The sequence below is a fragment of the Actinomadura hibisca NBRC 15177 genome, from assembly GCF_001552635.1.
GTDB classification, from domain to species: domain Bacteria; phylum Actinomycetota; class Actinomycetes; order Streptosporangiales; family Streptosporangiaceae; genus Spirillospora; species Spirillospora hibisca.
In genome coordinates this window covers 1-112,750 of record NZ_BCRO01000025.1, presented here as the reverse complement: position 1 = coordinate 112,750, position 112,750 = coordinate 1, and the positions used below count along the sequence as shown (strand labels likewise).

Annotated in this window: 106 protein-coding genes and 2 riboswitches (1 of these 108 cut by a window edge); of the genes, 63 read left to right on the top strand and 43 right to left on the bottom strand. The window is 73.6% G+C overall.

The annotated features are described in order from the left end of the window. Nucleotides 1-1,040, bottom strand: the 5' portion of a protein-coding gene (locus tag AH6_RS12310) for an NAD+ synthase (protein ID WP_067478562.1). Its footprint begins 748 nt before the window's first position; 1,040 of the gene's 1,788 nt are visible here — the first part of the coding sequence; its start codon is at nucleotides 1,038-1,040; the stop codon falls past the left edge of the window. 22 nt (nucleotides 1,041-1,062) lie between these two features. Further along, entirely contained in the window at nucleotides 1,063-2,280 is a 1,218-nt protein-coding gene (locus tag AH6_RS12305; protein ID WP_174555092.1) for an MDR family MFS transporter, read from the bottom strand. A 66-nt stretch (nucleotides 2,281-2,346) separates the two neighbouring features. Here AH6_RS12305 and AH6_RS12300 point away from each other — a divergent pair, with 66 nt between their 5' ends. Next, on the top strand, nucleotides 2,347-3,300 hold the full coding sequence (locus AH6_RS12300) for a DUF5937 family protein (RefSeq protein ID WP_067478559.1): 954 nt from the start codon (nucleotides 2,347-2,349) through the stop codon (nucleotides 3,298-3,300). A 5-nt stretch (nucleotides 3,301-3,305) separates the two neighbouring features. On the opposite strand, the gene AH6_RS12295 is transcribed toward AH6_RS12300, so the two are convergent. After that, nucleotides 3,306-4,487: a terpene synthase family protein gene (locus AH6_RS12295; protein WP_174555091.1), complete on the bottom strand. Its 1,182-nt coding sequence runs from the start codon at nucleotides 4,485-4,487 to the stop codon at nucleotides 3,306-3,308. A 134-nt stretch (nucleotides 4,488-4,621) separates the two neighbouring features. Between AH6_RS12295 and AH6_RS12290 the strand changes: the two genes are divergently transcribed. The 4 genes from AH6_RS12290 to AH6_RS12275 all read left to right on the top strand — a co-directional run bounded on the left by AH6_RS12290 (nucleotide 4,622) and on the right by AH6_RS12275 (nucleotide 8,748). Further along, entirely contained in the window at nucleotides 4,622-5,446 is an 825-nt protein-coding gene (locus AH6_RS12290; RefSeq protein WP_067478553.1) for a substrate-binding periplasmic protein, read from the top strand. Beyond that, nucleotides 5,443-6,273 (top strand): amino acid ABC transporter permease, encoded by an 831-nt coding sequence (locus AH6_RS12285; protein WP_067478549.1) that lies wholly within the window; start codon nucleotides 5,443-5,445, stop codon nucleotides 6,271-6,273. Before AH6_RS12290 ends, AH6_RS12285 begins: the two co-directional genes overlap by 4 nt. Next, nucleotides 6,270-7,103, top strand: coding sequence for an amino acid ABC transporter ATP-binding protein (locus AH6_RS12280; RefSeq protein WP_067478546.1), 834 nt, complete (start codon nucleotides 6,270-6,272; stop codon nucleotides 7,101-7,103). Before AH6_RS12285 ends, AH6_RS12280 begins: the two co-directional genes overlap by 4 nt. Before the next feature lie 283 nt (nucleotides 7,104-7,386). Continuing rightward, nucleotides 7,387-8,748: a glutamine synthetase family protein gene (locus AH6_RS12275; protein ID WP_067478543.1), complete on the top strand. Its 1,362-nt coding sequence runs from the start codon at nucleotides 7,387-7,389 to the stop codon at nucleotides 8,746-8,748. Nucleotides 8,749-8,810: 62 nt separating this feature from the next. On the opposite strand, the gene AH6_RS12270 is transcribed toward AH6_RS12275, so the two are convergent. Further along, a complete protein-coding gene (locus tag AH6_RS12270; RefSeq protein ID WP_067478540.1) occupies nucleotides 8,811-10,193 on the bottom strand; it encodes an FG-GAP and VCBS repeat-containing protein in 1,383 nt (460 codons plus the stop codon). Between the two features lie 151 nt (nucleotides 10,194-10,344). On the opposite strand from AH6_RS12270, the gene AH6_RS12265 reads away from it, so the two are divergent. After that, the gene (locus AH6_RS12265) at nucleotides 10,345-13,515 is read left to right on the top strand and encodes a bifunctional [glutamine synthetase] adenylyltransferase/[glutamine synthetase]-adenylyl-L-tyrosine phosphorylase (protein ID WP_067478618.1); all 3,171 of its coding nucleotides are present in this window, start codon (nucleotides 10,345-10,347) and stop codon (nucleotides 13,513-13,515) included. Between the two features lie 22 nt (nucleotides 13,516-13,537). Here AH6_RS12265 and AH6_RS12260 read toward each other — a convergent pair whose 3' ends face one another. Beyond that, nucleotides 13,538-14,428: a phosphatase PAP2 family protein gene (locus tag AH6_RS12260; RefSeq protein ID WP_083982673.1), complete on the bottom strand. Its 891-nt coding sequence runs from the start codon at nucleotides 14,426-14,428 to the stop codon at nucleotides 13,538-13,540. Between the two features lie 217 nt (nucleotides 14,429-14,645). Between AH6_RS12260 and AH6_RS12255 the strand changes: the two genes are divergently transcribed. Further along, entirely contained in the window at nucleotides 14,646-16,202 is a 1,557-nt protein-coding gene (locus AH6_RS12255; protein WP_157431417.1) for an alpha/beta hydrolase, read from the top strand. Between the two features lies 1 nt (nucleotide 16,203). Here the strand turns inward: AH6_RS12255 and AH6_RS12250 are convergent, their stop codons facing one another. The 3 genes from AH6_RS12250 to glnA form a co-directional block, all read right to left on the bottom strand. Further along, nucleotides 16,204-16,596 carry an OsmC family protein gene (locus AH6_RS12250; protein ID WP_067478532.1) on the bottom strand — a complete coding sequence of 131 codons (393 nt, stop codon included), beginning with the start codon at nucleotides 16,594-16,596 and terminating at the stop codon, nucleotides 16,204-16,206. Nucleotides 16,597-16,671: 75 nt separating this feature from the next. Further along, on the bottom strand, nucleotides 16,672-18,849 hold the full coding sequence (locus AH6_RS12245; protein ID WP_067478530.1) for a DEAD/DEAH box helicase: 2,178 nt from the start codon (nucleotides 18,847-18,849) through the stop codon (nucleotides 16,672-16,674). A 138-nt stretch (nucleotides 18,850-18,987) separates the two neighbouring features. Then, complete coding sequence (gene glnA / locus AH6_RS12240) at nucleotides 18,988-20,412, bottom strand: type I glutamate--ammonia ligase (RefSeq protein WP_067478527.1); 1,425 nt, start codon at nucleotides 20,410-20,412, stop codon at nucleotides 18,988-18,990. A 164-nt stretch (nucleotides 20,413-20,576) separates the two neighbouring features. On the opposite strand from glnA, the gene AH6_RS12235 reads away from it, so the two are divergent. Then, on the top strand, nucleotides 20,577-21,059 hold the full coding sequence (locus AH6_RS12235) for an RDD family protein (protein ID WP_067478523.1): 483 nt from the start codon (nucleotides 20,577-20,579) through the stop codon (nucleotides 21,057-21,059). 55 nt (nucleotides 21,060-21,114) lie between these two features. On the opposite strand, the gene AH6_RS12230 is transcribed toward AH6_RS12235, so the two are convergent. Further along, complete coding sequence (locus AH6_RS12230; protein WP_067478520.1) at nucleotides 21,115-21,810, bottom strand: DUF4191 domain-containing protein; 696 nt, start codon at nucleotides 21,808-21,810, stop codon at nucleotides 21,115-21,117. Nucleotides 21,811-21,869: 59 nt separating this feature from the next. Next, a complete protein-coding gene (gene lipA, locus AH6_RS12225; RefSeq protein ID WP_067478518.1) occupies nucleotides 21,870-22,799 on the bottom strand; it encodes a lipoyl synthase in 930 nt (309 codons plus the stop codon). A 195-nt stretch (nucleotides 22,800-22,994) separates the two neighbouring features. Here lipA and AH6_RS12220 point away from each other — a divergent pair, with 195 nt between their 5' ends. Next, nucleotides 22,995-23,504 (top strand): DUF1877 family protein, encoded by a 510-nt coding sequence (locus AH6_RS12220; protein ID WP_067478515.1) that lies wholly within the window; start codon nucleotides 22,995-22,997, stop codon nucleotides 23,502-23,504. Nucleotides 23,505-23,532: 28 nt separating this feature from the next. Here AH6_RS12220 and lipB read toward each other — a convergent pair whose 3' ends face one another. The 3 genes from lipB to AH6_RS12205 all read right to left on the bottom strand — a co-directional run bounded on the left by lipB (nucleotide 23,533) and on the right by AH6_RS12205 (nucleotide 25,986). Further along, nucleotides 23,533-24,201 carry a lipoyl(octanoyl) transferase LipB gene (lipB, locus tag AH6_RS12215; protein WP_067478611.1) on the bottom strand — a complete coding sequence of 223 codons (669 nt, stop codon included), beginning with the start codon at nucleotides 24,199-24,201 and terminating at the stop codon, nucleotides 23,533-23,535. 103 nt (nucleotides 24,202-24,304) lie between these two features. Then, nucleotides 24,305-25,042 carry a Type 1 glutamine amidotransferase-like domain-containing protein gene (locus AH6_RS12210; protein ID WP_067478512.1) on the bottom strand — a complete coding sequence of 246 codons (738 nt, stop codon included), beginning with the start codon at nucleotides 25,040-25,042 and terminating at the stop codon, nucleotides 24,305-24,307. Between the two features lie 56 nt (nucleotides 25,043-25,098). Further along, nucleotides 25,099-25,986 (bottom strand): TIGR01777 family oxidoreductase, encoded by an 888-nt coding sequence (locus AH6_RS12205; protein WP_067478509.1) that lies wholly within the window; start codon nucleotides 25,984-25,986, stop codon nucleotides 25,099-25,101. A gap of 35 nt (nucleotides 25,987-26,021) precedes the next feature. Here AH6_RS12205 and AH6_RS12200 point away from each other — a divergent pair, with 35 nt between their 5' ends. Next, a complete protein-coding gene (locus AH6_RS12200) occupies nucleotides 26,022-26,327 on the top strand; it encodes a hypothetical protein (RefSeq protein ID WP_067478506.1) in 306 nt (101 codons plus the stop codon). A gap of 76 nt (nucleotides 26,328-26,403) precedes the next feature. Here AH6_RS12200 and sucB read toward each other — a convergent pair whose 3' ends face one another. From sucB to AH6_RS12185, 3 genes are all read right to left on the bottom strand, one after another. Further along, the gene (sucB, locus tag AH6_RS12195; RefSeq protein ID WP_067478503.1) at nucleotides 26,404-27,906 is read right to left on the bottom strand and encodes a 2-oxoglutarate dehydrogenase, E2 component, dihydrolipoamide succinyltransferase; all 1,503 of its coding nucleotides are present in this window, start codon (nucleotides 27,904-27,906) and stop codon (nucleotides 26,404-26,406) included. A 44-nt stretch (nucleotides 27,907-27,950) separates the two neighbouring features. Then, complete coding sequence (gene lpdA / locus AH6_RS12190) at nucleotides 27,951-29,339, bottom strand: dihydrolipoyl dehydrogenase (protein ID WP_067478500.1); 1,389 nt, start codon at nucleotides 29,337-29,339, stop codon at nucleotides 27,951-27,953. A gap of 236 nt (nucleotides 29,340-29,575) precedes the next feature. Next, nucleotides 29,576-31,096 (bottom strand): leucyl aminopeptidase, encoded by a 1,521-nt coding sequence (locus AH6_RS12185; protein WP_067478497.1) that lies wholly within the window; start codon nucleotides 31,094-31,096, stop codon nucleotides 29,576-29,578. 129 nt (nucleotides 31,097-31,225) lie between these two features. Between AH6_RS12185 and AH6_RS12180 the strand changes: the two genes are divergently transcribed. Then, nucleotides 31,226-31,567, top strand: coding sequence for a GntR family transcriptional regulator (locus AH6_RS12180; protein WP_067478494.1), 342 nt, complete (start codon nucleotides 31,226-31,228; stop codon nucleotides 31,565-31,567). 2 nt (nucleotides 31,568-31,569) lie between these two features. Beyond that, nucleotides 31,570-32,559 carry a hypothetical protein gene (locus AH6_RS12175; RefSeq protein WP_083982669.1) on the top strand — a complete coding sequence of 330 codons (990 nt, stop codon included), beginning with the start codon at nucleotides 31,570-31,572 and terminating at the stop codon, nucleotides 32,557-32,559. Nucleotides 32,560-32,566: 7 nt separating this feature from the next. Here AH6_RS12175 and AH6_RS12170 read toward each other — a convergent pair whose 3' ends face one another. Together AH6_RS12170 and AH6_RS12165 are read right to left on the bottom strand one after the other, a co-directional pair. After that, entirely contained in the window at nucleotides 32,567-33,295 is a 729-nt protein-coding gene (locus tag AH6_RS12170) for an adenosylcobinamide-GDP ribazoletransferase (RefSeq protein WP_067478488.1), read from the bottom strand. Next, complete coding sequence (locus tag AH6_RS12165; RefSeq protein WP_067478485.1) at nucleotides 33,289-34,236, bottom strand: bifunctional adenosylcobinamide kinase/adenosylcobinamide-phosphate guanylyltransferase; 948 nt, start codon at nucleotides 34,234-34,236, stop codon at nucleotides 33,289-33,291. Before AH6_RS12165 ends, AH6_RS12170 begins: the two co-directional genes overlap by 7 nt. Nucleotides 34,237-34,302: 66 nt before the next feature. Between AH6_RS12165 and AH6_RS12160 the strand changes: the two genes are divergently transcribed. Further along, nucleotides 34,303-34,500 (top strand): hypothetical protein, encoded by a 198-nt coding sequence (locus AH6_RS12160; protein WP_067478481.1) that lies wholly within the window; start codon nucleotides 34,303-34,305, stop codon nucleotides 34,498-34,500. A 63-nt stretch (nucleotides 34,501-34,563) separates the two neighbouring features. Here AH6_RS12160 and AH6_RS12155 read toward each other — a convergent pair whose 3' ends face one another. Further along, nucleotides 34,564-35,565, bottom strand: coding sequence for an aldo/keto reductase family protein (locus AH6_RS12155; RefSeq protein ID WP_067478478.1), 1,002 nt, complete (start codon nucleotides 35,563-35,565; stop codon nucleotides 34,564-34,566). Between the two features lie 99 nt (nucleotides 35,566-35,664). Then, the gene (locus AH6_RS42305) at nucleotides 35,665-36,252 is read right to left on the bottom strand and encodes a DUF3043 domain-containing protein (protein WP_245679283.1); all 588 of its coding nucleotides are present in this window, start codon (nucleotides 36,250-36,252) and stop codon (nucleotides 35,665-35,667) included. A gap of 135 nt (nucleotides 36,253-36,387) precedes the next feature. Between AH6_RS42305 and AH6_RS12145 the strand changes: the two genes are divergently transcribed. The 8 genes from AH6_RS12145 to AH6_RS12110 all read left to right on the top strand — a co-directional run bounded on the left by AH6_RS12145 (nucleotide 36,388) and on the right by AH6_RS12110 (nucleotide 42,388). Beyond that, nucleotides 36,388-37,194 carry a PspA/IM30 family protein gene (locus AH6_RS12145; protein WP_218005786.1) on the top strand — a complete coding sequence of 269 codons (807 nt, stop codon included), beginning with the start codon at nucleotides 36,388-36,390 and terminating at the stop codon, nucleotides 37,192-37,194. Next, the gene (gene pspAA / locus AH6_RS12140; RefSeq protein ID WP_067478469.1) at nucleotides 37,191-37,469 is read left to right on the top strand and encodes a PspA-associated protein PspAA; all 279 of its coding nucleotides are present in this window, start codon (nucleotides 37,191-37,193) and stop codon (nucleotides 37,467-37,469) included. Before AH6_RS12145 ends, pspAA begins: the two co-directional genes overlap by 4 nt. A 108-nt stretch (nucleotides 37,470-37,577) precedes the next feature. Beyond that, on the top strand, nucleotides 37,578-38,495 hold the full coding sequence (gene htpX / locus AH6_RS12135) for a zinc metalloprotease HtpX (RefSeq protein ID WP_067478465.1): 918 nt from the start codon (nucleotides 37,578-37,580) through the stop codon (nucleotides 38,493-38,495). A 3-nt stretch (nucleotides 38,496-38,498) separates the two neighbouring features. Beyond that, nucleotides 38,499-39,068, top strand: a complete 570-nt coding sequence (gene pspAB / locus AH6_RS12130) for a PspA-associated protein PspAB (RefSeq protein ID WP_067478462.1) — start codon at nucleotides 38,499-38,501, stop codon at nucleotides 39,066-39,068. A 91-nt stretch (nucleotides 39,069-39,159) separates the two neighbouring features. Then, nucleotides 39,160-40,107, top strand: a complete 948-nt coding sequence (locus AH6_RS12125) for a M48 family metalloprotease (protein ID WP_083982665.1) — start codon at nucleotides 39,160-39,162, stop codon at nucleotides 40,105-40,107. A 4-nt stretch (nucleotides 40,108-40,111) separates the two neighbouring features. Then, nucleotides 40,112-40,711 carry a PspA-associated protein PspAB gene (gene pspAB / locus AH6_RS12120; RefSeq protein ID WP_067478459.1) on the top strand — a complete coding sequence of 200 codons (600 nt, stop codon included), beginning with the start codon at nucleotides 40,112-40,114 and terminating at the stop codon, nucleotides 40,709-40,711. A gap of 41 nt (nucleotides 40,712-40,752) precedes the next feature. After that, nucleotides 40,753-41,520 (top strand): maleylpyruvate isomerase family mycothiol-dependent enzyme, encoded by a 768-nt coding sequence (locus AH6_RS12115; protein ID WP_067478605.1) that lies wholly within the window; start codon nucleotides 40,753-40,755, stop codon nucleotides 41,518-41,520. An 88-nt stretch (nucleotides 41,521-41,608) separates the two neighbouring features. After that, entirely contained in the window at nucleotides 41,609-42,388 is a 780-nt protein-coding gene (locus AH6_RS12110; RefSeq protein WP_067478456.1) for an SIMPL domain-containing protein, read from the top strand. An 81-nt stretch (nucleotides 42,389-42,469) separates the two neighbouring features. Here the strand turns inward: AH6_RS12110 and nadA are convergent, their stop codons facing one another. Continuing rightward, nucleotides 42,470-43,624, bottom strand: coding sequence for a quinolinate synthase NadA (gene nadA / locus AH6_RS12105; RefSeq protein ID WP_067478453.1), 1,155 nt, complete (start codon nucleotides 43,622-43,624; stop codon nucleotides 42,470-42,472). A gap of 268 nt (nucleotides 43,625-43,892) precedes the next feature. On the opposite strand from nadA, the gene AH6_RS12100 reads away from it, so the two are divergent. Together AH6_RS12100 and AH6_RS12095 are read left to right on the top strand one after the other, a co-directional pair. After that, nucleotides 43,893-44,255, top strand: a complete 363-nt coding sequence (locus AH6_RS12100) for a HesB/IscA family protein (protein ID WP_067478450.1) — start codon at nucleotides 43,893-43,895, stop codon at nucleotides 44,253-44,255. Between the two features lie 201 nt (nucleotides 44,256-44,456). Then, nucleotides 44,457-45,443 (top strand): carbohydrate kinase family protein, encoded by a 987-nt coding sequence (locus tag AH6_RS12095; protein WP_067478447.1) that lies wholly within the window; start codon nucleotides 44,457-44,459, stop codon nucleotides 45,441-45,443. A gap of 61 nt (nucleotides 45,444-45,504) precedes the next feature. Here the strand turns inward: AH6_RS12095 and AH6_RS45835 are convergent, their stop codons facing one another. Together AH6_RS45835 and AH6_RS12085 are read right to left on the bottom strand one after the other, a co-directional pair. After that, nucleotides 45,505-45,729, bottom strand: a complete 225-nt coding sequence (locus AH6_RS45835; RefSeq protein ID WP_067478443.1) for a sulfurtransferase TusA family protein — start codon at nucleotides 45,727-45,729, stop codon at nucleotides 45,505-45,507. Between the two features lie 160 nt (nucleotides 45,730-45,889). Continuing rightward, nucleotides 45,890-47,047, bottom strand: coding sequence for a cysteine desulfurase family protein (locus AH6_RS12085; protein ID WP_067478441.1), 1,158 nt, complete (start codon nucleotides 47,045-47,047; stop codon nucleotides 45,890-45,892). A 184-nt stretch (nucleotides 47,048-47,231) separates the two neighbouring features. Here AH6_RS12085 and ctaC point away from each other — a divergent pair, with 184 nt between their 5' ends. From ctaC to AH6_RS12065, 4 genes are all read left to right on the top strand, one after another. Next, nucleotides 47,232-48,005 (top strand): aa3-type cytochrome oxidase subunit II, encoded by a 774-nt coding sequence (gene ctaC / locus AH6_RS12080; RefSeq protein WP_083982659.1) that lies wholly within the window; start codon nucleotides 47,232-47,234, stop codon nucleotides 48,003-48,005. After that, a complete protein-coding gene (gene ctaD, locus AH6_RS12075) occupies nucleotides 48,002-49,735 on the top strand; it encodes an aa3-type cytochrome oxidase subunit I (protein ID WP_067478435.1) in 1,734 nt (577 codons plus the stop codon). Before ctaC ends, ctaD begins: the two co-directional genes overlap by 4 nt. A gap of 3 nt (nucleotides 49,736-49,738) precedes the next feature. Further along, the gene (locus AH6_RS12070) at nucleotides 49,739-50,149 is read left to right on the top strand and encodes a cytochrome c oxidase subunit 4 (protein ID WP_067478432.1); all 411 of its coding nucleotides are present in this window, start codon (nucleotides 49,739-49,741) and stop codon (nucleotides 50,147-50,149) included. Between the two features lie 146 nt (nucleotides 50,150-50,295). After that, a complete protein-coding gene (locus AH6_RS12065) occupies nucleotides 50,296-51,534 on the top strand; it encodes a L,D-transpeptidase (RefSeq protein ID WP_245679284.1) in 1,239 nt (412 codons plus the stop codon). Nucleotides 51,535-51,625: 91 nt separating this feature from the next. Here AH6_RS12065 and AH6_RS12060 read toward each other — a convergent pair whose 3' ends face one another. From AH6_RS12060 to AH6_RS12035, 6 genes are all read right to left on the bottom strand, one after another. Next, the gene (locus tag AH6_RS12060; protein ID WP_083982657.1) at nucleotides 51,626-53,005 is read right to left on the bottom strand and encodes a M48 family metallopeptidase; all 1,380 of its coding nucleotides are present in this window, start codon (nucleotides 53,003-53,005) and stop codon (nucleotides 51,626-51,628) included. Next, nucleotides 53,002-54,306, bottom strand: a complete 1,305-nt coding sequence (locus AH6_RS12055; RefSeq protein WP_157431416.1) for a hypothetical protein — start codon at nucleotides 54,304-54,306, stop codon at nucleotides 53,002-53,004. The genes AH6_RS12060 and AH6_RS12055 overlap by 4 nt, the downstream gene beginning before the upstream one ends. 70 nt (nucleotides 54,307-54,376) lie before the next feature. After that, nucleotides 54,377-55,144: a CHAP domain-containing protein gene (locus AH6_RS43660; protein WP_067478429.1), complete on the bottom strand. Its 768-nt coding sequence runs from the start codon at nucleotides 55,142-55,144 to the stop codon at nucleotides 54,377-54,379. Between the two features lie 11 nt (nucleotides 55,145-55,155). Beyond that, nucleotides 55,156-55,296, bottom strand: a riboswitch (cyclic di-AMP (ydaO/yuaA leader). Between the two features lie 122 nt (nucleotides 55,297-55,418). Continuing rightward, nucleotides 55,419-55,895 (bottom strand): C40 family peptidase, encoded by a 477-nt coding sequence (locus AH6_RS12045; protein ID WP_067478426.1) that lies wholly within the window; start codon nucleotides 55,893-55,895, stop codon nucleotides 55,419-55,421. Nucleotides 55,896-55,972: 77 nt separating this feature from the next. Continuing rightward, nucleotides 55,973-56,166: riboswitch (cyclic di-AMP (ydaO/yuaA leader) on the bottom strand. Nucleotides 56,167-56,643: 477 nt separating this feature from the next. Continuing rightward, nucleotides 56,644-57,732 carry a C40 family peptidase gene (locus tag AH6_RS12040; RefSeq protein ID WP_083982655.1) on the bottom strand — a complete coding sequence of 363 codons (1,089 nt, stop codon included), beginning with the start codon at nucleotides 57,730-57,732 and terminating at the stop codon, nucleotides 56,644-56,646. A gap of 171 nt (nucleotides 57,733-57,903) precedes the next feature. Then, nucleotides 57,904-59,259, bottom strand: a complete 1,356-nt coding sequence (locus AH6_RS12035; RefSeq protein WP_245679282.1) for an NYN domain-containing protein — start codon at nucleotides 59,257-59,259, stop codon at nucleotides 57,904-57,906. A gap of 271 nt (nucleotides 59,260-59,530) precedes the next feature. On the opposite strand from AH6_RS12035, the gene AH6_RS12030 reads away from it, so the two are divergent. The 3 genes from AH6_RS12030 to AH6_RS12020 all read left to right on the top strand — a co-directional run bounded on the left by AH6_RS12030 (nucleotide 59,531) and on the right by AH6_RS12020 (nucleotide 62,501). Continuing rightward, on the top strand, nucleotides 59,531-61,315 hold the full coding sequence (locus tag AH6_RS12030) for a DEDD exonuclease domain-containing protein (protein ID WP_067478419.1): 1,785 nt from the start codon (nucleotides 59,531-59,533) through the stop codon (nucleotides 61,313-61,315). A gap of 36 nt (nucleotides 61,316-61,351) precedes the next feature. After that, nucleotides 61,352-62,113 (top strand): rhomboid family intramembrane serine protease, encoded by a 762-nt coding sequence (locus AH6_RS12025; RefSeq protein WP_067478417.1) that lies wholly within the window; start codon nucleotides 61,352-61,354, stop codon nucleotides 62,111-62,113. A 100-nt stretch (nucleotides 62,114-62,213) separates the two neighbouring features. Further along, a complete protein-coding gene (locus tag AH6_RS12020; protein ID WP_067478414.1) occupies nucleotides 62,214-62,501 on the top strand; it encodes an Lrp/AsnC family transcriptional regulator in 288 nt (95 codons plus the stop codon). A 125-nt stretch (nucleotides 62,502-62,626) separates the two neighbouring features. On the opposite strand, the gene trpD is transcribed toward AH6_RS12020, so the two are convergent. Both trpD and AH6_RS12010 read right to left on the bottom strand, forming a co-directional pair. Continuing rightward, nucleotides 62,627-63,682, bottom strand: a complete 1,056-nt coding sequence (gene trpD / locus AH6_RS12015) for an anthranilate phosphoribosyltransferase (protein ID WP_067478591.1) — start codon at nucleotides 63,680-63,682, stop codon at nucleotides 62,627-62,629. Nucleotides 63,683-63,748: 66 nt separating this feature from the next. Then, on the bottom strand, nucleotides 63,749-64,162 hold the full coding sequence (locus AH6_RS12010) for a response regulator transcription factor (RefSeq protein WP_067478411.1): 414 nt from the start codon (nucleotides 64,160-64,162) through the stop codon (nucleotides 63,749-63,751). A 199-nt stretch (nucleotides 64,163-64,361) separates the two neighbouring features. Here AH6_RS12010 and ctaE point away from each other — a divergent pair, with 199 nt between their 5' ends. The 5 genes from ctaE (at nucleotide 64,362) to AH6_RS11985 (ending at nucleotide 69,949) form a co-directional block, all read left to right on the top strand. Then, nucleotides 64,362-65,024: an aa3-type cytochrome oxidase subunit III gene (gene ctaE / locus AH6_RS12005; protein WP_067478408.1), complete on the top strand. Its 663-nt coding sequence runs from the start codon at nucleotides 64,362-64,364 to the stop codon at nucleotides 65,022-65,024. Between the two features lie 39 nt (nucleotides 65,025-65,063). Next, complete coding sequence (qcrC, locus tag AH6_RS12000; RefSeq protein WP_067478405.1) at nucleotides 65,064-65,975, top strand: cytochrome bc1 complex diheme cytochrome c subunit; 912 nt, start codon at nucleotides 65,064-65,066, stop codon at nucleotides 65,973-65,975. Beyond that, nucleotides 65,972-67,078: a cytochrome bc1 complex Rieske iron-sulfur subunit gene (gene qcrA / locus AH6_RS11995; RefSeq protein ID WP_067478402.1), complete on the top strand. Its 1,107-nt coding sequence runs from the start codon at nucleotides 65,972-65,974 to the stop codon at nucleotides 67,076-67,078. The genes qcrC and qcrA overlap by 4 nt, the downstream gene beginning before the upstream one ends. Continuing rightward, on the top strand, nucleotides 67,075-68,730 hold the full coding sequence (qcrB, locus tag AH6_RS11990) for a cytochrome bc1 complex cytochrome b subunit (RefSeq protein ID WP_067478399.1): 1,656 nt from the start codon (nucleotides 67,075-67,077) through the stop codon (nucleotides 68,728-68,730). Before qcrA ends, qcrB begins: the two co-directional genes overlap by 4 nt. 94 nt (nucleotides 68,731-68,824) lie before the next feature. Beyond that, entirely contained in the window at nucleotides 68,825-69,949 is a 1,125-nt protein-coding gene (locus tag AH6_RS11985) for a glycosyltransferase family 4 protein (protein WP_067478397.1), read from the top strand. 54 nt (nucleotides 69,950-70,003) lie between these two features. Here the strand turns inward: AH6_RS11985 and AH6_RS11980 are convergent, their stop codons facing one another. After that, entirely contained in the window at nucleotides 70,004-70,897 is an 894-nt protein-coding gene (locus AH6_RS11980; protein ID WP_157431415.1) for an esterase/lipase family protein, read from the bottom strand. Between the two features lie 162 nt (nucleotides 70,898-71,059). On the opposite strand from AH6_RS11980, the gene AH6_RS11975 reads away from it, so the two are divergent. Next, the gene (locus tag AH6_RS11975; protein WP_067478391.1) at nucleotides 71,060-71,941 is read left to right on the top strand and encodes a hypothetical protein; all 882 of its coding nucleotides are present in this window, start codon (nucleotides 71,060-71,062) and stop codon (nucleotides 71,939-71,941) included. Between the two features lie 423 nt (nucleotides 71,942-72,364). Here the strand turns inward: AH6_RS11975 and AH6_RS11970 are convergent, their stop codons facing one another. Then, nucleotides 72,365-73,438, bottom strand: a complete 1,074-nt coding sequence (locus AH6_RS11970; protein ID WP_157431414.1) for a VLRF1 family aeRF1-type release factor — start codon at nucleotides 73,436-73,438, stop codon at nucleotides 72,365-72,367. Nucleotides 73,439-73,707: 269 nt separating this feature from the next. Here AH6_RS11970 and AH6_RS11965 point away from each other — a divergent pair, with 269 nt between their 5' ends. After that, the gene (locus AH6_RS11965; protein WP_067478385.1) at nucleotides 73,708-75,294 is read left to right on the top strand and encodes a penicillin-binding transpeptidase domain-containing protein; all 1,587 of its coding nucleotides are present in this window, start codon (nucleotides 73,708-73,710) and stop codon (nucleotides 75,292-75,294) included. Between the two features lie 40 nt (nucleotides 75,295-75,334). Here AH6_RS11965 and AH6_RS11960 read toward each other — a convergent pair whose 3' ends face one another. Further along, on the bottom strand, nucleotides 75,335-76,531 hold the full coding sequence (locus tag AH6_RS11960; RefSeq protein WP_083982653.1) for an MFS transporter: 1,197 nt from the start codon (nucleotides 76,529-76,531) through the stop codon (nucleotides 75,335-75,337). Between the two features lie 75 nt (nucleotides 76,532-76,606). Between AH6_RS11960 and AH6_RS11955 the strand changes: the two genes are divergently transcribed. The 7 genes from AH6_RS11955 to AH6_RS11925 all read left to right on the top strand — a co-directional run bounded on the left by AH6_RS11955 (nucleotide 76,607) and on the right by AH6_RS11925 (nucleotide 84,057). Then, complete coding sequence (locus AH6_RS11955) at nucleotides 76,607-77,272, top strand: TetR/AcrR family transcriptional regulator (protein ID WP_083982651.1); 666 nt, start codon at nucleotides 76,607-76,609, stop codon at nucleotides 77,270-77,272. Between the two features lie 217 nt (nucleotides 77,273-77,489). After that, entirely contained in the window at nucleotides 77,490-79,043 is a 1,554-nt protein-coding gene (locus AH6_RS11950) for a M23 family metallopeptidase (RefSeq protein WP_067478379.1), read from the top strand. A 10-nt stretch (nucleotides 79,044-79,053) separates the two neighbouring features. After that, nucleotides 79,054-79,797, top strand: coding sequence for a ferric reductase-like transmembrane domain-containing protein (locus AH6_RS11945; RefSeq protein WP_067478376.1), 744 nt, complete (start codon nucleotides 79,054-79,056; stop codon nucleotides 79,795-79,797). Continuing rightward, on the top strand, nucleotides 79,794-81,311 hold the full coding sequence (locus tag AH6_RS11940; RefSeq protein ID WP_067478373.1) for an NADH-quinone oxidoreductase subunit NuoF family protein: 1,518 nt from the start codon (nucleotides 79,794-79,796) through the stop codon (nucleotides 81,309-81,311). The genes AH6_RS11945 and AH6_RS11940 overlap by 4 nt, the downstream gene beginning before the upstream one ends. A 183-nt stretch (nucleotides 81,312-81,494) precedes the next feature. Further along, complete coding sequence (locus AH6_RS11935; RefSeq protein WP_245679281.1) at nucleotides 81,495-82,124, top strand: DUF4142 domain-containing protein; 630 nt, start codon at nucleotides 81,495-81,497, stop codon at nucleotides 82,122-82,124. A 32-nt stretch (nucleotides 82,125-82,156) separates the two neighbouring features. Beyond that, complete coding sequence (locus tag AH6_RS11930; protein ID WP_067478370.1) at nucleotides 82,157-83,371, top strand: DUF1996 domain-containing protein; 1,215 nt, start codon at nucleotides 82,157-82,159, stop codon at nucleotides 83,369-83,371. Between the two features lie 32 nt (nucleotides 83,372-83,403). Further along, the gene (locus AH6_RS11925; RefSeq protein WP_067478367.1) at nucleotides 83,404-84,057 is read left to right on the top strand and encodes an SDR family oxidoreductase; all 654 of its coding nucleotides are present in this window, start codon (nucleotides 83,404-83,406) and stop codon (nucleotides 84,055-84,057) included. A gap of 54 nt (nucleotides 84,058-84,111) precedes the next feature. Here AH6_RS11925 and AH6_RS11920 read toward each other — a convergent pair whose 3' ends face one another. Beyond that, on the bottom strand, nucleotides 84,112-85,911 hold the full coding sequence (locus tag AH6_RS11920) for an AMP-dependent synthetase/ligase (RefSeq protein WP_067478364.1): 1,800 nt from the start codon (nucleotides 85,909-85,911) through the stop codon (nucleotides 84,112-84,114). 161 nt (nucleotides 85,912-86,072) lie between these two features. Then, nucleotides 86,073-87,872, bottom strand: coding sequence for an AMP-dependent synthetase/ligase (locus AH6_RS11915; RefSeq protein ID WP_067478583.1), 1,800 nt, complete (start codon nucleotides 87,870-87,872; stop codon nucleotides 86,073-86,075). Nucleotides 87,873-88,145: 273 nt separating this feature from the next. Between AH6_RS11915 and AH6_RS11910 the strand changes: the two genes are divergently transcribed. The 6 genes from AH6_RS11910 (at nucleotide 88,146) to AH6_RS11885 (ending at nucleotide 92,489) form a co-directional block, all read left to right on the top strand. Next, on the top strand, nucleotides 88,146-88,955 hold the full coding sequence (locus AH6_RS11910; RefSeq protein ID WP_067478361.1) for a copper homeostasis protein CutC: 810 nt from the start codon (nucleotides 88,146-88,148) through the stop codon (nucleotides 88,953-88,955). 53 nt (nucleotides 88,956-89,008) lie between these two features. Further along, entirely contained in the window at nucleotides 89,009-89,776 is a 768-nt protein-coding gene (locus AH6_RS11905) for a metallophosphoesterase family protein (RefSeq protein WP_067478358.1), read from the top strand. A 76-nt stretch (nucleotides 89,777-89,852) separates the two neighbouring features. Next, a complete protein-coding gene (locus tag AH6_RS11900) occupies nucleotides 89,853-90,293 on the top strand; it encodes an SRPBCC family protein (protein WP_067478355.1) in 441 nt (146 codons plus the stop codon). A gap of 61 nt (nucleotides 90,294-90,354) precedes the next feature. Continuing rightward, on the top strand, nucleotides 90,355-90,759 hold the full coding sequence (locus AH6_RS11895; RefSeq protein ID WP_067478352.1) for a hypothetical protein: 405 nt from the start codon (nucleotides 90,355-90,357) through the stop codon (nucleotides 90,757-90,759). Nucleotides 90,760-90,832: 73 nt separating this feature from the next. After that, the gene (locus tag AH6_RS11890) at nucleotides 90,833-91,777 is read left to right on the top strand and encodes an ROK family glucokinase (protein WP_067478349.1); all 945 of its coding nucleotides are present in this window, start codon (nucleotides 90,833-90,835) and stop codon (nucleotides 91,775-91,777) included. Nucleotides 91,778-91,787: 10 nt separating this feature from the next. Beyond that, on the top strand, nucleotides 91,788-92,489 hold the full coding sequence (locus tag AH6_RS11885) for an endonuclease/exonuclease/phosphatase family protein (protein ID WP_067478346.1): 702 nt from the start codon (nucleotides 91,788-91,790) through the stop codon (nucleotides 92,487-92,489). 21 nt (nucleotides 92,490-92,510) lie between these two features. On the opposite strand, the gene AH6_RS11880 is transcribed toward AH6_RS11885, so the two are convergent. From AH6_RS11880 to AH6_RS11870, 3 genes are all read right to left on the bottom strand, one after another. After that, entirely contained in the window at nucleotides 92,511-93,416 is a 906-nt protein-coding gene (locus AH6_RS11880) for a hypothetical protein (RefSeq protein ID WP_067478343.1), read from the bottom strand. A gap of 354 nt (nucleotides 93,417-93,770) precedes the next feature. Then, nucleotides 93,771-93,953 carry a DUF397 domain-containing protein gene (locus tag AH6_RS11875; RefSeq protein ID WP_067478340.1) on the bottom strand — a complete coding sequence of 61 codons (183 nt, stop codon included), beginning with the start codon at nucleotides 93,951-93,953 and terminating at the stop codon, nucleotides 93,771-93,773. Beyond that, nucleotides 93,941-94,747 (bottom strand): helix-turn-helix domain-containing protein, encoded by an 807-nt coding sequence (locus AH6_RS11870; RefSeq protein WP_067478337.1) that lies wholly within the window; start codon nucleotides 94,745-94,747, stop codon nucleotides 93,941-93,943. Before AH6_RS11870 ends, AH6_RS11875 begins: the two co-directional genes overlap by 13 nt. A gap of 295 nt (nucleotides 94,748-95,042) precedes the next feature. On the opposite strand from AH6_RS11870, the gene AH6_RS11865 reads away from it, so the two are divergent. The 8 genes from AH6_RS11865 (at nucleotide 95,043) to thiI (ending at nucleotide 102,558) form a co-directional block, all read left to right on the top strand. Further along, on the top strand, nucleotides 95,043-95,759 hold the full coding sequence (locus tag AH6_RS11865) for a lysophospholipid acyltransferase family protein (RefSeq protein ID WP_067478334.1): 717 nt from the start codon (nucleotides 95,043-95,045) through the stop codon (nucleotides 95,757-95,759). Next, entirely contained in the window at nucleotides 95,756-96,979 is a 1,224-nt protein-coding gene (macS, locus tag AH6_RS11860) for a MacS family sensor histidine kinase (RefSeq protein WP_218005784.1), read from the top strand. Before AH6_RS11865 ends, macS begins: the two co-directional genes overlap by 4 nt. A gap of 61 nt (nucleotides 96,980-97,040) precedes the next feature. Next, entirely contained in the window at nucleotides 97,041-97,679 is a 639-nt protein-coding gene (locus tag AH6_RS11855; RefSeq protein ID WP_067478577.1) for a response regulator, read from the top strand. A gap of 82 nt (nucleotides 97,680-97,761) precedes the next feature. Further along, entirely contained in the window at nucleotides 97,762-98,697 is a 936-nt protein-coding gene (locus AH6_RS45135) for a TIGR04222 domain-containing membrane protein (protein WP_067478331.1), read from the top strand. Beyond that, nucleotides 98,694-99,518, top strand: coding sequence for an MbnB/TglH/ChrH family RiPP precursor modification enzyme (locus AH6_RS11845; RefSeq protein WP_067478328.1), 825 nt, complete (start codon nucleotides 98,694-98,696; stop codon nucleotides 99,516-99,518). The genes AH6_RS45135 and AH6_RS11845 overlap by 4 nt, the downstream gene beginning before the upstream one ends. Then, nucleotides 99,515-100,027, top strand: coding sequence for an SCO6045 C-terminal-like domain-containing protein (locus tag AH6_RS11840; protein WP_067478324.1), 513 nt, complete (start codon nucleotides 99,515-99,517; stop codon nucleotides 100,025-100,027). Before AH6_RS11845 ends, AH6_RS11840 begins: the two co-directional genes overlap by 4 nt. 106 nt (nucleotides 100,028-100,133) lie before the next feature. After that, nucleotides 100,134-101,159: a 6-phosphofructokinase gene (locus AH6_RS11835; RefSeq protein WP_067478321.1), complete on the top strand. Its 1,026-nt coding sequence runs from the start codon at nucleotides 100,134-100,136 to the stop codon at nucleotides 101,157-101,159. A 169-nt stretch (nucleotides 101,160-101,328) separates the two neighbouring features. Next, nucleotides 101,329-102,558, top strand: a complete 1,230-nt coding sequence (gene thiI / locus AH6_RS11830; RefSeq protein WP_067478318.1) for a tRNA uracil 4-sulfurtransferase ThiI — start codon at nucleotides 101,329-101,331, stop codon at nucleotides 102,556-102,558. A 55-nt stretch (nucleotides 102,559-102,613) separates the two neighbouring features. Here the strand turns inward: thiI and AH6_RS11825 are convergent, their stop codons facing one another. From AH6_RS11825 to aroF, 3 genes are all read right to left on the bottom strand, one after another. Beyond that, nucleotides 102,614-103,522, bottom strand: a complete 909-nt coding sequence (locus AH6_RS11825) for a DUF5954 family protein (protein ID WP_067478315.1) — start codon at nucleotides 103,520-103,522, stop codon at nucleotides 102,614-102,616. A 113-nt stretch (nucleotides 103,523-103,635) separates the two neighbouring features. After that, nucleotides 103,636-104,619 carry an EamA family transporter gene (locus AH6_RS11820; RefSeq protein WP_245679280.1) on the bottom strand — a complete coding sequence of 328 codons (984 nt, stop codon included), beginning with the start codon at nucleotides 104,617-104,619 and terminating at the stop codon, nucleotides 103,636-103,638. A gap of 261 nt (nucleotides 104,620-104,880) precedes the next feature. Further along, entirely contained in the window at nucleotides 104,881-105,933 is a 1,053-nt protein-coding gene (gene aroF / locus AH6_RS11815; protein WP_067478312.1) for a 3-deoxy-7-phosphoheptulonate synthase, read from the bottom strand. A 268-nt stretch (nucleotides 105,934-106,201) separates the two neighbouring features. Between aroF and AH6_RS11810 the strand changes: the two genes are divergently transcribed. From AH6_RS11810 to AH6_RS11790, 5 genes are all read left to right on the top strand, one after another. Then, nucleotides 106,202-106,807, top strand: coding sequence for a sulfite oxidase-like oxidoreductase (locus AH6_RS11810; RefSeq protein WP_067478573.1), 606 nt, complete (start codon nucleotides 106,202-106,204; stop codon nucleotides 106,805-106,807). A gap of 63 nt (nucleotides 106,808-106,870) precedes the next feature. Next, nucleotides 106,871-108,136 (top strand): histidine kinase, encoded by a 1,266-nt coding sequence (locus AH6_RS11805; protein ID WP_067478309.1) that lies wholly within the window; start codon nucleotides 106,871-106,873, stop codon nucleotides 108,134-108,136. Between the two features lie 59 nt (nucleotides 108,137-108,195). Then, the gene (locus AH6_RS11800) at nucleotides 108,196-108,981 is read left to right on the top strand and encodes a LytR/AlgR family response regulator transcription factor (RefSeq protein ID WP_067478306.1); all 786 of its coding nucleotides are present in this window, start codon (nucleotides 108,196-108,198) and stop codon (nucleotides 108,979-108,981) included. A 229-nt stretch (nucleotides 108,982-109,210) separates the two neighbouring features. Further along, on the top strand, nucleotides 109,211-109,585 hold the full coding sequence (locus AH6_RS11795) for a hypothetical protein (RefSeq protein ID WP_169807839.1): 375 nt from the start codon (nucleotides 109,211-109,213) through the stop codon (nucleotides 109,583-109,585). Nucleotides 109,586-109,590: 5 nt separating this feature from the next. Next, nucleotides 109,591-111,300 (top strand): sodium/solute symporter, encoded by a 1,710-nt coding sequence (locus AH6_RS11790; RefSeq protein ID WP_067478570.1) that lies wholly within the window; start codon nucleotides 109,591-109,593, stop codon nucleotides 111,298-111,300. Between the two features lie 527 nt (nucleotides 111,301-111,827). On the opposite strand, the gene AH6_RS11785 is transcribed toward AH6_RS11790, so the two are convergent. Next, a complete protein-coding gene (locus tag AH6_RS11785; protein ID WP_067478300.1) occupies nucleotides 111,828-112,679 on the bottom strand; it encodes a deoxyribonuclease IV in 852 nt (283 codons plus the stop codon). Nucleotides 112,680-112,750 lie beyond the last annotated feature (71 nt).

Below are 112,750 nucleotides of genomic sequence, written 5' to 3'. Positions count from 1 at the left end.
ATCGTGGCCACCAGCGCCGAGTCGATGCCGCCGGACAGGCCCAGGATCACCGAGCGGAAGCCGTTCTTGCGCACGTAGTCGCGGGTCCCCAGCACCAGCGCGCCGTAGACCTCCGCCAGGTCGTCCAGGGGCTCGGCCGCCTCCTGGGGGCGCACGTCGTAGGCCGGGAGGGTCTCCTCGTCGAGGGTGTGGTGCTCGATCGTGATCGTTGTGCCGTCCAGGGCCGGGACGGGGGTCCGCTCGCGCGGGCCCGTCGCGGCGGGGAGCGCCAGGTCCACCACGAGCAGGTGCTCGGTGAACTGCGGGGCGCGGGCCAGCAGGGTGCCGTCGGCGGCGACCACCAGCGAGTCGCCGTCGAAGACCAGCTCGTCCTGGCCGCCCACCATGTTCACGTACGCCAGCGCGCAGCCCGCCTCGCGGGCCCGCTCGGCGCACAGCTCCAGCCGCACGTCGTCCTTGTTGCGCTCGTAGGGGGACGCGTTGATCGCCAGCAGCAGGCCCGCCCCGGCGGTCTCGGTCACGCTCACCGGGCCGCCGTCCTGCCACAGGTCCTCGCAGACGACCGTCGCCACGTCGATCCCGCGCACCCGGACGACGGGCAGCCGGTCGCCGCGCACGAAGATCCGGTACTCGTCGAAGACCCCGTAGTTGGGCAGGTGGTGCTTGGCCGAGCGCGCGACCACCCCGCCCCGGTGCAGCCACGCCGCCGCGTCCAGCGGGGAACCGGCGGGCTGGCCGGCGCGGACCAGGCTCACCGCGCGGCGGTCCAGGTAGCCGGTCACCACCGGGATCTCGCCGAGGCCCTCGGCGTCGAGCCTGGTCGCCACTGCTTCCAAAGCCCGCTGCGACGCCTGCACGAACGAGGACCGCAGCGCCAGGTCCTCCACCGGGTAGCCGGTCAGCGCCATCTCCGGGAAGGCCACCAGGTGCGCGCCCGCGTCGGCCGCGCGCCGGGTCCATTCCACGATGAGGGCGGCGTTGCCGTCGAGGTCGCCGACGGTCGGGTTCACCTGCGCGAGCGCGATCCGGAGTTGTGCCACGGGGCCAGCGTAGCGGGTCTCGTCAGTCTGACGAGAAGCTGCGGCGGCGGATCGCTGGGCCCAGCGCCAGGATCGCCGCCGCCGTGGCCAGGCTGACGCCGAGGCACGTCAGCCACAGGGCGGCCGCGCTGACACCCAGTAGCTGCGTGCCGCCGAGCGGGGCCAGCAGGAAGCCGCCCGACCACGCCAGGCCGAACGTCGCGGCGTACCGGCCGCGCAGGTGCGGCGGCGCCAGGTCCGCCACCACGGCCTGCACCACGGCCGAGGTGATGATCTCGCCGACCGACCAGACCAGGATCGTGGCGATGAACTCCCACACCGTCGTCGCCAGCGTCGTCAGGCCGTAGCCGACGCCCACCAGGACAAATCCGGCCGCCAGCACCCGGGACCGGTCGCGGCGCGCCAGCCACGCCCCGATCAGCGGCTGCACGGCGACGATCAGCACGCCGTTCGCCGCGATCGCCACCCCGTAGTCGCGCGGTCCGAGGCCCAGCTCGCGCATCGCCAGCGGCATCGTGGTCATGGCCTGCATCAGCACGAAGACGTAGGCCAGCATGATCGCCGCGTAGCCGAGCAGCACCCGGTCGCCCGCCACCTGCCGCCAGCTCCCGGCGGACGGCCCGTCGTCGGTGCGGGCCGGGCGCGTCTCCGGGATCGCCCGCCAGACCAGCAGGCCGAACGCCGCGCACGTGGCGGCGTCGATCCAGAACAGCCACAGGTAGCCCTGCTGCGCCAGCAGCCCGCCGGTCACCATCGCGGCCGCCCAGCCCAGGTTGATCGCCCAGAACAGCAGCGCGAACGCGCGCGGCCGGTCGGCGGGGTCGATGATGTCGGCGAGCATCGCGTGCGAGGCGGGCCGGTACATGTCCTTGGCGAGGCCGAGCAGCAGGGCCGCCGCCATGATCACGGCCATGCCCTGCGCGTAGCCGAGCGCCAGCATCGCCGCGCCGGTGGCCGTGGTGCCGCCCACCATCGTGATCCGGCGGCCGATCCGGTCGGCCAGGAAGCCGCCGAGCACCTGCGAGGCCAGCGAGCCCGCGCCCAGCGTCGCCGCCACCAGGCCCGCCTGGGCCAGCGACAGGCCGCGCGCGGTCATCAGGTACAGGCCGAGGAACGGCTCGACCATCGTGCCGAGGCGGTTGACCAGCGTGCCGGTCCAGAGCGCCCAGTACGGGCGCGGGAAGCCGCCCACCCTGGTGTGCAGGAAGGCGGGCATGCGCGGGAGGGCGGCGGTCGTCATGCGCATGACCCTGGTGGGGGAGGACGCGCCGCGAAACTCATTTAGGCTGGGCTCAATGGTCCGGTCATGATCGAGTTCGTCTTCGCCACCGACGACGCGGCCCGCGTCCGGTTCGCGTTCTCGCCGCTGTGGGAGCTGGTGCACAGCCTCCGGGTGCTGAACGAGCCCGCCCGGCACGCCCTGCACCTGCCCTGGGTCCGGTCGGTCCGCCCTCGGACGCGCGGGTTCGAGACGTTGCGCTCCCTGGTGCCCTCGGCCGGGTACATCCCCGACTTCCTCACGCCGCCGCCCGCCACGCCGCTGCCCGACTTCGCCGCCGAGCTGGCCACCGTCCGGGCCACCCCGCCGGACGTCGTCGCCCACGAGCTGGGACGGGCGGCGGAGAGCAACCCCGCGCTGTGGCCGCTGGTTGCTGAGCCCGAACGCGTCCTGGCCGAGATCTGCGAGCTTTTGGAAGGGTTCTGGGAGGCCGCCCTGCTGCCGTACTGGGACCGGATCCACGACCTGCTGGAAGGGGACGTGCTGCGCCGGACGCGGGCGCTGGCCGCCGTGGGGGCCGAGGGCGTGTTCGCCGATCTGCACGGGGCTGTTCGCTGGCGGGCTGGGACTCTGACGGTCGAGCGGCCTTGGGACTTCTGGGCGGAGTTGCAGGGACGCGGGCTGCTGCTGGTGCCCAGCGTGTTCGTCTGGCCTGATGTGTCGGTCATGGTGCCGCCCTACCAGCCCATGCTCAGCTATCCGCCCTACGGCGTGGCCACGCTGTGGGAGACGCGGCCCGCCGCCCCGCCCGACGCCCTCGCGGCGCTGATCGGACGCGGCCGCGCCCACATCCTGACCGCCCTCGCGACCCCGGCCTCCACGACGGAACTGGCCCGGCGGCTGGGCGTCACGCCCGGCGCGATCAGCCAGCACCTCGGCGTGCTCCGGGGTTGCGGGCTGGTGACGGGGCAACGGCTGGGGCGTCGGGTGTTGTACCAGCGCACCCGGGCCGGGGACATGCTGGCGGGCTCAGCCCAGTGACCGGCTCAGTCCAGTGATTCCAGCACGTCCAGCAGGCCGCGCGGCTTGCGGTCGGGTTGCGGCTGGCTCATCTCGACGGGCGGCTGCGGGACCTTTTCGACCGGTACCTGCGCTACTTCTTCGACCGGCTGCGGGCGCTTGCGTTTGCGCGGGCGCAGCGGCGGTGCCTCCCACGGCTGCTCGACGGCGGCCCGGTAGCGGCCGGACTCGGTGAGCCAGTCCAGATGCGCGCGCGGGACGTCCAGCAGCACCCGCGCGACCCGCGCCGTCACCGCGCGCTCCTCGGCGGTGAAGCGGAACCGGTCCAGGTCGGCGTCCAGCGTCCGCGCCGCCGCCGCGACGTCCGCCGCGCGGTGGGCCATGCGGTCCACCACCCAGCCCGCCGCCTGCGCCGACTCGAACCCGTACGCCGCCGCCAGCACCGTCACATGGTTGTGCGCGCCGCCGCGCTCGGCCTCGCGGGCGTGCGACGCCACGTCGTTGCTCCACGCCACCAGGTCCGCGGTGCCCTCCAGCAGCGTCTTCCACGGCGGGGCGGTCGTCAGCCGGGCGGGCAGCTCCACGCCGAGCGCCGGCTCGACCAGGTCGAACAGGAACGGCGCGGCCGACCGCCGCCGTTGCGCCGGATAGCCCGACAACGTCGGGGCGTCGCCGGTGCGGCGGGTCACCGCCTCCTCCGCGCAGCCCGCCCGGTGCTCCTCCATGTGCAGCAGGAACCGCCGCCGCCAGTCGCGGCTCATCCCCGGGACGGTCGCCCGCCACAGGTCCACCAGCGTGCTCTCCAGCGGGCGCGCGCCGGGCCGGGCGTGGCCGCGCCGCACCGACGCCAGCAGGTCCTCGTACAGCCCGAGCACGGCGGTCGCGCTGCCGCCGAGCGGGGTCTCGTCGAGCGTGTCGTCCAGCGTGAACGCCCACGTCAGCCAGCGCGAGACCAGCTCGACGCGGTCCAGGGCGGCGGTCGGGAAGACCCGCGCGGCCAGCCGGTCGCAGCGGGCGCGGCCGAGCGGCGAGGCGTCCGGGTCGCCCAGCACCAGGCCTTGGGCGCGCGCCCAGGTGCCCACCCGCTCGCCCAGGGGACGGGCGTCCGGATGCGGCACCGAAGGGGCGGCCAGCGCGGGCGCGCGATCGGTCAGCGAGAGCAGCAGCAGTGAGTGGTCCACGACCCGGCCCACGTTAATGATCTCCACCGGCCGGGTGAGACGACCGCCACGTCAAGTTTCGGAAAACGGGCGTGACCTGGACCGTGACCTATCTGTGCGTGTCCGTCAAGGGCCGCGCGTGGCATAGTTCGGTGATCTGCAGGACCGATACAGGAGGACACGTGTCCGGACGAACCCCCCGCCGTTGGGCACTGGCCGCGGCCACCGCCGCGCTGACGCTGACCGCCGCCACCGGTTGCGGCGGCGGGAACGAGGGCGCCACCGTGCAGGGCGTGAAGCTGATCAAGGAAGGCGCCCTCACCTCGTGCACGCACTTGCCATACCCGCCTTTCCAGGTCGAGAAAGATGGGAAGGTCGTCGGCTTCGACGTCGACCTGGTGGACCTGGTGGCCAAGAAGCTGGGCGTCACCCAGAAGGTCGTGGACACCCCGTTCGAGACCATGAAGACCGGCTCGGCGCTGAACGCCGGCAAGTGCGACATCGTCATGGGCGGCATGACGATCAAGCCGGACCGGGTCGCCACCATGGACGTCTCCAAGCCCTACTTCGACGCGACCCAGGCGCTGATGGCCAAGAAGGGCAGCGGGATCACCTCGCTGGACGACGTCAAGAACAAGAAGCTGAAGCTCGGTTCGCAGGCGTCGACCACCGGTGAGGACCACGTCAAGGAGAAGGGCCACAACCCCCGCTCCTTCGACAACTCGCTGGCCGAGCTGGACGGCCTGCGCACCGGCCAGGTGGACGTCATCGTGCAGGACTACCCGGTCGTGCAGGGCTGGCTGAAGGACCCGGCGAACGCCAAGTACGAGATCGTGGCCAACCTCGACACCGGCGAGCAGTACGGCCTGTGGTTCCGCAAGGGCCACAACCCCAAGCTGGTCGAGATGACCGACCAGGCCATCGCCGAGGCGCGGGGCAACGGCACCTACAAGACCATCTACGAGAAGTGGATCGGTCCGATGCCCAAGGACGGCGGGGCCTCGTGACGGCCGACACCGTGGCGGCGGCGCCGTCGGGGCGGCTGACGCCCCGGCAGCGCCGCCGCGTCTCCCTCGGCGGCCAGTACGCGCTGTTCGTGGTGATCGTCGCGGTGGTCGCGGTGACCGCCGACTGGCCGACGCTCCAGCAGAACTTCGCCGACCCCGCCAAGGCCCGGGACCTGTTCCCGGAGATCCTGACGATCGGGCTGCGCAACACCGCCCTGTACACCCTGGTCGGCTTCGGCATCGGGCTGGTGGTGGGCCTGGTGGTGGCGCTGATGCGGCTGTCGTCGGCGGCGCCCTACCGCTGGTTCGCCATCGCCTACATCGAGGTGTTCCGCGGCCTGCCGCTGCTGCTGATCTTCATCTTCGTGGGCGTCGGCGTGCCGTTCGCCTTCCCCGGCGCCACCATCCCCGGCGGGGTGGTCGGCCAGGCCGGGGTCGCGCTCGGGGTCGCGGCGGCCGCCTACGTCGCCGAGATCATCCGGGCGGGCATCGAGGCGGTGCCCAAGGGGCAGATGGAGGCGGCCCGGTCGCTGGGCATGCCCTACTTCCGGGCGATGCGCACCATCATCCTGCCGCAGGCGTTCCGGATCATCATCCCGCCGATGACCAACCAGATCGTGCTGCTGTGCAAGGACTCCTCGCTGGTGCTGTTCCTCGGCATCGCGCTGGAGTACCGGGACCTCACCAAGTTCGGCCGGGACCTGGCCGGCCAGCTCGGCAACAGCACCCCGATCGTGGTGGCGGGCGTGTGCTACCTGCTGATCACGATCCCGCTGAGCCTGCTGGCCCGGTGGCTGGAGGCCCGGCAGCGGAAGGAGCGGCGATGACCGGCGGCGCCATCGAGATCGAGGGCCTGCACAAGGCGTTCGGGGCCAACGAGGTCCTGCGCGGCATCGACCTGCGGGTCGAGCCCGGCGAGGTGGTCTGCGTCATCGGGCCGTCCGGCTCGGGCAAGTCCACGCTGCTGCGCTGCGTGAACCTGCTGGAGGAGCCCTCGGCCGGGACCGTGCGGGTGGTCGGGACCGAGATCACCGACCCGGACGTGGACATCGACGCGGCGCGGCGGCGCATCGGCATGGTGTTCCAGTCGTTCAACCTGTTCCCGCACCTCACCGCGCTCGGCAACGTCACCGTGGCCCAGCGCAAGGTGCTGAAGCGCGGCAAGGCCGAGGCCGAGCGCGTCGCGCGCGAGAACCTGGAGCGGGTCGGCCTCGCCGACAAGATCGGCTCCTATCCGGCGCAGCTGTCGGGCGGCCAGCAGCAGCGGGTGGCGATCGCCCGCGCCCTGGCCATGGGCCCGGAGGTGATGTTGTTCGACGAGCCCACCTCGGCGCTGGACCCCGAGCTGGTCGGCGACGTGCTCGGCGTCATGCGCAAGCTGGCGCTGGACGGCATGACCATGCTGGTGGTGACGCACGAGATGAGCTTCGCCCGCGAGGTCGCCGACCGGGTGGTGTTCATGGACGGCGGGGTCGTGGTCGAGCAGGGCCCGCCGTCCCAGGTGATCGTCGAGCCGCGGCACGAGCGGACCCGGGTGTTCCTGTCGCGGGTGCTGAACCCCGCGGCCGCCGGGTTCGGCGACGCCGGGCTCGACGAGGCCGGGCCGTCCGGCTCCGGGCCCTCCGGCCCCACCGCCGGGAAGACCGCCGGGGAGTGAGCCGCCGCCTGCCCCGGGGTAAGGCGTCACGGCAGCGGACGCTGCTGTGCGCACCCCGGGGCATATGGCAGAGTTTGGGGTGTCGCCCGCGTCGCTCCGGCGCCGGTCGCCAGGGCCCGGGTCCGCGCGCCCGGGGTCTGTAACGTCGCGGTAACAGCGGCGGGGCATACTGCGAGGTGTCCGGACCCGCCGACACCTGCGCGAACACCGTCACCACCGTTAGACCGCGTCCGGCGCGGGCATGGGCCGTAGGGCCGGCACCGCTTCACCGAGGGAGAAGGCTTTGGACCGTCAGCAGGAGTTCGTGCTCCGCACGCTGGAGGAGCGCGACATCCGCTTCATCCGGCTGTGGTTCACCGACGTGCAGGGGTTCCTGAAGTCTGTGGCGGTCGCCCCGGCCGAGCTGGAGGGCGCCTTCGCCGAGGGCATCGGCTTCGACGGCTCGGCGGTGCAGGGCTTCGCCCGCGTCTACGAGGCCGACATGATCGCCAAGCCGGACCCGGCGACCTTCCAGGTGCTGCCCTGGCGCAGCGAGTCGCCCGGCGTGGCCCGCATGTTCTGCGACATCCTCATGCCCGACGGCACCCCCAGCTTCGCCGACCCGCGCTATGTGCTGAAGCGCACCCTGGCGCGCGCCGCCGACCTCGGCTTCACCTTCTACACCCACCCCGAGATCGAGTTCTACCTGCTCAAGGACCGGCCCGAGGACGGCCGCGAGCCGGTGCCGGTGGACTCGGGCGGCTACTTCGACCACACCCCGCACAGCGCCGCGCACGACTTCCGGCGCAACGCGATCACCATGCTGGAGGCCATGGGCATCTCGGTGGAGTTCAGCCACCACGAGGGCGGCCCCGGCCAGCAGGAGATCGACCTGCGCTACGCCGACGCGCTCACCACCGCCGACAACATCATGACCTTCCGCCTGGTCATGAAGGAGGTCGCGCTGGAGCAGGGCGTGTTCGCCTCCTTCATGCCCAAGCTGTTCACCGACCAGCCGGGCTCGGGCATGCACACCCACATGTCGTTGTTCGAGGGCGACCGCAACGCCTTCTACGAGCCGGGCGCGGAGTTCCAGCTCTCCAAGGTCGGCCGCGCGTTCATCGCCGGGCTGCTGCGGCACTCGGCCGAGCTGACCGCCATCTGCAACCAGTGGGTCAACTCCTACAAGCGGCTGTGGGGCGGCGTCGGCTCGACGGCGGGCGCGGGCGGCGAGGCCCCGTCCTACATCTGCTGGGGCCACAACAACCGCTCGGCGCTGGTCCGGGTGCCGATGTACAAGCCGCACAAGGGCCACGCGACCCGCATCGAGTTCCGGTCGCTGGACACCGCCGCCAACCCCTACCTGGCGTTCGCGGCGGTCCTGGGCGCGGGCCTGAAGGGCATCGAGGAGGGCTACGAGCTGCCCCCGGGCGCCGAGGACGACGTGTGGGCGCTCACCTCCGCCGAGCGCCGCGCGATGGGCATCGAGCCGCTGCCGCAGAGCCTGGACGAGGCGATCCACGCGATGGAGCGCAGCGAGCTGATGGCCGACGTGCTGGGCGAGCACGTGTTCGACTTCTTCCTGCGCAACAAGCGCCAGGAGTGGGAGGACTACCGCCGCCAGGTCACCGAGTACGAGCGCAAGCGCCTCATCGAGGTCCTGTAACGACGGACGAAGGGCGGGCGGCTCCCGGAGCCGCCCGCCCTTCGTCATGCCCGGTGCGGGGATCAGTGCAGCAGGATGCCGCCGAGGCGCGCGTTCCGCCCCTGGACGCCCAGCTCCTTGGTGCCGAACGTGGTGATCCCCTTGACGCCGATCCCGCCGCGCGCGCCCCACAGCACGAAGACGCGGCCCTCGGCCGTCCGGCCGCTGGAGTCGTTCGGCGCGCCCACGACCAGGTCGGCGAGCCGGTCGCCGTTCAGGTCGGTCAGCGCCAGGTCCGCGCCCAGCTGGTCGTTCTTGCGGGCGGTGCCCGGCACGCCCGGGGTGTTCTTGTCGAAGGTGCGGGCGCCCTTGGCGGTCAGCCCGGCCTTGCCGCCGTACAGCACCGCGATCCGCCCGGCCGCGTGCTGCCCGCCGACGGCGGTCTCGGGCAGGCCCACCGCCACGTCGGCCTTGCCGTCGCCGTTGACGTCGCGGACGGCGACCGCGTCGCCGAACTCCTGCTTGCCGAGCGTCACGACCCGGAGCGCGCCGAGGCCCGTCTTGGTGCCCGGCCGCACGGTGAGCTGCCGCCGGTTGAAGGGGTTGACGTTGACCAGGTCGGCCCGGCCGTCGCCGTTGACGTCCCCGGTCGCGGAGGTCTGGGCCACGCCCTTGGCGCCGGTTGCGAACACCTTGGTCGCGCCCAGGCCCTTGGCGGTGCCGAACCGCACCAGGCCCCGGTCGGGCATCAGGTCGTCGCCGTCGTCGCGGGAGGTCATCAGGACGAGGTCGGTCCTGCGGTCGCCGTTGACGTCGCCGGCGACCGGCGAGTACAGCTCGCCCGACGTCTTGACGGTGGTCCGCACGCCCGCGACCGGCCGGTTCCGGACGTCCAGGAACGTCAGGTAGGAGTTCCGGCCGACGGTGACCACGAGGTCGGGCCAGCCGTTGCCGTTGAAGTCGCCCGCCACGAACCCCTTGCCGTTCGGGGCTTTCAGGACCGTCTTGCGCGCGGTCACGCCCTTGGGGCCGCCGTGCGCGATCACGATGGCGCCGCGGGCGCCCTCGTAGGCGGAGATGACCAGGTCGGCGTAGCCGTCGCGGTCGAAGTCGGCCGAGTCCGTCGAGCCGCCGAACTCGCGGGGGATCGTGAGGCCGAGGCCGTTGGCGGACACGAACTGCCGCCCGGCCACGTCCAGCCCGGCCTTGCGCGAGGGCACGACCGTGATGAAGCCGCCCTGCGGCTTGTTGTGGATGCGGCCCTGGAAGCTCGACGCGGCGATGTCGGGGCGGCCGTCGCCGTCGAAGTCGCCGGGCTGGGCCGGAGGGCGCTTGGCGGCGGCCGCGGGAGCGGCGACCGGCGCGGCGGTCTTGGCGCGGCCGTCCTGGGCGGTCGCGACGGCGGCGGCGCCCAGCGCGGCCACGGCGGCGGCCGTGCCCACGACGGCGACGGATCGGGTCTTCATGGGTCTCCTGGTGCGGGAGAGGGAAGGGGGGTCCCCGGATAGGACGCCGGAAGATCATTACAGGTTGTCCCGGGCCGCGCGGGGAAGATCGAGATCTTCCCGTGCCCGCGTTCCGCGCACGGAGGGGCGCGGGCGGATTACGGTGGAGGCCGTGAGCGCGCCGTGGACACCAGACCGCCGCCCTGACCGCCGTGATTCGCCCATCGCCCGCCTCGCGCGGCTGGGCTTCACCGACACCCGGCGCGCCGAGCGGCTGCTGGCCGAGGCCGAGGAGGGCGGCGGGGGAGGGCTGGGCGGCGACCTGCTGGCCGCGCTCGGCGCGACCGCCGACCCCGACCTCGCCCTCGGCGGCCTGCTGCGGCTGCTGGCGGCGGCCGACGAGCGGGGCGAGGGCGAACGTCTGCGCGCCGCGCTGGACGGCCGCCCCGACACCCGGGACCGGCTGCTGGCCGTGCTGGGCGTCAGCGACGCGCTCGGCGACCACCTGGCCCGCCACCCCGGCCACTGGACGGCGCTGCGCGCCGACCCCGTCCTGGACACCGGCCCCGAGATCGACCCCGAGGCCGCCCCCGAGGCCCGTGCGCTGGCCCGCGCCGAGGCCGACGCCGCCCGCCGCGCCGCGCTCTGCGCCGACCTGCTGCGCGCCGTCGGCGCCGACCCGGGCGACCCCGAGCCCGTCGCCCGCGACGCGGGCCCCGACACGCTGGTGGCGCTGCGCGCCGAGTACCGGCGGCACCTGCTGGCGCTGGCCGGGCGCGACCTGACCGGCGAGGCCGACGTCACCGAGGTCGCCGCCGTGCTGGCCGATCTCGCCGCCGCCGCGCTGATGGCGGGCCTCGCGGTCGCGCGCGCCGAGGTCGAGGGGCACGAGGCGTGCCGCCTCGCGGTCATCGGCATGGGCAAGGCGGGCGGTCGCGAGCTGAACTACGTCAGCGACGTCGACGTCATCTTCGTGGCCGAGGCCCGCGAGGGCCGCTCGGAGGACGCCGCGCTGCGCACCGCCACCCGGCTGGCCGCCGCGATGATGCGGGCCTGCTCGGCCAGCACCGTCGAGGGCGCGCTGTGGGAGGTGGACGCGGCGCTGCGCCCCGAGGGCAAGGCCGGGCCGCTGGTGCGGACCCTGGCCAGCCACCGCGCCTACTACGAGCGCTGGGCCAAGACGTGGGAGTTCCAGGCGCTGCTGAAGGCCCGCCCGGTCGCCGGGGACGCCGAGCTGGGCCGCCGCTACGTGGAGACCATCGCCCCGATCGTGTGGCGCGCCGCCGAGGGCGAGAGCTTCGTGGCCGACGTGCAGGCCATGCGCCGCCGCGTCGAGGCCCACCTCAACCAGCGCACCGCCGAGGCCGAGCGCCAGCTCAAGCTGGGGCCGGGCGGGCTGCGCGACGTGGAGTTCGCCGTCCAGCTCCTGCAGCTGGTGCACGGCCGCACCGACGAGTCGTTGCGCAGCCCCACCACCCTGGACGCGCTCGCGGCGCTGTCGGCGGGCGGCTACGTGGGCCGCGACGACGCCGCCGCGCTCGCCTCGGCCTACCGGTTCCTGCGGCGCGTCGAGCACCTGGTGCAGCTCTACCGGCTGCGCCGCACCCACCTGGTGCCCGACGACGAGGCCGGGCTGCGCCGCGTCGGCCGCGCCCTGGGCCTGCGCGGCGACGCGGTCGGCGAGTTCACCGCGCTGTGGCGGCGGCACGCCCGCGAGGTCCGCCGCATCCACGAGAAGTTGTTCTACCGGCCGCTGCTGCGCGCGGTGGCGCGGCTGCCGGAGGAGGAGGCCCGCCTCACGCCCGAGGCCGCGCGCACCCGGCTGGTCGCGCTCGGCTACGGCGACCCGGCCGGGGCGCTGCGGCACATCGAGGCGCTCACCGCCGGGGTGTCGCGGCGCGCGGCCATCCAGCGCACGCTGCTGCCGGTGATGCTGGGCTGGTTCGCCGACGCCCCCGACCCCGACGCGGGCCTGCTGGGGTTCCGGCGGGTCAGCGAGGCGCTCGGCACCACCCCCTGGTACCTGCGGCTGCTGCGCGACGAGGTCACCGTCGCCGAGCACATGGCGTGGGTGCTGGGGTCCAGCCGGTACGCCACCGACCTGCTGCTGCGCGCGCCCGAGGCCGTCGCGATGCTCGGCGGCGACACCCCCGCCATCGCCGCCGACGGCCCGGCCGGGTACCGCGACAAGGGCGGGCTGGCCGCGCGCTCCCGGCAGGCGCTGCGCACCGAGGCGCTGGCCGCCGTCCGCCGCCACACCGCCGCGCCCGCGCCCGGCGCGCCGCCCGCCGAGGAGGCGGTCGCGGTGGTGCGCGGGTTGCGCCGCCGCGAGCTGTTCCGCACCGCGGTCGCCGACCTGCTGGAGCTGGTGGACGTGCGCGAGGTCGGCGAGGCGCTCACCGACATCTCCGCCGTCACGATCGAGGCCGCGCTGCACGCCGCGATCAGCAAGATCGAGCTGGAGACGCGCGCGCCGCTGCCGACCCGGATGGCGGTGGTGGCGATGGGCCGCTTCGGCGGCCACGAGCTGGGCTACGGCAGCGACGCCGACGTCATGTTCGTGCACGACCCGCTGCCCGGCGCCGACGACGGCGCGGCGGGCCGCGCCGCGCACGCCGTCGCCAACGAGCTGCGGCGGCTGCTGGCGCTGCCCGCCCCCGACCCGGCCCTGGAGATCGACCCCGGCCTGCGGCCCGAGGGCCGCCAGGGGCCGCTGGTGCGCACGCTGGCGTCCTACGCCGCCTACTACGCGCGCTGGTCGGAGCCGTGGGAGAGCCAGGCGCTGCTGCGCGCCGACCCGATGATCGGCGACGCCGGGTTGTGCGAGCGGTTCCGCGCGCTGATCGACCCGCTGCGCTGGCCCGAGGACGGCCTCGACGACGACGCGCTGCGGCAGATCCGGCGACTCAAGGCGCGCATGGAGTCCGAGCGGCTGCCGCGCGGCGTGGACCGGCGGCTGCACACCAAGATGGGCCCCGGCGGGCTCGCCGACGTCGAGTGGGTCGCCCAGCTGCTCCAGCTCCGGCACGCCCACGACGTGCCCGCGCTGCGCACCACCCGCACCCTGGAGGCGCTGGAGGCCGCCGCGGCGGCGCGGCTGCTGGACGGCGAGGACGCCGCCGTGCTGGCCGAGGCGTGGCGGCTGGCGACCCGCATCCGCAACACCGTGATGCTGGTGCGCGGGCGGGCGTCGGACGTGCTGCCCACCGACCACCACAACGAGCGCAGCGCCGTCACGCGCGTCATGGGCTACCCGGCGACGGGGGAGCTGCTGGAGGACTACCGGCGGCACGCGCGGCGCGCCCGCGCGGTCGTGGACCGCGTCTTCTACGGCGGCGAATGAGCGACCGCGCCGGGGGCCGCGTCTAGGGGCGTGAGCGTGCCGGGCCCGTCGCCGTCCGCGAGCCCGGCACCAGCCGCGCCGCCTGCCCCGCGATCTGCGCGCGCAGCCGCAGCACCGGCGCCGGGCAGCGGTGGTACAGCGCCCACGACACCGCCAGCGCCGCCCCGACCAGCGAGATCCCGGCGACCGCGTCCAGCACGTAGTGGTTGGCGGTGGACAGGATGACGAACACGGTGGTGGCCGGGTAGACCAGGCCGAGCAGGCTCAGCCAGCGCCGCCCCGCCAGCCGGATGACGACGTACCCGCACCACAACGCCCAGCCGGCGTGCATCGACGGCATCGCCGCGTACTGGTTGGTGAGCGAACCCGACGCGTCGCTGGCGTACAGGCCGAGCGAGTGCAGCGCCGTCACCGGGTCCACGAACCCCTCGCTGTGCAGGAAGCGCGGCGGGGCCAGCGGGTACAACCAGAAGCCCAGCAGCGCGACGCCCGTCGCGATCATCAGCGAGGTGCGCAACCAGCGGTAGTCGCGCGGCCGGTAGCGGTAGATCCAGATGACCACGCCCAGCGTGACCGTGAAGTGCGCGGTGGCGTAGAAGATGTTGGCGGTGCGCGCCAGCCACGGCACCTGCAGCAACATCTGGTTGAGCCCCAGCTCCACGTCCAGCCCCAGCAGCCGCTCGACGGCGAGGATCTGGTCGGCGTTGGCGAACGCGGGCCCGGTGCCGTCCTGGACCAGCACGATGCGCGTGAGCGTGTAGCAGCTGTAGAACAGCGCGATCAGCAGCAGCTCGCGCCAGACCGGGGGCGCGGACGGCAGCCGTTCTCGCAGCGTCCGGGAGGCCGGCGGCGCGGGGGCGGGCCGGTCCTGTTCCGTCTGGCCTCGGGGAATTGCTGGGGCGGTTTGGGCCATGCTACCTATCTTTGCCGGGTGGCCACCCTATTGAGATCACCGCGACGAATGGTCTTCATCTCAGCCTTGAGTAGTACGACTTCGATGCGGTGTCCGGCCCTACGGGGGAGAGGCGGGGTGTCTTCTCGGGGGAGGTAGGGAGGTTGGGGCAGGGGTCAGGCCGGAGGTGGTCGGGTAGGTCTCAGGCGCCCCCCGCCGACGAACGGAGGGCAAGATCGTGCGAAGCGGGACGAAAACCGGCACGGCGGCGGTGGGTGCGCTCGCCCTGGCCGTTTTCGGGCTGGCCGGATGCGGGGGCGGCGACGGGGAGCGCAAGGGCGCGGCCACGCCGGGGGCGTCCGGCGGTACTGCGGCCGTCGGTCAGAAGCCCTCCTGGGACCTGTGCCGCGACCTCCCGAAGGACCCGCAGGGCAAGCAGCCGACCGGCTTCCAGTGCGCCACCGTGAAGGTGCCGCTCGACTACGCCAAGCCGGACGGCGAGACCATCGACGTCGCGCTGCTGCGCGCCAAGGCGACCGGCCCCGGACCCCGCATCGGCTCCCTGCTGTTCAACTTCGGCGGGCCCGGCGGCGCGGGCGTCGACACCCTCGCGCAGACCGCCGCCGAGTACCGCACGCTCAACACCCGCTACGACCTCATCGGCTTCGACCCGCGCGGCGTGGGCCGCAGCGCCCCGGTCACCTGCTTCGACGACAAGCGCCTGGACGCCTACGCCGCCATGGACGGCTCGCCCGACGACGCCGCCGAGGAGAAGGCGATGCTGGACGAGCAGCGCGCCTACAACCAGACGTGCCAGGACCGCTCGGGCAAGGTGCTGCCCTACGTCGGTACGCTCAGCGCCGCCCGCGACATGGACGTGATCCGCACCGCGCTCGGCGACTCGGCGCTGCACTACTTCGGCATCTCCTACGGCACCTGGCTGGGCGGCAACTACGCGCACCAGATGCCCAAGAACGTGGGCCGGGCCGTGCTGGACGGCGCGGTCGACACCAAGATCAGCGGCCGTGACCTCGCGCTCCAGCAGGCCGCCGCGTTCCAGCGGGCGCTGGGCAACTTCGCGTCCGCCTGCGCTCAGCGCGGCGCGGCGGACTGCCCGATCGGCTCCGACCGGGACGCGGTCGTCGCCGCCGTCGACAAGCTGCTGAAGGACCTGGACGCCAAGCCGCTGCCGACCGGCGGCGACCGGCAGCTCACCCAGAGCCTCGCCGTCACCGGCATCGGCGCGGCCCTCTACAGCGAGGAGGCGTGGCCCTACCTCATCCAGGGCCTCGCCGCCGCGACCGAACGGAGCGACGGCTCGACCCTGCTCGCCCTCGCCGACCTCCAGAACGGCCGCGAACCCGACGGCCACTACGCCAACCTGCGCGCCGCCCACACCGCGATCAGCTGTGCCGACACCACCGAGCGCTACACCGTCCAGGACGTGCGCGAGCAGATGGCGAGCTTCCGCAAGGCGTCCCCGACCTTCGGCGAGTCGATGGCGTGGGGGCTGATGGAGTGCACGGGCTGGCCGGTGCGCGGCGACGACGCGGCGCAGGAGGTGAGCGCGCCGGACGCCGCCCCGATCGTGGTGGTCGGCAACATCGGCGACCCGGCCACCCCGTACGCGTGGGCGCCCGCGCTCACCAAGGAGCTGGGCGGGCGCGCCACGCTGCTCACCCTCGACGGGCAGGGCCACGGCGCCTACAACACCGGCAACAAGTGCGTGCAGGCCGCCGTGGACGACTACCTGCTGAACGGCAAGACCCCCGCCCAGGGGGCCCGCTGCCGGTGAGTCAGACGACCTGCTCGACCCGCATCGGCTTCTTCAACGCGTTGCCGACCGTGCAGTAGGAGTCGTGCACCCGCTGAGCGACCTTGGCCAGCACCTCGGCGGCCTTGTCGTCGCCCTCGGGCAGCTCGACGTCGTAGGTGACGGTGATGGTGCCCAGCTCGCTGGTGGCGATCTTGTCGGCCGACACCGTCGCCGCCAGCCGCACCAGACGGTGCCCGCGCTGGGCGGTCAGCGGCTCGACGGTGACCAGCTCGCAACCGCCCAGCGCCGCCAGCAGCAGCTCCACCGGGGTGAACGCGCCCTCGGCGTCACCGGTGCCGATGGCGACGCGCGCGCCGCGGTCGTTGGTCGCCTCGAACCCGTCGTCGGTGCGGCGGACGTCCACACTGGCCATTGATGATGCCCTTCGCTCGGCTCCTCGGGGATCAGCACAACACCGGTCCCCGCCCCGATCTTCCCAGGGAACGGCTCAGTCCCCGTCCGCCGGGGCGATCGCCAGCCGCTCCTGCTCGGCGGCGACGATCTGCCGCGCCAGCGCCTGCTCGGACACGTCCATCGCGTCGGGCGTGGTCTCGGCGAGGTCGCTGCGCCGCGCGTAGGCGTCGAACAGGCCCTCCTTGGCGCGCAGGATCTCCAGCATGCGCTGGTCGACGCTGTCGGGCGTCAGCAGCCGGTGCACCTGCACGCGGCGGGCCTGGCCCATCCGGTGCGCCCGCCCGGCGGCCTGCGCCTCCAGCGTCGGCTTGACCTGCGGCTCGCACAGGATGACCACCGAGGCGGCCTGGAGGTTCAGCCCCGTGCCGCCCGCCTGGACCTGCGCCAGCAGCACCGCGTGGCCGGGCTCGTCGCTGAAGGCGTCCACGATCTCCTGCCGCCGCACGGCCGGGACGCCGCCGCTGATCGGCCCGTGCGCGCGCTCGCCGACCTCCTCGTGCACCACCGACAACACGTCGCGGAAGAAGGAGAACACCACGACCTTCAGATCATTCTCGGCGGCCTCCTGGAGCAGCTCCACCAGCCGCCGCAGCTTGGCCGAACGGCGCGGGTCGGCGTAGGCGGCGCGGCGCATCGCCATGAAGTTGCCGTCGGCGACGGCCCGCCGGTAGACCCGCTCGTCGGCGGGGCTGAACGCCTCCCACTCGTCCACGTGCGTGATCTCGGGCAGCTCGACCAGCACGTCCCGCTGGTTGCGGCGCAGGTAGACCGGCCCGACCGCCGCGCGGAACGCCTTGGGCCCCACGGCCGCGTCGCTGTGCCGGATGCCCGGCAGCAGATCGGGGCGCAGGTACCCGACCAGGGTGCGGAACTCCTCGACCCGGTTCTCCATCGGGGTGCCGGTCAGGAACAGGACACGCTCGACCTTCGCGCACCAGGCGGCGACGGCCTTGGAACGCCGCGCCTCAGGGTTCTTCGCGAAATGGGCCTCGTCCACCACCAGCATGTCCACCGGCGTGCCCGGCGGGATCTCGAAACCGTGCAGGCTGTCCAGCGTCGTGACGGCGACGCCGCCCTCGCGCGCCCAGGCGGCGAGCGCGCCCGCCCGTCCCGAGCCGTGCACCGGATGGGCGGCCAGCGCGCTGCGCGCCTCGATCTCGCGCAGCCAGTTGATGAGCACGCTCGCCGGGCACACGACCAGGAAGTGGGTGGCGCCCTCCGACCGCAGGTGCGCCAGCGCGGCGATCGCCTCCACGGTCTTGCCGAGCCCCATCTCGTCCCCGATGATGACCCGGCGCTGCGCCAGCGCGAACCGCGCCCCGAACGCCTGGTAGCCGCGCAGGGAGACCCGCCGATGGGCGTCGTCCAGCGGCTGGGCCTTGACGCGCGCGGCCAGGTCGTTGGGCAGGAAGCCCTCGGCGGCGTCCTGGTCGGGATCGACGGCGGCCAGCTCGGACAGCAACGTCTGGTACTCGGCTGCGTTGAGTTCGTAGTCGGTCCACGCCTCGATGTCCGACACCGGGGGCCGCAGCAGATCGACCGACGCCTGCCGCAACACCAGCAGCGACTCGCGCCTCCGCTCGGCGGCCAGCAACTCGGCGACCTCGCCCAGCGCGGCGCGCGCCCGCTCCCGCTGGGCGCGGCTGGCCAGCAGCCGCCGCCACCAGTTCCGCGCGGGCCGGGCGTCGGCGAGCAGGGGGCTCAGCCGCTCGTCGATCTCCTCGGCGACCACCCGCGCCCGGGGCAGCTCCGCCCCGGCGTTGACGAGCCGGTGCAGCGCGATGACGAGGGCATCGGTGAGCCCGTCCCGCCGCCCTGCGTCCAGCCGCACGGGCGCGTTCCGCTCGGCGGCCTCGTTGATCTGCCGCGCCGCCGCGTGCAACTGGTTGGCGGTCTGCGGCCCGACACCGGGCAACAACTGGAGCCGGTAGGGCGTGGTGTCCAGGACCTCCAGCACGGTGGTGATCTCGGCACTCTCCAGCGGCCCGAGCCGCAACCGCCCGCCGGTGACGTCCTTGAGCCGCGCGACGGGCATCGCAGCGAGCTGCTCCCGCGCCGCCGCAGCCCGCAACGGCGCAAGCGCGCCGTGCACCTCGCCGCGCGCCCGCCGGTGGTCACCCAGCAGCTCCCGCGCCAGCTCCAGCAGCAGATGCGCGTCCCGCAACACCTCCCTGGGCTCGCCGACGCGCTCCCGCAGCACCTCCTGCGTCATCCGTCCCCGCCTCCCGGCCGCTCACCGCAGCACATGATGCCACCGGCCTCGGACAAGCAGCGACGCCCCGGACGGAAACGGCGGCGCGGTCCTCGGACGTCCGAGGACCGCGCCGCCGTTCAGCGGACCGGGTGCCGGTCAGATGTCGTAGTACAGCTCGAACTCGTGCGGGTGCGGGCGCAGGCGGATCGGGTCGATCTCGAACTCGCGCTTCATCGAGATCCACGTCTCGATCAGGTCGGGTGTGAACACGCCGCCCTCCAGCAGGAACTCGTGGTCGGCCTCCAGGGCCGCCAGGACCTCCTCCAGCGAGCCGGGGACCTGCGGGATCGCGCGGGCCTCCTCCGGGGGCAGCTCGTACAGGTCCTTGTCGACCGGCTCGGCAGGCTCGATCTTGTTCTTGATGCCGTCCAGGCCGGCCATCAGCATCGCCGAGAAGGCCAGGTAGGGGTTGCAGGACGGGTCGGGCACCCGGAACTCCACCCGCTTGGCCTTGGGGTTGGCGCCGGTGATCGGGATGCGGATGCAGGCCGAGCGGTTGCGCTGGGAGTAGACCAGGTTGACCGGGGCCTCGTAGCCGGGGACCAGGCGGTGGTAGGAGTTCACCGTCGGGTTGGTGAACGCCAGCAGCGCCGGGGCGTGCCGGAGCAGGCCGCCGATGTAGTAGCGGGCGTTGTCCGACAGGCCCGCGTAGCCGACCTCGTCGTAGAACAGCGGCGAGCCGTCCTTCCAGAGCGACTGGTGCACGTGCATGCCCGAGCCGTTGTCGCCGAAGATGGGCTTGGGCATGAAGGTGACCGTCTTGCCCGCCGCCCGCGCCACGTTCTTGACGATGTACTTGTAGAGCATGAGCTGGTCGGCGGTCTTCAGCAGCGTGTCGAAGCGGAAGTCGATCTCCGCCTGGCCCGCCGTGCCGACCTCGTGGTGCTGCATCTCGACGTGGATGCCCGACTCCAGCAGCTGGGCCACCATCTCCGAGCGCAGGTCGGTGTAGTGGTCCATCGGCGGGACCGGGAAGTAGCCGCCCTTGTAGGGGGGCTTGGCGCCGAGGTTGCCGCCCGCCTCCTCGCGGCCGGTGTTCCACGCGCCCTCGATCGAGTCGAGGTAGTAGTAGCCCGCGTTCTGCTTGGTCTCGAACCGCACGTCGTCGAAGATGTAGAACTCGGCCTCGGGGCCGACGTAGACGGTGTCGGCGATGCCGGTGCCGCGCAGGTAGTCCTGGGCCTTCTTGGCGACGTTGCGCGGGTCGCGGCTGTAGGGCTCGCCGGTCAGCGGGTCGTGCACGAAGAAGTTCAGGTTCAGCGTCTTGTGCTGCCGGAACGGGTCGATCACCGCGGTGGTGGGGTCGGGGAGCAGGAGCATGTCCGACTCGTGGATCTCCTGGAACCCGCGGACCGAGGAGCCGTCGAACATCAGCCCGTCGGTGAACACGCTCTCGCCGAAGCTCTCCACGGGGAACGTGAAGTGCTGCATCTTCCCCGGCAGGTCCACGAAGCGGCAATCGACGAATCGCACACCTTCGTTCCTGATGTAGCTCAGGACCTCGTCGGCGCTGCTGAACATCCAGCCTCCTTGGGGCGCTTTTGGCTGCAGGAAAGCCTAGGGGGAAGCCGTTTCCCCGGGGTGTCCCGTATGTTTCGACTGTGTTACGCATCACGTTGTGCCGTTGCTCACGCGCAGGTTCGGGGCGGCGCGGAGCGGGCGCGGGGACGGGATAGCGTAGGGGCATGAGCAGCGGTAAGGGCCAGGCCACCGGGCCGCGGTGGACGCAGACATGGCTGAGCGGCGCGCGGGCGGCCGGGGCCGACCTGGGCGGCCCGGGCGAGCGGCTGGGGCTGCCCGAGAGCGGCAGCGGCTCGGTGGCGGGCTACGGCCGCCGGCTGCTGGCGCTGTTCCTGGACTGGGGCCTGTCGCTGCTGGTGGCGACCCTGATCACCAACGCGATGGGCGGGACGCCACCGCAGCGCAGCATGCTCACCCTGGCGATCTTCGGGCTCCAGGCGTGGCTGCTCACCGGGCTGCTCGGCATCACGATCGGCAAGCGGATCTGCGGCATCCGCGTCATGCGCGTGGACGGCCGCCCGGTCGGCCCGGCCTGGGCGCTGGCCCGCGCGTTCCTGCTGGTGCTCGTCGTGCCCGCCCTGGTGTGGGACCGCGACTACCGCGGCCTGCACGACCGCGCCGCCAACAGCGTCGTGGTGAACATCTGACCGAACAACGAAAAAGCGCCCCCGCGGGGGCGCTTTTCTCGTTCCGGGGGCGTGCTCAGCGGGACTTGGGCTTGGGGCCCTTCGGCATCCGCGCGCCCCGGGGCATCGGGCCCTTGGGCACCGGCATCGCCCGCGGCAGCGCCTGGAGCCGGTCGTTCAGCTCCGACACCTGGCCCTTGGACAGGTTGCGCGGCAGCTTCATCAGGTGCCGCTGCAGCTTGTCGACCGGGATCTGGCCCTCGTCGTCGCCGACCTGCACGTCGTAGATCGGCACCTGCTGCGCGGCGCGGGAGATGCGCTTCTTCTCCGCGCCCAGCAGCGGGCCGACCCGGTTGCGCGGGCCCTCCGACACCAGCACGACGCCGGCGCGGCCGACCGCGCGGTGCACCATGTCGAGGTTGCGGTTGCCGCTGACCGCCTCGGTGACCGTCCAGCCGCCGCGCATGTTCTTCAGGATCGCCGCCGCCGCGCCGGGCTGCCCGGCGATCACCTTGTACTGGGCGCGCTGCGCGAGCTGGCCGAACACGATCATGCCGACCGCGAAGGCGGCCAGCAGCGCCAGCGGGATGAAGAACCACAGCTGGCCGATGAGCAGCCCGATGAGGATGACGACGACCAGGGTGCCGATCGCCGCGGCGAAGACGATCGGGAGCGCTTTCGGGTCCGCCTGGCGGAGGACCTGGGCGACCATGCGGATCTGCTTGAGGCGGCCCGGACGCTCCTGGGCCCCGTCCGTGGGCTTTTTCGACATGTTCCTAAGGATAGTCGTGCCGTGCCCCTCGAACGGTCACCCGTGCGCCCCGCGAAAGGTCACCCCCGCCGCGCCTCGACCGCCTGCTGGTAGAGCCGCCCGGCGCGGTAGCTGGAGCGCACCAGCGGCCCGGACATGACCCCGGCGAAGCCGATCTCCTCGGCCTCGGCCGACAGCTCCACGAACTCCTGCGGCTTCACCCACCGCTCCACCGGGTGGTGCCGGGGCGACGGCCGCAGGTACTGGGTGATGGTGATCAGCTCGCAGCCCGCCTCGTGCAGGTCGCGCAGCGCCTGCGAGACCTCCTCGCGGGTCTCGCCCATGCCCAGGATCAGGTTGGACTTGGTCACCAGGCCGTCCTCGCGCGCCTTGGTGATCACTTCGAGGGAGCGCTCGTAGCGGAAGCCGGGCCGGATGCGCTTGAAGATCCGGGGGACGGTCTCCACGTTGTGGGCCAGCACCTCGGGCCGGGAGGAGAACACCTCGGCCAGCTGCTCGGGAACGGCGTTGAAGTCGGGGATCAGCAGCTCGACGCCGCAGCCGGGGATCGCCGCGTGGATCTGCCGGACGGTCTCGGCGTACAGCCAGGCCCCGCCGTCCTCAAGGTCGTCGCGGGCGACGCCGGTCACCGTGGCGTACTTCAGGCCCATCGTGGCCACCGACTCGGCGACGCGGCGCGGCTCGTCACGGTCGAAGTCGGCGGGCTTGCCGGTGTCGATCTGGCAGAAGTCGCAGCGCCGGGTGCACTGGTCGCCGCCGATGAGGAAGGTGGCCTCGCGGTCCTCCCAGCACTCGTAGATGTTGGGACACCCGGCCTCCTGGCACACCGTGTGCAGGCCCTCGGACTTCACCAGCGAGGTGAGCTCGCGGTACTGCGGCCCCATCTTCAGCTTCGTCTTGATCCAGTCGGGCTTGCGCTCGATGGGGGTCTGGCTGTTGCGGGCTTCAATGCGCAGGAGCTTGCGCCCCTCAGGTGTCACCGTCGTCACCCCCTCAGGTTACGTCCGGATCATGGCGCTCGGCACCTTGCGGGCGGCTTGCGGGCGGCCGACGGGGGCGGACCGGGAGGGGCCCGGCACTCGGGAAAGCGGGCACCGGTTCCGGCGTTTCCACCCTGCGTAGCAGTGGATCTCTCTAAGGTGACTCCCTGTCGTCACGCAACACCGCTTCGCAGGAGGACCGCCGTGGGTCTGGCAATGTCGTACCTCAGGGTGCCGCCGGTGCTGGAGGGGGAGCACGATCCCGCGCGCATCGCCCACCGGATCCTCGGCACGCCCGACTGGCGGGCGCGCGTCCCCGGACCGGTGCTGGACCTGGGCGGCGGCTGGCAGGCGCTGCACTACCTGATCACCGGCGACCCGTGGGACGGCGGCCAGCCCGAGGCCGACGTCGTGTGCGGCGGCCGGCTGCTCACCGAGGACGGCGCCGACGCGCTGGGCCTGGACGTGATCCACCTGCCCGCCGACCGGGTGAAGCCCGCCGCCGACCACCTGACCGCGACCCCGTTCGAGCGGGTGGCCGGACGCTTCGACCCGGCCGCGATGGCCGCCGCCGGGGTGCAGGACGCCGCGTCCTTCGACGAGCGCGCCCGCGACCGCGTGTTCCTGCCCGCCTACGCCAAGCTGACCCGCTTCTTCCAGGACGCGGTCAACGGCGGCCAGGACGTCTACAAGGTGATGGCGCCGCTGCCCTGAGCCGTCCGGCCCGTGGCAGGGCGCGGCCTCAGACGCCGAGCTGGGCGGTGGTGCGGTGCAGGACCTCCGCCGCGCCCAGCACCTCGGCCAGGTGCCGCTCGACGATCGGCGTCACCTCGGCGACGGTGACGGGCCGCCCCAGCTCCTGCGACAGGTTGGTGGACCCGGCGTCCCGGATGCCGCACGGGACGATCTTGTCGAACCAGCCCATGTCGTTGTCGCAGTTGAGCTGGAAGCCGTGCATGGTCACCCCGCGCGACACCCGGATGCCGATCGAGCCGATCTTGCGGTCCGGCGCGCCCGGCACCCACAACCCGCTGCGGCCCTCCACGGTGGTGGTGGCGAGCCCGAACTCCACGCAGACCGCCATCATCATGCGCTCCAGCAGCCGCACGTAGGCGAGCACGTCCACCGGGTCGGGCAGCTTCACGATCGGGTAGCCGGTGAGCTGCCCGGGGCCGTGCCAGGTGATCTTGCCGCCGCGGTCCACGTCGACCACCGGCGCGCCCGGGTCGCCGAACGGCCGGTCCAGCGCCTCGGTGCGCTTGCCCGCGGTGTAGACCGGCCGGTGCTCCATCAGCAGCACCGTGTCGCCGATCCCGTCGTCGACCCGCCGGGCGTGGGTGCGCTTCTGCAGCTCCCAGCCCGCCTCGTAGTCCACCGCCGCCTCCCCGAACCCGGCGTGCACGACGACCAGTTCGCCGGAGGCGAAGCGCGCGTGGGGGGCGGGCGCGGGGGTGGACGGGGTGTTCTCGCGTACGTCTACGTCGCTCACCCCGCCAGCTTATGCCGCCCCGCGATCAAAGCGAGGCGAGCAGCCGGGGGGAGACGAGGCTCTCCTTGGCGGTGCCCGGCGCGTCCGGTTCGACGCGGTAGGCCGCGCCCTCCTTGCGGTAGGAGACCGCCTGCACGAACTCGGTGCCCACGTAGTGCAGCGCGACCGCCTCGTCGGCGGCGTAGCCGCTCGGCAGCACGCCCTCGCCCACGAGCCGCTGGAGCAGCGGCCGCCGCTGCGGGTCGCTGTCGTAGTGCACGCCGCACGAGTACGGCAGGAAGCCCAGGCCGTCGGTCAGCGGCTGCAACTGCGGGCCGTAGGAGTCGGTGTTGCCGCCCACGTGCCAGCACAGCGCGCCCGCGCTCTGCCCCGACAGCACCACGCCCGCCTCCCACGCCTCGCGCAGGATGTCGTCCAGGCCGTGCAGCCGCCACAGCGCCAGCAGGTTGGCGACGCTGCCGCCGAACACGTACACCAGGTCCTGCGCCAGCAGGTGCGCCCGCATGTCGGCGATGTTCGGCATGGGGAACAGCGCGAGATGGCTGACCTCGGCGTCGAGCTGGGAGAAGGCGGCGTAGCCCTTGGCCACGTACTCCGCGCCGTCGCCCAGGGCGGTGGTCAGGAAGCAGATCCGCGGCCGGTCCTGGCCGGTGAGGTCCAGGGCGTACCGCAGCAGCGGGCTGGGCGCGTACCCGTACCGGTCGTCGGGGACGAAGGTCCCGCCGCCGATGGCCAGGATGTGCGGCTGTCCGTCGGTGCTCATGGGGTCACCGTACGACCCGTGCGGGTGACGGGTCGTGACTTTGGGGAATCTTGGTATTACAACACCGAATGCAACGCGGTGTTCACGTCCCGGTGCTCGAAGCGGAAACCGGCCTCCTCCAGGCGGCGCGGCAGGACGCGCTGGCTGACGAGCGGCCCCTCGTCGGCGAAGTCCCGCAGCGCGGCGCGCAGCGCGAACGCCGGGACCGCGAGCGCCGTGGGCCGGTGCAGCGCCTGCCCGATCGCCTTGGTGTAGACGGCGTTGGTCACCGGCCGCGGGCCCGTCAGGTTGACCGGCCCGGCGAGGTCGCCGTCGATCAGGAAGCGCAGGGCCGCGACCTGGTCGGGCAGCGAGATCCAGCTCACCCACTGGCGGCCGTCGCCCAGCCGCCCGCCGAGGCCCAGCTTGAACAGCGGCAGCACCTTGCCGAGCAGCCCGCCGTCGCCCGACAGCACGATCCCGGTGCGCGCCAGCGCCACGCGCACCCCGGCGTCGGCGGCGGGGCCGGTCGCGGCCTCCCAGTCGCGCGTCACCTCGGCGAGGAAGCCGGAGCCGTTCGGCGCGTCCTCGGTGATCTCGCGGTCGCCGGTGTCGCCGTAGTAGCCGACCGCCGAGCCCGACACCAGGACGCGGGGACGGTCGGAGGCGGCCGCGATCGCCTCGGCGAGGGTCCGGGTGCCGGTGACCCGGCTCTCGCGGATCTGCCGCTTGTAGGACGCCGTCCAGGGCCGGTCGCCGACGCCCGCCCCGGCCAGGTGGACCACCGCGTCCACGCCTTCGAGAGCGGCCGCGTCCACCTGGCCGCCCAGCGGGTCCCAGCGGGCCTCGTCGGGGCTTTCGGGGGCGTGCCTGACCAGGCGCACCACCTCGTGCCCGTCGCCGCGCAACGAGCGCACCAGCGCGTCGCCGATCAGTCCCGTCGAACCGGTCACCGTCACCTTCATGCGAGCCACCATACGGTGTGTGTACCCTCCGTCACATGGTCAACATCCCCTCCTCCGCCGTGGCCGCCACGGGCCTCATCGGCGGCTACGCCACCGCACGCTTCACCCGCCGCCGCGAGCTGGGCGGCGCCGTCCTGGCCGCCGCGGGCGCCTGGTGCGCCCGCGAGTGGACCCGCACGGCCGGGCCGGGCGGCGCGGCGGGCCTGCTGGCGGTCTACGCGGCCGGGTTCGGCGGTTCCCACCCGCTGGCGAAGAAGGTCGGCGCCTGGCCGGCCGTGCTCGGCGCGGCGGCGGTGTCGGCCGCCGCCGCCCACGTCGTCTCCGACCGCAGGTCCGCCTGACGTCCCGCACACCCCCGGAAAACGCGGAACCCCACCGCTCCTCAGGAGCGGCGGGGTTCCGATGTTACGGACGGACTCAGAGGCCGAGCTCGGCCTCGAAGTTGCCCTCCTCCAGGCGGTGCTTGATCGTGCCCAGGAAGCGGGCCGCGTCGGCGCCGTCGATGAGGCGGTGGTCGTAGGTCAGGGCCAGGTAGGCCATGGACCGGACCGCGATGACCTCGCCCAGCTCGGGGTCGTCGATGACGGCGGGGCGCTTGACGACGGCGCCGGTGCCGAGCATGCCGACCTGCGGCTGGTTGAGGATCGGGGTGTCGAACAGGGCGCCGCGGCTGCCGGTGTTGGTCAGCGTGAAGGTGCCCCCGGCCAGCTCGTCCGGGCTGACCTTGTTGGTGCGGGTGCGCTCGGCCACGTCGGCGATCCGCTGCGCGAGGCCGCCCAGGTTGAGCTGGCCCGCGTTGTGGATGACCGGGACCATCAGGCCGCGCTCGGGCACGTCCACCGCGATGCCGAGGTTCTCGACGTCGTGGTAGGTGACCTCGTTGCTCTCGCTGTTGATCACGGCGTTCAGCTTGGGGTGCTGCTTGAGCGCCTCGATCGTCGCCTGGGCGAAGAACGGCATGAACGACAGCTTGACGCCCTCGCGGGCCTGGAAGTCGGCCTTGGCGCGGTCGCGCAGCCGCGCGACCTTGGTGACGTCCACCTCGACCACGGTGGTGAGCTGCGCCGAGACCTGCAGCGACTCGACCATGCGGCGGGCGATGGTCTGCCGGATGCGGCTCATCTTCTCGGTCTTGCCGCGCAGCGCGAGCTGCTCGGCGGGCGCGCCGGCCGGGGCCGCGGCCTGGCGGCGCGGGGCGGCCGGAGCGGCCGGAGCCGGGGCCTGCGCCGGGGCGGCCTGCTGGGCGGCCGGGGCCTGCTGCGCGGGCGCGGCCTGCTGGGCGGCCTGCTGCTGCGAGCGGGCCGCCTCCAGGACGTCCTGCTTGCGGATGCGGCCGCCGACGCCGGTGCCCTTGACCGAGTTGAGGTCGACGTTGTGCTCGGTGGCCAGCTTGCGGACCAGCGGGGTGACGTACGGGCCGTCGCCGGACGGAGCGGACTCCTCCTGCTTGGGCTCGGGCGCCTCCTGCTGCTGCGGGGCCGGCTGCTGCTGGGCGGCCGGGGCCGGCTCGGGGGCCGACTGCTGCTGCTGCGCGGGCGGGGGCCACGCCGAGGGCGGCGGGGCCTGCTGGGACTGCTGCGCCTGCGGCTGCTGCTGCTGCGGCTCGGGCTCAGGCTCGGGCTGCGGCTCGGGCTCGGACTGCTCCTCGGCCTGCGGCTGGTCGCCGGAGGCGGGGGCGTCGCCCTCGTCGCCGATGACCGCGAGTTCGGCGCCGACCTCGACGGTCTCGTCCTCGGCGACGGTGATGCTGGTCAGGATGCCCGACGCGGGCGAAGGGATCTCGGTGTCCACCTTGTCGGTGGACACTTCGAGAAGCGGCTCGTCGGTCTCGACGCGCTCACCCTCCTTCTTCAGCCAGCGGGTGACGGTGCCCTCGGTGACGCTCTCGCCGAGCTGGGGCATGGTGACGGAGACCGGCATGGCTCTCAGCGACTCCTTCAAATCGAAATATTGCGTGCGGGCGTTCAGCCGTGCACGTGCAGTGGCTTGCCGGCGAGGGCGAGGTGGGCCTCGCCGACCGCTTCGGACTGGGTCGGGTGGGCGTGGATCAGCTGGGCGACCTCACCGGGCAGGGCCTCCCAGTTGTAGATGAGCTGGCCCTCGGTGATGAGCTCGCCGACGCGGGCGCCGACCATGTGGACGCCGAGGACGGGACCGTCCACGGCGGCGATCACCTTGACCTCGCCCTGCGTGCCCAGGATCTTGCTCTTGGGGTTGCCGGCCAGGTCGTAGGTGATCTCGTTGATCTCATATCCGCGCTCCCGGGCCGCGGCGGTGGTGATGCCCACCGAGGCGACCTCGGGGTCGGAGTAGGTGATCCGCGGCACCCCGTCGTAGTCGATCGGCGGCGGGGTGAGCCCGCCGAGCCGCTCGGCCACCAGGATGCCCTCGGCGAAGCCGGCGTGGGCCAGCTGCGGGGTCGGGATCAGGTCGCCGACGGCCGAGATCGTGGGCACGCTGGTGCGGCAGAACCCGTCCACCTTCACGAAACCCCGCTCGGTCGCGACGCCGGCCTCCTCCAGGCCCAGCCCCTCCGACGCCGGGCCGCGGCCGACCGCGACCAGCAACAGCTCGGCGTCGATGGTCCTACCGTCCTCCAGGGAGACCGAAACGCCGCCCTGGGTGGTCTTGACCCCGGCGAAACGGGTGCCGAGTTCGTACTTGATGCCGCGCTTGCGGAAGGCGCGCTCCAGGCGCTTGGAACTCGACTCCTCCTCCAGCGGCAGCAGGTGGGGGAGCGCCTCCACGATCGTGACGTCGGCGCCGAAGGAGCGCCAGACGCTGGCGAACTCCACGCCGATGACGCCGCCGCCCAGGATGACCACCGAGCCGGGCACATGCTCCAGCTTCAGCGCGTGGTCGGAGGAGATGACGCGCTCGCCGTCGATGTCGAGGCCGGGCAGCGAGCGCGGGTAGGAGCCGGTGGCCAGCACGATGTGCTGGCCCTTTAGGTCGCGCACGGTGCCGTCGGCGGCGGTGACGCGGACGGTGGTGGGCCCGGCCAGCACGCCGTCCCCGGCGACGATCTCGATGCCCTTGGACTTGATCAGTCCGGTGAGGCCCTTGACCGTGGAAGAGACGATCTTGTCCTTGTAGGCGTTGACGCCCGCGACGTCGATGCCCTCGAAGGTGGCCCGCACGCCGTACTTGGCGGCGTCGCGCGCCTGGTCGGCGACCTCGGCCGCGTGCAGCAGCGCCTTGGTGGGGATGCAGCCCCGGTTCAGGCAGGTGCCGCCGAGCTCGGCGCGCTCGACGAGCGCCACCGATCGGCCGAGCTCCGCCGCGCGCAACGCGCAGGCGTAACCGCCGCTGCCACCACCCAGGACGACGATGTCGTAGGCGCCGTTGGCCACTGGACGCTCCCTTTCCGGAATCCGCGCTCTGCCCTGCCCGGCCCGAGCGGCTCTGCTCGGGCCGGTACTGCTCTGACCGGTTACTGCTCTGACCGGTACTGCCTGTTCCGGTACTGCCTGTTCCGGTGCGGTTTCCCGGCCGGAGCACCGGGTCCCCGCGCCGTCTAGAGGAAATCTATTCGCTCACCCGGCCCGGTGGCACCGGACCGGGGCGACGGTCTTGGTCACGGATCGGGTCACAGGCTCCCGGAGGCCAGGTCCTCGGCGAGCCGGACCAGCGCCCGGGTGGCGGCGCCGGTGCCGCCCTTCGGCGTGTACCCGTACGGCTCGCCCTTGTTGAACGCGGGGCCGGCGATGTCGAGGTGGGCCCAGCGCACGCCGTCGGGCACGAACTCCTGGAGGAAGACGCCCGCGGTCAGCATGCCGCCCCAGCGCTCGCCGCTGATGTTGGCGATGTCGGCGACGGCCGAGTCCAGGCCCTTGCGCAGCTCGGCGGGCAGCGGCATGCCCCAGAACGCCTCGCCCGCCAGGCCGCCGGAGGTGACGACGTGCTCGCGCAGCGCGTCGTCGTTGGCCATGACGCCCGCGGTGCGGGTGCCGAGCGCGACGAGCTGCGCGCCGGTCAGGGTGGCGATGTCCACGATGACGTCGGGGGCGTCCTCGCCCGCGCGCACCAGCGCGTCGGCCATGACCAGGCGGCCCTCGGCGTCGGTGTTGAGGACCTCGACGGTCGTGCCGCCGTAGATGCGGATGACGTCGGAGGGGCGCTGCGCGGTGCCCGAGGGCATGTTCTCGGCGAGCGCGAGGTAGCCGACGACGTTGACCTTGGGGCCGAGCGCGGCGATGGCGGCGAGCGCGCCGAGCACCGCGCCCGCGCCGCCCATGTCGGACTTCATCCAGTCCATGGCCTCGGCGGGCTTGAGCGACAGGCCGCCGGAGTCGAAGGTGATGCCCTTGCCGACCAGCGCGAGGGTCTTGGCGGCCTCGGGGTGGGTGTAGGCCAGGCGCACCAGGCGGGGCGGGTTGGCCGAGCCCTGGCCGACGCCCGCGATGCCGCCGTAGCCGCCCTCGACCAGCGCCTTCTCGTCCAGGACCTCGATGTCCAGGCCGCTGTCGCCCGCGACGCGCGCGGCGGCCTCGGCGAAGTCCTCGGGGGACAGGTCCGAGGGCGGGGTGTTGACCAGGTCGCGGGTCAGGGTGACGGCGGAGGCCAGCGTCTCGGCGCGCTTGAGGGCCGCCTCGTCGGTGCCCTCGGGCGCGGCGACGACGATCCGCTCGACCAGGCTCGGCTGCTCGCCGGTGCGGTAGGCGCCGAAGGAGTAGTTGCCGAGCAGCGCGCCCAGCGCGACGGCCTCGACGTCCTCGGCGGAGGAGGCGGGCAGGACGACGGCGACGCGGGCGGTGCCGGCCAGCGCGCGGAGCGCGGCCCCGGCGGCGCGGCGCAGGGCCTCGTGGTCGAAGGAGCCGCCAGAGCCGGTGTCGGGGCCGGTGTCGGGGCCGGGCTCGCCGAGGCCGACGGCGACGATCAGGCCGGCGGGCAGGGCGCCCATCGTCGGCAGCTTGGTGATCTCGCCGGGCTTGCCGGTGGCGCCCAGGGCGGTGAGGCCGGTGGCCAGGCGGCCGCCGAGGTCGGAGTCGACGGCCTCCGCGCCGGCGACGGGCGTGACGCCGCCGCCTTCGGCTGGGACGACGCCGATCACGAGGGCGTCGACGTCGAGGCGGGCCGGGGCTGCGCTGTCAAGGCTGATGCTCGTCACGTCTCTCGATGTTAGTCCTCCCGGTGACCGGTTTCGCCCTTTTGGATCAAGCCTTACCTTCCCCGGCCGGGCCGCCCGACCGGGGAGAACTGGCCAGATGGGATGAATGGTGCTAGCTTCATTAGCACTATGTTGCTCACCCTGCGGGACGCCGATCCCCGCCCCCTGCACGAGCAGGTGGCCGCCGCGATCCGGCGGGCGATCGCCACCGGCGAGGCCGCGCCCGGCGACCGGGTGCCGCCCGCCCGGGAGCTGGCGGACGCCCTCCAGATCAATCCCAACACCGTGCTGCGCGCGCTGCGCCAGCTCCGCGACGAGGGCCTGCTGGACTTCCGGCGCGGCCGCGGCATCCGCGTCGCGGCCCGCCCCGAGGACGGCGAGCTGCGCGAGCGCGTGCGCGAGCTCGTCGCGGCGGCCGAGCGGCTCGGGGTCACCCGCGCCGAACTCGTCTCGATGATCGAAGGAGCATGACCATGGCCGTGCGCCGATCCCTGTACGTCACGATCTCCACCGCCGCCGTGGCGGGCCTGCTGGCGCTGCCGGTCGGCCCCCTGCTGCTGCGCGACCGGCTGCCCGGCCGGCTGGCCTCGCACTGGGGGACCGGCGGCACGCCCGACCAGTCCCTGCCGTTCGCCGGGATGATGGCGGTGATCGGCCTGGTCTGGTTGCTGTTCTGCGGCGCGGCCCTGGCGCTCGGCCATCTCGGCTGGCAGCGCCGCTACATCCGCGCCTGGACGGGCGCGACGCTCGGCACGGGCGCGGCCCTGTGCGCTGCGGTCGTCGCCATCACCCTGCGCCTGAACCTGGACCGTGACACCTGGCGCGAGGCCGGGAACGTGGACGCCGGGGTCCTGGTCCCGCTGCTGCTCGGCATGGTGGCCGGGGGAGTGGTCGGCTGGCTGGTCGGCAACGTCGGCCCGGACCGCGTCCCGGCCGCCCCGGTGCGCGACCTGCCCCGGCTCGACCTGGCCGAGCGGGACCGCCCGACCTGGTTCGGGAGCGTGCACAGCCGCTGGGCGGTGTGGCTCGGCGGTGCCCTGGCCGCCGCCGGGGTGCTGGGCGCGGTCGCGGCTTGGCTGCTGCCCGCGTCGCTGACGCCCGGACGGACGCTGGCGCTGGCCTTCCTGCCGCTGGTCGTGGCGGGGCTGGCGGGGCTGACGTTGTCGTCGGCGCGGGTCACGGCGGGCGACACCGGTCTCGCGGTGGCGTTCGGCCCGCTGGGGCGGCCGGTCAAGCGGATCGCGCTGGACCGGGTCGAGTCGGCCTGGACCGAGCGGCGCACCCCCGCGCAGGTCGGCGGCTGGGGCTACCGGCTCAGCGGGCTCGGCACCACCGCGATGTTGCGGTCGGGCGAGTGCCTGGTCATCGCCTACGACGGCGACAAGCGGTTCGCGGTCAGCGTGGACGATTCCGAGCGTGCCGCCGCCCTGCTCAACTCCCTGCGCGAGCGCGCGGCCGCGTGACTCCCGGTCAGGCGGCGGCCAGCACCACCAGGGCGGTGGTGGCGGCGATCTCCACCAGCGCGCCGAACACGTCGCCGGTCACCCCGCCCAGGCGGCGCACGGCGCGCCGGAGCGTCACCAGCGCCGCCGCCAGGCCCGCCGCCACCGCCGCGACGCCGAACGGCCCGGCGACCAGGGACGCGACGGCCACGACGGCGGTCACCGCCAGCGCGGCGGGCGTGCCCACCGTCCCGGCCACCAGCGCGCCCAGCCCGCCCGGCCGGGCCGAGGGGACGTCCGTCCGGCACGCCCAGGGCAGCGCCAGCCGCCCGGCGACGGCGGCGACCAGCACCGCGACCGGCGGCTGCGGGGCCGCCGCCAGCGCCGCGACCTGGACCAGCAGCGCCAGCAGCAGCGTCACCACGCCGAACGGCCCGATGTCGGACCGCTTCATGATCGCGAGCGCGTCGGCGGCCGGTTTGCCGCTGCCCAGGCCGTCGGCCAGGTCCGCCAGCCCGTCCAGGTGCAGCGCCCGCGTCAGCGCCGCCATGGCCGCGACCGCCAGCGCGGCCCCCAGCAGGGGGCTCAGCCCGGCGGCGTCGCCCAGCAGCAGCACCAGCGCCGCGCCGCCGCCGACGATCAGCCCGGTGGCGGGCGCGAGCAGCATCGCCCAGCGGCCCGCCGCCCGGTCCACCGCGCCGGTGGGCAGCGGGACGATCGTCAGGAGCGTGACCGCGAGCCGGGCCCCGTTCAGCAAGGCAGGTCCACCACGCGCCCGGCCACGACCAGCGCGGCGTCCTCGGACTCGGCGGCCAGCCACTGGTTCAGCCGCCCCAGCGCGTCGCCGAACGCCCGCCCCGACCTCGTCGTCGGCACCAGCGACAACCCGACCTCGTCGCTGACCGCTACCACCCGCGCCCGGGTGCCGCGCCAGGCGGCCACCAGCTCCTCCAGGCGGGGTTCCACGGCGGACGGGTCGTCCCACGCGCCGGTCTCGTCCATCACCGCCGCCAGCCAGGTGCCGATCCCGTCGATCAGCAGCGCGCCGGTCGCCGACGCCAGCAGCGGCGGCAGGTCGGTGGTCTCGGCGGTCCGCCACCAGGCCGGGCGGCGTCGCCGGTGCGCGTCGATCCGCGCGGCCCACTCGGCGTCGCCGGGACGGTCCTGGCCGGTCGCCACGTAGGTGACCTCGGGCTCACCCATCAGGCGCAACTCGGCCTCGGCCGACTTGCCCGACCGGGAGCCGCCCAGCAGCAGCGTGCGATGCGGGCCGCCCGGCGGCCGTAGCCAGAACGCCAGCCGCCGGTCCAGCTCCTCGGCCGAGGGCACGCGGTGGTCCACGTGGACGGGCGCGACCGTGCCGCCGGTGCGGACCGCGCCCGCGCGGCGCAACGCCCCCAGATGGTCGGGGGCCGCGATCAGGTCCAGCAGCAGCACGTCGTAGACCACGCCGGGCTCGGGCTCGGGGCGCGCGCCGGGGCCCCCGGCCACCAGGACGCGGGTGCCGCTTCGACCGATCACGACCCGGCCGCCCGGCACGGGGCGGCTCTCGCACTCGTCCAGCGGCCGCCCGTCGAGCAGGGCCGAGAACGGCTCCACCTGGTGTCCGACGGTCCGCAGCCGGTTGCAGGAGGCGCAGCGGCAGCCCTCGGCGGGCCAGCCGCCGGCCGCCGCCGATCCCAGAAGCGTGAAGTCCATGATGACCGGACACTTTATGGCGGTCCGGGGGCCGCTACTCTCAGCCTGACGAGGGAGGTCGTGGCGATGGCGTGGAGTTGGCGGCTGGAGAAGGCCGGCGGTGAGGTGGCGGGGACGTCGGAGGAGACGTTCTCGACGCAGGCCGACGCGGAGTCGTGGCTGGGCGAGAACTGGCGCGGCCTCAAGGGCGACGGGATCGACAAGGTGGTCCTGGTCGACGGCGACAGGACCGTCTACCCGATGAGCCTGGACGAGCCGGCGTGACGCGCCGGACGCCCGGCCACCGCGCGGTGGCCGGGCGTCCGGGACGCGCCGTGAAAGGGCCGCTCAGGGGCGGCGGGGCGGGCTGCCGGTCTTGCCCGGGTCGCGGATCACCGAGTCGCCGAGCACGTCGTCGATGCGCGCGAGCACCTCGGCGTCCAGCTTGACCCCGGCGGCGCGGACGTTGTCGCGGACCTGCTCGGGCCGCGACGCGCCGACGATGGCGGCCGAGACGCCCGGGTGCTGGAGCGTCCAGGCGATCGCGAGCTGCGCCATCGTCAGCCCCAGCTCGTCGGCGATCGGCCGCAGCTCCTGCACCCGGGTCAGCACGTCGTCGTCCAGGTAGCGCTTGATCATGTCGGCGCCGCCCTTGTCGTCGGTGGCGCGCGAGCCCTCCGGCAGCGGTTGCCCCGGCTTGTACTTGCCGGTCAGCACGCCCTGCGCGATGGGCGACCACACGATCTGGCCGATGCCCTCGCGCTCGCACAAGGGCAGGACCTCGCCCTCGATGACCCGCCAGAGCATGGAGTACTGCGGCTGGCTGGAGACGATCCGGTCGAAGCCCATCTGGTCGGCGATCTTCAGCGCGCGCTCGATCTCCTCGGCGCGCCACTCCGACACCCCGATGTACAGCGCCTTGCCCTGCCGCACCAGGTCCTCGAACGCCCGGAGGGTCTCCTCCAGCGGCGTCTCGTAGTCGAACCGGTGCGCCTGGTAGAGGTCCACGTAGTCGGTGCCGAGGCGGCGCAACGACCCGTGGATCGACTCGAAGACGTGCTTGCGCGACAGGCCCCGGTCGTTGGGGCCGGGGCCGGTGGGCCAGTAGACCTTGGTGAAGATCTCCAGCCCCTCGCGGCGCTGCCCGTGCAGGGCGCGGCCGAGCACCTCCTCGGCGCGGGTCCCGGCGTAGACGTCGGCGGTGTCGAAGGTGGTGATCCCCTCGTCGAGGGCCGCCGCGACGCAGGCGCGCGCGGCGTCCTCCTCGACCTGGGAGCCGTGGGTGAGCCAGTTACCGTAGGCGATCTCGCTGATCTTCAGGCCGCTGCGGCCCAGGCGTCGGAACTCCATGCTCCGACCCTAGATCAGGACCGGCGGGCCGGGCGGGTCACTCCGCTGGTGGCCCCGCCGTCACCCCGCCCTGTCGCCCGGCCCTGTCACCCGGCTCCGTCACTCGGCCAGGCCGACCTTGTCCTTGTCGCCCAGCTTCACCTGCGGCGCGGGCATTCGCAGCCGCCGGATCTGCATCGCGCGCATCGCCGCGTACAGCCCGGCGCCCTTGGCGTCCTCGTTCGGGTAGCGCTCGGCGGCCAGCTTCTTGACGCCGCGGCTGATCAGCAGGCCCTCGACGAACACCGCCGCCAGCAGCACCGGCGGGATCAGCAGCGACAGCAGCTTGGCCGCGCCGAGCGGCAGCAGGCTGACCGCCACGATCGCGAACATCACGTACATGAGGTAGGAGCCCACGGTGCGGCGGGAGTCGACGTAGTCGCGCGCCAGGCGGCGGACCGGCCCCTTGTCCCGCTTGAGCAGGTACCGGTCCTCGCCCCGGGCCATGCCCTCGCGCTGCTTGACGCGGTCGGCGGCCTGCTTCTCGCGCAGCTTCCGATAGGCCTCCTTGCGGTTGGCCGGAGCCGTGATCGGCTGGCGGCGAAGCTTCTGGGCCTCGCTGCGCTTGGGCGTGGGGCGGCCCTTTCCTCCGGGCTTTACTACCTGAGGAGGATTTTCGGGGGCTTCCTGGGTACGACGTCGGAACACGAGGATCAGCCTACCGGCTGCGAACATCGTGGCTGCCTCGCGCGTTAACGCGTAGGGTGATATGAACCCCAGCAGTGGTCATTGAGCCCAGTTTGTGACTGAGCAGACAGCACACGAAGGGACCGGCGCCGCGCGATGAGCGTGATGAAGCGAATGTCGATGATCTTTAAGTCCAAGGCGAACAAGGCCCTGGACAAGATGGAAGATCCTCGCGAGACCCTGGACTACTCCTACCAGCGCCAGCTGGAGATGTTGCAGAAGGTCCGGCGGGGTGTTGCCGACGTCGCCACCTCCCGCAAGCGACTCGAACTCCAGATCAACGGGCTCGAACGCGAGCAGGACAAGCGCACCGAGCAGGCCAAGAAGGCGTTGCAGGTCGGCCGCGAGGACATGGCCCGCGAGGCGTTGAGCCGCAAGTCGATGCTGGAGTCCCAGCTCACCGACCTGCGCGCGCAGTACCAGCAGTTGCAGGGCGAGGAGGAGAAGCTGACGCTGGCCTCCCAGCGGCTGCAGGCCAAGGTCGACTCCTTCCGCACCCGCAAGGAGACCATCAAGGCCACCTACACCGCGGCCGAAGCGCAGACCAAGATCAACGAGGCGTTCACCGGCATCTCCGAGGAGATGGGCGACGTGGGCCTGGCGATCCAGCGCGCCGAGGAGAAGACCGAGAACATGAAGGCCCGCGCGGGGGCCATCGACGAGCTGCTGGCCTCCGGCGCCCTGGAGGACTTCTCCGGTCCCAAGGACGACATCCAGGCCGAGCTCGACCGCATGAACAGCGGTCCCGGCGTGGACCTGGAGCTGGAGGCGCTGAAGGCCGAGCTCGGCCAGGGCCCGGCGCCCAAGCAGCTCAACCCCGGCGCGCAGCAGGGGCAGCAGCAGCCGCGGCACGACACCCCGCAGCAGGCCCCGTGGCCGCAGCAGCCCGGGGGTGCCCAGTGATCGTCCGGATCATGGGGGAGGGGCAGCTGGAGGTGCCCGAGGGCGAGCTGGCCGCCCTCAACACCCTCGACGACGCCCTGGAGGCGGCGATCGAGACCGGGGACGAGACGCGCTTCCGCAGCGCCCTGCACGCGCTGCTGGAGGACGTGCGCCGGGTCGGCAAGGCGCTGCCCGCCGACAGCCTGGAGCCGTCGGAGCTGATCCTGCCGCCGGCCGACGCCCACATCGACGAGGTCCGGCAGATGCTGGGGGACAGCGGGCTGATCCCCGACTGACCGGCCTCCCGCGTCCCCCCGCCGCCCGTGCGCGAAGCACGGGCAGAGATCGTTCGTATCGATGAACGGCGCGCCGCACGGCGCACGGCCGGGGGACAGGGGGTCCGGATGGCGAGAACGCGTTACGCGCCCGATCGTGGGCTCACCTCGCGCATGCTGGTGACGATGTTCCTGCTGGGGCTGGTGTACGTCGTCTTCGTGGGCGCGTTCTTCGTCATCGCCCCCAAGTGGGGCGTGTTCGCGCTGGTCGCGGCGATGGTGTTCCTGCTGGTCCAGTACTTCTACTCCGACCGGCTCACGCTGTTCGCCATGCACGGCCGCGAGGTGTCGCCCGCGGAGATGCCCGAGCTGCACGGGGTGATCGACCGCATCTGCGCGTTGTCGGACGCCCCCAAGCCGCGCGTCGCGGTGGCCGACACCGACATGCCCAACGCCTTCGCCACCGGCCGCAACCAGCGCAAGGCCGTGGTGTGCGTGACCACCGGGCTGCTGCGCCGGCTCGACCCGGTGGAGCTGGAGGGCGTGCTCGCGCACGAGATGGCGCACGTCGCGCACCGCGACGTGGCGGTGATGACCATCGCCTCGTTCCTGGGCGTGTGCGCCGGGCTGGTCACCCGCTTCGGACTGGAGTGGGGGTTGTGGGGCGGCTTCAACCGCCGCGACGGCGACCAGAACACCGGCGTGGTGCTGCTGGCGGTGATCGCGGTCAGCGCCGTGGCCTACGGCGTCAGCTTCGTGCTCACCCGCGCCCTGTCGCGCTACCGCGAGCTGTCGGCCGACCGCGCCGGGGCGCTGCTGACCGGGCGGCCGTCCGCGCTGGCCAGCGCGCTGACCAAGGTGTCGGGGGAGATCGCCCGCATCCCCACCCGGGACCTGCGCGCCGCCGAGCCGTTCAACGCCTTCTTCTTCGCGCCCGCCTTCGCCAAGGGCTTCAGCGTCTCGGCGCTGTTCGCCACCCACCCGCCGCTGGACAAGCGGCTGGCGCAGCTCCAGAAGATCTCGGCCCAGCTGGGCAGGGGAGAGTAGACGATGGGTTTCCTGGACACGCTGCTGGGCCGCTCCAAGCCGGTCAAGCCCGACCTCGACCGGCTGTTCGCGCTGCCCACGGCGGCGGTGACGCTGGAGGCGGCGGCCGGTTTCACCCCCACCGGGCTCGGCTCGGTGTGCTTCCGGGCCCCCGAGGGCGGCGCGTTCGCCCGGCTCCAGCGCGACGTGCAGGAGCTGCTCGACGCCGACGAGGGCCCCGCCGTCGAGTTCAGCACCGACGACTACGGCTACACCTGGCTGCTGGCCCGGCACGCTCCCGAGGACCTTCCCGGCCTGGTCACCGACCTGCACGCGGTGAACGCCACGCTGGAGGCCGGGGGCTTCGGCCCGCACCTGCTCTGCTCGCTGGTCGGCTTCCAGGGCCCCGACGGGCGGCGGCTCGCGCTGGTCTACCTGTACAAGCGCGGCACGTTCTACCCGTTCGCGCCGCTGCCGGGCGACCGCCGCGACAACGCCCTGGAGCTGGAGGTGCGCGGCGCGGTGGGTGCCGACCTGCCGTTCGAGGACGACCTGGGCCGCTGGTTCCCCGTCTGGGGCGCGCCCGGCCTGTAAGGCGATCTAGCGCCCCATTTGTGTCATATGGCATCGATCGGGAGCGCCGCTCGTCCTACGGTCGACGGAGCACCGACCGTAGGAGTGACCGATGGCCTCCTCAGCCCCGCCCCGGCCGCCGGACGCGGCACCACCGCACAAGGCACGGCCGCCGTACGAGCCCGATCCGGTCCTGGCCCGCCGGATGTTGCTCACGATGTTCCTGGTGTTGCTGGTCTACGCCGCCACAGCGCTGCCCTTCTTCCTGCTCGGCGCCGTCTGGGGCCTCGCCGCCGTGGCGGCGGCGGTCGTGCTGGCGGCGGCCGTGTGCCGCTACACCGACCGGCTCGCCCTGTGGGCCGCCGAGGGCCGCGAGGTGACCGCCGACCGGGAGCCCGAGCTGCACGCGATCGTAGAGCGCCTGTGCGTCTCCGCCGACCTGCCCAAACCCCGCGTCGCGGTGTCGGACCTGGCGGCCCCGAACGCCTTCGCCGCCGGATCGGGGCCCGGCGCGGCGGTCGTGTGCGTCACGCGGGGCCTGCGCGAGCGGCTCACCCCCGAGGAACTGGCGGGCGTGCTGGGCCACGAGATGGCCCACATCGCCAACCGGGACGTCCTGGTGGCGTCGGTCGCGGCCTTCCCCTCGATGTGCGCCGAGCTGTTCCTGAGGTTCTGGCTGGGGCTGGCTCGCCGCCTGGCGACGCTGCCGATCGCCGTGCTGCTGGCCCCGGTGGCGCTGGCCGTCCTGCCGCTGCACCTGGTCGGCCTGGTGACCAGCCTCGCGCTGTCGCGCTACCGCGAGTTGTGCGCCGACACCACCGGCACGCTGCTCACCGGCCGCCCCGGCGCGCTGGCCGCCGCCCTCGCCAAGATCCACACCGGGATGGCCGACGCCGCCCCGGCCGACCGGCGCGCCCTGCGCCCGGTGAACGCCCTGTGCGTGGCGCGGGCCGCGCCCGACCGGCGGCGGCCGCCCGAGCTGCTGTGCAGCCACCCGTCGCTGGAGCGCCGCACCGCCCGTCTCACCTTGGTGTCCCAGCGGCTGGCGGACGGGGGCTGAGCGCATGGGGCTCCTCGACGGCGTGCTCGGCCGCCCCGCCCCGCGCCGGTCCCCGGCCGACCGGCTGTTCGCGCTGGTGGAGGGGGCCGCCGCGCTGGAGGCGGCGACGGGCCTGGCGCCCACCGGCGCGGGCGCGGTGTGCCACCGCCTGGTCGAGGGCGGCGCGTTCGGCGCGTTCGGCCGGGCGCGGCGGGAGGTCGCCCGGCTCCTGACCCACGACGGCCCGGCCACCGAGACCGTCGAGGACCCGCACGGCCACGCCTGGTTGCGGATGGAGCGTCCGCCGGACGGCCTGGATCGGCTGGCCGCCGACCTGCACACGGTCGGCGCGGTGCTGACGGAGGCCGGGTTCGGCGCGTACCTGCTGTTCGCGGCCGTGGGGTTCCGCCGAGGGGACGGGCAACGGCTGCTGCTGGTCCACCTGTACGGGCGGGGCACCTTCTACCCGTTCGCTCCCCGGGGCGACGGCGCGCGCTCGGGCCGCAACAACACCGTCGAGGAGAGGGCGCGCGGGGCCCTGGCCGCGGAGTTGCCGATCGAGCCCGACCCCGGCCGCCGGTTCGCGGTCTGGGACGCCCCTGACCTGACCGTACGCCGGGTGTGACAGGCTCGATCACGACGTACCGGGCCGCGGAGGAGGAGACCGTGACGGGACAGCAGCAGGACCACGACCGGCACTGCGCCGCGGTCGAGGCCGAGATCGCCGCGTTCGCGGCGGTGCTCGCGGAGGCCGACTACGCGCGGCCGGTGCCCACCTGCCCGGGGTGGACGACGGCCGACCTGGTCCGGCACCTGGGCGGGGTGCACCGGTGGGCGGGCGGCATGGTCCGGGTCCGCACGCCGCGCCGCGTGGGGCTGCGCGACCTCGGCGTCACCTTCCCGCCGGAGAGCGGCGGGCTGCCCGACTGGTTCGCCGAGGGCGGCGCGGCCCTGGTCGGCGCGCTGCGCACCGTCGACCCCGGGACCCCGATGTGGACCTGGGGGCCGGACCCGCACGCCTCCTTCTGGGCGCGCCGGATGGTGCACGAGACCGCCGTGCACCGCTGCGACGCCGAGTTCGCCCTCGGCCGCGCCCCGGTCGTGGACACCGCCGTCGCCCTGGACGGGGTCGCGGAGTTCCTGGTCAACCTGCCCAGCGCGGCGGCGTTCGCGCCCAAGGTGGAGAACCTGCGGGGCGACGACGAGACGCTGGGGTTCGCGGCGACCGACGTGAACGCGTCCTGGACCGTCCGGCTGGAGCCGGAGGGCTTCACCTGGCGCGAGGGCGGGGGAGCGGCCGAGGTCGCCGTGCGCGGCACGGTGAGCGACCTCTACCTGCTGCTGTGGGGGCGGTTGCGGCCCGTCGACCCGCGGCTGGAGGTGGACGGCGACGCCGCCCTGCTGGAGCACTGGGTGGAGAACTCCGCCATCTGAGCCCGCGCTCCGGCCCGCCCGACATCCTTACCCGGCCTTGACCCGCGCCTCGGGGCGGCGGCCCGCCGCCGGTGGTCGGATGGCGGCTGTGAGCAACACGAAGATCATGAGGATGGCCGCGGCCGCCGCGCTGGTGCTGGCCGGGGCCGTGCCCGCCGCCCTGCCCGCCCAGGCGGACGCCGCCGACCGGACCACGGGGAAGGCCACGGGACAGACGGCGGCGCAGACGGCGGGGCAGGCCGCCGGGAAGCGGCGCGAGGACCGGATCGAGGTGACCGGCGTGGGCCGGGTGCCGGTCCGGCCCGACATCATGTACGTGCGGGCGGGCGTCGAGCTGACCCGTTCCGCCCCCGGCGACGCCTACCAGGCCGTCGGCACGGCCGCCGCCCGGCTGGTCAAGGTCATCACCGACTCCGGGGTGGCCGCCAGGGACGTGAAGACCACCGATCTGTCGGTCCAGCCGGAGTACACCACCACCGAGCCGCGCACCGTCAGCGGCTACCGGGGCTCGGAGTCGGTGTCGGCCACCGTCCGCGACCTGCCGCGCGCCCACGTGACGCTGAACGCGATCATGGCGGCGGGCCCGGACGTGCGGCTGGACGGGGTCACCTTCGACAAGGCCGACGTGTCGGCCGAGCTGGCGCGGGCCCAGGAGTTGGCCGTCGCCGACGCCCGCGCCAAGGCCCAGCGGGTCGCGCGGCTCGCCGGACGGAAGCTGGGCCGGGTCGTCACCCTGCGGCTGGTGACGGTGGACGCGTTGCCGCCCCACCTGATCCCGAAAGCGATGATCGCCGACGCGGGCGGGCACCTCAGCCCCGGCGAGGGCGAGCAGCGCGTCACCGCCGAGGTCGTCTACGCGTTGAAGTGACCGGACCGGCGCGGCGGCGGCCCCGCCGGCCCGGACCCGCGCGCCCCGGAGGGCCTTCCGGGACGCGCGGGGACCGGCAGGCTACGGCAGCGCCAGCATCTGGTCGAGGGCCGCGCGGGCGTAGTGCGCGGTCTCCTCGTCCACCTGGATGCGGTTGACCACCTCGCCGCGCACCAGCGCCTCCAGCGACCACACCAGGTGGGGCAGGTCGATGCGGTTCATGGTCGAGCAGAAGCAGACGGCCTTGTCCAGGAACATCACGTTCTTGTCCGGGTGCTCGGTGGCCAGCCGCCGCACCAGGTTCAGCTCGGTGCCGATCGCCCACGACGACCCGGCCGGGGCCGCCTCGACCGTCTTGATGATGTACTCGGTCGAGCCCACCAGGTCGGCCGCGAGCACGACCTCGTGCTGGCATTCGGGGTGCACCAGCACGTTCACCCCGGGGACGCGGGCCCGCACGTCGTCCACCGACGCCTTGCTGAACCGGCCGTGCACCGAGCAGTGCCCGCGCCACAGGATCATCTTGGCGTCGGCCATCTGCGCGCGGGTGAGGCCGCCGTCGGGGCGGTGCGGGTTGTAGACGACGCAGTCGTCCAGCTCGAAGCCCATCTCCAGCACGGCGGTGTTGCGGCCCAGGTGCTGGTCGGGCAGGAACAGCACCTTCTTGCCCTTGGCGTAGGCCCAGTCCAGCGCCCGCTTGGCGTTGGACGAGGTGCACACCACGCCGCCGCGCCGTCCCACGAACGCCTTGATGTCGGCCGAGGAGTTCATGTAGGTGACGGGCACCACCTCGTCGGCGATCCCGGCCTCCTCCAGCACCTCCCAGCACTCCTCCACCTGGTCGAAGGTCGCCATGTCGGCCATGGAGCAGCCCGCCGCCAGGTCCGGCAGCACGACCTGCTGGTGCGGGGCGGTGAGGATGTCGGCGGACTCGGCCATGAAGTGCACGCCGCAGAACACGACGTAGGGCGCATCGGGCCGGGCGGCGGCCTCCCGCGCCAGCTTGAACGAGTCGCCGGTCACGTCGGCGAACTGGATGACCTCGTCGCGCTGGTAGTGGTGCCCCAGCACGAACACCCGGTCGCCGAGCGCGGCCTTGGCGGCCCTGGCGCGTTCCACCAGGGCGGGGTCGGAGGCGGGCGGCAGCTCGCCGGGGCAGTCCACGCCGCGCTCGCTGGCCGGGTCGGAGCCGGCGCCCAGGAGCAGCAGCGGAAGGTCGCGCACGGGGGTGGTCACGGGAGTCTCCCTCCTGCGACGGCAGACTTATCGTCGCTTTGACGACTAATGATGGCACACGCCCGGCGGGCCCGGACCGGCGGCCCGATGTGACGTGGACCGCAGCACGGCGGGGTTCGGCCCGCCCGTCGCGTGAAACACTGGGCGTAGGCGGAATGGCCGAGCCGCGAGGTACGTTGTCCGTGGGAAGAGGCGGACGCCGTCTCCGTGGACATGCGACAGAGAGCCGCGCCACGCGGCGCAGTAGCGAGACCCGGGAGCTGAACACATGACGGTTTCAGGCGAGAGCACGCAGGAGACCACCCAGCAGGGCGTCGTCGTCACCGACGCCGCCGCTGAGAAGGCCCGCGCCCTGCTGGAGCAGGAGGGACGCGACGACCTCGCGCTGCGCGTCGCCGTGCAGCCGGGCGGCTGCTCCGGCCTGATCTACCAGCTCTTCTTCGACGAGCGGGAGATGGACGGCGACCAGGTGCAGGAGTTCGACGGCCTCAACGTCCGGGTGGACCGGATGAGCGCCCCCTACCTCACCGGCGCCACGATCGACTTCGTGGACACGATCGAGAAGCAGGGGTTCACCATCGACAACCCCAACGCCTCGGGCTCGTGCGCCTGCGGCGACTCGTTCAACTAGCACGAACCAGCACGGCGGGAGAGCGGTCCGGAGTCCTTTTCGGGCCGCTCTTTTCCCATGTCCGGGCCCGTCCGAGGGCCGGCGCCGAACGGGACACGTGTCGCGGGGGCAAGTAGTCTTCGTGGAGCCCGCGACCCCCTGGGCGGGGTCGACGAACAGCCGGACACACAGCCGGACGACATTCCCAAGGAGAGCGACGCCGTGCGCATCGCCGTGACTGGCTCCATCGCGACCGACCACCTGATGACCTTCCCCGGACGGTTCACCGACCAGCTCATGCCCGACAGGCTCGACCGCGTCTCGTTGTCGTTCCTGGTCGACCAGCTCGACATCCGGCGCGGCGGCGTCGCGGCCAACATCTGCTTCGGCATGGGGAGCCTCGGCAAGGAGTCCATCCTGGTCGGCGCGGTGGGCGACGACTTCGCCGACTACCGGTCCTGGCTGGAGCGGCACGGCGTGGACACCGCCTCGGTGCACGTGTCCGAGCTGCACCACACCGCGCGCTTCCTGTGCAACACCGACCAGGAGCAGAACCAGATCGCCACCTTCTACGCGGGCGCCATGAGCGAGGCCCGCGAGATCGAGCTGCAGCCGATCGCCGACCGGGTGGGCGGCCTGGACCTGGTGCTGGTCAGCCCGAACGACCCCGAGGCCATGTTGCGGCACAGCGACGAGGCCCGCACCCGCGGCATCCCGTTCGCCGCCGACCCCTCCCAGCAGCTCGCCCGGATGGGCGGCCCGGAGGTGCGCCGGCTCATCGAGGGCGCCGCCTACCTGTTCACCAACGAGTACGAGAAGGCGCTGACCGAGGAGAAGACCGGCTGGTCTGACGCCGACGTCCTGGACCGCGTCGGCACCCGGATCACCACGCTGGGCGCCAAGGGCGTGTCCATCGACCGCAAGGGCGAGCCCGGCCTGCACGTCCCGGCCGTGGTCGTGGAGAAGGTCGTGGACCCGACCGGCGGCGGCGACGCCTTCCGCGCCGGGTTCCTGACCGCGACCGCCTGGGGCCTGTCCCTGGAGGCCGCCGCGCAGGTCGGCAACGTGATCGCCGCCCACGTCCTGGAGACCGCCGGCCCGCAGGAGTACGCGCTGGGCCGCCAGGGCTTCCTGGACCGGCTGGCCGGGGCCTACGGCCAGGACGCCGCCGACGCCGTCGCGCCGCACCTCGCCTGCCGCAACCCCTGACGCCTCCGGCCCGCCGCCCCGGGGACACGCCCGGGGCGGCCGGGCCCGGTGATCCGGCCCCTCAGTAACAACGCCGGATGTGGAAGCCCCAGCCGCCGCGCGGCAGGGTCTCCTCCCACACGAAGTCCTGCGACTTCATCCGGCACCACGCCGGCACGTCGGTGCGGGCGGCCACGTCGTCGGCGAGCACCGCGACGATCTCGCCCACCGGCACCTCGCGGATGCGCTCGGCCAGCATGATGATCGGGATGGGGCACTTGCGCCCCAGCGCGTCGATGACCAGCACCGGCGGCGGTCCGCCCGGCTGCGGCGCGGGCTCCGGCCCGGCCGCCCCGCCGGCGTGGCGCCCGTCCTCCCGACGTGCACGGCTACGGAACCTCATCGGCGGGCCCGCCCCTCTCGTCCGGTCGTCTCGCAAGGCATGTCGCAGGGCATGTCGCAGGGCTTCATGGAAGGCTCACTCCCGCGGTCCGGCGCAACCGGGCGACGGCGTCGGGGAGCACGGCCAGGAAACGGTCGACGTCGCCCGACGCGGCGCCACGCGGCAGCGATACCCGGACGTTCCCATGGGTAATCACCCCCATCGCCTCCAGCACGTGACTGGGACGCAGCGTATCCGCCGTGCACGAGCTGCCCGACGAAACCGCGAATCCCAGCCGGTCCAGTTCGGTCAGCAGCGCCTCGCCCGACACGTACAGGCACGAGAAGGTCACCAGGTGCGGCAGCCGCCGCTCCGGGTCGCCCACCACCTCCACGTCGGGGACGGCGCGCGGCACCGCCGCGCGGATGCGGTCCACCAGCGCCGAGAGCCGCGGCCCGTCGGCGGCCATCTCCGCCCGGTACGCCTCCAGCGCCGCCGCCGCGGCCACCGCGCCCGGCACGTTCTCGAAGCCCGGCACCCGGCGGTTCTCCCGCTCGTCCTCCGGCAGCGGCGACCGCCACCGGGTGTTCTTGCGGATCACCAGCACGCCCACGCCGGGCGGGCCGCCCCACTTGTGGGCGCTGGCGGCCAGCAGCGACCAGCCCTCGGGGACCTGCGCGCGCCCCACCGACTGCGCGGCGTCCACGAACAGCGGCACCTTCAGGGCGCGGCACGCCTCGGCGGCCTCGGCCACCGGCTGCACCGTCCCCACCTCGTGGTTGGCCGACTGGAGGCATGCCAGCGCGGTGTCGGGGCGCAGCGCGGCGGCGAACTCGGCCGCGTCCACCCGGCCGTGCCGGTCCACCCCGACGGTCGTGACCTCGCCGCCGTCGCGCTCGTGCCGCGCGGCGGCGTGCAGGACGCTGGAGTGCTCCACCGCGCTCACCACCAGGTGCCGCCCGGCGCGGCGGCGCGCCGCCAGCGCGCCCAGCATCGCCAGGTGAACGGCCTGCGTGCCCGACCCGGTGAACGACACCTCGTCGGGCCGCGCGCCCAGCACCCCGGCCACCTTCGCGCGCGCCTGGTCCAGCGTCAGCCGGGCCGCGCGCGCCGGTCCGTACAGCCGCGCCGGGTCGGCCCAGGCGGCGTCCAGCGCGCCCAGCAGGGCCGCTCGCGCGGCCGGGTGCGGCGGCTCGGTGGAGGCGGCGTCGAAGTAGGCGCCGGGCGCGTCGGAGTTAGCCACGCCAGAACACTAACCGGGCACCCAAGCGGGGGTGGTGGAGACCCTCGCGCTACTGTGTCCACCAAACGTGTAACAACTGATCTCACCGCCCGGGAGTTCCCTGGGCTCTCATCCGTGGGGAAGGCATTCCGTGAGTCCGACCCGCTCTAGGGAGCGGCGTACGCCTGTGCGCAGTCGCCGCGCATTGAGAAGCGCCGGCGCGCTGGGCCTGCTGGCGCTGACCGCCACCGCGTGCAGCGGCGAGATGTCCCGCCTGGGCATGCCCGAGCCGATCAGTGACCAGGCCGAGCGCATGCTGAAGCTCTGGCAGGGCTCCTGGATCGCTGCGTTCGCCGTCGGCATCGTCGTCTGGGGACTGATCCTCTGGGCGGTGGTGTTCCACCGCAAGCGCTCCAACGACCTGCCGCCGCAGGTGCGCTACAACATGCCGATCGAGATCCTCTACACGGCGGTCCCGTTCGTCATCATCGGCGTCCTGTTCTTCTTCACCGCCCGTGACGAGGAGTACGTCGAGCGCCTCTCCAAGGACCCGGCCGTGACGGTCGACGTCCTCGGGTTCCAGTGGAGCTGGCAGTTCGACTACAAGTCCGGGCCGCAGAAGGACGCCCAGACCGTCGCCTCGGTCGTCGGCGTCCCGGTGGCTCCGAACGCCCCCACGGGGGCCAAGCCGGTGATGGTGATCCCGGCCAACCAGAAGGTCCGCGTGCGGCTGCACGCCAACGACGTCATCCACTCGTTCTGGGTCCCGGCGCTGCTGTACAAGAAGGACGTCATGCCGGGCTACACCAACGAGTTCGAGTTCACGGCGAAGAAGACCGGGACCTACGAGGGCCGCTGCGCCGAGCTGTGCGGCGTCGACCACAGCCGGATGTTGTTCCAGCTCCAGGTGGTCTCGCCCGAGCAGTACGCCCGGTTCCTCGCCGATGCCAAGGCCAAGGCCGCGGGAGGTGTCAAGTGACCACGATCAGTCACGCACCGAGCGCGCCGATCTCCGCGTCGCGGACGTCCAAGGGGCGGCTCATCGCCAACTGGATGTCCTCCACCGACCACAAGGTGATCGGCTACCTCTACCTGATCACCTCGTTCCTCATGTTCCTCATCGGCGGCGTCATGGCGCTGCTGATGCGCGCCGAGCTGTACAAGCCCGGCATGCAGATGATGAGCAACGAGCAGTTCAACCAGCTGTTCACCATGCACGGCACGGTGATGCTGCTGATGTTCGCCACCCCGCTGTTCGCGGGCTTCGCCAACGTGATCATGCCGCTGCAGATCGGCGCGCCCGACGTGGCGTTCCCGCGCATGAACATGCTGGCCTACTGGCTGTTCCTGTTCGGCAGCCTGATCGTGCTGGCCGGCTTCCTCACCCCGAACGGCGCGGCCAGCTTCGGCTGGTTCGCCTACGCCCCGCTGTCGGACGCGGTCCGCTCGCCGGGCATCGGCGGTGACATGTGGGTGATGGGCCTGGCGATGTCGGGCTTCGGCACGATCATGGGCGCGGTCAACTTCATCACCACGATCCTGTGCATGCGCGCGCCGGGCATGACGATGTTCCGGATGCCGATCTTCACCTGGAACATCCTGCTCACCTCGATCCTGGTGCTGCTGGCCTTCCCGGTGCTGGCCGCCGCGCTGCTGGCCCTGGAGGCCGACCGTAAGCTGGGCGCGCACGTGTTCGACGCCGCGCACGGCGGGGCGCTGCTGTGGCAGCACCTGTTCTGGTTCTTCGGCCACCCCGAGGTCTACATCATCGCGTTGCCCTTCTTCGGCATCGTGACCGAGATCCTTCCGGTGTTCAGCCGCAAGCCGATCTTCGGCTACGTGGGCCTGGTGTTCGCCACCATCACCATCGCGGGCCTGTCGATCACGGTGTGGGCGCACCACATGTTCGTGACCGGCCAGGTGCTGCTGCCGTTCTTCTCCTTCATGACGTTCCTCATCGCCGTGCCCACGGGGGTGAAGTTCTTCAACTGGGTCGGGACGATCTGGCGAGGACAACTAACGTTCGAGTCGCCCATGTTGTGGTCGCTCGGCTTCCTGGTCACCTTCCTGTTCGGTGGCCTGACCGGCGTCATCCTGGCCTCGCCGCCGATGGACTTCCAGCTGTCGGACTCCTACTTCGTGGTGGCGCACTTCCACTACGTCGTGTTCGGCACGGTGGTGTTCGCGATGTTCGCCGGCTTCTACTTCTGGTGGCCCAAGTTCACCGGCAAGATGCTGAACGACCGGCTCGGCAAGGTGCACTTCTGGCTGCTGTTCATCGGGTTCCACGGCACCTTCCTGGTGCAGCACTGGCTGGGCGCGGCCGGCATGCCGCGCCGCTACGCCGACTACGCCGACGAGTTCGTCGGGCTGAACCAGGTCTCCACGATCTTCTCGTTCATCCTCGGCTGCTCGCTGCTGCCCTTCTTCTACAACGTGTACATCACGCACAAGAAGGGCCTGAAGGTCGAGGTCGACGACCCGTGGGGCTACGGCTGCTCGCTGGAGTGGACCACCTCCTGCCCGCCGCCGCGGCACAACTTCAACTCCATCCCGCGGATCCGCTCCGAGCGTCCGGCGTTCGACCTGCACCACCCGCACGTGGGCGCCAAGGGCGAGCTTGCGGGCGCGGCGGCCGCGCGGGCCTCCACGGGCACCGGCGTGCTGGAGTCCAAGGAAGCCAAGAAGAAGTACGAGGGGGGGAAGTAACCCATGCGCGTTCAGGCGTTCATGTTCTACGGGTGCGCGCTGTTCTTCCTCGCCACCGACGTCGTCTACTGGCTCTGGTCGAAGGACTGGACCGGCACCACGGCGATGGCCCTGGCCGTCGGCCTGGCCGGGCTGATCGGGTTCTACATCCACTTCACGATCCGCCGGCTGGAGAACGCCAACGGCGGGCCGCTGTACGAGGACGACCCCGAGGGTGAGATCGCGGACGCGGCCGGCGAGCTGGGTTTCTTCAGCCCGCACAGCTGGTGGCCGCTGTTCGTGGCCCTGTCGGCCGCCGCCATCGCGCTCGGCGTGGTGTTCGGCTGGTGGCTGGTCCTCGCCGGCGTCTGCGCCGCCGTCATGGCCACGATCGGGCTGGTCTTCGAGTACTACCGGGGGCACTTCAGCCACTGATCGGCAAAGGAACCCCAGGGGGCCGGTGTTTCGCGTTCGCGCGGGTGCCGGCCCCCTTCATAATGGGCCACGTCCCGGCGACCACGCTGCGGACGCGTTTGTTTGCCTGCAGTGACGATGTACACAGTGACGACCGGGGGTTGACGGTGCGCGGCGGCGTCTCAGGATCGGCGGACCGGGGGCGGTGGGCCACCGCCCTGCTGCTCGGCGCGACGATGGCGGCGGGGGCCGCGGCCTGTTCCGGTGGCAGCGGCGCCCCGACGAAGGCGGTGGCCGTCAAGGAAGCCGTCGACCTGACGCTCTCGCCCGCCGAGCAGGCGGGCCGGGTGCGGCCCGACAGCCCCATCACCGTGCAGGCGCGGAGCGGCACGGTCGAGAACGTCACCGTCACCACCAAGGGCGAACCGGTCGAGGGGCAGATGCAGCCCGGCCGGACCGGCTGGCGCTCGCGCTGGGCGCTGAACCCCGACACCGAGTACACCGTCACCGCGACGGGGCTGGGCCGCGACGGCAGGACCGCGACGGTCACCCGGACCTTCCGCACCGCCAAGGTGAAGAGGACGCTGGCCACCAACGTCGAGGCGCCCTACGACAAGGAGACCGTCGGGGTCGGCATCCCGATCATCCTCCGGTTCGACCAGGCGGTCACCGAGAAGGCGGCGGTGGAGCGGGCGCTGGAGGTGCGGTCGGCCAAGCCGGTCGAGGGCGCCTGGCACTGGTTCGGCGACCAGAGCGTGGTGTTCCGGACCCGCAAGCACTGGCCCCGGCAGACGAAGGTCACCTTCCGCGCGCACCTGAGCGGCGTGCGGATGGCCAAGGGCGTGTGGGGCGAGCGCAACCAGACGGTGAACTTCCGCATCGGCGACGAGCACATCAGCCGCGCCAGCGAGAACGACCACATCCTGGTGGTGAAGAAGAACGGCAAGACCGTCCGCCGCATGCCCGTGTCGATGGGCAAGGGCGGGCTGCTGAAGTACACCACCACCAACGGCGACCACCTGACCATGGACAAGGACAGTCCGGTGGTCATGGACTCCACCACGGTCGGCTGCCCCAAGGGTTGCCCCGACTACTACCGCCAGGTCGTGCACTCGGCCGTGCGGATCTCCAACAGCGGCGAGTACGTGCACAGCGCGCCCTGGTCGGTGGGCTCGCAGGGCAACAACAACGTCAGCCACGGCTGCGTCAACGCCAGCCCGGCGAACGCGCGCTGGTTCTACAACTTCTCCTACCGGGGCGACCCGTTCAAGGTGACCGGTTCCAAGCGCGAGCTGGAACCCGAGAACGGCTGGGGCTACTGGCAGCTCGACTGGGACGACTGGGTGAAGGGCAGCGCCCTGAAGCGGTCGGTCACGGCCGGGCCGCAGGACCCCGCGCCGGCCTGAGCCACCCGCCTGAGCCACCCCTTGCGCGGTGAGCCCGTCCTCCACGTCATGGTGGAGAGGCGGGCTCACCGCTTTTCCGCTCCTGGAGGCCCTACCGCCGGTTGAGGGGAGGCGGGGCCGGGACGCCGTGCATCCTGGCCCAGTCCCGGGCCATCGCGATGCGCTCGGGCCCGGCGGGGTGCGACATCCACAGCAGCCGTTCGAGGCCGTTGGGGGTGAGGTCGGAGATGTTGCGCACCGACAGCTCGTGCTGCATCGACACGAACGTGCCGGGGTCGCGGGTGAGGTCCAGGGCGTGGACGTCGGCGCGGGCCTCGATGTGGCGGCTGATGAGGTTCTGCACCGGGCCGCCGATCTGCATGGCGACGGCGAACAGCGCGAGCAGCAGCGCCACGGTCCGGACGTCGGCCGGGCCGTCCCCGCCGTTCACCCCGGACCCGTCCCGCTCCGGAACGCCCGCGCGGCGCAGCAGCCGGGGCGACGACAGCAGCAGGTACAACACGCATACCGCGCCCGCCACGCCCAGCGCGCCGATCATCGTGCCCGCCGGGACGTCGTTGTTCTTGGCGTGGCCCAGCTCGTGCGCCACGATCGACTCGATCCGGGCGGGCGGCGACTTCAGCAGCGTGTCGTAGACGACGATGCGGCGGGTGGAGCCGAAGCCCGACACGTAGGCGTTCAGCGAGGTGGTGCGGCGCGAGGCGTCGGCGACCAGCACGTCCTCGACCGGCACCCCGTCCCGCTCGGCCATCGCCAGCAGGTCGGTGCGCAACGTCCCGGCGGGCAGCGAGTGGAACTTGTTGAACACCGGCTCCACCGCCACCGGGTACAGGAACGACCCGGCGACCACCAGCACGAACGCCCCGGCGGCGGCCCCGGTCCACCAGTAGCGGGGGAAGCGCCGCACCAGCGCGAACAGCAGCAGCAGGACGATCGTCCACATCACCCAGGCGACCGCCAGCGACTTGAGCTGGTCGAGCAGCCAGGCGGGCCAGGACTGGGTGGACAGGCCGTAGCGGCGCAGCACCGACTCGCCCCAGACGCCGAACGGCAGCGCCGCCAGCCGCAACACCACCGCCAGCACGGCCGCCGCGACCATGACGCGCAGCGGCCAGCGCCGCACGCGGGCGGTGGTCCGGCCGATCAGGCGCGCGCCCAGCGGGGTCAGCCCGAGGGCCAGCACCACCAGCAGCCCGACGACCAGGCGGCCGTAGGCGACGGGGTTGAGCGCGTCGTCGAAGGCGCGGGAGCGTGCGATCTGGGCCGGGGTGAAGTCCAGCGCGGGATCGGGGGTGGCGCGGCCGCCCGGCACGTGTCCCGGCAGCGGGTTCCAGGGCGTGGTGACCACCAGGATCACCCCGACCGCCGCGAACAGCAGCAGCGCGGTGATCAGGGCGGCCCGCCGGGGCTTCCGCTCCACGCCAGGCCCGGAAACGGGCTCGGAGGCGGGTTCGGCCGCGGGCTCGCTCAACGCAATTCCCTCCGCAGGTAGTCGCGCCACTGCGCGGTGAAGCGCGCCCGGTCCACGCCCAGCGCCGAGCGCAGCGCGGCGTCCTCGAACATGCGCCCGGCGGCCCGGTAGAGCCGGAGCAGGGTCGCCTCACCGTACCGCTCGACGATCATCCGGCAGGCCAGCCACGACTCCTGGTAGGACTGGGCGAGCCGCGCGGAGCCGCCCTCGAACGCGTCGGGGCCGGGCAGCGCGTCGGGCAGCCGCCCGGCGGCGACGTCGCGGGCCAGCTCCCCGGCGGCCGCGCGCACCCCCACCTTCGCCTTCCGGTAGCCGACGTAGTCGGCCAGGCCCTCGATCAGCCAGACCGGGGTGCGGCCGTCGCGGGCGCCGCCGGTGGCGATGTGGGTCAGCTCGTGGGTGAGCACGACCTCGCGGCCCAGCTCGTTCAGGCGGGCGAAGGTCGCGGGGGAGACGATGATCCGGTCGCCGCCGCCGGGGGCGGCGTCCCCGGTGACCACGGCCAGCGCCGCGATCTCGGTGAGGTCCCGGTCGGGCCCGGCCAGCGCGCTCGCCCGCTCCGGTCCGGCCGGGGCCAGCACGACCGCGCGGCGCGGCCAGCCGGTGCCGGTGACCTGCGAGACGGCCGGGACGGCGCGGTCGAGCCGCCGGGCGATCTCCGGCAGTCCCGGGGCGTCCCCGACGACCAGGCTGGAGCGGCCGCGCACCACCGTCAGCGGGCCGCCGTCCCACATCTCGGCGTCGCCGGGGCCGCGCGCGGGGAGCCCGCTGATCACCCAGGTGCCCGAGCGGGGCGCGAACGCCAGGTAGCGGGTCCGGGTGACCGGGGCGCGGTCGTAGCCGCCGAGGCGGTAGCTGAGGGCCACCCGGACGGTGACGGCGCCGGGGCCGTCCCCGTTCTCGACGCCCGCGACCCGCTCCCGCCAGTCGTCCAGGGGCAGCTTGCGCAGGTTGTCGAACAGTTGCGCCTGGGCTTGCTGGAAGGCGGCCGGGGCGGTGGCGACGGTGGCCAGGAAGGCGGTGCGGTCCCGGTCGCGCACGGCGCGGGCCCGGTTGGCGAGGACGGTCTCGGCGGCCCGGCGGTCCAGGGCGGACGCGGGGGCGGGGGAGCGGGCGGCGTCCGGCGGGGCGGCGGGGGCGTCCGTCGACGCGGCGGCCAGGCCCAGCCCGGCGGCCAGGCAGGCGGCGGTCGCGGCGGCGGCCAGCACGAGGACCCGCCGGCGCGCGAACGGCCCCGCCGCCCGGCCGGAGGGTTCCGGCGGGGCGGCGGGGCCGTCTGGTTCGGCGGGGTCCCGGGTCATGCGGGCGATCCTATGCGGACCGGCACGGACCTGGGCGGACAGGTCGCGGGACCCCGGTCACCGGCCCGGATTACTTGGCGTAGTCCGGGTAGCCGTAGCCGACGATCTGCGCGGTGTTGCGCGTCTTGATCTGCACGGCGTTGCCGGTGTTGCCCTCGACGGTCTTGACGGTGCCGTCCCCGTTGTCCTTGATCACCATGCCGACGTGCACGATGTCGTGGTTGCCCTTGCCGCCGTCCCAGGCGAAGAAGACGATCGCGCCGGGCTTGGGCTTGGTGCCCCAGCGGCCCTCCTTCTGGAAGAAGCGGGCGTGCTCGACGGTCCAGGCGTCCTCGCCGAACTGGTCGTTGAAGTCCAGCCGCTCGCCCAGCCAGGAGACGAACATGCTGCACCACTGGGCGTCGTTGTAGCCCTGGATGGAGCCGCCGTCGCGCTTGACGGTCTCGCGGGCGCGCGAGGTGGTCATGTACCAGTCCTGGTACTTGGTCTCGCCGTTGGAGTTCTCCTTCACCCCGACCTGGGACTTGGCCATCTTGATGGCGTCGTCGGCGGTGGGGCGCTTCTTCGGGGCGGCCTTCCCGGCGGCGGCGTGCTCGGCGGCCTTGCCGGTGGGCTTCTCTGCGGCCTTGGCGGGGATCTTGGCGGGGGCCTGCTGCGGCGCGGCGGCCAGCTGCGTGGAGGCCAGGGGGCCGTGCGCCGGGGCGTCCTGCCCGGGGACGGACACGGTGGCGGAGGCGGCCGTGGCGGCGGTGCCGATGACGGCGGCGCCGGCGACGAAGGTGCCGGTGGCGCGCAGGGTCAGGGTCAGGGCGGTGGGCTTGCGGTGCTTGCCGGACAAAGAAGGATCTCCTCGGCTTCCATACCGCCTACCGGGTTAGCTGACGGGTTCGGGCGTGGAAGCTGCCCTACGGCCGCGTGGCGGCCGATTCACCCCGTGGGACGTTGGGTCCCCGGCTCCGCGGCCCGTGATGGGCACGGCGAACTCGGCGGTGGGCGCGTTCGCGCCCGAACGTGGTTTTCGGTCGATCTCCCGGAACGGGAGTGTGAGGCAAGGGGGGAGGGGCGCGGCCGCCCGAGGGGGCGGACGGCCGCGCCCTGGCGCGGGGCCGCCGTCAGTAGGGGCGGACGGCGCCGGCGAAGGTGCGCTTGCGGTAGCTGTCGAGCTTCACGACCTTCACATGGCTGCCCGTGTGCGGGGCGTGGATCATGTAAAGGGTGCGGCCCTTCTTCTTGGCCACCATGCCGACATGGCTCTTGCCGTTGAAGAACACCAGGTCGCCCGGGGAGAGGTTCTTCCAGGCCACCTTGTTCTTGACGGCCCGGTACTGCGAGCCGGTCACGCGGGGGAGCTGGACTCCAGCCTTCTTGTAGGACCACTGGACCAGGCCCGAGCAGTCGAAGGCGTTCGGGCCGGTGGCGCCGTAGCGGTAGGGCTTGCCCCGCTTCTTGTAGGCGTAGGCCACGGCCTTCTTGGCGAGCTTCTGGCGCTCGGCCCAGGACTTCTTCTTGGCCTGCTTGACGACCTTGGCCACCGGGGTGGCGGCGTGGGCCGTGGTGGTGTTGCCGACCGCGAGGACGGGGGTGAGCACGGCGGTGGCCGCGACGAGGCCGCCGGCGATGCGCGTGCGGCGGGCGGTGCTGGAGACAGCGTGACTGGACAGGGGTCGCTCCTTCTTCCAGACGCCTACCGGGTTAGCTGACGGGTTCGGGCGGGAAGTGGCCCTACGGCATGCCGGACTCGACGGGAGACGAGGAGAGGCAGCCGATTCACCCCGGGTGCTGGCAGGTCCGGAAACGTTTCCGGACGCCGGCGGTTGGGTCCCCGGTTCCGCGCGGTGGCGGATTCGGCGTCGCCGACGCGTTCCCAGGCGTGATGGAGCCGGTCGCGGGACCCTTGTGTCCCGCTGCGAACGCGCGGCGCTGATGATTTTTTATGGGCGAGACGGTCCCGGAGGACGGGAACGCCGGGTGCCGGGCCCTGGGGAAGGCCGCCGTGGCGCTCTCGGCGCGGTGCACGCTGTGTCGCGTGCGGCACGGTACGGCTGGGCCGGCGGGGATCTCCGGGAGGACTCCTCCGGGAGGGGCGGCGCCGTATGGGGGACGGCGTCCGGGGCGGCGCCTGGAAGGCGTCGAAGTGGTGGCGGCGCCTGGGAGGCTACGCCGGAGGACACGGCCCCTGGCGGGTGCCGCGTCCTCAACAAAGTATCAAAAAGCGAAGAGAAGGCAAATCGGCGGCAAAACGGAAACGGACCAGGTCAAGCCTGGTCCGTCACCGGGGAACGGGTCGGGCACGGCGGGATCCGCCGTCCCCGGGGCGCTACAGGGCGCTGCGGGCCGCTACGGGCGGCTCGCGCCGTAGTAGGTCGACAGGTAGTAACCGGACGTGATCGACACGATCTCGACGTTCTTGCCGGTGCGCGGGGCGTGGATCATCCTGCCCCCGCCCACGTACATGCCGACGTGGCCCAGGCTCCGGAAGAACACCAGGTCGCCAGGCTGGAGGGCGCTCTTGTCGATGTGCTTGGTGGCGGCCCACTGGGAGTTGGTGGTGCGGGTGATGTTGACGCCCGCCGCGCCCCAGGACCGCATCGTCAGGCCGGAGCAGTCGTAGCCGCCGGGGCCGGTGCCGCCGTACACGTAGGGCTTGCCGAGCTGGGCGTAGGCGTAGTTCAGCGCGGCGCGGGCCGAGCCGCTGGCCGGGCCGTTGTAGGAGCCGCCCGTGCCGCCGCCGGTACCGCCGGTGCCGGGCTTGTCCTCCTTCTCGCCGAGCTTGGCCAGGAGCTTCTTCTGGTCCTTGATCGACTTCTCGACCTCGGCCTTCTTCTCCCGCATCTCCTTGGCCTTGGTCCTGACCTCGTTGTAGGCGGCCAGGGCCTGCGCCTGCTCGCGGCGCAGCCGCTGGGCGGTGGCCAGGAACTGGCTGAGGTCGTCGCTGCGGTTCTGCTGCAGGAGGGTGAAGACGGCCTGCTGGTCCAGCACCGCCTGCGGGTCGCCGGTGCCGACGAACCCGGCGACGCCGCCGGTGTCGCCCTTCTTGTAGGCGTTGGCGGCCATCTGGGCGACGCGGGCGCGCTGCTCGTCGAAGGCGGCCAGCTCGCTCCTGCCCGCCTTCTTGGCGGCCTCCAGCTTCTTCTTGGCGGCCTTCAGGTCCTCGGAGACCTGGTTGTACTTCTCGACCAGGTCCTCGACCTGCTCGTTGAGCTTGGTCAGCTTGGCCTCGGCCTGCTTGGCGCTGGGCTTGGGCTTGGCGGGCTGAGCGGGCTGGGCGTGGGCGGCGCTCACCGGGGCGGCCAGGGTGGCCGTCACCGCCAGGCCCGCCACCGCCGCCATCCAGCGCGGCGCCGCCGCTCCGGGGACAACCCTGCGGGTGCGACCCCCGCGCGCGCTCCGCGCCTGCGCGGAGATTCCGGTGTCATCACTGGCCACGGTCCGGTTCGCCCCTTTCGTCCATGACATCAGCGGATGACATTAGCGACGGGTCACACCGGTCACAACTCATTCGTCATTACTTGCAGTAGTTCGATGACGATTGTCCACCAAGGGTGAGGAGGGTCTCACCGGCCGCTGTCGCCCCAGGAGCCGCCGGGACGCCGGACGCTAGGCGCGGCCCAGGCGGCGCAGCAGCAGCGTGGACAGCGCGGGGCGCGCCCCGGCGCGGCGGGCGGCGTCGGCCACCTCGCGGTCGGAGGACACCACCACCACGGGGCGGCCGGGCGGCTCGGCCCGCACCAGGTCGCCGATCATCTCGTCGGCGGTCCGCCCCGGCGGGCTGAACCGGACCCGCACCCCGCGCGGCGCCATGGTCGCGACCGGCGCGTCCAGCTCCGCGCCGTCGAACACGCAGGTCACCTCGGCCCGGGTCTGCGCGGCCAGGCCGCCGAGGCCCGACAGCAGGCGGGCGCGCTGGTCGGCCAGCGTCAGCTCGCCGTAGCCGGTCTTGGTGACGTTGTAGCCGTCCACGACCAGGTGCACCTTGGGCAGCGCCAGCAGCCGGTCCAGCAGCTGGGGGTCGTGGTCGGACAGCGCCCGGCCCGGCAGCGCGCGCTGCGCCTGCGCGTCGGCGTCCGCGCCGCCCACCAGGTCGGCGGGGCGGCCGATGGTGGTGGGCAGCGCCAGCTCGCGCCGCACCCCCTGGGCGGCGTCCACCAGCGTGTCCAGCAGGACGCGCAGCCGCACGTCGTCGATGTTGCGGCCCTCGCGGGCGGCCCGGCGCGCGGTCTCGGCACTGGCCTCGGCCTGCTCCAGCTTGGCGCGCAGGCGGCGCAGCTCCTTGTCGGCCGCGGCGGCGGAGTCGCGGGCGGCCGCCAGCTCCCGGCCGGTGGAGCCCGCCAGCTCCTCGGCCCGCTCGTGCGCGGCCTTGGCCTTGGTGCGGGCCTCGTGCAGCTTGCGGCGCAGCTCGGCGTTCTCGGCCTTGCTCTCGCGCAGCTCGGCGCGCAGCTTGTCCAGCTCGGCCGAGCGGGCGGCGCGGGCGGCGGCCAGCTCCTCGGTCAGGGCGGCGATCCGCCGTTCGGCGGCCTCCTCCTCCGAGGCGGTCGCCGAGCGCTCCAGCTCGGCGCGGGCCGCCTCCACCAGGCCGGTCCAGCCCTCGGGGCGGACCAGGTAGGCGATGGCGGCGACGTGCACGGGCTCGGCGGCCGGCGGCACCCGCCCGGCCTCGACCTCCTCCACCAGCTCCGGCTGCGCCTCGCGCAGCGGCCCGGCGACCCGGCGGCGGAACGCGTCGTCCTTCTCCAGCAGCGCGGCGATGGGCTGGGCGGCGAGCTTGGCGCGCTTGCGGCGCTCGAAGCGGGCGAAGCGGCGCAGCGGCAGCGGGACCTCGTCGGGCGGCAGGGCGCCGATCAGCGCCGAGGCGGTCTCCACCACCCGCTGGCGGACCGCCTCGGGAAGGGGGCGGGCCAGCCGCCCGGCCGCCTCGGGACCGCTGTCGATGATCCTGCTCCCTCCGCATCGCACCTGTGTCGCGCTTCGCGGCGCGCCCTGGACCGCGCCGTCGCGGACGTGCCGGTGCGCTCAGTACTTCCCGGGTGTCCCGCGCCCTAACCAGCGCGAACGCGGGGAACGCGAGGAACCGGCCAGACGATCCCATTACCCTAGCGGGCCGCGCGGTGCCGGGGCGTGCCCGGCGGCGGGGGCGGGGGCGGAGTCGGGGCCGGAGCCGGGGACAAGGGCGGGGACGACGCCGCCACCGGCGCCGCTGTCGGTGGCGTGCCTTACCGTCACCTGCATGACGTCCCCGAGTCCCCAGCCCCGCCACGCCGTCCAGGGCACGCTCGACGACCTCGGGATGCCGCTGGCCGAGGTCACCTTCGTGGTGGTGGACCTGGAGACCACCGGCGGCTCCCCGAAGGACTCGGCGATCACCGAGATCGGCGCGGTGAAGGTGCGCGCCGGGGAGGTGCTCGGCGACTTCGGCACGCTGGTCGACCCCGGCGCGCCCATCCCGCCGTTCATCACCGCGCTCACCGGCATCACCCAGCAGATGGTGGTGGCCGCGCCCCGGGTGGAGCGGGTGCTGCCCGCGTTCCTGGAGTTCGCGCGGGGCTGCGTGCTGGTCGCGCACAACGCCCCGTTCGACATCGGCTTCCTCAAGGCCGCCTGCGCCGCGCACGGCTACGCCTGGCCCGCCTTCGCGGTGGTCGACACCGTCAACCTGGCCCGCCGCGTGCTCACCAAGGACGAGGTCCCCAACTGCAAGCTGGAGACCCTCGCCCGCTACTTCCACACCCCCGCCCAGCCCAACCACCGCGCGCTGGCCGACGCCCGCGCCACCGTGGACGTGCTGCACGGCCTCATCGAGCGGCTCGGCTCCTACGGCGTCGGCTCGCTGGAGGAGCTGCGCTCGTTCGCCAAGGCGCCCACGCCCGAGCAGCGCCGCAAGCGCTACCTGGCCGACGAGGTGCCGAGCGCCCCCGGCGTCTACCTGTTCGAGGACGCGGCGGGCGAGGTGTTGTACGTCGGCAAGAGCGGCGACCTGCGCACCCGGGTGCGCAGCTACTTCACCGGCTCGGAGACCCGCTGGCGGGTGCGCGAGATGGTCGGGCTGGCCGAGCGGGTCCGGCCCGTGGTGTGCGCCACCGGGCTGGAGGCCGAGGTCCGCGAGCTGCGGCTGATCGCCGAGCACAAGCCGCGCTACAACCGGCGCTCCAAGTTCCCCGAGCGCGCGATCTGGCTGAAGCTGACGGTCGAGCCGTTCCCCCGCCTGTCGATCGTGCACGAGTGCCGCGCCGACGGCGCCGCCTACCTCGGACCGCTCACCTCGCGGCGGCAGGCCGAGGAGGCGCGGGCCGCGCTGCACGAGGCCGTCCCGCTGCGGCAGTGCACCCAGCGGCTGACGTTGCGCCTGGTCGAGACCGGCAAGGCCCGCACCTGCGCGCTGGCCGACCTCGGGCGCTGCGGCGCGCCCTGCGAGGGCCGCGAGAGCACCGAGCAGTACGAGGTGCACGCCTCCGCGGCGCGGTCGGTGATGGAGGGCGACGTGCGGCCCGTGGTGGCCGCCGCTCAGGTGCGGATCGACCGGCTGGCGGCCGAGCTGCGCTACGAGGAGGCCGCCGCCCAGCGCGACCGGCTCGCCGCGTTCGTCCGCTCCGCCGCCAAGGCGCAACGCCTGACGGCGCTGGCCCGGCTGCCCCAGCTGGTGGCCGCCCGGCCCGCGCCCGGCGGCGGCTGGGAGTTGTCGGTGGTGCGGCACGGGCGGCTCGCCGCCGCCGGGACGGTCCCGCCCCGGGCCCATCCCCGGCCCTACGTGGACGCCCTGATCGCCACCGCCGAGACCGTGCTGCCGGGCGCGGTGCCCTCGGCGATCCCGGCGGGCGCGGTGTCGGGGGGCGCGGGCGCCGAGGAGATGGAGTGCGTGCTGCGCTGGCTGGACTCGCCCGGCGCGCGGCTGGTCGAGGTGGCGGGCGAGTGGAGCTGCCCGGCGCACGGCGCGGAGGGGCTGCGCGCCTGGCTCGACAACGCCTACGCCGCCGTCGAGCCGGCGGAGCGGGGTGCCTGGCGGCCACTAAGGTGACTGAACAAATCCGGCAAACGGTGAGGACGCCCCCGCATGGCCCTGCCCCTGTACGACAGCCAGCCCGCCCGCCGGGTGCCGTGGGTGACGTACCTGCTGGTGGCCGCCAACATCGTGGTCTTCCTGCTGACCCCGATGGCCAACTTCGCCACCTGGTACGGCGAGGGCAAGGTCCGCGAGTGCCGGGCGGCCGAGTTCACCATGGAGCACGGCGCGATCCCGCGCGAGCTGACCACCGGGGAGCGGCAGCCGCTGCCCGCCCAGATCGTCCATGAGTGCGGCGAGGCCGCCTACGACAAGACCCCGTGGACGTCGGCGTTCTCCTCGATGTTCCTGCACTCGGGCGCCCTGCACCTGCTCGGCAACCTCGTCATGCTGTTCGTGGTCGGCATGGGCGTGGAGGACCGCTTCGGGCGGCTGCGCTACCTGCTGAGCTACCTGTTCTTCGGGCTGGTCGCGGTGTACGGCTTCGCGTTCACCTCGCCCGACTCCGGCGTCCCGCTGATCGGGGCGTCCGGTGCGATCGCGGGCGTGCTGGGGGCCTACCTGGTGCTCAACCCGCGCGGCCGCATCGTCAGCCTGGTCCTGCCGATCATCATCCGGCTGCCGGTGTGGGTGGTGCTGGGCTACTGGTTCGTCCTGCAGTGGTTGTCGCTGGGCGCGCAGTCGCTGACGGGCAAGGAGGACAACGTCGCCTACGTGGCGCACCTCTACGGCTTCGCGGCGGGCGCGGGCTTCGCGCTGCTGGCCCGCCGCGCCGGCCCGGCCCGCAAGATCGCCGCCCTCGACCGCGGCTGAGTCCGCCGCTCACCGTCACCCCGCCGCCGCGCCGGGCGGTCCCGGGGCGCGGTGCCCGGCGTGGGTAGAGTCGGACCGTTTCTAGATCTGGGAGGAAGCAGTGGTCACTGCGATCGTGTTCGTCAAGGCCGACGTCGCGCGCATCCACGAGGTGGCCGAGGCGATCGCCGCCCTGGAGGGCGTCAGCGAGGTCTACTCCACCACCGGCTCGTTCGACCTGGTCGCGATGGTCCGGGTCCGCCGGCACGAGGAGCTGAACGAGGTCATCCCCGGCCGCCTCAACAAGGTGCCCGGCGTCCGCGACACCGAGACCCACATCGCCTTCCGGACCTACTCCCAGCACGACCTGGAGGTCGCCTTCTCGCTGGGGCTGCCGGACGCCGACTGAGACCGCCGGAACCCGGGGGCGGCCCGGGAGCGGCCCGGCGGCGTCTCTCCGGAGGGCGCTGAGGTCGTCACAGCGGGCCGATCATGCCGGAGGGCGAGGGCGTGGACCCTCACCCTCCGCACGCGTCAGGAGCCCGGCTTGAGGGCCTGGGCGGTGGACACCCAGCGGTCCAGCAGGGCCTTGGCCGCGCCCGAGTCGATGGCCTCGGCCGCCCGCTCGTAGCCCGCCCGCAGCGTCTCGGTGAGCTTCTCGGCGGGCGGCGCGCCCTCGTAGGCCGCGATCAGCGCCGCCGTGTTGAGGCACACCATGTCCCGGACGGCCCCCGCCGCGCCGCCGAAGACCTCCCGCGCCACCCGCGCGTTGAACGAGGCGTCCGCGCCGCGCAGCGCCTCCGGCTCGGCCGGGGGGATGCCGAGGTCGGCCGGGTCGAAGACCGTCTCGACGGCCTGGCCGTCGCGCACCACCCAGACGGTGGAGGTGCCGGTGGTGGTCAGCTCGTCCAGCCCGTCGTCGCCCCGGAACACCAGCGAGGAGTTGCCCCGCTCGGCGAACACGCCCGCCACGATGCCCGCCATGCGCGGGTGGAACACCCCGACGGCCTGCGCGGCGGGCTTGGCCGGGTTGGTGAGCGGGCCGAGGAAGTTGAAGACCGTGGGGGTGCCCAGCTCGCGCCGCGTCTTGGCGGCGTACTTCAGCGCGGGGTGGTAGAGCGGCGCGAAGCAGAAGGTGATGCCGACCTCCTCGGCGACCCGCGCCGTCAGGTGCGGCGGCAGGTCCAGGGGCAGGCCCAGGTTCTCCAGCAGGTCGGCCGCGCCGCAGGACGACGACGCGGCGCGGTTGCCGTGCTTGACGACCTTGACGCCCGCCGCGGCCGCCACCACCGCCGCCATCGTGGAGATGTTGACGGTGTGGGCGCGGTCCCCGCCGGTGCCCACCAGGTCGGCGATGCGGCCCGGAACCGTGATCGGGGTCGCGTTGGCGAGCATGCCCTCGGCGAGCCCGGCCACCTCGGCGACCGTCTCGCCCTTGGCGCGCATCGCCACCGCGAAGCCGGCGACCTGGGCGTCGCTGGCCTCCCCGGCCATGATCGTGTTCATCGCCCAGGAGGTCTCCTCGCTCGACAACGACTCGCCGTCGAGCAGGGCGTTGAGCAGGGCCGGCCAGGTGGTACGCGCGTCCATCATTCCCCCAGGGTGAGGCGGGTCCTCGGGGATGCGCGGGGGCGCACCCCCCGGCGAACAGGTGTCTTAGAGAGCCGGAAGGCGGTGGTCGGCGCGCCAGCGCAGCAGTTCGGCGACGGCCTTGGCCAGGGCCATCGGGTCCAGCGGGAGCCCGACCACCTTGTCGGCGCGCGACCAGGTGGCCAGCCAGCCGTCGTCGCGGCGGGCGATGATCGCCAGGACCGGCGGGCAGTCGTAGACCTCGTCCTTGGCCTGCCGGCACACCCCGAGGCCGCCGGCGGGCTGGGCCTCGCCGTCCACGACCACGACGTCGATCCCGCCCTCGTCCAGGCGCGTGACCACGGCGGGCTGCGTCGCGCACTCGACGTACTCGACCCGGGGCAGGTCGGCGGCCGGCCGGCGCCCGATGGCGAGCCGGATCTGGGCGCGGGTGTTCGCGTCGTCGCTGTAGACCAGGACCTTCATCGGGCTCTCCGTCATGGCGAGAAGGCTACCGGTTCGGGCGCGGCGGCACGAGATCCGGCCCGGTGCTCGGCGCGAAAATCCGCCGGAGGCCCCGGAACGCCTGGTACGCGGGGGGTTCGCGGCCCTCCGGACCCGTCCGGGGGAACGCCGGGCAACACGCTCGGGAACTCCAGATGGGGGGTCATGCGTCAGTGATGGAACCGGTGACGTAATAATGCTGCCCGTGGCAACAGCATCCGCGATAGAGACAACACCTCACGCTCGGGCGAATCGTCCCAACCTGGTCAGCGTGGGGACGATCGTCTGGCTGTCGTCCGAGCTGATGTTCTTCGCGGCCCTGTTCGCGATGTACTTCACGATCCGCTCTGTGACGATCGGCCAGCACGGTGAGCATTCATGGCCGGGCGCCGAGCTGGACCTTCCGCTGTCCATCTTCAACACGACCGTCCTGGTGCTGTCCTCGGTGACGTGCCAGATGGGCGTGTTCAAGGCCGAGGCGGGCAAGGTCGGCCGGGACGGCGGCCTGCTCGACTTCCGGCGGTGGGGCCTGCGCGAGTGGTACGTGCTCTCGTTCCTGATGGGCGCCTACTTCGTCGGCGGTCAGGCGTTCGAGTACTACAACCTCGTCACCCACGACGGCCTCACCCTGGCGTCCTCGGCCTACGGCTCGGTCTTCTACCTGACCACCGGCTTCCACGGTCTGCACGTCACCGGCGGCCTGGTCGCGTTCCTGTTCGTGCTGGGACGCACCTACGCAGCCAAGCGGTGGACCCACGAGCAGGCGACCAGCGCCATCGTCGTGTCCTACTACTGGCACTTCGTCGACGTCGTGTGGATCGGCCTGTTCGCGACGATCTACCTGCTCGACCTCCACTGACCGCCTGACCACCGACGACATACCCGAACGGGGATTTCCGTGAAAAGGTTCACCGCATGGCGACGGCGCCCGTGGGCGGGCTACGCCGTCGTGCTGGCGGCCCTGGCGGCGATCGGCGTCATCTACGCCGGCTTCTCGCCGCAGTCTGACCGCGCCGAAGCGGCGAACGCGACGCAGGCAGCCGCAGATCTGAAGAACGGCCAGCAGCTGTTCAACCAGAACTGCGCGAGCTGCCACGGCCTCAACGCCGAGGGCACCAAGGACGCCAAGGGCAACCCGATCGCTCCCAGCCTGCTGGGCGTGGGGGCCGCATCCGTCGACTTCCAGGTCTCCACGGGCCGGATGCCCGCGATGAACCCGGGCGCGCAGATGCCGCGCAAGGAGCCGATCCCCGCCTTCGACACCTCCATCCGCACCGACTACGCGGAGCCGGAGAAGCGCGAGGCGGCCGAGAAGCAGAAGGCGCAGGCCGAGAAGAACCTGGCCGACCTGCGCGAGTACGTCACCAGCCTCGGTGGCGGCCCGGCGGTCCCGCCGGCCGGCGCGGTCGACCCCAAGGGCGGCGACGCCGCGCTCGGCGGCAAGCTGTTCCGCACCAACTGCGCCCAGTGCCACAGCTTCGTGGGTTCGGGCGGCGCGCTCACCGGCGGCAAGTACGCCCCGCCGCTGGACAAGAGCGACGTGACGCCGACCCAGATCTACGAGGCCATGCTCACCGGCCCGCAGGCGATGCCGGTGTTCAACGACACCACCCTCACCCCGAAGGACAAGCAGGCGATCATCGCCTACGTCGTCCAGACGCGCGAGGAGCCCAACCCGGGCGGTAACGGCCTCGGCCGCATCGGCCCGGTGTCCGAGGGTCTGGTCGGCTGGCTGGTCGGCATCGGCCTGCTGGTGCTCGCGGCCATGTGGATCACCGCGAAGAAGCCGAAGAAGCTGAAGAAGTCATGAGCGAAACCAACGACACCGCGGGCTCCCAGGAGCCACGCGAGGACGGGACCCCGCGCGAACGCGTGGTGGGCACGCCGTCGCCGGCCGCCGACAGCGCGCTGCTGGCCAAGGAGGAGTACCCCGCCCCGGCGGGCGCGGGCGAGGAGCTGGACGAGCGGTCCGCCAAGCGCGCCGAGCGCGTGGTGGCCTCGCTGTTCCTGCTGGCCTTCGCCGCCAGCGTGGGCTTCATCGTGTACTTCATCGGCTGGAGCGGCCGCGACGGCGGCATGCACGGCATCCACCGGGCCAGGGAGTCCAACCTCTGGCTCGGCGGCCTGATGGCGCTGTCGTTCATGGCGATGGCCATCGGCGTCACCATCTGGGTGCGCCGCCTGATGAGCAGCAAGCCGATCGTCCAGGAGCGGCACGAGCTGGAGGCCACGCCCGAGGACCGGGCCGCCTTCTCCGCCGCGTTCATGGAGGGCGCCGCCGACAGCGGCATCACCAAGCGCCCGCTGCTGCGCCGCACGCTGCTGCTGGCCGCCGCGCCGCTCGGCCTGGCGCCGCTGGTGCTGCTGCGCGACCTCGGCCCGCTGCCGGAGAAGCGCCTGCGCCACACCTACTGGGGCGAGGCCGTCAAGGCGGCCAAGGAGAAGGGCCGCACGGGCGTCCGCCTGGTGGTGGACGGCACCAACAAGCCGCTGAAGGTGAGCGACTTCGCCAGCCCCGGCGCCATGATCACGGTGCTGCCCGAGGGGATCGAGGAGAACGCGCACCACGCGCTGAACGAGATCGCCAAGGCGGTGACCATCCTCATCAACGTCCCGGCCGACCAGTTCAAGCCGGCCAAGGGGCGGGAGAACTGGCACGTCAACGGGATCGTGGCGTACTCCAAGATCTGCACGCACGTGGGCTGCCCGGCGGCCCTGTACGAGCAGACCACCCACCACATCCTGTGCCCCTGCCACCAGTCGACGTTCGACGCCACCGACGCGGCCAAGGTCGTGTTCGGCCCGGCGGCGCGTCCGCTGCCGCAGCTCCCGCTCAGCGTCGAGGACGGCTACCTGGTGGCCACCGCCGACTTCCCCGAGCCGATCGGGCCGAGCTTCTGGGAGCGCGGATGAGCGAGGCAAGCGCACCGAAGGCGGTCGAGGGGCCGCTGAACTTCCTGGACGACCGCCTGGGGTCCACCACCTTCTTCAAGCGCAACATGAAGAAGGTCTTTCCGGACCACTGGTCGTTCATGCTGGGCGAGATCGCCCTGTACTGCTTCATCATCCTGCTGCTGACGGGCACCTTCCTCACGCTCTGGTTCCACCCGAGCATGAACGAGGTGCACTACGACGGCTCCTACACCAAGCTGACGGGCGTGAAGATGTCGGAGGCCTACGCCTCCACGCTGCACATCAGCTTCGACGTCCGCGGCGGCCTGCTCATGCGGCAGATCCACCACTGGGCGGCCATCCTGTTCATGGCGTCGATCCTGGCGCACATGTTGCGGGTGTTCTTCACCGGCGCCTACCGCAAGCCGCGCGAGCTGAACTGGCTCATCGGCCTCGGCATGTTCACGCTGGGCATGCTGGAGGGCCTGTTCGGCTACTCGCTGCCCGACGACCTGCTGTCGGGCACCGGTCTGCGGATCACCCAGGGCGTGCTGGAGTCGATCCCGGTGGTCGGCACCTACGGCTACATGTTCCTGTTCGGCGGCGAGTTCCCCGAGGGCGAGTACGGGGACATCATCCCGCGGCTGTTCACCCTGCACATCCTGCTGATCCCGGGTCTGATCCTGGGGCTGGTGACCGCGCACATGATGATCATGTGGCACCAGAAGCACACCGCGATGCCGACCCAGAAGCAGACCGAGACGCAGGTCTACGGCTACCCGTTCTACCCGGTCTTCATGGCCAAGACGGGCGCCTACTTCCTGTTCACCTTCGGCGTGCTGGCGCTGCTGGGGGCCTTCGCCCAGATCAACCCGATCTGGCTGTTCGGCCCCTACGACCCGGGGGCGATCTCCTCGGCGTCGCAGCCCGACTGGTACATGGGCGTGCTGGAGGGCTCCCTCCGCATCATGCCCAACTGGGAGATCACCGCCTGGGGCCACACGCTCAGCCTGAACGTGCTGATCCCGGCGCTGGTGCCGCTCGGCATCGTCTTCGGCGGCGCGGGCGCCTGGCCGTTCGTCGAGCAGTGGGTGACCGGCGACAAGCGCCACCACCACGTCAACGACCGGCCGCGCAACGCCCCGGTCCGCACCGGCGTGGGCATGGCCGCGGTGACCTTCTACGGCCTGCTGTGGCTCGCCGGAGCCAACGACGTGCTCGCCGAGCGCTTCCACCTGTCGCTGTTCGCCACCACGTGGTTCTTCCGCTTCGCGGTGTTCGTCGGCCCGGTGCTGGCCTACATCATCACCAAGCGGGTCTGCCTCGGCCTCCAGCGCAAGGACGCCGACGTGCTCGGCCACGGCGTGGAGAGCGGCGTCATCCTGATGTCGCCGGACGGCGAGTTCACCGAGCGCCACGAGCCCGCGCGGCCCGAGGAGCGCACGGTGCTGCTGTCCAAGGAGCGCGCCAAGGAGCAGCCTCCGGCCACCGACGCCAACGGCATCCCGGCGCCGGGCAGCAAGGGCCCGATGGGCTACGTCCGCTCGCGCCTGAACCGGGCCTGGACCTTCGACGACATCCCCGTCGAGGAGCACGGGCACGGCGATCACGACGGCCACGACGACGGCCACACGATCGAGGGCGGCAAGGAGCCCAAGCAGATCAGCCACTGATCTCGCTGATTGCCACGCGAGGGGCCCGCCACCGGATCTTCCGGCGGCGGGCCCCTTCGCGTTCCCGCCGCGGGGGCGTGCGATCCTGGGGCGAATGACCAAGACGCTCGTGGTGACCAATGACTTCCCGCCCCGCCCCGGCGGCATCCAGGCGTTCGTGCACAACCTGGCGGTGCGGCGGCCCGAGGGGTCGGTCGTGGTGTACGCCCCGGCCTGGAAGGGCGCGGCGGCCTTCGACGCGGCCCAGCCGTTCCCGGTGGTGCGGCACCCCACCTCCCTGATGCTGCCCGAGCCCACGGTGCTGCGGCGGGCGGGGGAGATCCTGCGGGCCGAGGGTTGCGACTCGGTGGTGTTCGGCGCGGCGGCCCCGCTCGGGCTGCTGGCGCCCGCGCTGCGCCGCCGGGGCGCCGAGCGGTTCGTCGGGATCACCCACGGGCACGAGGCGGGCTGGGCGTCGCTGCCGGGCGCGCGGCGGTTGTTGCGGCGCATCGGCGACGGCGTGGACTCGCTGACCTACCTGGGGGAGTACACGCGCTCGCGGATGGCGCGGGTGTTGTCGCCCGAGGCAGCCGCCCGGATGGCGCGGCTGGCTCCAGGCGTGGACGAGACGGTGTTCCATACGGGTTCGGGCGGCGACACGATCCGGGAGCGGCACGGGCTGGCGGGGCGTCCCGTCGTCGTGTGCGTGTCCCGGCTGGTGCCCCGCAAGGGCCAGGACGCCCTGATCTACGCCTGGCCCCGGGTGTTGCGGGCGGTGCCCGACGCGGCGCTGCTGCTGGTCGGCGGCGGCCCCTACCGCGACGACCTGGAGAGGGCCGCCGCCGAGGCGGGCGTGACCGGGTCGGTGGTGTTCACCGGCAGCGTGCCCTGGGACGAGCTGCCCGCCCACTACGACGCGGGCGACGTCTTCGCGATGCCGTGCCGCACCCGCCGCCGGGGCCTGGACGTGGAGGGGCTCGGCATCGTCTACCTGGAGGCGTCGGCCACCGGGCTGCCGGTCGTGGCGGGCGACTCGGGCGGCGCGCCCGACGCGGTGCTGGACGGCGAGACCGGGCACGTGGTGCCGGGCCGCTCGGTGCCCGCCGTCGCCGACGCGCTGGTCGGGCTGCTCACCGATCCGGAGCGGGCCCGCAAGATGGGCGAGCAGGGGCGCGCCTGGGTGGAGCGTGAGTGGCGCTGGGAGATCCAGGCTGCCCGCCTGGGCGCGCTGCTGGAGTGAACGGTAAGCGGGCTCAAGCGACAGGGGCGAGCGACAGGACCGGGTGACCGGCGCTCAGCGGGCGGTCGAGTACAGGGCGGCTGCCGCCAGGCGCAGCGGCGCGGCCCCGCCGGCGGTGGCGCGGTAGGCGCGGCCCGCGTCGTCGGAGTAGCGCAGCCGGTACCGGCCGTTCCCGCCCCGCAGGTGCAGCGCGGAGTGGCCCAGCCGCTGCCCTGCCAGGTAGCGGACCTTGTGCCGGGCGGTGGCGGCGAGGCCCGAGGCCGGGGCGACCCGCTCGTCGTCCTCGGAGGCCAGCAGCGTCCAGTCGGTGCCGGACCGCCCCTGCGGGTGGGGGAAGGCCGCCAGCCAGCGCAGGAAGCGGCTCCCGGCCCGCAGGTCGGCGCACTGCACGTAGGCGAAGCCGCAGGTGACGCCGCGGAACGGCGTGCCGAGCGTCACGGCGTTGCGGACGAGCAGGTACGGCGGCCACGCTGTGGACCTGCCGCCGTACTTGCGCACCCCGGCCAGCGCGGCGGCGAGGACCAGCCCGCCCATCGAGTGGCCGAGCACCGACACCGGGCGGTTGCGGCGGCTGTGGTTCAGGTGGATGTCCCAGGCCAGCCGCCGCCCCAGCTCCTTGACGGTGGTGTTGCGCGACCCGTCGTAGCGCCGGGTGCAGTTCCGGTCGGCCTTGTAGTAGCCCCAGGTGATCACCGGGCCGCGGAAGCCGTGCCGGCGCAGCTCGGCCCCGGCGGTGCCCCAGCCCCGCGCGCAGTCGGTGCCGCCGGTCCACTGCACGCCGTGCACCAGGTAGACCGGCTCGGCGGCGGCCCCGGCCGCGCTCAGCCCGAGGCGCGCCGCCGGAACGGACGGGGGCCACGCGCCGTAGGCGAGCAGGCCGAGGACGAGCAGCAGCACGGCGCCCGCGACCGTCCCCTTGCCGATGCCCGGCCGGACCACTGCGCCCACGTCGCCGCTCTCCCCTCGTCACCCCGGTCCCGGCCCGCCCGGGATGAAGATGATCTTAGAGAGGTCCGGGGCGGCGCCGGGCACCGGCTTCCGCCGGGACGGGCGCCAAAATGACACGCCGCAAGGTAACGCTCCTGGTCCGAAGGGTGGCAGGATCGGGGTATGGCGGACGTCGAAGGCGCGTGGGCCCCGGTACCCGGTGAGGCCGTCGCCTGGCTGAACGAGCTGGACCCCGATCACTGCTACTCAGGGTTCGAGCCGCCCCGGAACCCGGACGCGGTGTGGCTGCTGCACGCCATGTACGCGTGGCAGGACGGCCTGGTCACCACCACCCACGACGACCTGTACCGGTCCATGCGCGGGGCGGGGCTCACCGAGCCCGACCCGGCGGGCGACCTGGTGGCGGGGGAGGCGCCCGGTGACGCGCCGGGCGACATGGTCGGCGACATGGCGGGCGAGATGGCCGAGGACATGGCCGGCGACATGGACGTGGGCGACCTGCTGGAGGACGCGGTGGTCACCGGCAGCGAGCTGGGCCGCAGCGGGCATCCCGGCCGGGGCTGGCGGCGGCTGCGCTGGGCCGAGCTGGCGCGCGGCTTCGGCGGGCCGGTGGTGCCGGAGGGGGAGTTCCCCGGGCACCGCTGCCTGCGGCAGGCGCACCCGACCGGGAGCTGGTCGGCGGCCATCGAGCCGCCCGCCGAGGGCTGCCTGGACCGGGAGGGCTGGCACCGGCTGGTGGAGGTGCTGATCCGGCACAGCCCGGCCGGGGCCGACACGCGGGTGCTGGCCTACTACTGCCCGCTGCTCACCTCCGACTGGGACCACGAGACGGTGCTGGCCGGGCGGCTGGGCGACGCGGCGGCGCTGTACGACCACCCGCGCATGACGAGCTGCCCGTCCAACCTGTGGCCGGTGGACCGCTCGTGGGTGGTCTACTGCGACTGGGACCTGTGGGGCACCAAGGTGGTGGGCCCGGCGGCGCTGGCGGCCGACCTGCTGGCGGACGGCGAGCTGGAGGCGCTGCGCCTGCCCTGGACGAGCTGAGCGGCACGGCCCAGAAGACGGCCTAGGAGAGGGTCGCGCCGGCGCTCCCGGAGACCGGTCCCGCGCTCTTCCCCGACGGCTCGGGGCCCGATCCGGTCGCGGTCCCGGCGCTGCCCATGGGGGAGGACCCGGGGCGGGGCGCGCGTCTCGGAACAGCGGGGGACACCGGATCGTACGGGCGCGGACGGGAGCGCCGGGCGCGACCCCGGCGGTCAGCGGCGGGCCGGTGGGTGACGGAGGAGTGGGCCGCCCCGGGCCGGGGCCGGTGTCGCGTCCGGTGCATCGGGGCTCCTCCTTCCGGCGGGGTCGCGGCTGACGGTCCCGACACTAGGGCGGCCGACCGGGGCCGTCACCTCCCTTAAATCGGACTTAAGGTACGGATCAGGCACAGCTAAGGCCGGCCGCCATTGATCGACGCGGGATCTACCAGCGCAGGATCGCCCCCACGCCGCCCCCTTCGGCGAGCCCCGACGCCCCGGCGCCCTCCACCAGCGTGAAGATCGTGCTGTTCGCCGCGGCGAGGTGGATCAGCTCGTCGCCCAGGTACTCGTCGTCGTCCTTGTTCCAGGCACCCTGCGGGTCCACCAGCAGTCGCTCGACGCGGCCCTCGGCGAGCGGGCCCATGACGGCGTCCAGGCCGAGGGCCCCGTTGCCGTCGGCCTTGGCGAAGCCGACGGCCTGCTGGACCAGCTCGGCGTCGGCCTCGGAGCGGGCCCCGTCCAGCAGCGGGGCCGCCCACTCTTGGACCTCGGCGGGCGACAGGTACGGGTCGAGGACGGTGTCGTCCTGGATCGTGGCGAGGCCGGGTGCCAGGTCGTCGGCGAGCTGCGCGGTCGCCCGCGGGTCGCCCGCGAGGACGAGGCGGTCCCAGCCGTGCCGCCGCGCCTGGTCGGCGATCTCGGGCGCGGCCTCGCGCAGCGACTTGGCGAGGTGCTCCTCGGCGCGCTGGTCGAACTTGTCGGGGTGGATGCCCCGGCGCGACAGGGTGGAGGTCGTCACCTGCCCCTCCCGGGCCCAGTCCGCGCTGGCGATGCCGAACACGGCGGCTTCCAGCTCCTGTGCCATGCCGTAGCGGAGGTCGAACAGCCGGACGCCGTCGCGCCCGACCCGCGCGACCCCGGCGGGCGCGGCGCCGTTCACGGCGACCGCGAGCGGCCACAACCGGGCCCGCTGGGTCAGCACCGCGTGGTCGCCCACCGGGAGCTGGACCCAGGTGGTGCGCACCTCGTCCCCGCTCACCTGGGCGAACAGCGCGCGGCCGAGGCCCTGCCCGGCGGGGTCGGTCAGCCCGGCGATCTGCGGTTCGAGCGCGTCCAGCCGGTCCCGGACGAGCCGCGCCCGCTGGTGGTCGGGGTCGCCGTCCAGCTCCGAGCGCAGGTCCGCCAGCTGGTTGCGCAGCCGCACCGTCCCGGCGGGGCTGCCCGGATCGAGGGTGCTGTAGAGCGAGAGCACGCCGGTCTCGTCGCCGAGCCCGGCCAGCTCCTTCAGATCCGCCATCTGGAACACAGGACCGCTCCTCACGTTTCGGGATTTCGCGGCGCTCCCTTTTGTCCGCTTAAAGAGGCGTGTCCGCGAAAGCGGCGGCAATTCGTGCCAGGGCGGGAAGTTGTCCAACGCTTGGCACGGAAATGTCCCGGTGTTGTCGCTCGCGCGCAGGGGCGCACAGGGCGGAGATTGCTCCCAAAACGTGAACTATCTGAGCCTTGTACGTTTCCGCTCGCTGGTGGAGTGGTCGGCACTGTCGGGGGCGGACGGGGAGGGCACGGATGCGGGCTCGCGGGCTGGGAATCCTGGCGGCGGTGTTGGGCATGGTGCTGGTGGCGGGGCTGGGGGCGGCGTGGGCGCTGTCGGGGCGGAACGACCGCAGCCCCGAGGAGGTCGCCGCCGACTACTTCGCCGCCTGGCGCGCGGGGCGGCTGGACGCCATGGCGAAGCTGGTGGACGCGTCGCCGCCCGACTTCGCCGAGCAGCACCGGGCGATGGTGCGCGGCCTGCTGGTCAGCTCCATCGAGCTGGACCCCCGGCCGGTGGTCCGGTCCGGCGGGGACGAGGCCCGCGCCGACTTCACCGTCACGCGCTCGCTGGGCGGGCGCGGCCAGTGGACCTACAAGGCGACGCTGCGCCTGGTCCGCGACGGGGGCCGGTGGAAGGTCGCCTGGACGCCCGCCACGCTGTACCCGGGTCTGAAGGGCAAGGCCGAATGGCGGCTGCGGGAGATCGAGGTGCCCGCGGTGACCTTCACCGCCCGCGACGGGAAGGCCCTGCCGGACTCGGGGTCGCTGGCCCCCTACGCGGCGAGCCTCGCCGAGCGCTACGAGGATTCGGGCGAGGACGAGGACTCGGACGACGACTCGGGCGACGACGAGGAGGCGGCCGGCACGTCGAAGTGGGCCGTCGAGGTCCGGGACGGCGGGCGCGAGTTCCAGCAGCTGAAGCTGCTCGGCAAGGCGCGCGGCGAGAAGGTCCGCACCACCGTGGACCTGAAGGTGCAGGCCGCCGCCGACAAGGCCCTCGACGGCCCGCACTCCCAGGCGGCGCTGGTGGCGCTGCGCCCGTCCACCGGCGCGATCCTGGCGGTCGGCGACCGGCTGGGCGGTCTCGGCGCGTTCACCGGCCTGTACCCGCCCGGCTCCACCTTCAAGGTGGTCACCGCCGCGGCCCTGCTGAGCGGCGGGACTGGCGCGGGCGGCGCGGTGGACTGCCCGGCCACCGTGGTCACCGCCCAGCGCACGATCAACAACCACGAGGGCGTCTCGCTCGGCGGCACGAGCCTGCGCGAGGCGTTCGCGCAGTCGTGCAACACCACCTTCGCGCGGCTGACGGTGGAGAAGAGCGGCGCGGGCGCGCTCGCCGCCGCCGCCGAACGCTTCGGCTTCGGTGAGCACCTGCTGCCGGGCGTCGCGACGTCCTACACCGACTTCCCCAAGACCGGCGACGGCGCCGAGCTGGCCGAGTCGGCGATCGGGCAGGGCCGCGTCCAGGCCACCCCGCTGCTGATGGCGACCGTGGCCGCCGCCGTCGCCGACGGCACCTGGCGGTCGCCGCGCCTCCTGGAGGCCAAGAAGCTGGACCGGGTCGGGGGCAAGGCGCTGCCGCCGCGTCCGGTGGCGAACGCGGCGGCGCTGCGCGACATGATGCGGGCCGTGGTCACCGGCGGCACCGCCGCCCGCGCGGGGCTGCCGTCCGGGACGGCGGGCAAGACCGGCACCGCCGAGACGGGCGATGGTTCCTCGCACGCCTGGTTCATCGGCTACCGGGGCGACCTGGCCTTCGCCGTCCTCGTCCCGGAGGGCGGGTCCGGGCCGAAGGTCGCCGCTCCGATCGCGGCCCGCTTCCTGCGCGCGCTGCCCTGACATCGTCCTGCCCTGACCCGACCCGCGACCCGGCCCGGCGTCAGCGGCGGGACGCCAGCGCCAGCACCAGCGCCCCGGCGGCGAACAGCCCCGTCACGACGTAGGCCAGCGCCGCGAACCCGCCGCCGGTCAGCGCCCCGGCCACCTGCGGGCCGAGGCTGGCGCCGACGAACAGCAGCGCGGTGAACAGCGAGCTGGCCGGGCCGCGCGCCGCCCCGGCCCGCGCGCCGATGGCCTCGACGAGGGCGGGCGCGGCCAGGCCGACCCCGGCGGTCAGCACCATCAGCAGCAGGGCGAGCCCGAGGGTGCCCGGCGCCAGCAGGGCGATCAGGACGGTGGCGAGCCCGGCGGCGGCCAGGGCCAGCGCGGCGCGGCGCGGGCCGGGGACGCGGGCCAGCAGCGGGGTGAGGAACGGCAGCGCCAGGATCACCGGCAGCCCGCTGGCGCGCAGCGCGACCAGGCCCTCGGTGCCGGTGAGCTGGAGCCCGGTGAAGACCGCCACGAAACCGGTCAGCACGGTCGGCACGGCCAGGTAGAGCAGGCGCAGGTCCGGCGAGCGCAGCAGGCGGGGCATGGCGCGGTAGGCGTCCAGCGGGGAGACCCCGGCGGGGGCGGGCGCGTCCGGCAGCAGCACCCGGCGCAGCGCGACGGCGGCGAGCGCGAACAACACGGCCGTCAGCACGAAGAACATCCGCCAGCCGAGCCCGGCGAGGGCCTGGGCGGCGAGCTGGGCGAGGGCGGCGGAGGCCAGGAAACCGGTGGTCAGGGCGGTCATGCTGACCAGGCGGCGGCGCGGCTCGATCCGCTCGCCGATGTAGGCCATCGCGACCGGCGGGAACGCGCCCATCGCCATGCCCTGCACGATCCGCAGGAGCAGCGCCGCGCCGAAGCCGGGCGCGGCGGCGGTCAGCAACGTCAGCGCGGCGGTGGCCGCGACACCGGTGACGATCACCCGGCGGCGGCCGTAGCGGTCCGACAGCGGGCCGAACAGCACGAAGCCCGCCGCGTAACCCAGGCCGTAGACGGTGACGAGCCAGGTCGCGGTGGCCGGGGTGGTGTGCCACTCGGCCGCCATCGCGTTGACCAGCGGGATCAGGCCGTAGAGCTGGCCGGTGGCGAGCAGGGCGGTCAGCGCGAGGGCGATGACGGTGCGGCCGAAGGGGGCGGCGGGCAGCGGGGTCGTCGAGGGAGGGACGGGAGGGACGGGGGAGACGGGGGGACGCAGTGCGGTCGTCATGGCCGGGAATCTAGCCAACCAACTAGTTGGAAGTCAACCAACCAGTTGGTTTCAGCGATCCGGTATGCTCGGGCCATGTCGAGCAGCCCCGCCCCGAACGCCGCCCCGCCCCCGGCCCCGCCCGCGAAGGAGACGGTGTCCGGCCGCGCCGCCGCCACCCGCGAGGCGCTGCTGGCCGCCGCCCGCGACGAGTTCGCCGAGCACGGCATCGCCGGGGCGCGCGTCGACCGCATCGCCCAGCGCGCCGGCGTGAACAAGGAGCGCATCTACGGCTACTTCGGCAACAAGGAGAAGTTGTTCGACGTGGTGATCGGCCGCGCGCTCGACGAGTTCGCCGCCGTCACCGCCGGTCCCGAGGAGGACCCGGTCGAGTACGTCGGCCAGCTCTTCGACTACTACCGCGAGCACCCCGCCCTGCTCCGCCTGCTGATGTGGGAGGCGCTGTACGAACGGCCCCGCGCGGCCGACGAGACGCCCTCGGAGGCCCAGCGGCGCCGCATCGACCAGTGCGGGAGCCGCCTGGAGGCCCTCGCCGAGCGGATGGACCGCACGTCCGACCCGGCCGTGGGCCGCACCCTGCTCACGTTGAAGGGCCTGGCCATGATGCCGATCGCGATGCCGCAGGTCGCCGCGCTGCTGGGCGTGACGCTGGACGATCCGAAGGCGGCGGCCGCGATGCGCGAACACGTCATGGCCTTCGCCCGCACCGCCCTGGAGAACGGCCTGATGGACCAGGCGTGACGGCCCCGGCCCGGCGAAAATTTTCCGCCAACCGGTAGCGAAGCGGCTTCTGGGGCGTATGCTCCCGGGGTGACGGGCCGGATCCCCTACGGGGTCGGCCCGGGACACGGCGGGAGCGAGCGGGCTCCGCCGCCGTCGTCCGCCCCTCGTCTCAGGGACCGCAGCACCCCTTTTCCGGCGCACGCCGCGCTCTCCGCCTGCTCCGGCAGGAGAGGGAATGGCGCGACGCGAGAGCACACAGGCGTACCGGGGTGACGCCTTCGCCGCCTTCTGGGAGGAGAAACCCTCCCGGCCCGCCCGGTCGTCCCGCAAGCGGACCCGGCGGCAAGCGCGACGGCGTGCCCGGCAGAACCCGCGCGGGCGCACGGCCCAGGCCGCGCGGCGGACCGGCCGCGCGCCCGCGCCCCGGCGGCAATCGCAGACGACCCCCCGCGCGGCGGTCCGCACCGGATCCCGCCCCGCGCCGCGCGGCGCATCCCGCAAGGGACCCCGCGCCCGAGGCGGCTCCGGGCCCGCCGACCGGCTGAGCACCGGTGCCGTCATCCTGTCGATCGTGGTCGGGCTCGGCCTGCTGGCGGTCGTGGAGCGCTCGCTGCTGGAGGGCGGGCCGCTCGGCCCGACCGCCACCGTCGGCGCCGAGGGCAAGCCCGGACGGCCCCGCGCCCGCGCCGCCGTGCCCGACGACGCCGGACGGCCGCGCCGCGCCCCGGCCCCCGTCCCGCAGCGGCGCACCGCGCCACCGCAGGTGGCCGCCCCCGACCCGCAGGCGCTCGCCGAGCAGGTCCGGCAGCTCACCGTCGACGAGCGCGGCCCGCAGGCCCGCCAGGAGTACGGCACGGCTCCCGACCGGCGGCCGCTGGTGTCCACCGCCCGGCTGAGCCCCGACCGGACCTGGGCGTTCGGCACCACCGCCGTGCCCGTCCCGGCGGGCGCGACCGCCGACCCGGAGGTGGCGTTCTTCGCCGCCCGCTGGAACCGGGGCCGGTGGCAGCCCGCGCTGTCGGGCACCCCCGCGTTCGGCGCGCTGGTCGCCCGGATGCCGGTCGCGATGATGTCGCCCGACGAGGGCCGCGCGCTCGCCCGGTACGGGGCCGTGGCCGCAGGCCAGGCGGCCGGGCGGGCCGCCGCGCGCGACGGCCTGATGTTGCCCTGGAAGATCGGCGCGACCTGGACGATGGGCACCCCCGCCGCGGGCGCGACGACGGCCCGTCCCCTCGGCGCGCTCGCGTTCTGGGGCGGCGACGGCCGCGTGCTGGCCGCGGGCGACGGCCGCCTCTACCGGTTCTGCGGCGACGCCTCCGGCGGCGGCCTGGTGATGGTGCTGCACCCCAGCGGCCTCGCCACCACCTACTACCGGATGCGCGGCGTCACCCAGATCCGCGACGGCAGCGTGGTGCGGCGCGGCGAGCCACTCGGCCTCGTCGGCGCCGAACGCCCCTGCGGCGGCGCGCCCGCGCCCCGCCCCGAGGTGCAGTTCGCGCTGCGGCGCGGCGCGGAGCGGGTGCCCTTCGACGGCGTCGGCCTCGGCGGCTGGACCTTCCGCGAACGTGCCCGGCCGCTGCTCGGCTACGCCGAGCGCGGCCCCCTCCACGTCCTTCCGGGCGGCCTGCTGGCCAACCTCGGGCCGGTCCCCGCCGCGCCCGGCACGGCCGCGCCGCCTACCCCGGCCCCCGACTCCCCAGAGCAGCCGGAGACCACGCCGCCGGGCGGGAGCCCGTCGCCGGCGGCCACCCAGAACAGGAGTTCCAGCAGTGCAGAATCGGAGCAGTGACGAACCGGCGATGCCCACCTGGGCGCTGTCGCTCGTGGCGGTTGGCGCGCTGATCGTGGTGGTCGGCGCGGCCACCCCGCCCGGCGCGGTGCTGACCGGCGGCGTGCAGCGCTTCCTCTCGTTCTACGGCGGCGTGTTCGCGCTGCTGGCGATGACGGCCGCGGTGGTGAGCGGGCTGCTGGCCACCGAACGGCTGGTCCTGCGGATCCGGCACCGGGTGCTGGCGCAGGGCGTGCACCGGGCCGCCTCGGTGCTGGCGGCGACCTTCGTGGTGGCGCACGTCCTGGTGAAGGTGCTCGGCGGGCTGGCGGCGCCCGCGCAGATCGTGGTGCCGGGCGTGGGCCCGGTCGGGCTGGGCGCGCTGGCGCTCGACCTGATGATCGTGACCGTCGCGACCGGGCTGCTGCGCGCCCGCTTCGCCCGCGCCGGGGGCCGCCCCTGGATGTGGCGGTCGATGCACGCGCTGGCGTACCTGTCGTGGCCGATGGCGATCGTGCACGGCCTCACCGCCGGACGCTCGGCCGCGCCGTGGGTGACGCTCAGCTACGTGATGTGCGTCGGCGCGGTCATGCTGGCGCTGCTCACCCGCCTCGTCGTGGTGGTCAAGCCGCGCGAGGTGCGGCGCGCGGGCGCGGACGCCACCGCCCCCGCGTCCGGGCGGCGCGGTCCGGTGCGCGGCGCGGCGCGGCTGGAGGACGCGGCGGACCCCCGCGCCACGGTCTCCGACCCGCGCGGCACCGAGGCGGTGCGATGAGCAGCGCCACCGTCACCGTCTCCAACATCGGCGGTTCCCGGCTCACGCTGGGCTTCGACCGGTTCGACCGGCTCGACCTGGACCGGCACCTGGCCGTGCACGGCAAGCTGCGCACGCCCGTGCTGGAGGACGTCGTCCGGATGGCCGAGCAGGTCGACATGCGCGGCCGGGGCGGCGCGGGCTTCCCGTTCGCGCGCAAGCTGACGGCCGTCGCCGCGCGCGTCGTGCACCCCTCGGCCGACCAGGAGAATTTGCTGCCGGGGGAGCGGGGCGGGTCCCGCCGCCCCGGCGCCGACGCGGTCGTGGTCGTCAACGGGGCCGAGGGCGAGCCGGGCAGCGGCAAGGACAAGGTGCTGCTGTGCCGCGCCCCGCACCTGGTGCTGGACGGCGCGCAGATCGCCGCCACCGCGCTCGGCACCCAGCGCATCGTGGTGGCCGTCGAGGACGACCAGGCGGCCCGCTCGGTGCGCGCCGCCATCACCGAGCGGCGGATGCCCGCGCGGGTGGTACGGCTCGTCGAGCGGTTCATCTCCGGCGAGAGCGGCGCGGTGATCCGCGCGATCAACGGCGAGACGCCGATCCCGCCGGGCGTCAAGGTGCGCGCCGCCGAGTCCGGCGTGGACGGCTGCCCCACGCTGCTGTCCAACACCGAGACCTTCGCGCAGCTCGCGGTGCTGACCTCGCTGGGCCCGGACCTGTACGCCTCCGCGGGCACCGAGGACGAACCCGGCACCACCCTGCTCACCATCGGCAAGACCCGGGTCGTGGAGGTCCCCTACGGCACGCCGCTGCGCACCGTGCTGGAGCACTGCGACGTCCGGCCGGGACCGGGCGTGCTGGCGGGCGGCTACCACGGCATGTGGCTGAGCCCGCAGGGCGCGAACCGCGCCGTGTTGTCGCGCAAGGGCATGCAGGCCGTCGGCGCGACCGTCGGCGCGGGCATCATCCTGCCGCTCGCCGAGGGCACCTGCCCGCTCGGCGAGGTCACCCGCATCGCCTCCTACCTGGCCGCGCAGTCGGCCGGGCAGTGCGGGCCGTGCCGGCTCGGCCTGCCCGACATCGTGCGCGCCCTCAACGCGCTGTCGGACGGGTCGGGCACCGTCGCCGACGTCAAGCGCGCCGCCGGGATCGGCCGCGGCCGGGGCGCCTGCTCCCACCCCGACGGCACCGCCAGGTTCGTGGTGTCGGCGATGGACGCCTTCGCCGCCGACATCGACGCGCACCGCATGGGCGGCGCCTGCGGGCTGCCGACCTTCGGCGTGCTGCCGCTGCCGGTGCCCGACGGCTCGGAGGGCCGGATCGCCATCGACTGGAGCCGCTGCGACGGCCACGGCCTGTGCGCCTACCTGGTGCCCGAGCTGATCCAGCTCGACCGGTACGGCTTCCCCGTGGTGCTCGGCACCGACATCCCCGTCTGGATGGAGCGCGACGTGGCCCGCGCGGTGTCGATGTGCCCGGCGCTGGCGCTGCGCGTCACCACCGGAATACCGCGCAGCCCCGCACGCGGGTCCTGAGAGCGGGGACGGGACGACGGACGGTAAAACGCCCGCCCGGCCTTTTCTGCTGCCCTTTCATCGGCGCTCAAAAGTAATGAGCGGAAATTGTTCGCCGCGGTGAACCCGGCCCGGCACGGACGCGTATTCCACTGCGACCCGTGCCGGGTCGTCCGATGGAAGCCGAAGGGAGGCGGGTCCCCTGTGAGGAAGTCCCACGGCATCGCCGGGCCGCGCCGGCTGCGCCGCCTGCTCGGCAGCCGGTTCATGGTCATGGTGCTGGCCGCCGCGGCGGTCGCGGCGGCCGCGCTGGTGGTGCTCGGGCCGCCCGGCGTCCCCGCCGACGGCGACACCCGGGACGGTGCCGGCGACACCCGGTGGGGGCCGCTGTCGGCCGCCGACCGGACGTTGCTGGCCAAGGTCCGCCAGGCCGGGCTGTGGGAGATGCCCGCAGGCCAGCAGGCCCAGCAGCGCGCCGCCAGCCCCCGGGTCCGGGAGGTGGCCGACACGATCATGGAGCAGCACATGATGCTGGACGAGGACGTGCGGCGCGTCGCCGGGCGGCTCGGGGTGATCCTGCCCAGCGAGCCCAACGCCGACCAGCGGGGCTGGCTCGCCGAGATGTCGGGCAAGTTCGGCGCCGACTACGACCAGACGTTCGTGCTACGGCTGCGCGCCGCCCACGGCAAGGTCTTCAGCGTCATCGCCACCGTGCGCGCCAGTACCCAGAACACCGAGATCAGGGCCTTCGCCGAGCGCGCGCTGAAATACGTCAACACGCACATGACACTTCTGGAAAGCACCGGGCTCGCCACCAAGGCCGCCCTTTCCTGACCCTTTCCGCACCCCGCACAAAGGGAGATCCCATGGCAAGCAAGAAGGGCATGGCGGCCGTCGTCCCGGCGCTGCTGCTGGTCGCCGCGGCGACCGCGCCGCCGGTCACGGCGTCCGCCGCGGTGAGCGGGGCGGCCCGCGCGACGGCGCCGGGCGACCCGCGCGACCGCAACGGCCCCGACGACCAGAACGGCCAGAACGAGCAGGACCGCCGGAACGGGCAGGGTGACCAGAACGGGCAGGGCGGGGACGGCCAAGACGGCCAGAACGGCCAGAACAACGGCGACCAGCAGGACGGCCAGAACGGCAACGACCAGCAGAACAACGACCAGCAGAACAACGACCAGCAGCAGAACCAGCAGCAGGTCAAGGAAGGCCCCAACCGCGACGACTTCGTCAACATCCGCCAGGCCCCCCGCAAGCCCCGCGTCCGGCAGAGCCGCAACGGCTCGCGCGGCTCGTTCACCTCCCGCTGCGGCACCAACCGCAACGGCCACCACAACCCCGACAACTTCATCGTCGCGCCCGGCGTCCAGAACGGCGCGCACCACATCCACGACTACGTGGGCAACCTGTCCACCGACGGCTTCTCCACCGACGAGAGCCTGGCCGCCGCCGGGACCACCTGCGCGCAGGGCGACCGGTCCACCTACTTCTGGCCGGTCATGCGCATCCGGAACCAGCAGGACGACTCCGACGCGGCGCAGCAGAGCGCGCAGGACGGCAACGTCGGCCGGATCGTCACGCCCGCGAGCGCCAGCATGGCGTTCCTCGGCAATCCGCGCGGCAAGGTGACCGCCATGCCGCGCTTCCTGCGCGTCATCACCGGCGACGCCAAGGCGGGCACCAACGGCACCGCCAACGCCCGCGCGCAGTGGACCTGCTCGGGCTTCGGCGACCGCGCCCTGACCGACAAGTACCCGATCTGTCCCGGCGGCAGCCGGGTGCAGCGGGTGCTGGAGTTCCCGAGCTGCTGGGACGGCCGCAACACCGACAGCGCCAACCACCGCACGCACATCGTGTTCCCCAGCGGGTCGGGGAGTTGCCCCGGCGGCACCCGCGCGGTGCCCAGGCTCCAGATGACGCTGACCTACAACCTGCCGAACCGCGCGCTGGCGTTCGCCGTGGACTCCTTCCCCGAGCAGGGCCACGCCCCGGTCACCGACCACGCCGACTTCGAGAACGTCATGCCCGACAACCTCATGCGGCGGGCGGTCGGCTGCATCAACACCGGACGCAACTGCTGAACGGCCCCGGGCCGTTCCGTACGATCGGTGGCATGAACGTAGTGATCGCGGGAGGGCACGGTCAGATCGCGCTGCGGCTGGCCCGGCTCCTCACCGCCCGGGGGGACACCGTGCTGAGCCTGATCCGCAAGCCGGAGCAGGCCGACGACATCCGGGAGGCGGGGGCCGGGCCGGTCGTGCTCGACCTGGAGGACACGACGGCCGAGCGGCTCGCCGACGAGCTGACCGGGGCGCAGGCGGTGGTGTTCGCCGCCGGGGCCGGGCCGAACAGCGGCGCGGCGCGCAAGGACACCGTGGACCGGGCGGGGTCGGTGCTGCTGGCCGACGCCGCCGAGCGCGCGGGGGTGCGCCGGTTCGTGCAGATCTCGGCGATGGGGGCGGACCAGCCCCCGGCGCCGGGCTCGGACGAGAGCTGGCGGGCCTACGTCGAGGCCAAGGGCGCGGCCGAACAGGACCTGCGCGCCCGCGACCTGGAGTGGCTGATCCTGCGGCCGGGCCGGCTCACCGACGACCCGGGCACCGGCCGGGTCACCCTGGGCGAGCCGCGCGTCGGCCGCGGCGACATCACCCGCGACGACACGGCCGCGGTGATCGCCGCGCTGCTGGGCGCGCCGGGCGTGGAGCGCCGCGTCCTGGAGCTGGTCAACGGGGACACGCCGATCGCGGAGGCCGTCGCCGCGCTGTGACGGTCGCGGCGGCCCGGCGGCGGCCCGCCAGGGGCTCGCCGGGCCGCCGCGGACTCACCCGTACAGCGCGTCGATCTCGGCGGCGAAGTCGCGGGCGACCACATGCCGCTTGATCTTGAGGCTGGGCGTCAGGTGCCCCGACTCCTCGGTGAGGTCGGCGGCGAGGATGTCGTACTTCTTGATCGCCTCGGCGTGCGAGACCGACGTGTTGGCCTCGGCCACCGCGGCGTCGATCTCGGCGCGGACGGCGGGCTCGCGGCGCAGCTCCTCGACCGTCGTCCCGTCCGGCAGCCCGAGCCGCCGCGCCCAGGGACCGGCCGCCTCGGGGTCCAGGGTGACCAGCGCGGCGACGAACGTGCGGCCGTCGCCCACCACCACGGCCTGGCCGATCAGCGGATGGGCGCGCAGCAGGTCCTCCAGCGGGCCGGGCGCCACGTTCTTGCCCCCGGCCGTCACCAGGATCTCCTTCTTCCGGCCGGTGATCTTCAGGTGGCCGTCGGCGTCCAGCGCGCCCAGGTCGCCGGTGCGGAACCAGCCGCCGTCCAGGGCCTGCTTGGTGGCGGTCTCGTCGTTCCAGTAGCCGGGGAAGACGCTGATGCCGCGCACCATGATCTCGCCGTCGTCGGCCACGCGCAGGTCGGTGCCCGGGAACGGCCGCCCGACGGTGCCCATGCGGTTGGCGGGGAACCGGTTGCCGAGCACCGGCGCGGTGGTCTCGGTCAGGCCGTAGCCCTCGATGATCGAGATGCCGACGCCGCGGAAGAAGTGGCCCAGCCGCTCGTTCAGCGCCGCGCCGCCCGACATCGCGTACCGCAGCCGGCCGCCCATCGCCTGCCGCAACTTCCCGTAGACCAGCGCGTCGAACAGCCGGTGCCGCAGCCTGAGGGCGAGCCCGGGGCCGCCGGTCTCCAGGGACCGGCTGTAGGCCACGGCGGTGTCGGCGGCCAGCTTGAAGATCTTGCCCTTGCCGTCGGCGACGGCCCGCTGCTCGGCGCCGTTGTAGACCTTCTCGAAGACGCGCGGCACCGCCAGCAGGAACGTCGGCTGGTAGGTCGCCAGGTCGGCCTGCAGGCTCGGCACGTCGCTGTGCCCCAGCACGAGGCCGCACTCCACGCACGCCACCTGGATCAGCCGCGCGAACACGTGCGCCAGCGGCAGGAACAGCAGCGTGGACGACCCGGCCCCGGTGATCTCGGGGACCCCGGCGAGCACCACGTTGCGGGCGGTCCCGATGAAGTTGCGGTGGGTCAGCTCGCAACCCTTGGGGCGGCCGGTGGTGCCGGAGGTGTAGACGATGGTGGCGACCGAGTCGGCCGACAGGCCCCGGCGGCGTTCGGCGACCGCCTCGTCGGGGACCTCCGCCCCGGCGGCGGCCAGCGCGTCCAGGTCGCCCGCGTCGATGCCCCAGACCTGGGACAGGGCGGGCAGGTCCACGCCCGCCTCGGCGAAGGCGGCCTGCTGCGCGGCGGTCTCGGCGAACGCGAAGCGCGCCCCGGAGTCACCGGCGATCCAGGCGATCTGCGCGGGGGAGGAGGTCTCGTAGACGGGGACGACGATCGCGCCCGCCGTCCAGAGCGCGTAGTCGAGCAGCGTCCACTCGTAGCGGGTGCGCGACATCAGCGCGACGCGGTCGCCGGGCTCGACCCCGGCGGCGATGAGGCCCTTGGCCAGGGCGGTCACCTCGGCGGCGAACTCGCCCGCCGTCACCGCCCGCCAGGCCGGGCGCGCGGCGGTGCCGGAACGCCGCCGCAGCACGATCCGGCCGGGCTCGGCGGCGGCCCGGCCGAACAGGGCGTCGGTCAGGTCGGCGGTGCCGGGCACCGCGATCTCGACGGGGACACTGATCTCGCGCACGCTGCTCCCAAACTGTCGGGGCCCGGCGGGGAACGGGGCCCTTCCCGCCGAGAATATCCCCAGGTGGGAGTAAGGATCCGGTGACGTGCGGACGGCCCGCGCCGCGCGCTGGGAACGCGCGGGGCGGGCCGTCCGGAAGAGCGGGCGGGCCGACGGGCGGGTTACGAGTACAGCGCGTCGATCTCGTCCGCGAAGTCCTTGATCACGACATGCCGGCGGACCTTGAGGCTGGGGGTCATGTGCCCGGCCTCCTCGCTGAAGTCCACGCCGAGGATCTCGTACTTCTTGATCGCCTCGGCGTGCGAGACCGACTTGTTCGCGTCGGCCACCGCGGCGTCGATCTCGGCGATCACGTCGGCGTCGCGGCGCAGCTCGTCCACCGTCATCGCGGCGGGCTTGCCGTGCTGCTCCTTCCAGGGGGCGAGGGCCTCCTCGTCCAGCGTGATCAGCGCGCTGATGAACTTGCGGCCGTCGCCGACCACCAGCGCCTGGCTGATCAGCGGACACGCGCGCAGCCGGTCCTCCAGCGGGGCCGGGGCCACGTTCTTGCCGCCCGCGGTGACCAGGATCTCCTTCTTGCGGCCGGTGATCTTGAGGTAGCCGTCGGCGTCCAGCGCGCCCAGGTCGCCGGTGCGGAACCAGCCGTCCGCCAGCGCCTCGGCGGTGGCCGCCTCGTTGTTCCAGTAGCCCTTGAGGATGTTGACGCCCTTGATCAGCACCTCGCCGTCCTCGGCGATCCGCACGGTCACGCCGGGGATCGGCTGGCCGACGGTGCCGATCCGGAGGGCGGACGGCCGGTTCACCGCGGCCGGGGCCGTGGTCTCGGTCAGGCCGTAGCCCTCCAGGATGATGATGCCGACGCCGCGGAAGAAGTGGCCGAGGCGCTCGCCGAGCGCCGCGCCGCCGGACACCGCGTACTGCACCCGGCCGCCGACGGCCTGCCGCAGCTTGCCGTAGACCAGCACGTCGAACACCTTGTGCTGGAGCTTCAGCTTGAGGGCCGGGCCGCCCGCGTCCAGCGCCCTGCTGTAGGCGATGGCGGTCTCGGCGGCCTTGGCGAAGATCTTGCCCTTGCCGCCCGCGATGGCCTTCTGCTCGGCGCCGTTGTAGACCTTCTCGAAGACGCGCGGCACCGCCAGCAGGAACGTCGGCTGGTAGCTGGCGAGGTCCGGCAGCAGGCTCGGGATGTCGCTGTGGCCGAGCACGATCCCGGCCTCGATGCAGGCCACCTCGATCAGCCGGGCGAACACGTGCGCCAGCGGCAGGAACAGCAGCGTGGCCGAACCGTCCACCGCGACCTCGGCGATCGCGCCCTGGATGGCGTTGCGGGAGGTGGCGACCAGGTTCCCGTGGGTGATCTCGCAACCCTTGGGGCGGCCGGTGGTGCCGGAGGTGTAGACGAGCGTGGCGACGTCGTCGGAGGCGCGGACGCGGCGGCGCGCGTCGAGGTCGGCGTCGGAGACCTCCGCGCCGCGCCCGGCCAGGGCCGCCACGTCGCCCGCGTCGATGCCCCAGACGTGCGCCAGGCCCGGGACCTCGGCCCGGACCTGCTCGATGGTGTCGAGGTGCGCGGACGTCTCGGCGAACACGCCCTTGGCGCCGGAGTCGCCGACGATCCACTGCACCTGCTCGGCGGAGGAGGTCTCGTAGATCGGGACCGCCACGGCGCCGGCCGTCCAGATGGCGTAGTCGAGAACGGTCCACTCGTAGCGGGTGCGCGACATCAGCGCGACCCGGTCGCCCGCCTCGATCCCGGCGGCCATCAGGCCCTTGGCGACCCGCGACACCTCGGCCGCGAACTCGCCCGCGGTCACCGCGCTCCAGGCCGGCCGCTCGGCCGTGCCGCTCTTGCGGCGGAGCACGACCCGGCCCGGCTCCTCGGCGGCTCGGGTGAAGGGCGCGTCGGTCAGATTGGTGGAGCCGGGCACCTCCACCATGGCGGGGACGCTGAACTCGCGCACGGCCACTCCTAGGTCGATCACTGCAAACGGCGGGGACGACGGTACAGCTTTACCGAGTTCAAAGGATACTCGCGGGTAGTAAAAGTCTCGCTGGTCGGCGCGGTGCCAGCCGGGTGCCGGCCGGGCGCCGGCCCGGTCGCCCGGTCCGGTGGTCGGGGCCCGGCCGCCAGGTGGTCAACAAGGGGCAAAAGACACCGTCCGCCCGCCGGGCGGCCCCGCGTGGTCGCCTAGCCTTGACCCGGAAAAGCCCAGGTGACTCAGGGGGAAACGGCTTTGTCGCTGCTTGAGGTGATCGCTCTCACCGCCGCCGACGCCCGCGCGGCCGAACGGGGCGGCGCCGACCGCCTGGAGGTCGTCGCCGACATGGCCGCCGACGGGCTCACCCCCGACCCCGAGGTGGTGGCGAGGATGAGGGAGGTCACATCCCTCCCCATGCGGGTGATGTTGCGGGCCAACGCCGGGTTCCGCACCACCGTGCCGGAGCTGGACCGGCTGCGCCGCGCCGCCGAGGACCTGCGCGCGGCGGGCGCCGACGGGTTCGTGCTGGGCTTCCTCGACCCGCTCGGGAACGTCGATCCCGCCGCCACCGGCAAGCTCGCCGCCGTGGCGGCCCCGCTGCCGTGGACCTTCCACCGCGCCGTGGACCACGCGGCGGACATGGCCGCCGCGTGGCGGGCCGTCCGCGACCTGGCCGACACCGCCGAGGCCGCCCACACCGCCGACACCGCCGACACCGCCGACACCGACGCCGAGCCCATCGCCGAGTCCGGCGTGGGCCCCGATGCAGGCCCCGGCGCGGGTCTCGGCACGGGTCTCGACACCGTCCTCACCGCCGGTTCGCCGCGCGGCGTGGACGCCGGGGTGGACGTCCTGGTCCGGCGGGCCGCCGAGAGCCCCGCGTCGGCGCGGCTGATCATGGCCGGGGGAGGGTTGCGCCGCAAGCACGTCGCGGTGCTGGCCGCCGCCGGGGTCGCCGCCTTCCACGTCGGCACCGCCGTGCGCCCGGACGGCTCCTGGGACGCGCCGGTCGACCCGGCCCTGGTGGCCGAATGGCGCGCCCTGGTGTCGGCCGCGGCGAGGTGATCCGGCCGGGAGTGCCGGTGCCGCCGGCGGGGACGCGCCATTAGAGTCGGTTCATGCGCATCCACGTGGTGAGTGACGTCCATGGCCGCGCGGAGGCGCTCAGGCATGCCGGAGACGGCGCGGACGCGACGATCTGCCTGGGCGACCTGATCCTGTTCATCGACTACTCCGACCACGGCCAGGGCATCTTCGCCGAGCTGTTCGGGCAGGACAACGCCGACCGCTTCATCGAGCTGCGCACGCAGAAGCGCTTCGGCGAGGCGCGCGACTTCTCCCGGCGCATGTGGGCGTCGCTGGAGGGCGACGCCTGGCCGCACATCGAGCGGGCCGTGCGCCGCCAGTACGCCGAGCTGTTCGACGCCATGCCCACCCCGGCCTACCTCACCTACGGCAACGTGGACCTGCCGCACATGTGGCGCGACTACCTGCGCGACGGGCACCACGTGCTGGACGGCGAGACCGTGGAGCTGGGCGGGCTGCGCTTCGGGTTCGTCGGCGGCGGCCTGCGCACCGAGTACCGCACCCCCTACGAGCTGGACGACGACGAGTTCGCCGCCAAGGTCGAGGCGGTGGGGGAGGTGGACGTGCTCTGCACCCACATCCCGCCCGCGGTGCCCGACCTGCTGTACGACACCGTCGCGCACCGCTTCGAGCGGGGCAGCGAGGCCGTGCTGGACCTGATCCGCCGCACCCAGCCGCGCTACGCCCTGTTCGGCCACGTGCACCAGCCGCTGGCCGGGCGGATGCGCATCGGCCGCACCGAATGCGTCAACGTCGGGCACTTCCGGGGCCGCGGGGTGCCTTACGTGCTCACCGTGTGAGAAAGATACTTTTCGACGAGGACTTCGAGCCGCGCCCCCGGGCGCGGGCCCACCAGCAGCCGGAGGGATGGCGACGATGGCCGACCGGACGAGCTCTTCCATCACGATCGACGCGGGCAGGAAGGAGATCATGGCGGTGATCGCCGACCTGCCCGCCTACCCGAGCTGGGCCAGCGGCATCCGCGAGTTCGAGGTGCTGGACACCGGCGCCGACGGCCGCGCCGCCGAGGCCCGCATGACCATCGACGCCAGCCCGTTCAGCGACACCGTCGGGCTCGCCTACACCTGGGGCGACGACGACGAGTGGGTGCGCTGGGAGCTGATCGACAAGGGGAACGTCGTCACCTCGCTGCACGGTTCCTACCTGCTGGCGGAGGGGACCGGCGGCACGGTGGTGACCTACGAGCTGGCGGTCGACATCCGCATGCCGGTGATCGGGATGCTCAAGCGCAAGGCCGAGAAGCGCATCACCGACTCGGCGCTGAAGGGCCTGAAACGACGGGTCGAGGCCGGGTAATCGTTCCGCCCCGGAGCGGGGCGCTACCGTTTCACGCCGACAACGGATGGAAAATGTTCTCATGACCGAGCAACCGGGCGACGTACTGGACGAGGCCGCCAAGCTCTTCGACGCGCTGCGCCGCCGCATGGCGGGCGGCCTGCCGGGCGGCACGGGCGGCGGCGCGGGCGACGCCGACGACGTGTGGAGCCGGGCGGTGACCGAGGAGATGGCCGGGGACCCGCACATCGCCACCGGCGCGCCCGAGTGCCGCAACTGCCCGATCTGCCGCGCCGTCGCGCTGGCCCGCGAGTCCGGCCCCGACGTGGGCCGGCACGTCCGGGAGGCCGGGCGGTCGCTGATGGCGGCGGCGCTGGACGTGGTGGCCGCCTACGAGCGCACCCGCGCTCCGGCGGACCGGGGCGCGCGGCCGGAGGACGGCCGCCCGGGGCCCGCCGCCGGCGGCGACCCCATCGACATCGGGTAGCGACGCCCGGACAGCGGTATCGGGCAGCGACAGCGGGCTCCCAGCCGGGGCGCGCGAGGAGGAGGAAGCGTACATGGCCCTGACCATCGGCGTGGATGTGGGCGGTACCAAGGTCGCCGCGGGCGTCGTGGACGACCGGGGGGCGATCCTGGAACGGGTGCGGCGGCCCACGCCCTCCACCAACCCCCAGGAGACCGCCGAGGTCATCGCCGAGGTGGTCGACCTGCTCAGGGGCAAGTTCGAGGACGTCACGGCGGTCGGCCTCGGCGCGGCCGGGTTCGTCGACGAGACGCGCTCCACCGTGCTGTTCGCGCCCAACCTCGCCTGGCGCGAGGAGCCGCTCAAGAAGAAGGTCGAGGAGATGGTCGGCCTGCCGGTGGTGGTGGAGAACGACGCCAACGCCACCGCCTGGGGCGAGGCGCGCTTCGGCGCCGGGCGCGGCCACGACTTCGTGGTGCTGATCGCGCTCGGCACCGGCATCGGCGGCGGCATCATCATCAACGGCGAGCTGTACCGGGGCCGGTTCGGCATCGGCGCGGAGATGGGCCACTTCCGGGTGGTGCCCGACGGCCGCCGGTGCGGTTGCGGCAACCGGGGCTGCTGGGAGCAGTACGCCAGCGGCAACGCGCTGGTGCACGAGGCCCGCGACCTCGCCCGGGTCGCCCCGGCGATGGCCGGGCGGCTGCTGGAACTCGGCGACGGCAAGCCCGAGGGCATCAGCGGCCCGGAGATCACCCAGGCCGCCCGCGAGGGCGACCAGGCCGCGCTGGAGTGCTTCCGCACCGTGGCGCAGTGGGCCGGGCAGGGCCTGGCCGACCTCAGCGCGATCCTCGACCCGGGCCTGTTCATCATCGGCGGCGGCCTGTCCGACGCCGGCGACCTGCTGCTGGATCCGATCAAGAAGGCGTTCGGCGACGCGCTGACCGGACGCGGCCACCGGCCGGTGCCGGAGATCCGCATCGCCGAGCTGGGGTCGGCCGCCGGGATCGTCGGCGCCGCCGACCTGGCCCGGCTGTGATCGACGCGCCATGACCGACGTCCGCGTCCTCAGCTACAACATCCGGTCGTTGCGCGACGACCCGGCCGCCGTGGTGCGGGTCGTCCGGGCGCTGGAGCCGGACGTGGTGTGCCTCCAGGAGGTCCCGAGGTTCTGGGGGTGGCGCGCCAAGCGCCGCCGCCTCGCCCGCGAGTGCGGGATGACGGTGGCGGCCGGGCGGCGCGCCTGCGGGCTGGCGGTGCTGGCCGGGCCGCGCGCCCGCCGGGTCGCCCGCGAGTTCCACCTGCTGTCGCCGGTGCCGGACCTGCACCGCCGGGCCCTGGCGATCGCCGTGCTGGAGATCGGCGGGGCCCGGCTGCTGGCCGCCAGCACCCATCTCGACCTGATGGACGCCCCGCGCCGCGTCCACACCCGCCAGGTGCTGGCGCTGCTGGAACGCGCCGGGCACCGGCACGCCGCGCCGATGGTGCTGACCGGCGACATCAACGAGGAGCCCGGCGGCGACTCGTGGTCGCTGCTGACCGGCCGCTTCCAGGACGGCCACGCCGTCGCGCCCCGGGGCGAGGCGCTGACGTTCTCCGCCGCCGACCCCAAGCGCCGCATCGACGGCGTGTTCGCCGATCCGCGCATCGAGGTGCTCGGCTGCGGCGTGCCGGGGCCGCCCGCGCCGGTGGCGGACTACCCGAACGCCACCGACCACCGCCCCCTCCTGGCCGACCTGCGACTGCCCTGACGAACCGCGCCGCTGCCGGGGTCAGACCACCGCGCCGTCGTCGGGGCCGCGCGGCTCGTCGCCCATCCGCAACACCAGCGTCACGAAGCCGCCGATGAACGCCGCGACCGCCAGGAACGCCGCGTAGCCCGGCACGTCCCAGTCCAGGATCACCGTGACCAGCAGGTACAGCGGCCCGCCCACCAGCGCCAGCCACGCGCCCTTGGTCAGCGGGTCGGCGGCCGGGAGCGGCGGCGGGGGCGGGGGGACGTAGTGGCCCTCGTCGTCGGCGGGCGGCGGGTAGTCGTCGGTGTCGTCGTCGGCCGCCTTGACCACGCGGGCGGAGCGGAAGCGCCCGGTGCGGTCGTCGCCCTCGCGCGGCGGGTCCTCGGGCTCGTGGATGTTCTCCTGGTCGGGCCAGGGGACCCGGTCGCCCTCGTGGGTGGTGTCGTAGCCGGCGACGATCTCGGCCCAGATGGCGTCCTCGTCGAGCTCGGCGGGGCCGCCGCCGGGCGGGTCGGCGGTGTCGGGGCCCGCCTTGGGCTGCGGTCCGCCGCCGGGGTCGGTGCCGTTGGGGTCGGCGCCCGGGTCCGCGCCGTGCGGGCCGGTGGCGCGCGGCCCGGTGGGGGTGTCGTCGGGGCCCTGGTCGCGCGGGTCGGCGGGCGGCAGGTCGGCGTCGCTCAGCCGGGTGAGCTGGGCGCGCAGCACGCCCTCGGCCGTCGGCCGCATCGCGGCGTCGACGTAGACCCGCTCCAGGTCGTCGTCCGCCGGGTCCGCCACGCCGGCCAGGAGGCCGGACAGGTCGTCCTCGGGCGGCTCGGCGCCCGCCGCGTAGGCGGCGACCCCGGCCTCGCGCAGCGCCGCCAGCACCGCGTCGGCCAGACGCGGCTCCAGGTCGGCCAGCGGGGCGTAGGCGTCGGCGGACAGTCCATTGCCGCGGCGATTCACGGGGCCGGCTCCTTCGGTGACTCCGGCGTGACCGACAGCACCGGCATGACGGCCTCCGCTCCCCCATAGTCGTGCGCCCGGTGTGAGCGTCGCGCGACGCACTCCCGGACACCCTGAAACGTGTGTCCCACGGTATTCGCTGGGCCGCCCGGGACAAGCCCCCGGACGCCCCCGATTGAGAATTACCGTCCAGAGCCTACGTTCATTCCCGGCCCGGCGGGGCGGGCTTGCCACTCGGGGCGGGCGCGGGGGAGCGCGAGAGGAGCGCGAGGCGGGCACAGGGGCGGGGGCCCTGAGGCGGAGAACGCCCCGGTCACCCTGTGAGGGGGTGCCGGGGCGCTTCTCGTTAGGGAGCTACGACGCCTTCACCGCATCGACAAGGGTTCTGAGGGTGGCCCGCTCCATGGTGAGGTGCCCGGCCTCAGGAGCCTTGCTGTCCCGCACGCCTACGGCCGTACCGAGGTCGCCCAGTTCGACGCAGTCCGATCCGTCGCTGGCCGAGTGAGTGGACTTCCGCCACTTGATCAAATCTTCCACCTCTCGTCCGCCGTTCTCCTGATCAGCGTCGCCGACATGGTCGCCGGTAGCGTGTGCGTCGCGATGTCGCTGAACCGCTCATGCAGAGCGTCCAGGTCCGCGCGGCCATCCATGATCTTGCCACGCGGCTCGCCGTCAGCGTAGGCCACCCGAACCCCGCGAGGCAGACGAGCGAGCACGAACGCTCCGAGGTGTGCCCGGTGCGGTTCGCCGTTCGGAATGATCTGTACGGACACGTTCGGCGGTACCCCGTCAGCCAGGTACAGCAACTGGCCGTGCATGGTCTTGGCGTCGCCGATCTGGTTCCACAGGACTACCTCCGGCATGATCGCGATGAGGCGGGGGGCGTTCGGGCGGACCAGGACCCTCTGTCGCTCCACGCGGCCCTGAACGGCCTCCGGGTCGTTCAGCAGCGCCGCCGCATAGTCCGGCGTCTGGAGCAGTCCCGCCATGATCATGGGCTGGTAGCTGCACAGCAACTCAGCTTCGTCCTCGAAGTCGGGCCACTGCGCGAAGTGCTTGGGGAAGGCCGCCGAGCGCCCGTCGAACAGACCGTCATGCAAGCGGGCAAGGGCCCCGCCGGTGTCCAGGGCCTCATCGGCGACCTCGGCGAAGACCCGGTCGCACCCGGCGTCGCCCCGCTCGATCTCGGAGATCGTGGACGCCGCGTACGGGATCTTCTCGGCGAGCGCACGCAGGCTGAGGCCCGCGCGCTCCCGGTGGTGCCGGGCTTCACTGCCGAACAGTTCGCGTGGTCCGCGTGAGGGCTCCAGGCGTTTCGGGACTTGGGGCACGGGGGGCTCCCTGTGATGACCGAATGTCGACCGGACGTGTCCGGGGAGTGACCGGCACGTCTGCGAGCTGGCGTCTTCCGCCTACAGGATGCGACCTCGGGACCACTCTGTGAAGCGGGACACGGAAACCGAGGTGATCGATTCGGCTCCTGGAACAAGAGCCCGCAGACCAAAGGCCCTATGCCCTGGTGGCTACAGGTCTTCCCCGGATGGGAGGATGTCCCAGCATCTCCCATTGCCCGGAGATCATGAACGTGCGCGCCGCGTGACCGCGCGGCCGGAGGAAGGTGTCGGGATGCTCTGGTTCTGGATCCTGCTGAGGATCGTTCTGTCGCCCATCATGTACCTGGGGTGGCGGCCGCGGAACTCCGGGATGAGGAACGTGCCGAAGAAGGGTCCGGCGCTGCTGGTGAGCAACCACCTGTCGTTCGCCGACCACTTCTTCGGGCCGCTGCCCCTGATGCGGCCGATCTTCTTCATCGGCAAGGGCGAGTACTTCACCGGCAAGGGGCTCAAGGGCCTGGTCAGCAAGGCGTTCTTCACCGGCGTCGGCGTGGTGCCGGTGGACCGCACCGGCGGCAGCGCCGCCGAGGCCGCGCTCCAGACGGGCCTGCGCATCCTCGGCGAGGGCAAGCTGCTCGGCATCTACCCCGAGGGCACCCGCGCTCCCGACGAGCGTCTGTACCGGGGCAAGACGGGCGTGGCGCGGCTGGCGCTGAAGTCGCGGGTGCCGGTCGTCCCGATGGCGATGATCAACACGTTCGAGCTGATGCCGCCCGGCAAGCCCTACCCCAAGCTCGGCATCCGGCCCGGCGTGCGCTTCGGCGCGCCCCTGGACTTCTCCCGCTTCTACGGCAAGGAGGACGACCGGGAGGTGCTGCGCGAGGTCACCGACGAGATCATGATGGCGATCCAGGCGTTGTCCGGCCAGGAATACGTGGACCGCTACGCCGCCGAGGTCAAGGCCGAGATGTCGGGGAAGACGCCGCGCCCGGTCGACGACGACGAGTGACCGCGTCCCCGCCGCCGTCCCCGGCCCCCCGCGCCGGGGGCCTCGGGCTGGAGGCCGCGCTGTGGCGCGCGGTCGCGGTCTACCGGATCGCCGCGCTGCTGTACGCGGCCGCGCTGATCGCCAAGAACCACGGCGGGTACGCCGACCAGGCCGCCGGATGGGCGGTGCTGGGCGTGATGGCGGCCTGGACGGCCTACGCGACCGTCGCCTACGCGCGCCCCGAGCGCCGGGCCTGGCCCATGCTGGCCGCCGACATGGCCGTGGCGGTGGGCTGCCTGCTGGCCACCGCGTGGGTGGAGACGGCCTCCGGGCTGGAGGCGGGCCGCCCGACCCTGCCGGTGTCGTGGGTGGCCGCCGCCGTCCTCGCCTGGGCGGTGGTCGGCGGCAAGCGGCTGGGCATCGCGGCCGCCGCGATCCTGGCCGTCGGCAACGTCCTGGTGCACACCATCGCCGACACCAAGGGCAACGCCAGCACCCTCAACGGCGTGGTGCTGCTGTTCCTGGCCGGGCTGGTCGTCGGGCACGTGGTCAAGCTCGCCATGGACGCCGAGGCGCGGCTGGCCCGCGCGGTCGAGATGGAGGCCGCCACCCGCGAGCGCGAGCGGCTGGCGCGCGGCATCCACGACTCGGTGCTCCAGGTCCTGGCGATGGTGCAGCGGCGCGGCGGCGAGCTGGGCGGCGAGGCCGCCGAGCTGGGCCGCCTGGCCGGGGAGCAGGAGGCCGCGCTGCGCGCCATGATCGGCACAGGGAACGCCGCCCCGCCCGTGCCCGCGCCCCGCACGGCCCGCGCGCAGCGCGGCCGGGCCGCCGCCGAGCCCCCGCCCGCCGACACCGACCTGCGGACGCTGCTGACCGCGCACAGCTCGACCACCGTCACGGTGTCCACCCCGGCGACGCCGGTGCGGCTGCCCGGTCCCGCCGCCCGCGAGGTCGCGGCGGCCGTCGCGGCGGCGCTGGACAACGTCCGGCTGCACTGCGGCGAGACCGCCCGCGCCTGGGTGCTGCTGGAGGACGACGGCGCGGGCGAGGTCACCGTCAGCGTCCGCGACGACGGTCCCGGCATGCCCGCCGGGCGGCTGGACGAGGCGGCCGCCGCCGGGCGGCTCGGCGTGGCCCAGTCCATCCGGGGCCGCATCCGCGACCTGGGCGGCACGGTGGCCGTGCACTCCGCCCCCGGCGAGGGCACCGAGATCGAGATGACGGTCCCGGCCGGGCGGTGAACCGGCGGATCGGCCCTATTGTGACGGTGTGAGCGAACACGTCCCGGTCCCGCTGAAGGTGATGATGGTCGACGACCACCCGATGTGGCGCGACGCCGTCGCCCGTGACCTGGCCGAGGCCGGGCACGAGGTGGTGGCCACCGCCGGCGACGGCCGCACCGCCGTGCGCCTGGTGGCCGCCGCGCGGCCGCAGGTGGCCGTGGTGGACCTGCAGCTGCCCGACATCAGCGGCGTCGAGGTGACCCGCCACCTGGTCGCCGCCGACCCGCCGGTGCGGGTGCTGGTGTTGTCGGCCAGCGGCGAGCAGCAGGACGTCCTGGAGGCGGTGAAGGCGGGCGCGACCGGCTACCTGCTCAAGTCCGCCGCGCGCGAGGAGTTCCTCGACGCGGTGGCGCGCGCGGGCACCGGCGACGCGGTGTTCACCCCGGGCCTCGCCGGGCTGGTGCTGGGCGAGTACCGGCGGCTGGCCGCCGCGCCCGCCCGCGCCGACGACGACGCGCCGCGCCTGACCGAGCGCGAGACCGAGGTGTTGCGGCTGGTCGCCAAGGGCCTGACCTACAAGCAGATCGCCCAGCGGCTGGTGTTGTCGCACCGCACCGTCCAGAACCACGTGCAGAACACCCTCGGCAAGCTCCAGCTGCACAACCGGGTGGAGCTGGTCCGGTACGCGATCGAGAAGGGCCTCGACCAGGAGGACTGATCGGCGGGCGCCGGGAACGCGGCGGCCCCTCCGCACATCTACATAGGAAAGGCCGGGCGTCCGGCGGTCAGAGGGAGGCGCGATGGCGCTGTCCGCGGCAGGGGAGACCTGGGGCATCCCGGGTCCGCAGTTCATCGGGATCTTCGTTCCGCTGGCCGTCGTGCTGACGGCCCTGGCACTGCACGTCCGGCGCGCGATGGTGGCGGGCCGGCCGCCGGAGCGCGAACCCGGCCCCTACGAGCTGGCCTACCTGGAGGGCGGCGGCGAGCGGGCGGTGCTGGCCGCGCTGGCCCGGCTGCGCGCCGAGGGGGCCGTCGAGACGGCGGGCCGGGGCAGCGTCCGCGCCACCTCCGCCCCCCGCGACTCCGGGAACGGCCTCGACGGCGTCGTGCACGCCCGCCTCCTGCGGGAGCCGATGATCGACTCGCAGCTGCTGGAGCACCGGGCGGACGTCGCGCAGGAGCTGGCGGAGCTGCGCAAGGGGCTGGAGCACGACGGCCTGCTGATCGGCGAGGACGCCCGGCGGCGCCGCCGGATCGCGCTGCTGCCGCTGGCGGCGCTGGCGCTGCTCGGCGCGGTGCGGATCTTCTTCGGGGTGCGCGACGGCCACCCGGTGCTGTTCCTGGTCGCGGCCGTGCTCGTGCTGCTGGTCGTGCTCGGCGTGCTGGCGGCCGACCCGGTGGCCCAGGAGGGGCGGCCGACCGAGGAGGGGCGGCGGGCGCTGGCCGACGCCAAGGACCGGCACCGGCACCTGCGCCCCGACCACACCCCGGCCTGGGCCACCTACGGCGCCGCCGGGGCGGGACTCGGCGTCGCGCTGTTCGGCATGACGGCGCTGACCAGCCTCGACCCCGCCTTCGCCCACGACGCGCTGACGCGTCCGCTGCCTCCCGCGCCGGTCTCCGACGCCGGTGCCGCCGCCGCTGGCGGCGGTGGCGGTTGCGGAGGCGGCGACGGTGGCGGTGACGGCGGGGGTTGCGGCGGAGGTTGCGGCGGTTGCGGAGGGTGCGGCGGATGACCGGCCCGGCCCTCCCGTCCGGGGTCGGCCTCGGCTGGCGGCCCGACATCGCCGGTTTCGTCGCCGAGCTGCCGGGCCTGGGCTTCACCGAGGTGATCGCCGAGTCCGTGCACCTGGACCACCCCTCCCGGCACCTGCTCGAACTGCGCGACCGGGGCGTCCCCGTCGTCCCGCACGGGGTGCGGCTGTCGCTGGGCGGGGCCGAGCCGGTCGCCGACGAGCGCGTCGCGCATCTGGCCGCCTGCGCCGCCGCGCTGGGAGCGCCGCTGGTCAGCGAGCACATCGCGTTCGTGCGGGCGGGCGGGATCGAGGCCGGGCACCTGCTGCCGGTGCCGCGCACCCGCGCCGCCCTGAAGGTGCTGGCCGCCAACATCCGCCGCACCCAGGACGGTCTGCCGGTCCCGCTGGCGGTCGAGCCCATCGCGGCGCTGTTCGACTGGCCGGACGCCGAGTACGAGGAGGGCGACTTCCTCACCGAGCTGGTCGAGCGCACCGGCGTGCTGCTCCTGCTGGACGTCGCCAACGTCTACGCCAACGCCCGCAACCGGGGCGCGGACCCGGCCGCGCTGCTGGACCGCGTACCGCTGGAGCGGGTGGCGTACTGCCACGTGGCGGGCGGCGCGGAGTCGGGCGGCCGCTACCACGACACCCACACCGCGCCCGTGCCCGCCGAGGTCCTCGACCTGATCAAGGAGCTGTGCGCGCGCCGCGGCCCGCCGGGGCTCCTGCTGGAGCGCGACGGCCACTACCCGCCCGCCGCCGAGCTGCGCGCCGAGCTGGACGCCATCGCCGCCGCGGCCGGACTGGCGGCCGTGACGTGACCACGCCGCATGAGCCGATCGACGCCGGGCTGGCCGCCGCCCAGGAGGCGCTGGTCCGGCACATGACGGCGGGCGGGCCGCTGCCGCCGGGCTTCGACGCGGACGCCGTGCACGCCGCCGCCGTCGCCATCCTGCGCAAACGGGCCGGAGCGGCGGCCCGCGCCTGGCCCCGCCTCGCCACCGCCTACGGGCCCGGCTGGACCGAGGCGTTCACCGCCTGGGCCGCCGAACGCCCGACGCGCGGTTCGTTGCACGACGCCTGGGACTTCGCCCTCGCCCGCCGCGACGCCCTGCCCCCGCCCGCCGCCTGGGAACTGGCCCTCGCCGAGACCCGTTGGGCCTATGACGGCGACGCGCCGCCGCGCCGCCGCACGGTGGCCGTGCGCCGTGTCCCCGGCGGGTACGCGGTGCAGGTCCGGGGCCGGACGCGCGTGTTCGGCAAAGCGCGCGCCGGTGATCGGCAAACCCGCCCCGGGAACCCGTCCAGCCACTATGGTCTAGACCAATAGCGGCACGCCGGGTCGGTCGGCGAACGCCGTGTGCCGCCGTGCCCGCGCGACTAGGCTGGCGGTGCGAGTCGAGGGGGAGGCCCCGTTGTCCAGAGAGGGAGAGGGCATGCGCGTCGGAGTGCTGACCGGGGGAGGCGACTGTCCCGGACTGAACGCCGTGATCCGCGCCGTCGTGCGCAAGGGCGTGCAGGTCTTCGGCTACGAGTTCGTCGGCTTCCGGGCGGGCTGGCGCGGCCCGCTGGAGGGCGACACGATGGCCCTGGACGTGGAGGCGGTGCGCGGCATCCTGCCGCGCGGCGGCACCATCCTCGGCTCCTCCCGCACCAACCCGGTCAAGGTCGAGGGCGGCGTCGAGCGGATCAAGGACAACCTCGCCGGGCTGGGCGTGGACGCGCTGATCGCGATCGGCGGCGAGGACACCCTCGGCGTGGCCGCCGAGCTGCACCGCGACGGCGTCAACGTGGTCGGCGTCCCCAAGACCATCGACAACGACCTCAACGCCACCGACTACACCTTCGGCTTCGACACCGCGGTCAACATCGCGACCGAGGCCATCGACCGGCTGCACACCACCGCCGAGAGCCACCACCGCGCGCTGATCTGCGAGGTCATGGGCCGGCACGCGGGCTGGATCGCGCTGCACGCGGGCATGGCCGCCGGCGCCAACGTGATCCTCATCCCCGAGCGGCCGTTCGACATCGAGCAGGTCGTGGCCTACGTCGAGAGCCGGTTCAAGACCCGGTACGCCCCGATCATCGTGGTGTCGGAGGGCGCGCACCCGGTCGACGGCCAGATGGAGCTGCAGACCGGCGAGACCGACGCCTTCGGGCACGTCCGGCTCGGCGGCATCGGGCAGCGCCTGGCCGACGAGATCGAGAGGCGCACCGGCAAGGAGGCCCGCGCCACCGTGCTCGGCCACATCCAGCGCGGCGGCACCCCCAGCGCCTTCGACCGGGTGCTGGCCACCCGGTTCGGCCTCCAGGCCATCGACGCGGTCAAGGACGGCGACTACGGCAAGATGGTCGCGCTCCAGGGCACCGACATCGTGCGCGTGGGCCTGGACGAGGCCACCAAGGAGCTGAAGACCGTCCCGCTGGAGCGCTACCAGGAGGCCGAGGTCTTCTTCGGCTGATCCGGCCCGGCCGATCATGGCCGATCCCCGTCCGCGCGCGACCCCGGTGGCCCCAGGCCGCCGGGGTCGGCCGCGTCCGGGGCGGGAACAGCGCCGCCGGTCGAAGTGTTGCCGACTGTGGGCCACACTAGAAGGCGGCCCCCGTCCCGTTTCTCCAGGAGGATCACGCATGCCCACGCTCGACACCGCGACCGCGCAGGTCCGGGAGCAGGCGCCGGTCGTCGACGGCGAGCCGTGCGTGCTGCTCAAGCTGGGCGAGCTCGTGCTCAAGGGCAAGAACCGCGAGCAGTTCGAGCGCCGCCTGGCCGACAACGTGCGCCAGGCCGTCCGGCCCATCGCGAAGGTGGACGTCATCCGCCGCCACGGCGTGTTCATCGTGCGCACCAAGGACGCCGACGTCGAGCTGGTGGACCGGCTCGCCGCGCGCATCGCCGACGTCATGGGCATCGTCTGGGCGCACCGCGCCTGGCGGGTCGGCAAGGACGTGGCCAGCGTCGAGCGCGCCGCGCTGGAGCTGATGGACGGCGTCACCGGCAGCTTCGCGGTCCGCTCCAAGCGCCGCGACAAGCGTTTCCCGCTGACCTCCACCGAGCTGGACCGCCTGGTCGGCGGGCGGCTGCACGACGCCTACGGGCAGCCGGTGAAGCTCAAGAACCCCGACCACACCGTGTCCATCGAGGTGGACCGCGACGAGGTGTTCGTGTTCTCCGGCGGCATCCCCGGCGCGGGCGGCCTGCCGGTCGGCATGAGCGGCCGCGCGCTGGTGCTGATGTCGGGCGGCATCGACTCCCCGGTCGCCGCCTACCGCATGATGCGGCGCGGCCTGCGCGTCGACTACCTGCACTTCTCCGGGATGCCGTTCACCGGCCCCGAGTCGATCTACAAGGCGTACGCGCTGGTCCGCGAGCTGGACAAGTACCAGGGCGGCTCGCGGCTGTTCGTGGTGCCGTTCGGCAAGGCCCAGCAGCAGATCAAGTCCTCCGGCGCCGACAAGCTCGCGGTGATCGCCCAGCGCCGGCTGATGCTCCGCGTCGGCGAGGTGCTGGCCCGGCGGCTGCGCGGCGCCGCGCTGATCACCGGCGACGCGCTCGGCCAGGTGTCCAGCCAGACGCTGGCCAACATGACCGCCCAGGACGACGCGGTGGAGCTGCCGATCCTGCGGCCGCTGGTCGGCATGGACAAGGTCGAGATCATGGACCAGGCGCGCCGGGTGCGCACCCTGTCGATCTCCGAGCTGCCCGACGAGGACTGCTGCACGCTGCTGGCCCCGCGCCGCGCCGAGACCCGCGCCAAGATCGACGACCTGCGCCAGATCGAGAAGCGGCTCGACGTCGCCGAGCTGGCCGAGCAGCTGGCCGACTCGGTCCAGGAGCACCGCCCGGTCTACGGCGACTCGTAAGGTCCGCACGGCACGGCCCCGGCTCCGGCCGGGGCCGTTTCAGTGCGCGTCGGCTTCAGTGCGCGTCGGCGTCGAAGTCGGTGGGGCGCGGCGGCTCGGGCCCCTCCGGGCCGGTCAGCGTGATCCGCTCGATGCGCACGATCCGGAACCGGCGGCCCGCCACCGTGATGCCGTTGCGCCGGGTGCGGTCGCGCAGCAGCGTCGCCGCCCGCGCGTAGTCGTCCACGTCGGCGGTGTCGGGGTGCTCCACGGCGGGCACCACGTGCCGGAAGTAGGTGGCCAGCGCGTCGCGGGCCTGCTGCGGGGTGTCGTGCAGCCGCCCGATCGGCCGCCACCGGCCGCCGGTGCGCTCGGCCACCGTGAACGCGGGCGCGAGCGCCAGCGGCGTCAGGAACGCATCCGACGGCTCGGCCCCCGCTCTGGCCGCCGCGTCCAGCAGCTGGCACAACAGCTCGGTGGTGGCGGCGTCGGGCACGGCGCGCCCGTCGTGCAGCAGGTCGTAGGGACGGCACGGCAGCGGCCGCCGGTCGGCCGGATGCGGGTCCAGGTCGGTGGGGCGGGGCGGCTCGGGGCCGTCCGGCCCGGTGCGCACCAGCTGCTCGACGCGCACGACGCGGAACCGGCTCCCGGCCGCCCGCACCTCCTCGCACGGCCCGGCCTGCAACGTCCGCGCGGCCGAACGCAGCTCGCGCGCCGCCGCGCCCTCGGCGAGCGCGGCGCGGTCGCTGAGATGGTCGGCCAGCAGCTCCCGCGCGCCCTGGGGGAGCGGGTCGCCGGGGCACACCACCTGCCAGCCGTCGGGGACGCGCTCGGCTGCGGTGAACAGGGCGCCCACCACGACCAGCTCGGGATAGGCGGCGACGGCGCGGCAGGCGTCGGCCAGCATCACCGCGGCCACCGGATCGACGCCGTCCAGGTCTTCGGGGAACAGACGCCCGCCGGCGTCCCCATCGCCCGTAGTCATGCCGAGCATCATCCTCGCCGCCGCCCCCGCTGGCGAGTGGTTCAGACCAATTTGTTACCCCGATGTGGGCGGGGTTCCGGCGGTCCGGTGAGGCCGCCGGAACCCCGCGCCGATCAGCCGGCCCGGCCCGCCCGGCGCGCGGGCAGGACCAGCACCAGCAGGCTCGCCGCCAGCAGCCCCAGCCCGGTCAGCGCGACGCCGCCGAGCCGCTCGCCCAGCACCGCGACGCCCAGCAGCGCCGCCACCGCGGGCTCGGCCAGCGTCAGCGTCGTCGCCGTGGTCGCCGGGGTGGTGCGCAACCCCCGCGCGAACAGCAGGTAGCCGCCCCCGGTGGTGATCACGCCGAGGTACAGCGCGACCAGCGCGCCGGTCCCGGCGAGCGCCCACACCGGCGGCTGCGCCGCCAGCACCGGCGCGAACAGCAGCGCGCCCAGGCCGAACAGCGCGGCGGCCACCGCCCGGTCCTGCTCGCCGCGCCCGATGAGCCAGGCGGCGACGGAGGCGTAGACCGCGTAGGCGAAGCCCGACAGCAGCGCCAGGGCGACGCCGAGCGGGTCGGTGCCCGCGTCCTGGCCGCCGCCGATCAGCAGCGCGCAGCCGGTGACCGCGCCGGCGGTGGCCGCGAGCCACCGGGCCGCCGGCGCGGCCTGCCGCGTCACCAGCCCCAGCAGGCCGGTGAACGCCGGGGCGCTGCCGATGGTGACGACGGTGCCGACCGCCACGCCGGTGCGGGCGGCGGCGCTGAAGAAGGCGGTCTGGTAGACGACGATCGCGACCGCGCCGAGCGCCAGCAGCGGCAGGTTGGCGCGGCGGCGCACCAGCCGCCGCAGGCCCTCGCCGCGCGCGGTGCACGCGGCGAGGGCCACCAGCACCAGGCCGCCGAGGACGATGCGGATCGCGGCGATCCCGACGTTGGACGCCTCGGGCACGAAGGTGCGGACGGTGCCGGTGGTGCCCCACAGGCAGGCCGCCGCCAGGATGTCAGCGCCGCCGCCCGGACGCGGCGTGCCGAGGCGCGGTGTCCTGCGGCGCGGCGACCGGGGGAGCGGGGACGAGGGGCGCGCGGACAGGCGCGCCGAGAAGGTGCGTACGGACACGGGAGGAAGGCTCCTGGGACTCGAATCGGAAGGGGTGGTCCGGATTCGGGGCGCAGGAGGACGCGGCCGGGCGCGGGATCGGCGCCGGGCCGGGTCGGAAGATCAGGGAAGGAGAGCCGCGCCCCGGTCAGGAGCGGGGCGGTCCGCAGTTGGAGGTCCAGTACGCCATGCGGCAGACCCTACCACCCGGCATGATCACCGCTCCGGTCGTCGGGCGGAGCGGTGATCATGCCGGGGACGTGCGAGGAGAGGCGGCGGAACTCAGGCGAGAACCGCGTCGGGCGAGGCGGCGGGGGCCTCGGTGAGGGCGCGGCCGACCAGCGGCGGCAGCGTGCGCACCACCTTGGCCAGCTCGCGCAGGTCGCCGTTCACCAGCGCCTGCGGCCCGTCGCACAGCGCGGTCTCCGGGTGCGGGTGCACGTCGATGATCACGCCGTCCGCGCCGACCGCGATCGCCGCGCGGGTGAGCGGCAGCACCAGGTCGCGGCTGCCGCCCGAGTGCGAGGGGTCCACGATGACCGGCAGGTGCGACAACCGCTGCGCCACCGGCACCGCCGAGATGTCCAGGGTGTTGCGGGTGGCGCGCTCGAAGGTGCGGATGCCGCGCTCGCACAGCACGATGTCGAGGTTGCCGCGCTGGGCGATGTACTCGGCGGCCATCAGCCACTCCTCGATGGTGCCGTTCATGCCGCGCTTCAGCATGACGGGCTTGCCGGACTCCCCGGCGGCCTGGAGCAGCGCGAAGTTCTGCGCGTTGCGGGTGCCGATCTGGAGCATGTCGGCGTAGGAGGCGACCAGCTCCACGTCGGCGGCGTCCACGACCTCGGTCACCACCGGCATGCCGGTCTCCGCGCGCACGTCGGCGAGGATCTTCAGGCCCGCCTCGCCCAGGCCCTGGAAGGCGTAGGGCGAGGTGCGGGGCTTGAACGCGCCGCCGCGCAGCAGCGTCGCGCCCGCCGCCTGCGCCATCTGCGCCGCGCCGAGCGTCTGCTCGGGGGTCTCCACCGCGCACGGCCCGGCGATCAGGGTCATGGTGCCGGGACCGATCGGCACGCCGCCGACGCGCACGACCGAGCGCTCGCCATGGTTCTCGCGGCTGACGAGCTTGTAGGGAACCGAGATGCGGATGACGTCGCTGACGCCGCTCAGCCCGCGCAGGTTCAGCGAGCCGAACTGCTGGACGTCCCCGACCAGCCCGATGATGGTGCGCTCCACGCCGCGGCTGACGAAGGCGTCGCCGCCGGCCGTCTCGACCAGTGAGACGACGCCGTTGATATCCGCATCGGTGGCTCCCGGAGCCATGACGACGACCATGTTGCTGCCTCTTCCTCGTGTGCGGCGGCCCGGTGGACCGCGCGCGGGAACCCCTGGAACGACAAAGAGCCCCGGGCCTGGTGGCCCGGGGCTCTTCGCCTGTGGTCTGTCAGCGCAACGCGTGGCAGACCAGCCGCCCGGGCTGGCCGTACCAAAAGAAATAGATCACGTTGCGCACGTCCCACAGGCTAGCCCATGTTCGGCACCGGTCGGGGACGGCCCCCCGAATATGGCTCAGCTCACGCCGGATGGCAGGATGGCCCGCGTCATGTCCCCACCCGAGAAGCCACTGCCGCCCGGACAGTACATCCCCCGCGGCTGGCCGGTCCTCCACTACGGGCCCGTGCCCAAGTTCCGTCCCAAGGACTGGGACTTCCGCGTGTTCGGCGCTACCGCCTCGGGCGAGCAGCACCGCTGGACGTGGGACGAGTTCGAGGAACTGCCCCGGACCAAGACGGTCGCCGACTTCCACTGCGTCACCAAGTTCACCATCCCCGACAACGAGTGGGAGGGCGTGCCCTGCTCGGCGATCGTCGAGGCCGCGCCCCCGCACCCGGACACCACCCACGTCATGGTGTGGGCCGAGTACGGCTACAGCGCCAACATCCGGATGAGCGACTTCCTGGACGAGGGGACGCTGCTGGCCACCCACCGCGACGGCGAGCGGCTCAGCCCCGACCACGGGTTCCCGATCCGGATCGTGGTGCCGCACCTGTACGCGTGGAAGAGCGTCAAGTGGGTGCGCGCCGTGGAGTACCTGGTCCAGGACCGGCGCGGGTTCTGGGAGGAGCGCGGGTACCACAACGTCGCCGATCCGTGGCGTGAGCAGCGCTACTCCTACCAGGAGGAGGACGGCGAGTCCCCGCCGCTGTGATCTCTCGCGCGCGGGTGGCGAATCCGCTGCGGCGCGGCATCGGCGGTATTACGGTAAGTGTCCATGTCCCTACCATCGGTTCTGGCGGTGGTCGGCTGCACCGCCGCCGTTGCTGGGCTGGCGGGGGCGGCCGGCTGGGCGCTGCGGCACTGGTTGCGCCTGTGCGCGCACCGAAGGGGTTTCGGCACGCCCGCCGACGAGGCGGCGTTCGCGATGCTGCACACCATCTCCCGCGCCTCCCCGTCGCTGCGCGGCGGGCTGAACCGCGAGTCGGCCCGCAAGTCCGCCCGCCACCTGCGCACGTTGCTGGGCGTCGAGGCGGTCGCACTGGTGAGCGTGGACGGTGGAGACGCCGCTGAGGACGGCGCGCGGCTGCTGGTGTGGGACGGCGAGGGCGACGACCCGCACGCGCGCGAGGCGGCCCGTCACGCCCGGCCCGTGCTGGATTCCGGCCGTCCCCGCGTGGTGACCTCCGACCTGCTCGCCTGCGCCGACCCGCTGTGCCCCGTCCGCGTCGCGATGATCGCGCCGCTGACGGTGGCGGGCCGCGTCGAGGGCGCGCTGGCCGCCTACGGCGACGACTCCTCGGCGGCCCGGATGCGCGCCGTCGGCGAGGTCGCCCGCTGGGTTTCGGGCCAGCTGGAGCTGGCCGAGCTGGATTCCTCCCGTGCCCGTTTGGCCGAGGCCGAGATGCGGGCGCTGCGGGCGCAGATCTCGCCGCACTTCGTCTACAACTCGCTGACCACCATCGCCTCGTTCGTGCGCACCGACCCCGAGCGCGCCCGCGAGCTGCTGCTCGACTTCGCCGACTTCGCCCGCTACTCCTTCCGGAACCCGCGCGACTTCACCACCCTGGCCGACGAGCTGCGCTCCATCGACCGCTACCTGCTGCTGGAGCGCGCCCGGTTCGGCGACCGGCTGCACTTCAGCGTGGAGATCGCGCCGGAGGTGCTGCCGGTGGCGGTGCCGTTCCTGTCGTTGCAGCCGCTGGTGGAGAACGCCATCCGGCACGGCATGGAGGGCGCGCACCGGGCGTTCCACATCACCATCACCGCGCGGGACGCGGGGGTGGAGGCGGCCATCAGCGTCGAGGACGACGGCGTCGGCATGGACCCCGACCGCCTCGGCGAGGTGCTGGCGGCGGGCCCCGGCGCGCCCGGACGCGGCTCGAACGGCGCGGGCACCGGCATCGGCCTGGCCAACGTGGACGAGCGGATGCGCCAGGTCTACGGCGACGAGTACGGCCTGACGGTGGAGACCGCGCCCGGCGCGGGCACCAAGGTCAACCTGCGCGTCCCCAAGTATCGGCCCGGCGTTTTCCCCGACTGATTTCACCTCACATGGCGAAACCGATTGCGGACGCACAGTAATCGCGGCAGGGTCCTCTTATGCTGCGCGTCCTGGCCGTCGACGACGAGCTGCCCGCCCTCGAAGAGCTCGTGTACCTGCTGCGCGAGGATCTACGGATCGAGCAGGCGACCGGCGCGAGCGACGCCGCCGCCGCGCTGCGCGACCTGTCCCGGATGCTGGTGGCGGGCGAGCGGCTGGACGCGGTCTTCCTCGACATCCGCATGCCGGGCCTGGACGGCCTGGACTTCTCCCGGCTGCTGACCGGGTTCGCCGCGCCGCCGGAGGTGGTGTTCGTGACCGCGCACGACGACTGCGCGGTCGCCGCCTACGAGCTGGGCGCGCTGGACTACCTGCTCAAACCGGTCCGGCCCGAGCGGCTGGCCGAGGCGGTGCGGCGGGTGGACGAGGCGGTGCACCGCGCGCTGCCGCCGGAGGACGCCGACGCCGAGCGGCCCGCCGAGGACGAGATGGTCCCGGTGGAACTGGGCGGCCGCACCCGCCTGGTGTCGCGCCGCGCGGTCACCCACGTCGAGGCGCAGGGCGACTACGTGCGGCTGCACACCGGCGACGGCAGCTACCTGGTCCGGATGCCGCTGGCCGCGCTGGCGCGCCGCTGGGAGGCGGCCGGGTTCATCCGCATCCACCGCAGCACCCTGGTCGCCTCGGCGCACATCCGGGAGCTGCGCTTCGACGGCGGCCGCGCCGCCGTGCAGGTGGGCGACGAACTGCTGCCGGTGAGCCGCCGCCACACCCGCGAGGTGCGCGACCTGCTGGTACGCCGCTTCCGCACCGGCGACCCCCGCGAGGACGGCCCCGGTGCTTGACGACCCGCCCACCCCCGCCACACCGACGGCGCCTGCGACGCCGAGGGCGCCTACGACACCGACGGTGTCCGCAACACCGACCGCGCCCGCCGCGCCCGCGAGGCCGACCGGACCTGCTACGCCCGCCGCGTCCACTACCCCCGCCGCGCCGCTCACCACGTCCACCGCGTCCGCGTCCGCGTCCGCGACCTCCGCCGCTGCCGCCGCTGGGCGGGCGGAGCGGGTTTTGGTGTCCAGTCCCCGCACGCGGCGTGCGCGGGCGCTGCCCGACGGGGCGGGTGCGGCGCGGTCGCCGTCCTGGAACATCGCCCGCGACCTCGACGAGCAGACCGAGCTGGGCGCGGTCTACGCGCGTGATCTGATCCGCGCCCAGCTGCGCGCCGCGCTGGGCACCTGCGCCCTGGTGGGGCTGGTGCTGGCCGGGTTGCCGCTGCTGCTGTCGCGCGTCCCGGAGCTGAACCGCGTCCGCGTGTACGAGGTGCCGCTGCCGTGGCTGGTGCTGGCGCTCGGCGTGCAGCCGGTGTGGGTGCTGCTGGCCGCCCGGCACGTCCGGCGGGCCGAGCGCGTCGAGCGCGACTTCACCCGGCTGGTGGACCGCACGTGATCGTGATGGCGGTGGCGGCCGCGCTCACGGCGCTGGTCGCGGTGCTCGGCATGAGCACGGTGCTGGGCTCCTACGGCCGCCGCCGCACCGTGCGGACCACCTCCGACTTCCTGGTGGCCTCGCGCGGCGTCACCCCGCTGTGGAACGCCTCGGCCATCGGCAGCGAGTACATCTCCGCCGCCGCGTTCCTCGGCACCGCCGGGCTGGTGCTGGCGCACGGCGCCGACATGTTGTGGCTGCCGCTGGGCGCGACCGCCGGGTACGTGCTGCTGCTGGCGCTGGTGACCGCGCCGCTGCGCCGCTCGGGCGCCTACACCATCTCCGACTTCGCCGAATGGCGGCTGGGCTCGCGGGCGGTGCGGCACACGGTGTCGTGCTGCGTGTTGTTCATCGGCTGGTTCTACCTGCTGCCGCAGTTCCAGGGCGCGGGCGTCACGCTGCGGGTGCTGACCGGCGCGCCGGTGTGGGCGGGCTGGGCGGTGGTCGTCGGCGTCGTGCTGGTGCTGGTGGTGTCGGGCGGGATGCGCAGCATCACCGCCGTGCAGGCGGCGCAGTTCTGGGTGAAGCTGGTGGCGGTCGCGATCCCGGCGGTGGCGCTGCTGTCGCTGTGGCACCTGGACGGGGGCGCCGACCCCACGGCGGGGGCGGCCCCGGCGTTCGAGCGCCCCACCACCGTGCGGGTGCAGACGGGCGTGACGGTGGAGGTCCCCGCCGAGGTGCGCATCGCCGTCAACGGCACCGTGGACGGCCACTCCCACGACGGCGACCGCCACCTGCTCACCCCCGGACGGCACCAGGTGGCGGCCGGGACCGTGCTCGCCTTCCCGGCGGGCGCGCAGGTGCCGCACGTGGAGCACCTGCCCGTCCAGGACGGCGGCACCTGGGCGATGCCCAACGGCAGCTCCGTCGAACACGGCCTGTACGGCACCTACTCGGCGCTGCTGGGCGTGCTGCTGGGCACGATGGGCCTGCCGCACATCCTGATGCGCTTCTACACCAACACCTGCGGCCGGGCCGCCCGCCGCACCGCCGCGATGGTCCCGGCACTGCTGGCGCTGTTCTACGTCTTCCCGGCGCTGTACGGCGCGCTGGGCCGCCTCTACACGCCCGAACTGCTCATGACGGGCGACACCGACGCCACGATCCTCATGCTGCCCCAGCGCGTGCTCCCGGGCGCGGCGGGGGCGGTCCTGACGGGGCTGGTCGCCGCCGGGGCGTTCGCGGCGTTCATCTCCACCTCCTGCGGGCTGGTGGTGGCGATCGCGGGCACCGCGTCGCAGTTCCTGCCGAAGGGCGGGGTGGCCTCGTTCCGCGTCGGCGCGGTGTTCGCGCTCGCGGTGCCGATGTTGCTGGTCCCGGGACTGGACTCGCGGGGCGCGGGCGCGCTGGTCACCCTGGCGCTGACGGTCTCGGCCTGCTCGTTGTGCCCGCTGCTGCTGCTGGGGATCTGGTGGCGCGGCCTGACGGCGGCCGGGGCGGGCGCGGGCCTGGCGGTGGGCGGCGGCCTGGCCGTCGTGGCGGGCCTGGCGACGTTGTTCGCCGGGCCCCGGACCGGCTGGCCGGCCGCGATCCTGACCCAGCCCACGCTGGTGGTCGCCCCGGCCGCCGCCGCCGTCATGGTGGGCGTCTCGCTGCTGACGCGCCGCCACGTGCCGCGCCGCGCCGACCGCGCGCTGGCGCGGCTGCACCTCCCCGAAGAGATCGTCCCGCGCTGACGGAGAGTGACCGGCGGGACGGTCGAATCCGGCATTCCATCGGAGGTCAATCATTGACGGTGGACCGACCGTCACCGTGGACCGTTCCCGCCCGGCCGCCGATACCGTTCGTCGCGCCGGATCGACCGCTCGTCGTGCCGCTACGCTACGTATAACGCTGGCTACACACCGCTTATCGAGGGCGGCGTTTCCGGCCTCCCGTTCGGGATCAGAACACCTCTAGTGTTCTCAGTGGCGGACACGCCAACCGCTCCGGGGAGCGGGCGGCGCGGACGGCGGGACCGGTCACCCACGGTCAGCCCGAAGCGACGCTTCCCCGCACAGGACAACACTGGATGATCCGGTGCGCGCCAGTCGAGCGCCGGGTCAGAGCCGCCGAATCCCGTACCGGGGGGGTGGGATTCGGTGGTGTGCGGCCCGGGTGCCGCTGGACAGTCGGGGGGTTGTTCAGCTGCACCCGGGCCCTTTAACGCCCGGGGACGGTCCCGTACGAGATCTCGTACGGGACCGTTCGCGTCTCCCGGGGGTCAGCGGTCGCGCAGCCGCTTGAGGGTGTCCACGTCGGCGCGGTGCGGCTCGGCGCCACGGCCCGGCGTCTCGATGACGAACGGCACGCCCGCCACCTCAGGGTGCCGGAACAGCGCGGCGAACGCCTCCTCGCCGATGTGGCCCTTGCCGATATTCTCGTGCCGGTCCTTGAACGACCCGCACACGTCCTTGGAGTCGTTGGCGTGCACCAGCTTCAGCCGCCCCGGCCCGACGGTGGCCACCAGCGCGTCCATCGTCGCGGCCGCCCCGCCCTCGGCGGCCAGGTCGTGCCCGGCGGCGAAGGCGTGGCAGGTGTCGAAGCACACACCCAGCTTGGGGTGGTGCTCCAGCCGCTCGAAGAACTCGCCGAGGTCCTCGACCTTGGCGCAGAGCATCGCGCCCTGCCCGGCCATCGGCTCCAGCAGCAGGTCCGGGCCGTCCTCGGGGATCTCCTCCAGCAGGGGCAGCACGTGCTCGTGCACCTGCTTCATGGCGGCGTCGTAGGACTGGCTGACGGCCGATCCGGTGTGCACCACCACGCCGCGCGCGCCGATGTCGCGGCCGCGCTGCAGGGAGTGGCGGACGGTCGCCAGCGACTTGGCGAGGGTCTCCTCGCTGGGGGACCCGAAGTTGACCAGGTAGGGGGCGTGCACGAACACCGGCACGTCGTCGCGCTCGCGGAGCTTGGCGTCCTCGGCGGGCTTGCCCGCCGCCAGCGCCCAGCCGCGCGGGTTGGACACGAACACCTGGATGGTCTCGGCGCCGATCTCGGCGGCGTACTTCAGGCCCCCGGTGGCCAGGCCCCCGGCCACCGGAACATGGCCCCCGACAGGGCTCTTGGAAGTCGTCATAGGGCGTTCAGCCTAACCGCTCGCGCGGCTAGGCAGTGTTTCAAAGCCCCGGCCCAGGGGGCTCGCCTGGC

Bases quoted from the DNA above. Each gene is read 5' to 3' on its own strand.
- AH6_RS12025 (WP_067478417.1), top strand. From the start codon at position 61,352: ATGGCCCTGCCCCTGTACGACAGCCAGCCCGCCCGCCGGGTGCCGTGG.
- qcrB (WP_067478399.1), top strand. From the start codon at position 67,075: ATGAGCGAGGCAAGCGCACCGAAGGCGGTCGAGGGGCCGCTGAACTTC.
- AH6_RS11930 (WP_067478370.1), top strand. From the start codon at position 82,157: ATGGCAAGCAAGAAGGGCATGGCGGCCGTCGTCCCGGCGCTGCTGCTG.
- AH6_RS11960 (WP_083982653.1), bottom strand. From the start codon at position 76,531: ATGACGACCGCACTGCGTCCCCCCGTCTCCCCCGTCCCTCCCGTCCCT.
- AH6_RS11970 (WP_157431414.1), bottom strand. From the start codon at position 73,438: ATGGCGGATCTGAAGGAGCTGGCCGGGCTCGGCGACGAGACCGGCGTG.
- AH6_RS12260 (WP_083982673.1), bottom strand. From the start codon at position 14,428: ATGGCCCAAACCGCCCCAGCAATTCCCCGAGGCCAGACGGAACAGGAC.
- pspAB (WP_067478459.1), top strand. From the start codon at position 40,112: ATGGGGCTCCTCGACGGCGTGCTCGGCCGCCCCGCCCCGCGCCGGTCC.
- AH6_RS12160 (WP_067478481.1), top strand. From the start codon at position 34,303: ATGGCGTGGAGTTGGCGGCTGGAGAAGGCCGGCGGTGAGGTGGCGGGG.
- trpD (WP_067478591.1), bottom strand. From the start codon at position 63,682: ATGGACGCGCGTACCACCTGGCCGGCCCTGCTCAACGCCCTGCTCGAC.
- AH6_RS45135 (WP_067478331.1), top strand. From the start codon at position 97,762: ATGGCGCTGTCCGCGGCAGGGGAGACCTGGGGCATCCCGGGTCCGCAG.
- aroF (WP_067478312.1), bottom strand. From the start codon at position 105,933: ATGGTCGTCGTCATGGCTCCGGGAGCCACCGATGCGGATATCAACGGC.
- AH6_RS12305 (WP_174555092.1), bottom strand. From the start codon at position 2,280: ATGACGACCGCCGCCCTCCCGCGCATGCCCGCCTTCCTGCACACCAGG.
- AH6_RS11845 (WP_067478328.1), top strand. From the start codon at position 98,694: ATGACCGGCCCGGCCCTCCCGTCCGGGGTCGGCCTCGGCTGGCGGCCC.
- AH6_RS11835 (WP_067478321.1), top strand. From the start codon at position 100,134: ATGCGCGTCGGAGTGCTGACCGGGGGAGGCGACTGTCCCGGACTGAAC.
- AH6_RS12210 (WP_067478512.1), bottom strand. From the start codon at position 25,042: ATGAGCACCGACGGACAGCCGCACATCCTGGCCATCGGCGGCGGGACC.
- htpX (WP_067478465.1), top strand. From the start codon at position 37,578: ATGGCGAGAACGCGTTACGCGCCCGATCGTGGGCTCACCTCGCGCATG.
- AH6_RS11790 (WP_067478570.1), top strand. From the start codon at position 109,591: ATGGCGGTGGCGGCCGCGCTCACGGCGCTGGTCGCGGTGCTCGGCATG.
- AH6_RS11805 (WP_067478309.1), top strand. From the start codon at position 106,871: ATGTCCCTACCATCGGTTCTGGCGGTGGTCGGCTGCACCGCCGCCGTT.
- AH6_RS12175 (WP_083982669.1), top strand. From the start codon at position 31,570: ATGGCCGTGCGCCGATCCCTGTACGTCACGATCTCCACCGCCGCCGTG.
- AH6_RS12200 (WP_067478506.1), top strand. From the start codon at position 26,022: ATGGTCAACATCCCCTCCTCCGCCGTGGCCGCCACGGGCCTCATCGGC.
- AH6_RS11965 (WP_067478385.1), top strand. From the start codon at position 73,708: ATGCGGGCTCGCGGGCTGGGAATCCTGGCGGCGGTGTTGGGCATGGTG.
- AH6_RS11985 (WP_067478397.1), top strand. From the start codon at position 68,825: ATGACCAAGACGCTCGTGGTGACCAATGACTTCCCGCCCCGCCCCGGC.
- AH6_RS11950 (WP_067478379.1), top strand. From the start codon at position 77,490: ATGGCGCGACGCGAGAGCACACAGGCGTACCGGGGTGACGCCTTCGCC.
- AH6_RS12270 (WP_067478540.1), bottom strand. From the start codon at position 10,193: ATGAAGACCCGATCCGTCGCCGTCGTGGGCACGGCCGCCGCCGTGGCC.
- AH6_RS12180 (WP_067478494.1), top strand. From the start codon at position 31,226: ATGTTGCTCACCCTGCGGGACGCCGATCCCCGCCCCCTGCACGAGCAG.
- AH6_RS11890 (WP_067478349.1), top strand. From the start codon at position 90,833: ATGGCCCTGACCATCGGCGTGGATGTGGGCGGTACCAAGGTCGCCGCG.
- AH6_RS11785 (WP_067478300.1), bottom strand. From the start codon at position 112,679: ATGACGACTTCCAAGAGCCCTGTCGGGGGCCATGTTCCGGTGGCCGGG.
- AH6_RS12070 (WP_067478432.1), top strand. From the start codon at position 49,739: ATGCGCGTTCAGGCGTTCATGTTCTACGGGTGCGCGCTGTTCTTCCTC.
- AH6_RS12205 (WP_067478509.1), bottom strand. From the start codon at position 25,986: ATGAAGGTGACGGTGACCGGTTCGACGGGACTGATCGGCGACGCGCTG.
- AH6_RS11945 (WP_067478376.1), top strand. From the start codon at position 79,054: ATGCCCACCTGGGCGCTGTCGCTCGTGGCGGTTGGCGCGCTGATCGTG.
- AH6_RS12145 (WP_218005786.1), top strand. From the start codon at position 36,388: ATGAGCGTGATGAAGCGAATGTCGATGATCTTTAAGTCCAAGGCGAAC.
- AH6_RS11900 (WP_067478355.1), top strand. From the start codon at position 89,853: ATGGCCGACCGGACGAGCTCTTCCATCACGATCGACGCGGGCAGGAAG.
- pspAB (WP_067478462.1), top strand. From the start codon at position 38,499: ATGGGTTTCCTGGACACGCTGCTGGGCCGCTCCAAGCCGGTCAAGCCC.
- AH6_RS11865 (WP_067478334.1), top strand. From the start codon at position 95,043: ATGCTCTGGTTCTGGATCCTGCTGAGGATCGTTCTGTCGCCCATCATG.
- AH6_RS11895 (WP_067478352.1), top strand. From the start codon at position 90,355: ATGACCGAGCAACCGGGCGACGTACTGGACGAGGCCGCCAAGCTCTTC.
- qcrA (WP_067478402.1), top strand. From the start codon at position 65,972: ATGAGCGAAACCAACGACACCGCGGGCTCCCAGGAGCCACGCGAGGAC.
- AH6_RS12165 (WP_067478485.1), bottom strand. From the start codon at position 34,236: ATGGACTTCACGCTTCTGGGATCGGCGGCGGCCGGCGGCTGGCCCGCC.
- sucB (WP_067478503.1), bottom strand. From the start codon at position 27,906: ATGCCGGTCTCCGTCACCATGCCCCAGCTCGGCGAGAGCGTCACCGAG.
- AH6_RS11800 (WP_067478306.1), top strand. From the start codon at position 108,196: ATGCTGCGCGTCCTGGCCGTCGACGACGAGCTGCCCGCCCTCGAAGAG.
- AH6_RS12010 (WP_067478411.1), bottom strand. From the start codon at position 64,162: ATGACGGAGAGCCCGATGAAGGTCCTGGTCTACAGCGACGACGCGAAC.
- AH6_RS12100 (WP_067478450.1), top strand. From the start codon at position 43,893: ATGACGGTTTCAGGCGAGAGCACGCAGGAGACCACCCAGCAGGGCGTC.
- AH6_RS12300 (WP_067478559.1), top strand. From the start codon at position 2,347: ATGATCGAGTTCGTCTTCGCCACCGACGACGCGGCCCGCGTCCGGTTC.
- AH6_RS11885 (WP_067478346.1), top strand. From the start codon at position 91,788: ATGACCGACGTCCGCGTCCTCAGCTACAACATCCGGTCGTTGCGCGAC.
- AH6_RS11975 (WP_067478391.1), top strand. From the start codon at position 71,060: ATGGCGGACGTCGAAGGCGCGTGGGCCCCGGTACCCGGTGAGGCCGTC.
- AH6_RS12055 (WP_157431416.1), bottom strand. From the start codon at position 54,306: ATGACCCGGGACCCCGCCGAACCAGACGGCCCCGCCGCCCCGCCGGAA.
- AH6_RS11940 (WP_067478373.1), top strand. From the start codon at position 79,794: ATGAGCAGCGCCACCGTCACCGTCTCCAACATCGGCGGTTCCCGGCTC.
- AH6_RS12250 (WP_067478532.1), bottom strand. From the start codon at position 16,596: ATGGCCAGTGTGGACGTCCGCCGCACCGACGACGGGTTCGAGGCGACC.
- AH6_RS12245 (WP_067478530.1), bottom strand. From the start codon at position 18,849: ATGACGCAGGAGGTGCTGCGGGAGCGCGTCGGCGAGCCCAGGGAGGTG.
- AH6_RS11955 (WP_083982651.1), top strand. From the start codon at position 76,607: ATGTCGAGCAGCCCCGCCCCGAACGCCGCCCCGCCCCCGGCCCCGCCC.
- AH6_RS12230 (WP_067478520.1), bottom strand. From the start codon at position 21,810: ATGTCGAAAAAGCCCACGGACGGGGCCCAGGAGCGTCCGGGCCGCCTC.
- AH6_RS12125 (WP_083982665.1), top strand. From the start codon at position 39,160: ATGGCCTCCTCAGCCCCGCCCCGGCCGCCGGACGCGGCACCACCGCAC.
- AH6_RS11810 (WP_067478573.1), top strand. From the start codon at position 106,202: ATGTCCCCACCCGAGAAGCCACTGCCGCCCGGACAGTACATCCCCCGC.
- AH6_RS11825 (WP_067478315.1), bottom strand. From the start codon at position 103,522: ATGACTACGGGCGATGGGGACGCCGGCGGGCGTCTGTTCCCCGAAGAC.
- AH6_RS11905 (WP_067478358.1), top strand. From the start codon at position 89,009: ATGCGCATCCACGTGGTGAGTGACGTCCATGGCCGCGCGGAGGCGCTC.
- glnA (WP_067478527.1), bottom strand. From the start codon at position 20,412: ATGTTCAGCAGCGCCGACGAGGTCCTGAGCTACATCAGGAACGAAGGT.
- AH6_RS11855 (WP_067478577.1), top strand. From the start codon at position 97,041: ATGATGGTCGACGACCACCCGATGTGGCGCGACGCCGTCGCCCGTGAC.
- AH6_RS12030 (WP_067478419.1), top strand. From the start codon at position 59,531: ATGACGTCCCCGAGTCCCCAGCCCCGCCACGCCGTCCAGGGCACGCTC.
- AH6_RS11925 (WP_067478367.1), top strand. From the start codon at position 83,404: ATGAACGTAGTGATCGCGGGAGGGCACGGTCAGATCGCGCTGCGGCTG.
- AH6_RS12235 (WP_067478523.1), top strand. From the start codon at position 20,577: ATGAGCAGCGGTAAGGGCCAGGCCACCGGGCCGCGGTGGACGCAGACA.
- thiI (WP_067478318.1), top strand. From the start codon at position 101,329: ATGCCCACGCTCGACACCGCGACCGCGCAGGTCCGGGAGCAGGCGCCG.
- AH6_RS12155 (WP_067478478.1), bottom strand. From the start codon at position 35,565: ATGGAGTTCCGACGCCTGGGCCGCAGCGGCCTGAAGATCAGCGAGATC.
- AH6_RS12280 (WP_067478546.1), top strand. From the start codon at position 6,270: ATGACCGGCGGCGCCATCGAGATCGAGGGCCTGCACAAGGCGTTCGGG.
- ctaE (WP_067478408.1), top strand. From the start codon at position 64,362: ATGCTGCCCGTGGCAACAGCATCCGCGATAGAGACAACACCTCACGCT.